The sequence below is a fragment of the Bacillus sp. SRB3LM genome (genome assembly GCF_015712745.1).
Lineage (GTDB): Bacteria > Bacillota > Bacilli > Bacillales > Bacillaceae_G > Bacillus_A > Bacillus_A thuringiensis_K.
This window is the reverse complement of the sequence record NZ_VWVQ01000067.1, coordinates 1-115343: the sequence shown is the minus strand read 5'-3', so window position 1 is coordinate 115343 and position 115343 is coordinate 1. Positions and strand designations below refer to the sequence as shown.

Here is a 115343-nt window from a genome sequence, read left to right as displayed (position 1 = left end):
TAGGGCTTTCTTGCTCAAAAAGTTAAGGAGGGGAAAACATTGAAACAAGCAGTTTGGTTTCCAACAGAAGAGTACAAGGAAAAAACACGTTTATATGGTTGGATGAAATCATTGGGATATGAAGACTATGAAACTTTTTATAATAAATCTATTGAGGAAACAGCTTGGTTTTGGGGAGAGGCAGAAAAAGCAGTAGGCTATCAATGGATGAAACCTTATACAGAAGTGTTAGACTTAGAAAATGGTACACCGTTTGCACAGTGGTATAATGGCGGAACATGTAACGTTGTAGAATCAGCTTTATCTCGCTGGCTTGCGGATGAAGAGACGAGAATACAGCCAGCACTTCAGTACGAAGGGGAAAATGGAACTTCAAAATCATTTACATATGAAGAGCTTGACAACTGGGTAAGCCGTGTTGCAAATGGTTTGAAACACGCGGGTATTGAGAAAGGTGATCGTGTAACAATTTATATGCCGATGATTCCAGAAACAGTTGTTGCGATGCTAGCTGTAATGAAAATCGGAGCAATTATTTCACCAATATTCTCAGGCTTTGCGTCTGATGCAGTCATGACACGTGTGCAAGCGGCAGGTTCAAAAATGATTATTACCGCAGATGGATTTTCACGCCGCGGTAAAATTGTTTCTTTAAAAGATGAAGTAGATAAAGCTTGTGAACATTGCCCAACTGTTGAAAAAGTTGTTATCGTTCGTCATGCAGGAAATGATTTTACACCACATAACTATGATTTTTCGTGGAGTACGCTAGAAAAAGAAAAACCATTCATACATGCCGAGGAAATGCAAAGTGATGATCCATTAATGCTCATTTATACATCAGGAACGACTGGTAAGCCGAAAGGAACAGTACACACGCATGCAGGATTTCCTTTGAAAGCAGCTTTTGATGCAGGATTTGGAATGAATATTAAACAAGGTGATCGTGTATTATGGGTAACTGATATGGGCTGGATGATGGGGCCGTTTCTATTATTCGGTTCACTCATTAATGGAGCAACGATGGTTATGTACGAAGGTGTTCCAGACTTCCCAGAAGCAGACCGGTTATGGGAGACAGTTGATAAATATGAGATTACTCATTTAGGTATTTCGCCAACGTTAATCCGAGCATTAATGGCAAAAGGTGATGAGTATGTCAATAAACATTCTTTAAAGAGTTTGGAAGTATTCGCATCAACAGGAGAACCTTGGAATCCTGATCCATGGATGTGGTTATTTGAAACAGTTGGAAAAGGAAATGTCCCAATCTGTAACTACTCAGGTGGAACTGAAATCTCTGGTGGGATTTTCGGTAATGTTCTTATTAAGCCAATAGCACCGATTAGTTTTAACGCATCTTTACCAGGAATGGCAGCTGTCGTACTGGATGATCAAGGTAAACCAATTCGAGATGAAGTCGGAGAATTATGCTTAGAGAAACCTTGGGTAGGTATGACGAAAAGCTTCTGGGAAGATGATGAACGTTACGTAAACACATATTGGTCGCGTTTTGAAAATAAATGGGTCCACGGTGACTGGGTCATTTACGATGGTGAACAATATATCATCACAGGGCGTTCAGACGATACGTTAAATATTGCAGGTAAACGTATTGGACCCGCTGAATATGAATCTATTCTTGTGAAACATAACGATGTAATCGAAGCTGCTGCAATTGGTGTACCTGACGAAGTAAAAGGTGAAGTTTGTCATTGTTTTGTAGTGTTAAGAGACCATGTAACATTCACAGGGGGATTAAAAAAAGAATTAATGAGTTTAGTAAACTCTCATATTGGAAAAGCGTTGTGTCCTAAAGACATCCACGTTGTAGAAGATTTACCGAAAACACGTAATTCTAAAGTAATGCGCCGTGTTATTAAAGCAGCTTACTTAGGAAAAGAATTAGGTGATTTATCATCGCTTGTAAATCCTGAAGTAGTTCCGTTTATTCAGGGGTTACAGTCTAGTAAATTATAAAATTAGAAAGGATCTCTATATAAATAGAGCTCCTTTTTTATGTTTATAAAAAGAGAAGAAGTGAAGTTGATGAAGAAGAAAAATTCTACTATTAGTGTTAAGTATGTTTTTTAGTTTTAATCAAAATACGATATTATGGAATGTCTATTCAATGGAGAAATACTAATTTACAACAACAAGGTGATGACAAAGCGTGACTGCTTATATGTCTGTTTAAACCTTTACGTGTTAATATATAAAAAGCTGACTATAAGCAGTCAGCTTTTTATATATTACATTCTAGTATTTATCTCGCTATTTGCCGGGCAGTAATGCCCCCACCTAAAAATTCAGCGAAAGCAAGGAAGTAGGTGAGGGATCAACTTTCCGGAAATGCCCGATTGGTTCCAAAAGACATATTCTTTCCTTTACGTTGACATTGAAAATATTACCAATTTTTTCTTTTACAATGGCAACAAATAAAGAAACATTTACAACGACACTTATTTCGTTTAGAACTCCAATCATCATCACGATGACACTTTTCTTTAGATTTCCACCAATCATCATTACAATGTTTTTCCTGAGAACTCCAATCGTCATCACAATGACACTTTTCTTTAGATTTCCACCAATCATCATTACAATGCTTTTTCTGAGAACTCCAATTATCATCACAATGATGCTTTTCTTTAGATTTCCACCAATCATCACAACAATGCTTTTTCTGAGAACTCCAGCAATCATTTTTCCAGGACATTTATTTCTACCTCCTTTCAATAGTGTTCATATTATTCTATGTTTTAATAAAAAAATGGCTTGTTTATTAACCTACTATTTTATCTTTATATGATAGAGTGTCTTCTACTCGATATAGAATTCATACAAACTATGCTAATTTTTAAGAGAAAGTGGAGAGAACTACTACTAGTTATGGTATTTTTCAATAAACACTTGTTGAAGAAAATGTTCTGATTACAAATAATATCTTATTTTCGAGTACGTTTTTTAAATGTATATTTCACAATGAAAAATGGGAAATCCACAAATAAAGTCTATGTATATGTGAGTTAATGGGAAAATCTAGTGTGTTTTTAAGGGGCGTCTTATTTAAAAGAAAAAAGGTTTGTTTTAGAAAGTGGTGTCTAAACATTAAATGGAGTAGGACTAAATTCACGGCCGCTCATTAAACAAGCTTTTAATTAGGAGAAGTCTGTTTTTATAATGAATAATGAAAAGAAAGTTTGGTACAAATGTTTGTTTTTTTCTTTTTATGTGTTTGCCTCGTACCCTTTTAAGCTAGTGGACATACTTTACTAATAGAAAGGATTAGGGGGTGAGGTATTGGGTTCTCGATTTAATAATTGTAAAAAGAAGTGTACATGTAAACAAGATGATTGTTGGGAAGTATTCGAAGAGTGTAAAAAAGAACAGCATGAGAAATGTGATAATTCTTGTGTACAAGGAATTAGAGATGAACTTAAGAAATTAATTAATCGAACAGTTCAAATTAATACAGAGGGACGTACTTATGTAGGTACTGTTTCGTCTGTAAGTTGTGATGTAGTTAGGCTTGCGGCTATTCCTGGATCGGTTGGAGTAATTATTTCCATTTGCAAAATTGAAGCAATTTTCCCACCGGTTACAACGGTTACTGCTGACTTTGATTTTAATGGTATTGATGTAGCAAACAAAGCATAATTATGCTGCTTTTTTGTAAAGCCATTCACATGAATGGCTTTATTTTAATTTTATATAAAAGGAGAATATATTCTTTATATAGAAATAAGTTTGAGGTTATAAAGCATGATGTACGAAAGGAGCAAGGAAGTGATTAAACTAGAAAGCTTTAAGAAATCTGATTTTAAACAATTAATAAATTGGATTAATTCCGAAGAATTTCTAATACAATGGTCAGGAAATGCATTCACATTTCCTTTAGACGAACAGCAATTAGAGAAGTATATAGAAAGTGCAAATACACTCGCTTTCAAAGTGGTAGATGAAGAGACTTTAGACGTTATTGGACATATTTCGCTTGGGCAAATAGATAATATTAATAAGTCCGCTAGAATTGGAAAAGTATTAGTTGGTAATACGAAGATGAGAGGACGTTCTATAGGAAAACATATGATGAAAGCAGTACTTCATATTGCTTTTGACGAATTAAAACTACATAGAGTAACTCTTGGTGTGTATGATTTTAATACATCGGCCATTTCATGTTACGAAAAAATAGGGTTTGTAAAAGAAGGCTTATTAAGAGAGTCAAAAAGAGTAGGAGAAACGTATTGGAATTTATGGGAAATGAGTATGTTAGAATATGAATGGAAGAAGTAGTAACGATACTAATTTATAATTATATTATGTTAACAAAGGGGTTTGGTGGGTATAGTGGATAATAAAACAAAAATAATTTCAATTGCAGCTGTTTCGGGAGGAGGTAAAACTACAATTACAGAAAGATTAAAGCATAAGTTTAAAAACTCAAAAGCTCTATATTTTGATAGTTATACATTTGATAACTGTCCTGCTGATATTTGTAAATGGATTGATGATGGGGCGAATTACGACGAGTGGGTATTAACACCATTAATTCATGATATTGAGCAACTTATACAAAATAATACCTTAGACTATATTATTGTAGATTATCCTTTTGCATACTTAAATAGTGAGATGCGAAAATTCATTGATGTAACTATATTTATTGATACGCCTTTAGATATTGCGATGGCTAGAAGGATTTTGCGAGATTTTAAGGAAGGTACAATAGATGAAATACATAATGATTTGGAACATTACATGACATATGCGAGAAAAGCTTATTTAGAGGCAATTCATACTGTTAAGCCGAATTCAGATATCATATTGGATGGTTCTTTATCTGTAAGTGAAATAATTAATCACGCTGTAGAGGAACTTGGCCGAAGAGAAGTGATTGTCAATGGTTAAATGTATCACAGATGCTGTTAGGTGGATAATTGAAATAAGGGAGAGATAAATGTGTACACTTTATTTCAATATAATTGGCAAGTAAGAGATGATTGGTTTAAGAGGTGTGAACAACTTTCAGAGGAAGATTTACTTTGCAAACTGGTGGTATTTTAGAAACATTATTTCATATTGTAGATGTAGAGTATAGTTGGATTAGTGCTCTTCAAGGAGAAGAAGATAGAGAACCGCGATTTAAAGATATTCAAAAAGTGAAAGCGTTATCTGATTTATATAAACGAGAACTTGAAGTTTTTTTGCAGTCATGGTCATCTAGCCTAGAATGCTAGCACACTTAAAATAAGACGTATAAAAAGTTAATCATTGTGTGCTTTGATTATATAATGTCGGCGAAATAAATAGTGTGAAGGACAGCTATCTTAAAAAGTGTTTCATGTAACGTTCATATACTTTAATTTTTTATAATTAATTAAATTTGAATTTTGTTTGTTGTTAAGAAAAGGTGAGAAGAAAATAAAAAAAGAGGGCTAATGCCCTCTTTTTCTTTTAATTTGGTAATTAATCACAGATTGGTATCCCAAGCACTCTTAGAGCTAATGCTACTTGAAGGGAAATCTCTAATCTAGCAATTTCAATACCAGCTACTGAAAGAACTAAAAAAGGTTGTCCGTTTACAAATACAACGCAACTATCCATAGTTAAGCCTCCTTTCTAGTAATCTACTATAGTATATGAATAGAACTTTAATATGTAATAGTTCAATTGTTGGATTTAATAGAATTAATAGATTAACCCATTTATACTAAACAAAAGAACACAACGAACGGAAACAGAGATGGATGTATGCCTCGAAAAACATAGGTTTTAAGACATGTAATGGGATATGAAATTCATCATATTGGTCAGCTATCTATATGGACGAGGGAGTTAAACTTGCAATCTGTTTCAGCAAGTTTGATTGGACGAAGATGATAGAATTAAAAACCGACTTGCATCTCAAACGCAAGTCGGTTTTTATATATAAGAAGATTTCTTAATTGAAATCCTCGGATTTTTTCTGACGTATATGTAAAAACATTAAGGTGGTAATGATTAAAAAAATCATTATAGTTTGTATAATTAAATTTTTAAACTGAAGTAATATTGTCCAGGATGTAATTGTGTCTTTAAAAGCTTGGAGTGCAGAGTACGAGGAAGGATCAAAACCATACTGTAGCAACTTTTTTGTTTCAATAAATGAAATGTTTTCTTCATCTGCATCTAATATTACTGAAATTAGTCTAGTATCTCCAAGTTTTGCTGTACTGACAAAACTATAATTACCGTTAGTTGAAAAACTAGTTTGTAAGCCATCAACACCTTGAAGTTTAATGTTTTCATTAAGGGAATATATCATTTTATTCGTATTGAAAACTTGGGAATCTTTGAAGGTAAATTGGTAAGAGGTTAGTTTCGTAATATTCAATACATCTGGAAAATCTTTTACTAATCGTGCTGCTAGTTTAGCTGCATCTATTGCTGTTGTAGTTGCTTGTTTATTTGTATCATTATTAATTCCAGTAGAGTTTAGAAATGGAGATGGTTGTAATAACTTTAGTTCTTTTGCTTTTTTATTCATTAATATTGTAAAGTTATCTTCATTTCCAGCAATGTGTTCTGCTAGAGCGAGTGCAGAACGATTATTCCCTGCCAGTAGCAATGCATGAAGTAAATCACGAACCGTTGTTTTATCATTCGATGTTACTTGTATAGGGCTTGTTTCTACTCGGAAAACTTCGTTACTTATTTGTACGAAGTCATCTAACTGTATTTTTCTATCATTTAGTTGCTCCAATACGATATATTCTGTCATTAATTTAGATAAAGCAGCTGATTGTATCGGAGTTTCTTCATTTTTTTTATAAACAATTTCACCTGAATTAGCATTTATTAAAATAGCTGATTTAGTTTGAATAATGGGACCATTTACATAAAGATAAAAATATAAAACGATAAGTGCAGTAATAAAAAAAGATAATAATAAAATAGCGAATTTCTTTAAGAATTGCATAAGCGATCCTCCTATTATGACATCAATACTAGTATTGTAAAAAGGAATGCTTAATTAGGAAGAAAGAAAAGGTAAAGAATTTCTAAAGAATTATAAAGGATTATTAAATTTTGGGTGTTAATGGAAAAAGTTCAATTTCTTATATGATAAGAAATTGAACTTTTTATTTATAATATTAACATTTGTATGGGAGTAGTTTTACAGTGAATGTTGTTTTTTCATCATCACTATATACTTCAATTGTTCCTTTATGCAATTCGACTATACTTTTTGCAATAGCTAATCCAAGTCCAGATCCACCAGTGTTTGTAGAGCGAGATTTCTCAACGCGATAAAAACGTTCAAAAATATGAGGTAAATCCGTACTAGGAATAGGTTGTCCGTAATTTGTTATATCAATTGTAATCATATTATTGCTTTCATAAGCAGTAAGGTCAATATAGCGACCTTCGCTTCCATAAGCGATAGCGTTTATAATAAGATTTTCAAACACACGCACTAATTTTTCACCATCAGCTAATACCATGAGCTTTTGAGATGGGAAAGAAGGTCGACATTCTATATTTGCTTCTTGAAATTGTATACGGAATTGAACAGTTAATTGCCCAAGTAACTCTACTATGTCAATAGGGACAGAATACAAGCTTAACTCTTTATTTTGAACACGTGTATATTCGAACAAGTCATTCATTAATGCATTAAGACGAGTTACTTTATCGTAAATGACTTGAATATAGTATCGCAATTCTACTTCATCTCTATAATTATCATGATGGATTAAATTTACGTATCCAACTATAGAAGTAAGGGGAGTGCGTAAGTCATGTGATACATTTGTAATAAGTTCACTTTTTGCTTGTTCCGCTTGTCTTTCTTCATCAATGGAGACTTTTAATTGTTCAACAATTTCATTGACCCCGATTGCTAATTCTTCTAGATAATTATGATTTACAATAGAAACTTTATGATTGAAGTTTCCATTTGCAATATAACGAATTTCTTCTATCATTTTTTTAATACAAGTTTCATAATAAAGTTTTTTCTCGTGACGATAAAAAATGTAAAGATAGGATGAAAAAATAGAAAATAAAAACAAATAAGATACAATCATCATCCATAACGATTCTTTAATCCCTTTATACTTTTCATAACCAAAAATTCGAATGAATTCTTTACCAAGTTCAGTTAGAGTAAGTGAACTCTCAATTACACTCGTAACGAGGCGATAAATAATTAACTCAGTAATAGGCGTGAGTGTGATAGCTAATAAGAGCCAAAAAATAAGTTTCCATTTAGGGATATCTTTTAATATATCAAATGCTTCATTTCTCAATTTTATAGCCAACTCCCCAAACAGTGTGAATAAATTTTTCTCCATTTATTACTGTTTCAAGTTTATCCCGTAAGTTGCTAATATGGACCATTACAGTCTTATTTGAACCGTAACCATCTTCATTCCAAACGCGTTCGAAAATTTCTTCTGAACTAAATACTCTTCCTGTATTACTTGCAAGTAAATATAAAATATCGAATTCAATAGAGGTTAGTTTAATATACTCTCCATTTACTTTAACAGTATGATTATGTTTGTGTATTTCAACAGAGCGAATACGAATAATACCATCTTCATTCTTTTGCGAAGTAGCGTTTTGGAAAGATGATCTTCGTAATAAAGCTTTCACTCTTGCTACTAATTCTAATGGATTGAATGGCTTGATCATATAATCATCGGCACCTGTCATAAGACCTAATATTTTATCCATATCTTCTGCTTTTGCACTAAGCATTAGAATTGGTACAGTATTATTTTCACGCACTTCCTGACAAACTTCTAATCCGTTTCGCTTTGGCATCATAATATCCAAAATCATAAGGTCAACTTCATATGTAGAAACCTTTTGCAATGCTTCATCGCCATCATAAGCTTTATAAATGTTATAGCCTTCATTTCGCAAATAAACAGCAAGTAATTCAACAATTTCTTTATCATCATCAATAATTAATATGTTTTTATTCATTGTGTAGTTCCTTTCCTTACAAATCATCAACATTACTATAATATCAAACATTTATGTACTTGTAGCGATGATTCTGTATAAAATTTCATGTAACGTATTAAAAAGGAGTAAAAAGATTAATAACGAATATAAAATAACGAGGATATTTAGATCCTACATTATAATGAAAGGTAGTTATAAGGGGGATTTTCTATGTTATGTAATGATATATATTCATTTACTCCAACTGGAAAAATAGAAAATGATATTAAAGCTTTTCTACTAAAATATAATAAAGAGTTTACATATAAACATTCAATTCGTGTAGCAAATGAGGCAAAAAAGATTGCAGAAAAGTTTCACGTAGATAAAGAAAAAGCAGCAATTGTAGGATATTTACATGATATTAGTGGCATTTTTCCGAACGAGGAGCGGATTGCAGTTGCTGAAGAATTTGGTATAGAAATAGAGGAAGCAGAAAGAAAGTTTCCTATGATTATTCATCAAAAACTATCGAGAGTAATCGCAAAAGAAATATTTAAAGTAGAAGATGAAGAGATTTTAAATGCAATTTGTTACCACACAACGTTGCGTAAACATGCAACGAAGATGGATTTAGTATTATTTGTTGCAGATAAAATAGAATGGGATCAAAAAGGGACACCACCATATTTAATAGAAATAAAAAAAGGATTGGAAAAATCTTTGGAAAAAGCAGCTTTTGTATATATTTCATATTTGTGGGAAAGGAAAGATACATTGAAAGTTATACATCCATGGCTAGAAGAAGCATACTGGGATTTAAAAGGAATTGTACAGTAGAAAGGACAAAGAAATGCAATTAAAAGAATATATGAATCAAACATTTCCAGGAGTTACATTAGTACCCTACTTATATTCTTAGTGGGAAAATCATTTACAATTTGATTTTGGAAAAGATAAATATCAAATTGTAGAAGGAACCGACAATTTAAATACGGAATACTTTTCTCAACTATATACATATAATAAATTCTTATTTGAAGACATATTTTCAAAAGAAGATGTAGTGTTTGTAGTGACAAATGTTTATAGATTTAAAAAGGAAAATATAAAAACTCCACAGAAAATAAATGTATACAATAAATATATTAAGAAAAGAGATTTAAGATTTCATATAAGATAAGAAACGTTACCGTTTTTATTTGAAGATGAAGAAGCAGATTTATATTGTACATATCATTTTTCTTTAAAATGCCTTGCGGAACATATTAAATATGAATCGCTTATACAAGTTGCTAATCATGAGGATTTCTTTGATTTATATCCTCGATTTGGACGAAAAAAAGAAATTTCTTATCCAGATGTATTTCTCATAAATGCAACGAAAGATATTGTCATGTTTATGTATGATGATAGAGGATGTGAAGTAATTGCGAAGAATAAAGAAAGAATACGAGATTTATATAAGAAATATAAAGAATGGATTCCAGATTATGAACGAAAAAGTATAGATAACTTATTTAAATGACAATAGGGGAAGTGAAGCGTGTAATGAAACGTATTGCAATTGTATCTGCATGGGAACCAGAACTGACGTATTTGCATCAACATTATCCAAGTGAACGTGTTGAAAAAAGAGCAGCTTGGGAATTTCATTTTCATACTATTAATGAGCTGGAAATTATATCAGTTGTTACTGGTGTCGGTAAAGTAAGCTGCGCTAGTTGTGTACAATTGTTAATTAGTGAGTTTCAGCCAGATGAGTTGTTTATGACAGGAGTATGCGGAAGTTTATCAAACAAGGTGAAAAACGGTCATATTGTAGTCGCACTAAACGCAATACAACATGATGTTACTGCTGCTGGTTCAGGGGAAGATGTTTTTAATTTATATAACGGTAGAACAGCACCTATTGAAACAACAAAATCACTTGTAAGAAGAATAAAAAAAATACGATCGTATGATCCGATACATTTCGGTACATTTTTATCAGGAGATCAACGTATTCGTAGTTCGGAAATGAGATATTTACTCCATACCGTATATGGAGCATTGGCAGTTGATCAAGAAGTAGCAGCTTTCGCCTATGTATGCCAAATAAATAAAAAACCATTTCTCTGTTTAAAAGCTGCTTCAGATCAAGCAAATGATAAAACGAAAGAAGAACAAAAAATCTTTAAAATGCTAGCATGTGAAAGAGCATGTGAGCATTTAATTGCTTTTTTACGTGTTTATGAGGTTAATGTAGTAAATAATAGATAGTTTGTTATAAAACAAATCAATAGTGAGTTATATGTAGGGAAATGTCCGCTCATTTCAAATTAAGAGCTGAAATTTATAATAGATGGAATATATTATATGGGTACACGTTGAGTTTAATATAAGCAGTTGGAGGGCAATTTTATATGATTCAATATAAAAGGTGTAGTGAAGTAAATATTGATTTAGTATATGAAGCTTTTAAAGATGGATTTTCAGATTACATTATTAAGATGGAGGTTTCAAAAGAGGATTTTATACAACGTTTTTTGGGACCAGAAGGTAATTTGCTAGAACATTCTTTTCTTGCTTTAGAAGAAGGCAAATCTGTTGGCGTAATACTAGGTGGTATAAAGGATTATGAAAGTATAAAGACTATGCGCTGCGGAACATTAGCGGTTCATCCTAATTACCGCGGTATTGGTGTGAGTCAAAAATTATTTGAACTGCATAAAGAAGAGGCGATTCAACATGGATGTAAGCAACTTTTTCTCGAAGTCATTGTAGGAAACGACCGAGCGATTCATTTTTATAATAAGTTGGGCTATGAAAAAGTGTACGATCTTTCTTATTATAATTTAAATGATTTGACTAAAATAATGAATAAAGATTGTAAAGATATTGAAGTAAAACAATTAGAATTTCCAACTTTTAAAGATGAAATTCAGAAATGGTTAAACTTCCATATAAATTGGCAAAATGATATTGATTATATTAAAAAAACAAATAATGTATTTTATGGTGTATATGTCGATAATGACTTAAAAGGCTCTCTATGCGTAAATGAACAAGGTAAAATTAGTTTTATTTTCGTAGACAAAGGTTATAGAAATATTGGTGTTGGGATGAAATTATTACAAGTAGCAAGAGAAGAATTAAATTTATCAAGTTTATCAATTGGGTTTCCTAACAATAATTTATTGGAGGGTTTTTTAAAGAAATGTGGATTTGAAAAGAATTCTTTAGCGCAATATGAAATGTATTTATTACTCTAAGAGCGGAAAGATTTATTCTTTTCGTTTTTTATTTAGCCGTTATGTTGGTAAATGCTCCGCAATTATAATTTGTAATGAGAGGGATTTTGTTTATCCTTAAGTTATTTTTTTAATTGTCAATTTTATGCTAATAATTTTCTTTGTATAATATTCTAATTTTATGTAGAATAGATACGATGGGAGGGGATGAAATGAATAATGGATTAAAGTTTAAGATTTTTGAATTGCATTGTCTCGTTCAAAAGACTTATTCTGATATTAAAATAGCATGTGATATTGCTATTTATCAAGAAAACACTTCTAAATATTTAATTTCATTAGGATTTTTAAATAAATCATATATGACTTATATAGAAGCAAAAAGATTCTATCGTGAAAATGAAGAACTTGTAAGTGTAGAATTTGATAATTTCTTTGATATGTATGATAAATTAGAAAATGAATTAAAACAAGTTATTTCAACTGAAGATAAAAATCCTTCATTGCTACATAGCAGACTTGATCAGTTTCAGCAGAAAGTTGAAAATATAAATGACCTAATAAAAGTATTGCAAAATGCTCGTTAATGAATGCTTTTTTCTTTTTTGTATAGAAATTATGTATTAAAAACATTTTAGGGATATTACATATTGAAGAGGTGGCTTTTGTAGATTACAAAAGTCATCTTTTTATGTTAGGAATAGATTGTATACATTTTAGCAGTTTCATATAAATAATAGAAATTTATACGAGGTAAATATCATGGGAAATAAAAAAGAAATAGCTATAGTTGCATTAACAACAGGATTCGTTTTAACAAGTGTAACACCATATGGAGTAGGTCATGCAGAGGAACCTGGTCAAATGCAAGTTGAAATTCAAGAGGATTCGTTCCGTACAGGTGATCTTACACAACCATCAAAAAAGGCGCCAGAGAATGTAGTGAAAGATGCACTTAAGGAAAATACAGAGCATGCTTTGTCTCCAAAACAAGTTAGTGCAGAAACAGGAGTAGATTACAAGGTTCTTCAAAAACGTGGTTCTTATGATGGAACTACACTTGTGCGCATGCAACAAATATATGAAGGAAAAGAAGTGTATGGCCACCAGTTGACTGCTCACGTAGATAAAAAAGGTATTATTAAAAGCATTTCAGGAGCTAGCGCACAAAATTTAACACAAGAAGATTTAAAGAAACCTATTAATTTATCAAAAGAAGAAGCGAAACAATATATTTATAAAAAGTACGGAAACGACATTAAATTTATTTCTGAACCAGAAGTTAAGGCGGTTATTTTTGTTGATGAAAATCATGGGCAGGCTAGCAATGCATATCAAGTTACATTTGCTGCTACAACACCAAATTATGTATCTGGAACTTATTTAGTGAATGCTCATAATGGCGATATGTTAAAAGATATGGTACAAGAATCAAGTTTGAAAATAAGTGAAGAGTATGTTGAATCCGTTAAGGAAAATAAAACTAGCAATTTCACATCATTAACTGGAACAGGAAAAGATGATTTAGGCGTAACTCGTACATTTGGTATTTCTAAACAGACCAGTGGGAATTATGCGCTTGCTGATTACACAAGAGGGCAAGGAATTGAGACATATGATGTAAATTATAGAGATATTACAAATGAAGAAAGTTATTATCCTGGCATACTAGCAACTAGCGCTTCAACAACATTTAATAATCCAAAGGCGGTAAGCGCTCATTTCTTAGCAACAAAGGTATATGATTTTTATAAAGAAAAATATAAGCGTAATAGTTTTGATAATAAAGGAAAAAAAGTAGTTTCAGTGGTACATGCATGGGATTCTGGAGGAACAAATGATCCTGAAAATTGGGAGAATGCATTTAGTACTAATATTAATAACATTAGTATGCTTTTATATGGAGATCCTATGGTAAAAGCGTTCGATATAGCCGGTCATGAATTTACACATGCAGTTACATCAAGTGAATCTAACCTTGAATTTTCAGGAGAATCTGGGGCAATTAACGAGGCATTATCGGATATTATGGGAACGGCTATAGAGAAATACATAAATAATGGGGAATTTAACTGGACAATAGGAGAACAAACTGGATCGATTTTTCGTAATATGAAAAATCCAACTGCAATTAATTTTTCAGAAGGACTACCGTATCCCGATGATTATAGTAAATATAATGATTTAAATGGAGAGGATTATGGAGGCGTTCATTTTAACTCAAGTATTATTAATAAAGTTGCGTATTTAATTGCACAAGGCGGTACTCATAACGGTGTAAATATAAATGGTATTGGTGAAGATAAAATGTTTGATATTTTCTATTATGCAAATACTGATGAATTGAACATGACTTCTAATTTCTCTGAATTGAAATTGGCATGCCTTAAAGTTGCAACTAATAAATATGGAACGAACTCAATTGAAGTTCAAGCAGTCCAAAATGCTTTTGATGCGGCAAAAATTCCAGGAACAGTGAAAGAAAACGAAAAAACAGCAGAAAATCAAGCTCCAGAGTTAACTGTGCCGTTTACCATTACACTACGTGTAGGTGATACGTTTGATCCAATGAGAAATGTAAAAGCTGTTGATAAAGAAGATGGTGATTTAACAAATAAAGTAAAGCATAAAGGCGATGTAGATACTTCAAAACCAGGTACATACATTGTGGAATACTTGGTTGTTGATTCCCAAGGGAGAACTACAACGGCTAGACAGACTGTAATTGTAGAGGGAAATGGAGAAATATTAGATTTAGAACCTAAATTAACAGTGCCTGTTGGAGCGACAATGCATGTAGGAGATTCATTCGATCCAATGATAAAAGTAAAAGCTATTGATAAAGAAGACGGCGATCTTACTTCTAAAGTAAAAGTTGATGGTGGAGTAGATACATCTAAAGTCGGTACTTACGTATTAACGTACACGGTTACAGATTCTAAAGGTCATGAGGCGAAACAAACTGTAACGGTTAAAGTTAGAGAAGAAGTTACAAATGAAAAACCAATACTAAAAGTACCTGCTACAACTTCAATTACTGAGGGTGATCAATTTGATCCGTTGGTAGGGGTATCAGCTACTGATAAAGAGGACGGTGACCTTACTTCTAAAGTAGCGTATGAAGGAACTATAGATACAACTAAAGCTGGTACTTATGAAATAATATATAGTGTCAAAGATTCCATGGGTAATGACGTAAATACAAAACAAAAAGTATTAGTGAAAGATAAAGAAACTAGCAAAGCTAATGGCCTTGCTAATAAGGCGAATAAGAGTAATATCTCAAACAACAGTAATAGCGATAAAAAAGAGTATACATATAAGGAGCTTCCAAAGACGGGTGTAAGTACAAATAACAGTGCAGCAATCGGCATATTGATGATTATTACAGGCACAGTACTCACTTTTGTTCGCAAATTTAGAAAGATACAAAAATAATAGTAGGGATTATTCGTTTGAAGAAAAGAGTTCATTATTCAGAAGAAATAAAGTAGAAAGTAAGTAAAACAAAATATGGATTTTTTACTTAATAAGATTTTAGTAGTTAAGCGGTGCATTTGGCTTCTATAAAAATTTGTAGTTGGATCATGTTCTGTCTACAAAACTACATTACATAAAAAACACGTTACTATTCTCATTAAAATAAAAGAATAGTAACGTGTTTTTTGGTTTGGAAAAAGCATAAATCCTATAGTTTATGAATCTGGGAGTGCTTCTAATCTGCCATTGATGAGTTACTGAAAACATTTTGTTTTAATGGAAGTTTCACTCTAAATGACAACATGAGATTTTCGATATTTACCAGGTGTTTCATTGGTGAATTTTTTGAAAATTTTAGTGAAATAACTTTGATCGCTAAAATTAAGCGAAGCGCATATGTCTGATAAGGGATAGGTGGTGAAAGTTAATAATTTCTTTGCTTCTTCGACTCGTTCACGTTGAATGTACTCAATTAATGAAATACCGACCTCTTTTTTAAATAATATAGATAAATAATCTGAATTCACATTTGCAAATTTAGCAAGTTGTTTAACAGATATTGGATTGTAAATATTTTTAAAAATATAGTTTTTGCAAATAGCAATAGTCTGTGAATGTTGCTGTGTTTTTTGCACCTTTACACGGTCTGCAAAGGTGCAAAAAGCATTTTTTAATAAATCCCAAACAGATTCTTTGTCTTTTAAATCTTCTGTTCTTTGAATATGTAAATCATAAATTTTGTAAGCAATCCCAGATGGAAGTCCCCCTTTTATCGCATATCTAGTAGCGAGCGTGATGGATGAAATACAAATGTTTTTATGACGTCTTAATTGATGGAATGAAGATAAAGATGAAAGAGTCTCTTGTTGGAATTCGTAATAATATTTGAGTACGGTTTCTTTATCCCCGTTTTCTATAGATCTAAGTAGTTGCTGCTCTATATATAAATTATGATAAATGGATTCGTCTTTTTGCATTGAAATATATACATCTTCGTTTAAGATTCTGCTATGACTTATATGAACTGAGTCACTGTTATTTGAAAAGGTGCTTACATCTGAATTTTTTTTATAGAGAATGTTATAAAACAATATTGCTATATTTACAAAGAAATTTTGATCTTTCACTGACAATGAAAAATAACGGTCTCTTGTTCTTTTATAATTCGGAATAAAATTAAGGTTACTATCCACTTTACTTGTAGAAAAATTTACATGTGCCATGGGCCCAATAATAATAGTACCGTTCACCATATAATCACTCTTTATGTGAATTAAAATGAAGTGCCCTAGATGTTCGTGAGTTCTGAAGATGGGAGAATTATATGTATCATTTCTTTGAAAAAGCATATGTAACTGTTCTATTTTTGATGTATACAACGAATGTGAATCATTTTTTGATTTAAATTTTAAAAGAATATTGTTGTTACAATCTAAAAAACAAACTGGAATTTCGAAAGATTGGAAAAACATATTGCAAATGTACTCTATCTCAACTAGACTGAGCTTTTTAGTCATATTCTTCCTCCTTACAGTTATGCGTGATAGTTGAATAATTATATATTCCTTTTTTCATAAGTAGAAACGGAAAATCTTTATCAATAAAAAATATAAATAAAAGTTATAAACTTCTAAGAATAATACCATAATTTAACATGAATAGCACATATTATTTGAATATACAGGTAATAGTTTTGGACAGTAGCGTAAAATATGAATCGTCACACTTATTTGTTGGTTATTACTTATATGTATCAAAAAAGGATTAAGATTGGATTTTAAATAGGGATAGGAAGGGAGAAATGAATGGATTGACAGTAAGTGATTAGTCGAAATTAGCAGTGAAAGCTATTATGTAACAATGTAATAAGTCTTGAAGTAGAGATATGAGGGTAATTCAGGGGAGAAAATTACATATATCATGCAGAGAGACAACGTAATAATAGAAGATAAGAAAAGTGAATAAGTGATTGTAAACAATGGATTGTTGGACGACTATGTTTTATGTTATTCGTTTAAATCTGATACTTGGCACACTATTGCTTGTAAGAAGGTAATAGTAATAAAGAGATTTTTAAAATGATACAAGTAGTAAAGGGGAAAAGAGAAATGAAAAAAATATTTAGTGTGCTTTTAGTGTTTTTCTTAACATTTTCTACATGGTCTAGTGTATTAGTAAAGGCAGATTCACCATCTAAAGGTACTTTAACGATTCATAAGTATGCACAAGAAAAAGATGGAGTGCAGGGACTAGAAGGTGACGGTTCTGCAAATCAAGAGGTGCCAAAAGATGCGAAACCATTAAAAGGTGTAACGTTTGAAGTGAAAAGGGTTGCTTCTTTTGAAAAAATTTCAAATGATGGGAAAATCGTAAAAGAAGATGTGAAACCTGTAATGGGAGCCACTCCAAATCAAGTAGTAACAGATGATAATGGACAAGCTGTATTAAAAGATCTTCCGCTAGGACGTTATGAAGTGAAAGAAGTAGCAGGACCTCCACATGTTAACCTAAATCCCAATACGTATACAGTGGATATTCCATTAACGAATAAAGAGGGTAAGGTGCTAAACTATGATGTTCATATGTATCCAAAAAATGAGATTAAACGTGGTGCAGTGGATTTAATAAAAACTGGTGTAAATGAAAAAGCATTAGCAGGTGCAGTATTCTCTTTATTTAAAAAAGATGGTACAGAAGTGAAAAAAGAGTTAGTAACAGATGCTAATGGTCATATTCGCGTGCAAGGATTGGAGTATGGAGAATACTATTTCCAAGAAACAAAAGCTCCGAAAGGCTATATAATAGATCCAACTAAACGTGAGTTTTTTGTTAAGAATTCCGGAACAATTAATGAAGATGGAACTATTACTTCTGGTACAGTAGTTAAATTAGAAGTGAAAAACTATGAAGAACCAACAATTGATAAAAAGATTAACGCAAAATTGGAAGCGCTACCAATTAATCCTCTAACTAATTATAATTATGATTATGATATTAAAACATTAATTCCTGAAGACATTAAGGAATACAAAAAATATGTGGTAACAGATACTTTGGCCAATCGTTTAGTGATTCAAGGAAAGCCAATCGTGAAAATTGATGGAGCAGAAGTAAATGCAAACGTTGTTGAGGTAGCTATAGAAGGTCAAAAAGTAACAGCTACAGTAATAGATTTCACAAAATTAGATGGTAAAAAAGAATTTCATTTGCAAATTAAATCCCAAGTAAAAGAAGGGGTACCATCTGGTTCGGAAATTTTAAATACAGCAAAAATTGATTTTACAAATAAAAATGATGTAATGGGAGAAAAGGAGTCTAAACCTGTAGTTGTTGTTCCAACAACTGGAATAATTGAGTTAACAAAAATTGATGGTGCTAATAAGAATAAATTAAAAGGTGCAGAGTTTGTACTTAAAGATCATAATGGAAAAATAGTTGTCGTAGCAGGAAAAGAAGTAACAGGTGTATCTGATGAGCATGGTGTTATTAAATGGTCTAACATTCCATATGGAGATTATCAAATTTTTGAAACGAAAGCACCGACATATACAAAAGAAGATGGTACAAAAGCTTCTTATCAATTATTAAAAGACCCTATTGATGTAAAGATTAGCGAAAATAATCAAACGGTTAAATTAACGATAGAAAATAATAAAAGTGGATGGATTCTTCCGGTAACGGGTGGTATAGGAACGACTCTTTTTACTGTAATAGGCCTTACTTTAATGCTTACAGCGGCACTTGTTTTCTTTAGAAAAAAATTTGCTAGAAATTAAGATTTTAGGAACATGTAACTATATGAAAAGGGGAGAAGCAAAATGCTTTCCTCTTTTCGATATTTAAGCATATACAGAGGTGGAAATATGAAACGAAATCTTGTTTTGGGGGGGATTTTTTTATTTGGATTAGGTATTTTTTTATATCCTACTATTAGTAATTGGTTGGCGACCCGTGCACATTATTCTGAGATTAGCTCTTACGATAAGAAGATTAAAGCGCTACAAAAGAAAGAAGTCGAACGTAGGGAAAAAGAAGCAGCCGAATATAATAAACAAGTTCAAACTTCCATGAAAACATTTACAGATCCATTTTCTGAAAAAAAAAGTAATCATCAAGCGTATGCTGATGCGTTAAATTTAGGAGATGTAATGGGGTATATTGAAATATCGAAAATTAATATAAAACTGCCAATCTATCAAGGGACCTCTGAGGAAGTATTGAGCCGCGGGATAGGTCATTTAGATTTTTCTTCGCTCCCGGTAGGTGGAGAAAATACCCACACTATTTTAACAGGGCATCGTGGTTTACCATCAGCAAAATTATTTACAGATTTAGATAAGTTGAGTGAAGGAGATCTTTTTTTTATTCATTCTTTAGACAAAGTTCTTGCTTATAAAGTAAATCAAATTAAAGTAGTGTCACCACATGAAACGGACGATCTACAAATTGTAGAAAATAAAGATTATACAACTTTAATTACGTGTACGCCTTATGGAGTAAACACCAATAGATTGCTAGTTCGAGGTGAGCGTGTGGAGTTAAACGAGAAAGAAAAACAAAAAGTGAGTACAGAGATATTTATATTTAATAAGTGGACTGTAATAGTTACAATCCTATTGTTATGTGTGCTTCTAGTCGTAATTTATAAGAAAAAGTTAACTCGATAGAATGTATTTATCCTGCATTAATGGGAAGTGGGACCGGAAATTCAAAGATAAGTAAAGACGGTATATAGGGGATGAAGTAAATCATCATTAATAAAAATTCATTTTATTCGACTATAGACAAAAACGGTAAAGGTGGGAACAAAGGAATTGAGGCTACGATTAAAGCTGGTAAGTATTCATTTTATTGTTTTGTTAATGTTAAGTGTAAGTTTTGTCGTATATGTACCAAAAGAAGCATATGGATCCACGACTACCTTAGAAGGTCTAGGAGATATATCGCGTTATAATGCTGTTATCTTTGGTAACCATAAAGCAATAGGTGGCGACATTGAAGGAGCAATTGCAGTTCAAGGTGATATGGATGCATCGGGGTATACGATTGTAGGTGCAGCAGCAGGAACATCTAATATAGTAGGTGAAAAATGGGTTGATGAGAGATATCCGTCCTTGTTATTGTCTGGAAAACTAAAAAAATCAAGAAAAGATTCTTTTATCATTCAAAACGGAATAGTCGTAATGACAAAAGAGAGTGATCCAGATCGCATCATACAACCTTCTTATGATCGTATCGTTTATAAAGAAAAACTAGAAATTGACGCGAAATTTAATGAATTTCGCAATATAGTGAACCAAGTTAGTAAAAATGCAGGTCAATATAAAACGAATGCCCCAATTCCAAATATGAGTCATGGAATCGGAAAAGATATAAACAATCCTAATATTTATGTTTCATCAGAATTGACAGAGAAAATCAATGTAGATATAAGAGATGTATTTTTGCCCAATGCTAAGGACAAAGATTTAATTGTAATGTATTCAGATGCAATAGAAGTTACATTTAAAAATGGGTCTATTCTATATGACACGAATAATATTGGAAAGGCTACAGATATAGTTCCTACATCACAACCATATTCGCCTAATTCTCCGTTTACTGAGCTATATGGGAAAATGATTTGGGTTTTTCCAAATGCGAAAAAAATTACAACAGAGGGATATGGTGTCGTTGGGAGTGTGTTTGCTCCCAATGCTGTATTAGAAACAAAAGGCGGTTCGATTAATGGACAAGCATTTGTCGGTGCGGTACAACAAACTGGTGGATTTGAATTTCACAATTTCAAATTTAACTGGCAACATTGGAACAAGCCTAGTATAGGAAAAGTGAAAATAAAAAAGGTTGATAGTAATAATGATAATAAAAAATTGGTGGGAGCAAAGTTTCATATAGAAGATTTAAAAGGAAAAATAGTTGGAGAACTAATAACAAATGAAGAAGGAGAAGTAATATCAAAAGACTTACCAATAGGAAACTATACCTTAGTGGAAATAGAGGCACCTAAAGGCTATGAATTAGTAAAAGATAAAATAACTGTAAAAATAGAAAAAGATACAGTAGCAGAAATTAAAATAGGAAATAAGAAATTGCCCGATCCAATGGGGAAAATGAAGTTAGTGAAAGTAGATACGGGAGATAAAAATAAAAAGCTAGCAGGGGCAAAGTTTCATATAGAAGATTCAAATAAAAAAGTAGTTGGGGAGTTAGTAACAGATGAAAAAGGAGAAGTAATATCAAAAGACTTACCAATAGGAAACTATACCCTAGTGGAAATAGAGGCACCTAAAGGCTATGAATTAGTAAAAGATAAAATAGCTGTAAAAATAGGAAAAGATACAGTAGTAGAAATTAAAATAGAAAATAAGAAATTGCCAGATCCGACTGGGCAATTTGAAATTGAAAAAGTTGATGATAAGGATAGTGAATTAAAGCTAAAAGGCGCTGTATTTCAAGTGTTAGATAAAGAAGGGAAAGAAGTTAGTAGATTAATAACGGATGAAAAAGGAAAGGTAATTTCCAACCAATTAGCAATTGGAAAGTATACGATTAAAGAAATAAAAGCACCGAACGGATACATGTTACTTAGGGATCCAATAGAAATAGAAATTACAGAAGCAGTAAAGACACAAAAAATAACAGTGAAAAATGTGAAGAATAATTGGGTAATTCCTAATACTGGTGGGAGCGGAACAACAATTTTTTACGTAATTGGTATTATGCTAATGTTTGGTGTGCTATATTTCTGTAAGAAAAATCGTATATTATGAACTAATTTTATAGAGTTAGACAGATCGTTGCGTTAGAGAGTTTTAGGGCATGAGTTCGGTATTGTACTGGACTCATGGTACTACATTTGTTGAAGGAGGAAGGATAATAGTAAACATAGAATATATTAATGAATTAAAATGTTTAAGAGGTGAACATGGTGGCAATAAAACAAGACGAAATTAAAGTAGTTGTCGGAGCTGGAGTGTTTAATAATAATCCAGGCTGGATTCAAACGCAAGAAGATGAACTTAACTTACTAGATAAAGCTACGTGGGAAGAAAGATTTGAATACAACTCTATTTCAGCTATTTTAGCTGAGCATGTATGGGAACACCTTACTTTTGAAGAAGGTGTAAGAGCAGCTGAAATCTGTTATGAATTTTTAAAACCATCTGGTCATATTCGGTGCGGAGTCCCTGATGCATTCTTTCAGGATGAGGTATATCAAAATATAGTTCAAATAGGGAGACCCGGTCCAAAAGATCATCCAGCAGCAAGTCATAAAATCGTTCATAATTATAAAACATTAACGAAAATGTTTGAAACTGCTGGATTCGAGGTAGTTTTACTTGAATATTGTGATGAAAGTGGTCGGTTTTATTACAATGAATGGGATGCAAACGACGGTGTTATTTTCCGTTCGAAAAGGTATGATTCTAGAAATAAAGGCGATAAACTTGGTTTTCCATCGCTAATTGTCGATGCGATTAAGCGCTAATCATTCAACAAAAAAAGGAGTTAATCCTATGATTTCATAAGTCGCAAATGCGGCTTTTTTATTTGTACGTAAATCTATATTTAATTTTCAATACTATATAACTCGATTTAGAAAATATTTAAGTTTTTCTCAGCGTCATTCACTTTAAATTAACACTTCGTTGACATAAATATTTATTTTATATTTATATTCGTGTAAAATGAAATGGGAACATATATTCTGTATAAGGGGGCAATCAAAATGATAGCTGAAATTGGGAAACTAACTGATGGATATATTGTAAAATTTGAACGCGAATTTCCATATACGGTAGAGGAAGTTTGGTCTGTATTAACAGAAAACAGTAAGCTGAAAAAATGGATGTCCAATTTACAGATTGAAAGCCTTAAAACTGGTGGAATAATAAAGTTCGACATGATGGACGGTTCATTCATAAACATTGATATTTTAGAATGTCAACTAAACTCAGTACTTGAATTTACTTGGGATAAAGACCGTGTCCGATTTGAAATACATAAAGAGGAAAATGGTACTCTTTTACTTCTTAAAGAGTACATTCATGAATTAACAGATCATACACCGAGAGATATAGCTGGTTGGCATATTTGTTTAAATCTTTTTTCTTACGTTTTAAAAGGAGAAGAGAAAGAATTTTCTAAAGATGAATGGCAACAATGGTTTGAAATATACAAGGATAAGATTCATGAAGCGAGAGGATAATTGCATAATAGGTAATATTCATTATGTAATTATTATATTGTAAAAATGCTTTTGTGAATAAATAAGAATAGAGGTTAATATGAAAGTAAATCAATTAATTGCTAATAACATAAATAAATTAGATGCAACTATACCGTTTAATAAATCGTTTGGAATTGCTGGTTTATCTGGATCGGGTAAAACAACTTTTTGCCAAACAATTGGTGAAGAATCAAAAAAACGATTAGTTTCTTTATTGCCAAAGGCTGAATATCAATATTTATTTCCTAACATTATGGAAACAAATTTTAGTGCCATTAAGATGGAAGAAATACCTTTAGTACTTTTTCTAGGAAAATCATCGATTTCGTCTAATCCGCGTTCAACGATTGGTACTCATACTGGTGTTTTTACAGAGGTTCGGGAAAAACTTGCTGAGGTATTTAATCTTTCTCCAGAGGTCTTTTCATTTAATAATCAATTAGGCTGGTGTACTGGTTGTAAAGGCCGTGGTACTACAAAAAATGTTGAGTGTAAAAAATGTAAGGGAAAACGTTATAGTGAAGAAATTGAACAACATGAAATTGATTTGTTGGACAAGCCACATTCAATCTCAAATATTAATGATTTAAGTATTGAATCTATTCTTTCACTAGCAAAAGAGTTAAATATTAGTGAAGAAAAACAGCATATACTGCAAAATATTATTAATATGAACATTGGTTATTTAACATTAAATCGAATTATGGGTACGTTATCAGGTGGAGAGTTAACACGACTTTATTTGGCCGAATTCATGGCAGTAAGTGAAAATGCTGTAATTATTATTGATGAGATTTCAGTTGGACTTGATCATGAAACTTTATTACAAATTTTAGAAGAGATTAAACGATTAGGGTGTAAAAATCAAATTTGGCTTATTGATCATTCAGATACAGTACTAGATACAACTGATGAGCAATTGTTCTTTGGACCTGGTAGCGGAAAATATGGCGGGAAAATTGTGGAAGAATCACCAAGACCAAAGTCAATACTGTGGGATCGAAATAAAGAAATACCAACAGAATATTATACATTCTATGATTTATATTGCCGTAATATCCAAATGGCTGAGTTTCAAATTCCTAAAAACAGGCTTGTAACAGTTACAGGAGAATCAGGATGTGGGAAATCTACACTTGTCAACGAATGTCTAGCTACAGATTTTTTGAAACGATATCCAAAAGATAAATTAGTTATGGTAGGACAAGACCGAAATCAATCAATTACAAGTCGATCAACTGTAGCAACTTTCCTAGATATTAAAAAGAAACTGACAAAGTATAGTGAAGACATTGATGATATTTTTGAGCGCTCGATTGAGGATATTATTGATGAACTTCCAAATGAAGATATCGCTTATAAACGTTTGAGCCTACTAATTAAATTAGGGCTTGGCTATTTAACATTAGAGAGAAAAACACAAACATTATCGACAGGTGAGTTTCAATGTGTTCATTTAGTTTCGGAATTATTTGCAAACACTAGAAATCCACATACATTATTTATTTTTGATGAGCCTTCAAAAGGTTTATCACAAAATATTTTAAATCAATTTATCGATAGTATTAGAGGTATTCTGCAAGATGAATCAGTTTCGATCATTATGATTGAGCATAATCGTTACATGTTAGAAAGCTCTGATTATATAGTTGATTTTGGAAAAAGGCAGAATGAATCTATAGAGCATTTGGATGTTGTCAATCATGAGGATTACTATCGTCAAAAAAGTAATGTGAATAGCACAGAGAAAATACACATCTCTTCAATGCTTAAGCAGAAAAAAGGGGTTCACTATTTAGAAGAAAATCATATTAACTATTTTAAAAATGCCGAAAATATTTATAAGGGCGGTATTTTAAAAAGTTTATCATCAATGGCTAGGTTAATTTATGGTGAATATGAATCTGATACAATCGCACCTGTTATTGCTATTGATCTTGAAAGACATTTATATAGTCAATATAGTTTCTTATATGAGATTGGTGGATTAATTAATCATATTGTAGCTGCTCATCCAATTAATAAAGATACGAGAAGTTTTGATTTCTATTCACAGGACAATCATTGTCCATCTTGTTCTGGACGTCTTCAAATTGAAGTTTTTGATAAAGATATTGCCATTCAAGATAAAAGTGTTCCATTTTGGGATGGGCTATTCGATCCAGAAATCATGAAGGTATTAAAATTTTATCAGCATGAAAAAATAGAATTTCTATTCGAAGAAATAAAAAATGAGCTTGATCACGATTTGTCAAAGAGCTATAATGATATGTCAGAAGAAGAAAAGCATACGTTTTGGTACGGGTATTTTGAAAAATTATTTTATGATAAAAAAGGAAAGACACGCAGAACATGGGTAGGATTTAATACAATTATTGGTGGATATATTGTTATTTCAAAAGCACCTATTAAAGAAGAAATTAAAAGTTCAAAAAAAATGATGAAATGTCCAATTTGCGAGGGGACGGTTTTAAATCATCATAAACCACTTAAATTTGATAACGTAGATATTCGTGAAATAATTAATCAGCCTATTAATGAAGTAGTGAAAACAGTTGGTGATTTACCGACACTTGTTAAATTGAAGTCTATTGTTGGTGGCGATATGGCATTGACAGAAGATGTTTCTTTATTGCCAAGAAAAGCACAAGTTGCACTGAAGATGTTTGAATTAGAACAAGCAAGCTTTTCAAACTATGAAATGGTGTTACAAAATGTCTTACCATTCTGGGGTGAAATAAAAGGAAATATCGAATCCATTAGTGTTAATAATCAAGTAACTGTTTGTGATTTCCCTAATGTTTATGAAACGAGAGAAAACATTATAGATAAGTATTTCACAAATGGTAAATATAAAAAACTTACGTATGTATACGAAGCGTTTGGATACAAAAAAATAGTTACCCAAATTAATAAAATTAAAAAAAGTAATCCATGTCCATTTTGTAAAGGTAAGAAAGTGATAACCGAAGATAATCTACATGATGGTGTCTTTAAACTAACAATTCCATGTGTAACTTGTAATGCAAGTGGTATTAATGACGAAGGGTTAAAAGAAGTTGTCGAGGGCGTGGATGTACAAACGTGGTTAACTGGAAAAGTTAGTGATGTTGTGGATGAGAGCTTATTAACAGAAGCTGTTGGGCAAATACCAATTTTTAATCGTATTCGTGAGTTGGATAAACGAGATATGATGGCGGTTTATGAATGTCTTGAGAAAAATAACTAATGGTTATCAATTGCAGTAGTCATAAAAACAGGAATATAGGTTTTTAATTATATAAATATAACATGTTAAATTGTTATTTAAATCGTTAAAAATAGTTGACCCTCACATAATGTCATTGTTTATGATGAAGTTGAGCTTCAAAGTAGATGTAACTTATAGGAGGAAATCATGTTTAAAATAGGGGATTTTTCGAAACTATCTTCCATTAGTATACGTATGTTGAGACACTACGATAAAGTGGAATTATTACAACCAGTAAAAGTCGATGAGCAGAGTGGATATCGATTTTATTCAGCTGACCAATTAAAAAAGGTAAATCAAATTCAAACATTAAAAGCTATGGGGTTTAATATTGCTACCATCAAAGAAATAATAGAATGCGATAATATAGATAGCATAAAAGAGCAATTTTTAAATCGTAGTGCTCAAATTAAAGAAGACATGAATAACCTCCAAAAACAATTACGTCTCCTCGAAGACTCAATGAAAACGATGAGAGAGGATGTTGTTGAGATGAATTATCATGTTTCAATAAAAGAAATTCCAGAAAGAACTGTAGCTAGTGTTAGAAAGATTATTCCATCGTATAATTGCGAAGGTGATTTATGGAGTGTATTAATGCAAGAAATTCAAATGAAAAATATTAGTATTGCCCATCCGAGTTATAGTATTGCGGTTTTCCATGATCGTGAATACAAAGAAAATGATGTAGATATAGAAATACAGCTAAGTATTCTAGGTAAGCACGAAAATACAAAAGACGTTACATTTAAAAATATGGAATCGACTCATGTAGCTTCTATAACAGTTAATGGAAGTTATGAACAGATGACAGCTGTAAATGAGGCTGCGGCAAAATGGATTGAGACAGAGGGTTACAAATTAGCAGGCCCGATGTTTAATATTTATCATGTGAGCCCAGCGATGGAATCCGATCCTAATAAGTGGGTTACAGAAGTTTGTTATCCAATAAACAAATAAGTAATAAAAAAAGGCATGTTTTATGCCTTTTTTTATTTTATTAATATCTCAAAATATATAATTTTTCCTCTTTACAGTTTTCGTATCGGACTACATAAGGCAATAAAGACTTCAATTATTTTAGTAAAAGCAGCTAAAGCAAATATAAATACAGGATTGTAGGCTGAAATAATTCCACCTACTAATGCCCCCAATGGCATAGATAATCGTGTAAGTACACGAGAAAAACCTAAAACACGTCCTTGCAAATTGGATGGAACAGTTTCCTGCCGAATTGATGTAACAATCGTATTCCATGTGATATTACATGTCATCGCGATACCGAAAGCAATTCCGGGAGCAAGCCAATATGTACTCCATAAAGCAAATGTTAATCCAAGCGCTCCACAAAATAGGAGTAAAGGAATAAGTATACCACGTCGAAATTTCTTTTCTAAAGGAACGGCAATTAAGCTTCCTAAAAGCCCACCTATTCCTATTAAAGTATAATTATAACCACTTTGTGCGGAGGTAAGATTTAATGTTGATAATAAATAATACATAAGTACACCTAAAACAGCACTTGCTCCAAAGTTACCTACCATAGCTTGAAGTGACAAAGCTATATTTAACCGATCATTTTTGAGCCATTTAAATCCATCAAACAAATCATTTAGTACATTTTGCAATATTTTTTTATCAGTATTCTTTTTATTTAAGTTTTTCATAGAAGGTAATATAATCACAGCAATTAATGTAGCAATAAATGAAAGAGCATTAATCCAAAGTACTTGAAAGCCGCCAATAAAAGATATGAAAAGCCCAGCTATGATTGGACCAAACAAACTAGCCAATTGATTAACCATTTGATATAAAGAATTAGCCTTCGTTAATGATGCACCTGCGATGTGTGGAATGACTGTAACTGTTGTTACATCAAAAAGCATGGACATAACTGCTAAGATAAAAGTAATTACGTATAAATGCCAGACTTCTAATATATGTAATGCATGTAAAATTGGTACGAGACTTACTAAAATAATATTGGTAATATCCGCCATCCAAAGTAACTTTTTTCGATCATATCGATCAACTAGTACACCAACTAAAGGGCCAAATAAAACGATTGGCAATACGTTTACAGCAAATAAAGAACTCATAATTACAGCTGAACCAGTTAATTGATAGGCAATCCAAGGCAGTGCAAAAGTATATAGTAAATCCCCGATTCGTGAAATGAGTAAACCCAAAATAAAAATCTTGTATTCTTTTGAAAAAGTTGTCTTGACAGTTAATCTTTGTTCTTGTACAAATTTCACAATTGTATGACCTCCCTTTTTTATAGAGGAACTTGAAAATAATCCGTCCAATACGTATTAAATATAGAATTCTGTAAGAAGTTGTTGAATCCTACTTTATAATATTGATTTTATATAAAAGTGTAGGGAATAGAAATTAGGGCGGCTTTTATTGGATGAGGCGGAATGATTCGAGAACAAAAGGGGTTGCTGGATAAAGAGTTAATCTTATGACCTTTTCCGCAATTAGTGTTGTTAGCAGAACTAATAAAAGAGAATCCTATATTACTTCAGCGATGTTTAAATTATTAGCAACAAAAGCCACTGTAATAAGGGGCTTTTGTTGCTAATAATTTAATGATATGTGTACCCTCCATCTGGAAATAATACATTACCCGTAGTAAAACTATTTTGCATTAAATATAGAACAGTATGTGCAATTTCATTATTATGGCCAGGCCTTTTTACAAGAGAAAGAGATTTATAAGATTCATAAGCATTATCAAGAAATACCACCTAAAGTAGAATATAGCTTAACTGAACATGGAAAAACAGTCAGTACTGTTTTGGATAGTATGTGTAGTTGGGGAAGAGGGCATTTAGAATATATAGATAAAGATAAACCATAAAAATGTTATGTAAACTTATTGTAGTGTGAAGGGAAATATTGTTTTAATAATTTGTATTTTATAATATATAATTAAGGAGTGTCGTAGGTTATTATACATATTTAATTTATTTTTACAAAGGGGAAGTAATAAGATGAACGAATTAGAGTATAAAAGCTTCTATGATAAAGTAGGAAGATTAAATGGATGGGATTTTAGCAAAATAAAATGTGAAACTGTAGGAGATACATGGGACTTTTATAGTGAGGTAAAAGAAAGGTGTAAACCATCACATATTTTACTTGATGTTGGTACAGGCGGAGGAGAAAATGTACTTAACATAGCATCATCAGCTAAATTGTTGATTGGAATTGATAATTCTAACGGTATGATTGCAACGGCACATTCTAACTTGAAAAAATCAGGTGTACAAAATGTTGAGTTTCTTCAAATGGGTTCTGAAGCTTTAACATTTCCACATGCACATTTTGATATTGCTTCAAGTTGTCATGCCCCGTTTCTGGCATCTGAGTTAGCGAAAGTAATGAAAAAGGGTGCCTTTTTCTTAACACAACAAGTAAGTGAGAATGATAAATTAAACTTGAAAGAAGCATTTGGCAGAGGACAATGCTTAGGTGAACGAGATGGCACTTTAAAAGAAAAGTATATGGATAAACTTATTAGTGCAGGATTTGATCTCGTGCAAGTACGCGAATATGATGTTACTGATTATTACAGTACGCCTGAAGATCTTATTTTCTTATTAAAACATACACCTATTATTCCTAGATTTGGAGAAGAGGAAGAGGATTTTACTATTTTACAAAAGTTCATTGAAACAAATAGTTCTGAAAAAGGGATTCGTACGAATTCAAAAAGATTTATGATTATTGCTGTTAAATTATAATGTATTTTAGTGTAAAAGCTGCTTTTCATTTAAAGAAAAGCAACTTTTTGTGTGGAAAAGAATACAGGAAATACTTGAAAATAATAGAAATAAATAAAGTGTAAATTAAAAAATCAAAATATGGAGGATAAATGTTTTGAAACGTTACTATATTAGCAATGAAAAAATAAATGTACATATTACTGAATGGGGGAATAATGAGAAGCCCGTTATCTTTTGTTTACATGGATTAGGTAGTACGAGTTTAAGTTTTATAGAAATTGCTGAGGAATTAAAAGAAGAGTATAGATTTATCTCCGTTGATGCACCTGGACACGGTAAAACACCCCCATTTGAAAGAACAGAAGATTATGAGATGCACAATTTAGCAAATTGGTTAAATGAAATAATAAATGAATTGAGAATCGAATACTTCTATTTTCTATCACATTCATGGGGAAGTTTTGTAGCGTTATTTTATTTGTTAAATCATCCAGAAAAAGTACAAGGAAGTATTCTTATTGATGGTGGATATCAAACAAAAAGGCTTAAAGAAGAAACGTTGGAAGAAGAAATTGCTTATTATGAAAAGGACTTTGATGAATACGTTTTTAATAATTGGGACGAATTTTTCAAAAGTGAAAAAGCAGCTTATACTAGGTGGTCTTCATTGTTAGAAGTTGCTGTAAAGGATCTAGGGATCGAAATGGATAATAAAGTATGGTGGCATGCCAGGGGGAATACAGCTAGTAATATAATAAGAGGTATGCATAAAGATGAAACGATAGATATATATGAGAAGCTACCGGCTAATATTGTATTACTTCGAGCTACAGTCCCACAAGTTTGGGCGGATTATAGAGATAAGACAGTAAATGTTTTCAAAGAGAAAACGGACAGTATAGTAAAAGTAATTCCTGATACTACACACATGTTGCACTGGGATAAACCAGAAATTGTTATAGTGGAAATAAAAAATAATTGGAGCTAACATATTCATACTAAAGTTGTAGTTTCTATATGAAAAATCCATCCTTCCGTTTGATTTTATCTATTTATAAGTGTAATACAATACGAATAGATAATAAGAAATGAGGGGAATGTAAAGTGATTACACATATATCAGATATAAAACTACAAACGGTTTCCATAGAAGGGGTAAAACAAGTTTATAAGGACATATTATCTTTTCCAATAAAAAAAGAAACAGCATCTTTCATTCAATTTGAAGTAACACCTTATACAACAATTAGTTTTCAAGAAGTGTATGAACCAATTGCACCTGCACATTTTGCTTTTGAAATCCCATATTCAAAATTTCATGAAACAGCAAGATGGCTTGAGGAGTCTGGATTACTCATTGCGAAATGGAAAGATGGTCATATAATTGATGAAGAGGATGGTCGATTCAATTTATACTTTAAAGACGGAGATGGAAATCTACTCGAAATTATCGCGCATAGTTATGTTAAAGAAGATGTATTAGTACCGCAGTCACCTTTAAACATTTTATATGTAAGGGAAATTGGTCTTCCTGTTAAAAGTGTACCTATTTTTAGGGAATGGCTGAAATCAAATCTAAATATGAAAACGATGGAAGACGGGGATATTTTTAATTTTGTAGTTGGTGGCACTGCTTATGTCGTCGCAACTTGGTGGCAGCGACCTTGGATTCCAATCGCGATGAAAGCTCTATCACCGAAAGTACACGTTTCTTTCGGAACACCAGACGTCGCATTTTTACAGCGAATCCAAAATAACTTTAAGAAAAATGGTGTATCATTTGAATGTAAATGTAATGAAGTATCATTTATTGAGCAAGGATATACATTTTCAATTGTGCATACATCAGAGTTTCATTCCGATATTCCTAGTAAAATAAACTTACCGCTTTCTATATAGTTATAGAAAGCGGTAAGTTTATTTTGTTTTAAGGAAAATTAAAATCTAGTTATTATGTTGATTTAACATTTGAGCTATTCCTTGACCAAATGACCAATTCTCCATAGGTGTCTCGTGTAGTGTAATGAAAACATCAGCAGTAGAGATTTGTAAAATATTAGCCGTACTAGTGGCTATAGCTTTATATAAATCTTTTTTTTGATTAATTGTTCTTCCAGGTCCACATGTAATAGAAATATAAATCATATTATTGGATCGTTTTAACGAACCTTTTAAAAGATAAGATGAATTATAAAAAAATTGATGAGAAGGATAAGGTAAAAACATTTGAAAATAATCATTTTCAGGAATATTGAAATGTTCAATTAACGAATGGTGAATTTGATTGCTTACATTTTTTAATAACTTATTATCGGATAATTTTTCAGGATGATAAACAGTGACAAATGGCATAGTAGATGACTCCTTTCCTTTTTATTTCATTTTACTTCTAATATTTCCATTTGTATAATTGAAAATATATTAACTGATTATCAATAAAATCGATGAAGTTGGTGTATGAAATGGAAATAAAAGAGTTACTTACATTTAAAAAAATTATTGAAGAAGGTACGTTTTCACAAGCTGCTAAAAAATTAAACTATGCACAATCAACAGTAACAACACATATGAAAAAGCTGGAAAATGAAATTGGTTTTCTGTTATTTGAAAGAGGATGGGATGCAAGATTAACAGAAGAAGGAAAACTTTTTGCAGAGGAAGTAGAAAACTTATTAACACATTGGGAATATTCTATAACTCAAGCACAACGTATTAGTAATGAAGAGAAAGGAAGTTTGAGAATAGGCCTATTAGAATCCGTTGCTAAAAGGTTAATACCGATAATATTAAAGTTTTTAAATGCTGAAAAACCATATATACATTGTGATTTTGTAGTGGGAAATACAGCACTTTTATCAGAAATGATAGAACATAATAAGATTGATTTTGCGGTGTGCGGAAATAATGAAAATAAATCAAAGGTAAAATTTATCCCAATATGTGATGAACAGATTGAATTTGTAGTGAATAATCCCAAGCATCCTTTGTTACAAAAAGAATCCGTTGAAGCATTTGATATTATAGATTATCCAGTTATTGTAGGAGAAAGTAATTGTTATTCCTATCAATCTGTAAGTTCTTTCTTGGCGGAAAACAATTTATCTTTTAAAAGAATTTACAATTGTAGTGCTTTAAACCTCATTCCAGAAATGCTTTTTGAAAATGCGATAGGAATTATCCCGAAAGGTACAATTTTGAATGAAGAAATACTATCTTTTAAGATTAAGGACTTTAATTCTAAAATCCTGATTGGTATATTAATTTCTACTAAAAATAACAATTATTTAAGTCAAACGAAACAAAACATTATAAACATCATTAAAGAAGCGTTATAAACGCAGGGGAAATAATGAAAAAGCTATATTCAAAAATCTCCTTTAATTTAATAAATAATGGAAACTTGTCTATCATCTCTTTTGGTAGTTCATTTTCCTCTTGGTAGCCTTCAAATAGTGCTTTTGTAATAGAATACTCATAGTCAACGATATTCCCATTTCCAGCAAATGAATATTCTATCGCACTATAAATAGGAACGGCTAAATCGAATATGTAAAAATGTTTTTGGAATTAATCCAAGAGAATATCAACTTAACAAAATGCCTATTCAATCATTTGTTAAACTAAATTTAAATAAAGAAGGGGCGTTTAATATGAATATTTCTAGAAAAATAGAGGTTGAGCAGTTACGAAATAGGAAATGTGAGCTATTTGATAAAGAGGTACTTAACATATTAAATGGTCAAGTTATTTATGAAGAATTTAAAAACGAAAAGCTAATGGGTGATTCTGATTATGCCCCATTTAATGAGGCAATGTGTGTGAACTCGGCTACTACTCAAGTTTTTAATGAAGAGTTTATTAAAACAAGAGCGAAAGGACATAACAGTTCAGTAGAAAGTTATATAAAAAAGGTTATAGATCCGTTAGAAAACCTTTTTACGAAAAAGTATAAATGTATTGTTCTATGGTTTGGTGAAGATATGTTTTGCCAAATGAACCTACTTACCATACTTTCTCACCTTGAACAGTCTGCTTATGAAGGGAAGGTATACTTAAATAGCTTTAGAGAGGATGAATTTAAAGTAAATCAAATTGAACTTGAATTGGGGAATTATTCTTCTATATACAATGAAGTATTAGTAAACCATAAAAAGACCTCTCATAAGGTATCACCTGTAATGTATCAGGCTATAGGCTTATTTTTAGAAATGTTAACAGAAGATAATGCAGTAATGAAATTCATCTCTAAAAATAAAGATTTATCAACTCGTGAATTATTAATAAAGCTGTTTTATCTTTTTCCTACAATCGGATATGGAGATTCTCAGTACATAGAACTGATTAATAAAATAAAGAAGAAAACTACACCAAAAATATAGGTGCAGCTTTCTTCTTATAATTGCTCAAGTAATTCTAATTCTTTTTCTACAAATAGCATTAATTCTTTAATTGTTTCACCAGAAAAATCAAAACGAATACCGGCTGCATCATACACTTCTTTTATAGATTGCGAGCTTCCTAGTGATAATGCCTTTTTATAATTTTCTAGTGCTTGCTTAGGTTCCTCTTTATATTGTTTATACATTTGTAAAGCGCCAAGTTGGGCGATCGCATATTCAATATAATAAAATGGTACTTCAAAAATATGGAGTACAGGTAACCAACTCGTTGCTATCCAGTTTTCGTAGCCATCAATATGTATGACGCTAGACTGATAATGTTTTTGAAGTTGTAAGTATTTTTCATTTCTTTCTTCAGAAGTATGACTTGGATTTTCATACAGCCAGTGTTGAAATTGATCGACAATAAGCATAACAGGTAAATATGAAATAACATCTTTAAAGAAGTTAATTTTTGCTTGTTTTAAATCTTTTTTGTCTGTATAGAAGGTATCCCAATAATTAAGCGAGAATAATTCCATTGTCATACTGGCTAGTTCAGCTGTTTCAGCTGGAATTTCTATATACTGTCGTAATTTTAATGGTTTTATGAGTTCGTTATGAATGCTATGCCCCATTTCGTGTATAAAAGTTATAATATCATCTTGTGTATAATTTAAGTTCATAAAAATATAAGATAATTGTGAAGCGGGTAAGTACTCACAAAAGCCACCAGCTGCTTTTCCTTTGCGGCTTGTTAAATCAAGACAATTGTGTTTATACATTCGGTTTAAAATTGCTGAAAATTCAACATCTATTTTATTAAAGATATGAGTGCTCTTTTCAATTAAATCATTTTCATTTGCAATAGGTTTAAGTACTTTTTGATCTGGAGTTACAGCTGATACATCCCACGGGCGAAGCGTATCAATTTGCAGTTTATCTTTTTTCTCTAGCAATATTTTATCTTTAAGAGGCACAACATACTTACGTATGGATTCAGCTAGTTCATAGCAATCTTTCGCTGAATAATCAAAACGCTCGTATTTTTTGAACATATAATCGCGATAATTCTCTAGTTGAATATTTTTTGCTTTTTGATGGCGAATTTCAATTAATTGATTTAAAATGTTTTGGAGTTCTTTTTCAACAGATAAAAATTGTTCAGAAATAATGGTTTTTGCCTTTTTACGGGTGTCACGATTCGAATCTTGTAAATAGGATTGTAATTCTGTTATCGTTTTTTCTTCTCCGTCCCAAATAGCACTTAATCCTCCAGTGATTTCAAAGTACTCTGTGACTAATTTGTCTTCCTTTATTTCTAATTCGATATTGTCCTCACAAAATAACTTTTGAGCATTTTTTATTTTTGCATCTAATAAACCATATAGATTAGAATCTAATTCCATTCGAAAAGGTGACTCTAAAAATTTATTATCCAATAAATTTTGGTACCGCTTTAAAAGTGGCTTTACAAATTGTTGATCATGTTCAAAAGTATCTTTTATTTCTTCATCATCCGTATTACATTGAAAGGCGATATAATGTGATCTTAATTGTTCTTCGATTTCCCAAATCATTTTTGACTGCTCTTTTAACCAATTTTCAAGGTCTAGTTTTGAAGAAATCATTTTGTTTAATAAAGACGAAAGAGTTTTTTCTAATTGTAGTACATTACTAATATCAATCGTATTTACACGTTGCATTATATATCCCTCACTTTTTATGTATTCATGGAGATATTCTATTTATTAATTGTAATTCCCTTTTTAAGAGGAGAAAATGTGAAATAATGTTAAATTATAGAAGGTATTTATATGTGAAAGTAAAAGTTTATCGTAAATGAAAATTTACGGAGGGAAGTGCAATGAAAAGAGGAAAGAAGTTGATTGTATTTTATTTTCAATTGCTTTATTGTGTGCTTGTGAGCCTGAAATGGAAGAATCTAAAAGTGAAGATTCTATAGTTATGGGTATTGCTACAGCAGCTGTAAAGGAGGAATCTTTTTTTAGTGCTGCTATAAGAGATGAAAAAGAAAGGATAGTAGATTTAGAGATTGCTGATAGCGAAGATAGTAACGAAATAAAAAATGATATTAATAAAAGGTTGGCGATACAAGGTGTAATGGCTTATAAAATCAATATAACTCAAAGAAATAGAGAAGTTGTAAAGGCAGAGAGTAGATGGAATCAAGTTTTTGGACATATATTTGATGACGCATTCAGAAAAAACGGATATGAAGGGTTTAGTATTCAGCAAATAAATTATATAAAGAATCAACCTGTTACCATTGATATAAAAACTAAGATTAGCGATGATGAAGTAGGGGCGAGAGAACTTGGACAGAAAATAGAAAAAGAAGTTGAAGGTGTACTTAAAACAGAAGCAGTAAAGAAATGGATTGAAAATGATTCATATGCTATTGGGATTTACGATATAGATGATCGGAAAATTAACTAATTGAGGAATGAATGCTATATGAATAGAAAACCGATGGAATCAAATATAGAATTGCTGGAGGAGGTGTAATATGTATAAGTATTTACATATTTTAAATGACATTGAAAATAAGATTCAAAATGGAGATATAAAAGAAGGAAAGAAATTACCGTCTATACGGTCACTCGTTACGCAATATGAATGTAATAAGGCAACAGTTATACGTGCGCTTCATGAATTAGAAAAGCGTCACATTATATATTCTGTCCCTCAAAGTGGATACTACGTTGTTAAGAAATCTGGGAGTACCATAGAAAATAACGAGATAATTGATTTCGCTTCTTCAGCACCAGATCCAGATGTTTTCCCATATTTAGATTTTCAGCATTGCATTAATAAGGCTATTGATACTTATAAAAATGATTTGTTCGTATACGGAACACCGAAAGGGTTACCATCTTTAATTCCAGTCATTCAAAAACAGTTGGCAAATTATCAAGTGTTCACGAAAGAAGACAATATTTTTATAACATCAGGTGTGCAGCAGGCGCTTGCTATATTAACTTCTATACCATTTCCGAATGGAAATGAAACTGTATTAATTGAACAGCCAACATATCATCTATATATTGATTATCTAGAAATAAATAAAGTTCCTGTAATCGGTATTAAACGTACGAATGAAGGTATCGATTTGAATGAATTGGAGCAAATATTTCAAACTGGAAAAATAAAATTCTTTTATACGATACCGAGATATCATCATCCGCTTGGAACTTCTTATTCTAAAGATGAGAAAGAAAAAATCGCACTATTGGCTAAGAAATACAATGTATTTATAGTGGAAGATGATTATTTAGCAGATTTAGAAACTGATTCAAAAGCAGATCCGTTATATAGCTTGGATAATTATAGTCATGTCATATATTTGAAAAGTTATTCGAAGATTATTTTTCCTGGTTTACGGGTTGGAGTTGCAGTCATCCCACCATCCATTGCAAATGCGTTCTATACATACAAAAAGATACTAGATATTGATAGTCCAATGATTTCTCAAGCGGCTTTAGAAATTTATATAAAGAGCGGTATGTTTGAACGTCATAAAAGTAAAATTAATTCTTCCTACTACAATAGATCAATAAAACTAGCAGAAACATTAGAAAAAGTGCAAAATGAAGATCAATCATTATTTACATATAATAGACAAAACACATTTGGAATACACACTTGTTTAGAAATGCAGAAAAACACAGTTACAGAAACACTTATACAAAAATTAGGTGACATGCAAATAAGTGTCGATACTATTGATAAGAATTATATGAGGAATTTTCCTAAAGAAAAATTATTAAAATTAAATGTTTCGAATGTAAAAGAAGATAAGATTGAAGAAGGTATTCGTAAAGTAATTGAGGAAATCAAGCAATTAAGACAGTTTAATTTTCAGTTTAGAAAAGAATAATTTGAATTAGGAGGTTCGTTGTGAGGCGCAAAATCATTCTCTTGTTTGTATGTAGCGCTATAGTGGCAGGTGCAATTGTTGTGATTACATATTATAAAAAAGAGGATCAATGCATAGCAGTTGCTAAGTATTCAAGAGGTATTATCGTAGATCAAAATAACGAACCTATATTTAATGTGAAAATATATGAAGATTCAATTGAAAGTAAGGAACGCAGTATTTCAAATGCACAAGGTGAATTTGAAATACTAGATGGGGTTTGTGGTGAGATTGTTTTACAATTAGTTACTCCTGATAGAGAAATCTATACGAGAAAATATGATAGGAAGTATATACCAGAAGTAATAAAGCTGAATTATAAAAATAAAAGTGAATAAGATGAAACCATTACAGAGAAAAGTAGCAGTTGTGGCCGGAGCAATTATATATGTAATTGGATAATTATATATTTTTTAAGAGCACTCTTAGCAAAGAGTGCTCTTTTTCATCAATGTAAATATTTACTTATCATCTTTTTAAAGTGATTTTTATCATAATTTACATATTGCATAGCTGTATTTCGTATTGGATCTCCAGCATAAAATCTTTCATACAATTCGTGTCTAGATCCTAAGGGGCTTCCGATGGTATCCCAGGCTAACTTAAATAATTTTGTGCGTTGTTCGGCATCTATATTAGTTCCTTTAAAGTACTTTTTCAATAAATCAGCTATAGGACTCTGGAAGTCATTTGAGCTCGAAGGAAGTTGAATGAACCCACCTGCTCCAATTAATTGTAAAATTTCTATTGCATGGGGATAATATTTGGAACCAAGATTCCTTGCAGTTTCGATATATTTAAAATTCGGCAAATAAGTTTTCGTTTCATTTGTAGTACCTTCAACTTCAGCAGCAATTAAAAGTGCGCGAATTGTTTCGATTTGCATAATTAATTCCCCAAGCTTCTCTTGAACATGCAAATAAGTAGTAGCACCGATCGCTTCAGCAATTTCACAAGCAATTGCAGTTATAAATTCTAGTTTTACTACTAATCGTACAATTGCTTGATGATAAGCTAAACTACTAGAAGCTATATCTGACTTTAATTTCCATAATGCTTCAGGGTTGTTATACAGTAAGACACGTTCCCATGGTACAAATACATTATCAAAGATTAATAGTGCATCCATTTCATCGTACTGTGAGCTAAGAGGGGAATCAACTGTACTTGAGTTTGCATTCGCAAATGGTTCTCTACAAACCATATGTAATCCAGGGGAATTGGCTGCCACAATGAGAAAGTGAGCTAAATCTTTTTGAGTATCAGTCAGTTTTGCTAATGGATAGATTAATAAATCATTTGAATAAGGAGAAGCAGTACCTACCATTTTTGCACCATTTAAATAAATTCCATCAGAAGTTTCCTTCGTAACTCTTAGTAACCCTAAATTTTTTGCATTCAATATTGATTCTGTAGAACGATTTATTTGTGGGTCACGTTGAACTACACTTAAAAACAAGTGATTATCTCTCGCTTTTTCATAATAAGATGTAATTTTATCTGGAAACTGTGCATCGAATTTTTTATAAAAATATCTTGATACGTACCAGCCAGTAAGTCTCGATCTTGCATAATCAGATAATCTACTCATTACACCGTCTGTAGCATAACTCCACGTTTCAAATGCAGTTCTTCTCATTAATAATTCATTATAGGAATTCGGAACTAAAAATGCAGTATGAACAAATTCTTTCGTTTTTGGGCTCACATATCCAATAGAATCTCTTCGTATGGGGTCATCAAACAATGTAAATAAATTAGAAATGGTACTTAATGTACCTGCAAAATGTTTGTCTGTAGTTACATCTACTTTTTGTCCATAGAGCCAAACGTTACGACCATCTTGTAAGCTCTTTATATAGTAATCCTTCAAATTTTGCATATTTCCTCCTTTTAAAGGCTACTCATATATTTGTACATCTTTTAATGGTGGGGAATATACGTGAAATGTTATTGCTGTTGAATCTGTAGCGTTATACATTTTATGCACAGTATCTTTTTTTACTGTGAAAATATTTCCCTCTGTAAACTCTTCAATCCGCTCGCTATTATTTTCGTACGTTATATTTTGTAGCGTACCATTGACTATTAGTATACATCCTACAGATATTCCGTGATCGTGCACAAAAGTCTTTGCTTTGCTGGGGAATTTTAATACTAAAATCTCTACAAATTCAGACTGATAGATAACGTTCCTTCCGTATTCAAGATTAACTGGTGAAGTAATAAAAGGAGATATTTTATGAAGTGAAATATTTAATGATTGAATAGCGTGTATTAAATTGACCGTATCGTAGTTACATAGGTTATTAAACGTTTTTTGTATGTTATGAATCAATTGCATGTAAAACTTCCTCCTAAGCATGTACAGTAAAAGAAAATCTAATCAAATATTATATAGTGAGTATTGAATTACATAATATTGTATTGAAACATTTCCAAAAAGTGACTTCTTTTACTTAGGAAGTTTATTCAATTTGAAAATTGTGGTAATTCGTTCCGTTAAAATGATATGCTTGAACTATATATTTTTTATCCCGTTAAATCCCGACTGGTGAGGGCTGATAATCAGTGAAGGATGAACAAAACCCCCACTGATTAAAGTTTCACTTTATTGGAAAGGTGATGAAATAAATGGCAGTTCTTTTAGTGGAAAATCTATATCAAATGTCTATTGTTTTACTGATTTTATGTTCATTTTGTTTTTATAGATATTTAAAGAAAATAAAAAGGGAAAGAAAGCTTACAGGTTTTGAAATTACGATGTATATCGTGACACAACTTGCGTATTTCATTTGGGCGGCAACAACTTTTCTTAAAATGTTATCAGAATAGTAATTTTAAAGTATTAGACGCTAAACAGAAATGTACAGGAGCATTAAAGGTATAAACTTGGGCAAGGGTAATTTATCATCTATTAGGTAAATAAATTTAGTCGAAATCTAGATGGATAACAATATTACTTATAACATCTTTATAAAAAGAGAGGATATAAATGGAACAATATAAGTTAATTGTAAAAGGGCCTAAACAACTTGAGTGGGAAACAAATGAAATTAAGGACATACAGGACGATGAAATTATCGTTAAAACAATCGCAGGAGCGATAAGCATTGAGGCCGAGTTACCACAGTATAATGGATCCGATGTTACAGATACGAATCCTTTTTATCCAAGAAAAACTGGATATGAAAGTTATGGTGAAGTGATTCAAGTTGGTAATAAAGTAACACATGTAAACGTAGGCGATAAAGTAGTTTCTTTTTATGGACATGAAACGATAGGGATAGTTAAGGGTTATAAAGTAATTCGAGTGCCTAGTTCTATACAACCTAAAGTTGCTTTATTATCTATTCTTTCGTGTGATGCCGCTAAAGGAGTATTGAAACTAAACCCGCGACAGGATGAAAAAGTACTTATAACTGGAATGGAAGTTATTGGTTTACTCGCTTGTTATTTCTTAAAATACTATGTAGGCGTTGAGCACGTGGATGTTGTTGAGCCTAATAAAAATAGAAAAGATTTTGCAAAGAAGTTTGGTGCGAAAAACATATATGATTCAGAAGAGAAAATAATAGAAACATATAATTATGGTTTTGAATGTTCTGCTACAAATAGTGGGTTCCATACTTTGCAAAAAGCTCTTAAAACTAATGGTGAAATATGTATACTGTCTGATGGTAATATAGAAGAACTAACATTAATTGCTAACTTTTATCAGAAAGAATTGCAAATCATTGGATCAAGTGACGGATACGATTATCAAAAGCATGCAGATTGGTTTTTTAAAGAAATAGGAAAAACACCATTTATAGAAGAGATCTTTCAACATGAAATACATTATACTTCACTCACAGAATGCTTTGATGAATTGAGTTTAGGGATAATTAAACCATTAAAAGTATATGTTTCATATGAATAACGAAAAAAATAAGCAAATATTTGTCACATACCTTACAAATGTTTCGTCACATTTATGATTACTAAATGAGGAGGAACATATATAAAAATATTTGTAGCAGGTGCAACTGGTGTAATAGGACGTTCTTTATTGCCAATGTTAATAAAAAATGGGCATACAGTTTTTGCGATGATCCGTAATACTTCGCAAGTAGAAGCAATGAAAAAGATTGGTGCCATACCAGTAATAGCTGATGTATTTAATAGAAAGGCTGTATTTTCTGTATTAGAAGAAACAAATCCCGATGTAGTTATTCATCAATTAACGTCATTGTCTTCATGGAATTTTGAGGATAATGCAAAAATTAGAACAAAAGGCACTCGTAACCTTGTCGATGCCGCTAAAAATGTAGGGGTACAGAAAATAATCGCTCAAAGTATTTCATGGGCGTATGAATCAGGGGATACATTTGCGACTGAAAAAGACTCACTACATATTACTGCTTCTATGCCTCGGCAAGTCACTGTTAATGGCATATTGAAATTAGAAAAAGCTGTTACTGAGTTACCTGAATCGGTTATACTTCGTTACGGCACATTATACGGACCAGGAACATGGTATGCGGAAAACGGATTAATAGCAAATCAAGTTCGTAATAATGAAATTATCGCATCAGACGGGATAAGCTCGTTTATACATGTTGAAGATGCTGCAAGAGCTACTATGCTAGCCCTTAATTGGCCTTCAGGAATCGTAAATATTGTAGATAATTATCCAGCAACTAGTAAAGAATGGTTACCAATATATGCAGCAGCGATAGGGGCACCTCAGCCTAAAGTTCAAGATGGGAAAAATAGTTGGGAAAGAGGAGCTTCCAATAATAAGGCACGTAAAGAGTATGGATGGACACCTTTATTTCCATCATGGTCTGAAGGATTTAACAACTTAATAGGTAAGTAAAACACACCTTTGATGGGAATGATAGTAAAATACACCATTAAAGGATTGGGTAGTTATGAATATAATTTTGGAAAGTATTATATTAACTTTTACTGGAATAATTGTTTTGAAAATGACAGGTAGTACATCTGTGAGCCAAATGACAAGAGCTGAAATCATTATAGTTGTATCAATTGGCCGTATTATTGTAGAACCTGTATTAAGTAGAAAAGTAGTCCCATCTATATTTGCGGCTATCATATTTGCAAGCATATTACTTATCATTCATTTCTTTGAATTGAAATCAAGGAAGGTGGAACAATTTTTAAATGGAAGTAGCATTATAATTGTTGAAAACGGAGAGATTGTAAAAGAGAATTTGATGCAGGCAAAAATGTCGGAACAACAACTTTATATGGAATTAAGAGAAAAAGGGATTCATGACGTAAAGAGTTTACAGCAAGTTACAGCGGAACCGAATGGTCGTATTGGTTATCAATTAATAAAAGAAGCACAACCAATAACTTTAGAAATGTTAGAAAAAGTATTAGATCGGTACAATATAAAAAGATAATTTCTCGTGAGAAAAAGCCAATACTATAACGTGAAGTGCACCCCAATTGTTAGACACAGTCTAACAATTGGAGGTGCATTTTTTATGGCTAAATTTTCTTCAAAAGAAAAAATCCAAGCGGTGAAACGATATTTAGATGGTACAGAAAGTGGAAAAACAATTGCTAAATCTATAGGAGTTAACCCTAGCGTACTTCGTGAGTGGATTAGACGATATGAGTCTTCAGGTGAAAAGGCCTTTGAAAAGTGCTATACATTCTACCCAGCCCAGTATAAACTAGATGTACTTTATTATATGAATGAACACGGGACATCTATCAGAGAAACAGCGGCACTTTTCAATATACCGTCTTATGAAACACTTCGGAAATGGAAAATAGCTTATGAAACAGGAGGATTGGATGCCCTACAATCAAAGAAAAAGGGGCGTCCAACCATGAAAGATAAAAAAATAAAACCAGTAGATGAAGGATCAATCGAAGCCTTACAAGCGGAAAATGAGCGTTTACGTATGGAAAATTCATATTTAAAAAAGTTGAATGCCTTAGTTCAAAACAAAGAAAAATCACCAAACAAGACAAAGCGCAAGTAATCTACGAGTTAAGGCATGAATTTCCTATCAAGGAGTTACTTCAACTCGCAAACATTCCACGTAGTACGTACTATTACTGGATGAAACATTTTAATCGTCCTGATCCAAATGCGGAGGTAAAAGAACTGATTCAAGCTATTTATAATGAACACGATGGGTGTTATGGTTATCGTCGTATTCGTGATGAACTTATGAATCGTGGACACAAAGTAAATCATAAAAAAGTGTATCGTCTTATGAAAGAATTAGGGTTAAAATGTCTGGTTCGTATGAAAAAATATCGCTCTTACAAAGGGACAGTTGGGAAAATTGCACCAAATATTTTAAATCGCAACTTCCAAGCTGAAAAACCAAATGAAAAGTGGGTTACAGATATTACGGAGTTTAAGTTATTTGGGGAGAAGTTATACCTATCACCAATGTTGGATTTATTTAATGGTGAAATTATCACGTATACAATTGGTTCAAGACCGACCTATTCCCTTGTTTCAACGATGTTGGACCAAGCCCTTTATTGTGTAACCGATCCGGATAAACTCCTCATTCACTCTGATCAAGGTTGGCACTATCAAATGAAACAATACCGTCATTCTCTTAAGAATTGTGGCATAACTCAAAGTATGTCTCGCAAAGGAAACTGTTATGACAATGCCGTTATTGAAAATTTCTTCGGTATCATGAAATCGGAATTTCTGTATCGAAAAGAATTTGAAAGTATAACACATTTCAAACAAGAGTTAGCAAAGTATATAGAATACTATAATCATAAAAGAATTAAGGCAAAATTAAAGGGTATGAGCCCAGTACAATACCGGGCTCATACCCTAGAGGCTGCCTAATGAAACGACCTGTCTAACTTTCGGGGGTCACTTCAACGGAAGTATTGGCTTTTTTATTTTTCTACAAACGTAAGGATTAATAAAATAGGGTGGATTTTAAACCAATCATTATAATAGATATAGGCTTTTAATTGTGCTATATTCAATGGACTTATAGTGAATGTGGTAAAAAACTAATTTGGCATAGGTAGACGCAGCGTTAAAATTTATAAGTTTTTAATGTGATACTAAAAATGGATTGAAAATAAGGAGATAGATACATAATGGAATTTTGGGAATCAAGTTTTATCGAAAAACAAACGATGTGGGGATTTGAACCTACAGAATCTGCAATTTTGACAAAAGATTTTTTTCTTGAAAAGAACGTTAAGAATATATTAGTTCCGGGTATTGGATATGGAAGAAATGCAAAGGTTTTTATCGATAATGGTATAAATGTAACAGGTATTGAAATTTCGAAAACAGCGATCGATTTAGCAAGAGAAAACGGACTAGAAGATGTTAGTATGTATCACGGTTCAGTAAACGAAATGCCTTTTGATAATAAACTGTATGATGGGATATTTAGTCATGCACTTCTTCATTTGTTGAATGAACAGGAAAGAGAGAAATTTATTGAAGATTGTTATAATCAGTTAAAACCAGGCGGATATATGGTTTTTACAGCTGTTTCTAAAAAAGCTCCCATGTACGGAAAAGGAAAACAGTTGGATAAAGATTATTATGAGATAATGGAAGGTGTAAAAATGTTCTTTTATGATTCTGAATCTATAAAAAAAGATTTTAATCAATATAGATTAGTAAAAGTTTCGGAAATTGATGAACCAAATAAGAACATGGCAAATAAACCTTCAATCAATTTCTTAATGATAAAATGTAAGAAAGAACGATAACTAAAAGTTATTAAGAATGATTAAAGATGTTTATATATTGATTATGCACAAATAAAAAGGACAAGCATATAATATAAATACCTTTTAACTTTAAGTAACCTTAACTTTCGTTAATAGGGTATCTCAAAATCCCCAAAAGAGCACTTGCGGAAACAAGTGCTCTTTTATTTTTTTGTTTCATAAATATTTATACTTGCAAATTTCGTGCAATAAAAATAAATCTGAGAGAAATAACCATATCTTTATTATACGATTATTTCTGAACTACAAACGTTATAGCATTTGTTTTTAATTGAATGTGTCTTTCATTACGAACTATATTATAAGCTAATTCTTTTATTTCAACTTTTACTTCTTTCCATCTTTTATAAATGCTTTTTAATAGACGTATCATTTCTTCGGTTGGGAGATTAATTTCAATTAAAGCTTTTACTTCTTCATTCGTTTTTAAAACAATTTCTTGTATGTTAGAGTTAATAATTAAACAATTAATACCGCCGTTTTTTGTCCCTTGTTTCATAGAATGGAGCACTTTTTTAAAAGCTTCTTTTGATTTAACATGCTCTAAACTTGATACTGCAACGATATAATCATAAGCGTTAGAGTCAATATGATAGTTTTCAATTTCTGCTTGTTCTGTTTTTATAACCTCGAATACATCATGTTCTTTACTATAAATTTTTAGCTTTGTTAAAGCGGAATCAAGTAAATCAACACATGTAACAGTGCCATTATAATTTTTTATTATTTGTGCAATTGGAATGCTATTTCTACCGACGCCAGATCCAAGGTCAAGTACTTGTAATTTGTTTTGCCCTTCAAAGTAGTTCATTAAGTCCATAACTGTTTTAACCGGTTTATAAAGCCAAGAGCCAGCTTCAAACAATTTATATTGTTCATAGCAAAGATCGTGATATTTCTTTTCTTCTTGTCTTATGTAATCGATACGGTTCATATTGTTTCAGTTCCAATATTTTTATTACAAAATGAATAGGTGGGGCAGCCTTTAACATTTGTTTGAATTCGAAAAATACCACCAGCATGTGGATACTCTTTTAATTCGTCATCAGTCATTCTTGTTCTTGCTGTGGTGATATATAAATCTGTTAAATTAGGTCCTCCAAATGTACATGATGTTACATATAACGCAGGAATTGGAATGCTTAATATTTGTTCTCCAGTAGATGGATTCCATCTAGTTATTTTTGAACCTCCCCAATGTGCAATCCATAAACAACCTTCTTCGTCAATTGTCATACCATCAGGTAGACCATCATTTTCAGAGAAAATGATTACATCACTTGGATTATGAATTTCTCCAGTAAGTATATTATATTGATAGCGAACCACTTTTTTAGTAGGTGTATCTATAAAGTAAAAGTATGTATGATCAGGTGACCAAGCAATTCCATTTGATGTATTTACATGTGAAACTTTTTTCTCTACACTTAAATTATGATGTAAACAATACAAGGAACCTACAGCATTCATACCGTATGTATCTGTAGAACCTGCCCAGAAACGACCAGCTGGATCACATTTTCCATCATTGAAACGATTTTCTATTAAATGTGGTTCAGGGTCAAAAATATGTGTCAGTTTTTCGGTATTTACATTAATAGAATAAAAGCCTTTTTCCATAGCTAAGAGTAGTACATCCTCTAAATATGGAACAACACAGCCAATTTTTTGATTGAGTGCAATTACTCGGTTCGTATTAGCGGTAGGATTGTATATGCATAATTTTCTCTCCATAATATCAACCCAATATAAAAGTTGCTTTTTTTCATTCCAACATGGTCCTTCAGCTAAACTTGCTTTAGCATCTAAAACTAATTCTATATCACTGAACAAGATGTTCACCTCGCGTTATAAGATATTAATATAATTCGATAAGAATAGAGGTAAACCTTTTAGTCAGAGGATATTAAGATTTATACTGTAGAAAAATGACCTTCTCACAAGTGATTAAAAAAGTGTATAAACAAGGAGAGGAAAATGCATATGATGTTTTACGAAATTGTTTGCTTTTCTTGTAAAAATATATTTCGTGTTTACGAAGGTAGTGAAAAATATAAGCGATTTAAAGAGAAACCAAAAGGGGTATATTGTTGTGATGAGTGTAGTCACAAAATTCAATTAGAAGCGATAAAGAATTTTTTTAGGTAATTAAACTAAAATTCCGGAAATCATAACTTAATTATTATTTTAGAAGATTTTTTAAGAATAATGTCTAAATATAGAATGTAAATAAAGATGAAGTATACACAAAACAATTCGTTTAATCGATAAGTATATATTATGAAAATTGAGTTATAAAAAAAACGGCAAGCTAGAATTCGCTTGCCGTTTTTTTATAGTTTTGTATGTATTTGTATACCTTTTGCTTTTTCTTTTTCGTTCTTTACGCGTACAATTAAATTATAAGATCCAGATTTTGGTGCTTCAAAAGAAAGTAAACCTTCTTTTTGAGAGGTGACTTCTTCTTCGTAAATGACCTTATCGTCTTTAGTGATTTGTAATAAAATTGTACCCTCTTCAACGGTTGCATCAAAAGGGAATTGTACATTTCCTTGTTCAGTTTTGATCGTTTGTACATCGTAATACCCTTTCAGGGAGCCAATGTTTAAAGTTGTTTCGCCGTTTTTTTGAACCTTGGTGACTTTTACTGCTGTATTACCACATGCGCTTAATAATACAACAAGAGTTAGAATGAGAAATAAACGTAGTAATTTCATAGTGATCCCCTTTTTATCATTATAAAATTTTTCCAATGCGTAAATTAGTTTATCATTTTTTTATAAACAAATATATATATTAAAACTAAAAGTTGTTATTTAGTGATAATCTCTTATATACCATTTGGTTTCTATTAGTCTAAGAAACTTCAGTACATGTTGAATATTCAATTAATAATATGTTATAGGAGTTAAATATTTTATCTTACTATTAGATTACTTGAATAAAAAGAAAACACCGAAAGTATATATAAAAGCAGGTACTTTCAGTGTTTTCTTTTTTACTATCGTGAATACATTTTCGGACATTCATCACCACTTGGTTCATAAAAACAATGGCTTTTAAACTGTCCTACAAATGGCTGGTTATACCATTCAGGTGAACAAGCTCCAACTGGACGGAAATACCAAAGTGCCCATCGTGCGGGCTAGCGCCATTCACCTTGCAAAACTTTTCGTGCGATTTCTTTTTCTGATTCACGAGCGCGTTGGTAAAAATACCCGTATTGTACTGCTTCGAATCCGCCGGGGCTTTGATATACAGCGTCGCGTACGGTACGGAGTTGTTTGAAATCTAAGCAATCACAAAATACACGGTTTACTACAACGCATCCAACTAACTCCTCACCTTGGCGACCTTCGCCTTCAGCTTCAGCACGAATTAAACGAGCTAGTAAATCAACATCACTTTCGTTGTATGGAATAAGGGGCATAGCAATACCACCTTTCTGTTATAGTAAAGATTGTATGTTATAAAACAATCTGCGTGCTTTTTTACATAAAAATAATATTAACTTTAAGAGGAGCTTGTATAAAAAAAGCTAATTAGTAATAGTAGATAAATATAAAAGGGAGAGGTATTATGTATCGAATTCATAAAGACCATATCATTTACTCAATGTCACCAGATAATCAGCCTTGTATCGAAGTAGAAATAGGGAGTCGTCTTGTATTTGAAACATATGATTGCTTTGAAAATCAAATTGATTCTGAAGATGTTGCGTTTCAAGAATTAGATTGGAACCGAATTAATCCAGCGACTGGTCCAGTATTTATTAATGGTGCAGAACCTGGTGATATATTAGTCGTAACGATTGAAAAAATTAAAATTGCAGAGCAGGGCGTTTTAACTACAGGTGCAAACCTTGGTGTAATGGGGGATGAGTTAAATGAAAATACAGTGAAAATTGTCCCAATACATAACGAACATGTTTTGTTTTCAAGTGAACTACAAATCCCGATTAATCCAATGATTGGTGTTATTGGTACTGCGCCGAAAGAAGAGAGCATTTCATGTGGCACCCCGCATGATCATGGTGGAAATATGGATTGTAAAGAGATAAAAGAAGGGACGACATTGCTATTACCTGTAAATGTTCCTGGTGCTCTATTAGCATTAGGCGATTTACACGCAGCGATGGGGGATGGTGAAATTGGTGTTAGTGGTGTAGAGGTTGCTGGTGAGGTAACTGTAACAGTTCAAATTATAAAAGAAAAGAAATGGCCGTTACCAATGGCTATTCAAAAAGAAAAAATGATGACGATTGCTTCAGAGAAATTGTTAGATGATGCAGCAAATCGTGCTGTACGTAATATGGTGACATTTTTACATGAAGAATTAGCAATGTCTAAAGCTGATGCAACTCTTTTATTATCGGCAGCAGGTAATTTAAAAGTTTGCCAAGTTGTGGATCCGCTGAAAACAGCGCGTATGGAACTAGGAATGGATTATGTGGAGAAACTAGGATTTACTTTTAGTAAATTTCATATTAAATAGATAAGGGACGAAAAAGGATACTTTTGTATAAAAGCATCCTTTTTTAATTTACTGATTTTGTGAAAAGAGGTAGTATTTATTTTATATAAGTATATTTGAGATTGTGCATTAAAAAGGAGTTCAATAATGGTCAAAATTATGATTGTAGAAGACGATATGAAAATTGCAGAACTATTATCGACACATGTTGCGAAATATGGTTATCAAGGAGTTATTGTATCGGACTTTCAAAATGTATTAAACATTTTTTTAGAAGAACAACCAGAGTTAGTTTTATTAGATATTAATTTACCGAGTTTTGATGGGTACTTTTGGTGTCGTCAAATTCGGGGAGTTTCAACATGTCCGATACTATTCATTTCGGCCCGTGAAGGCACGATGGATCAAGTTATGGCGTTAGAAAACGGTGGCGATGATTTTATTCCGAAGCCTTTTCATTATGAAGTTGTAGTGGCGAAAATTCGTAGTCATTTAAGACGTGCATATGGAGATTATGCACCGAAATTAGAAGAACGAATGATTGAACAACAAGGTCTTTGTTTATATCCCGAAAGACTTGTATTGAAACTTAGAAATGACGAGATTGATATAACGAGAAACGAAGCCATTTTATTAGAGACATTAATGAAAAATTATCCGCGTGTTGTGAGTAGAGAAGTGTTACTTAATAAATTATGGGATAGTGAATCTTATGTTGATGATAATACATTAAGTGTAAATACAACACGTGTGCGTAAAAAGTTACAAATGTTGCATATAGAAGGTGCGATTGAAACAATTCGTAGTGTTGGATATAGATTTCATATTACTTGGGATAATGGTATAGAAAAATGATAAGGTTGTTTATACGTGATCATATACCACTTATTTGCTTTACCATAATTCAACTACTAGCTATATTTCTCGTATATTGGTTTGATGGGCATAATCATATTACAACGGCGTTATATGCAATGTTTCTAGGTGTTTTCTTTATGGGAAGTTATTTAATGTTTCGTTATTTTACACATCGTTCTTTTTATGAGCGCTTAGCAAACCCCATGCAATCTTTGGATGAATCTGTTCAAAAATCTGATTTTGCAGCTGTATCGGCTGCTCTTCAAGAATTACTTGAGGTGCAATATAGACATTATCAAAATCAGCTGCAAATGCAAGAGAGAAAAAATAATGACCATTTAACCTTTATGAATCAGTGGATCCATCAAATGAAAACACCTTTATCTGTAATAGAATTAATTACACAGGATGAAGTAGATTCACGTTTTGAAAGTATAAATGAGGAAACTGATCGATTAAAAAAGGGATTAGAAATGGCTCTGTATGTCGCACGTTTAGAAGCGTTTACACAAGACTTTTATGTAGAAAGGGTACAACTACATAAAATAGTGAATGATTCGGTACATGAACATAAACGATTCTTTATCCGGAATTTTGTATATCCAGAGCTTGAAATTGATAAGGATATTACTGTAGAAAGTGATGTGAAATGGTTACAATTTTTAATTGGGCAAATACTATCGAATGCGATTAAATATTCATCAGGAAGTAGAGAAAAGATTAAAGTGAAAGCTTGTAAGGAAGGTAATACCGTTATACTTGAAATTGCTGATAATGGCGTAGGTATACCGAAGCAAGATTTACCAAGAGTCTTCAAACCTTTCTTTACAGGAGAAAACGGTAGAGGTTTTAAAGAATCAACAGGAATGGGGCTATATCTTGTATATGAAATTACAAAACAATTAGGTCATAGTGTAGAGATTCATTCAGAAGTTGATAAAGGTACGGCAGTACGAGTAATATTTTTTAATGTGTAAAAATTGATCAAGGCTAAAGAACTTTGGAGATAAGTTTTTTAGCCTTGTTTTGTATTTTTTTTAAAGTTTTCATATGAATAAACGATACAAATTAGTAAAAATTAAAGATACGAGCACATGAAATTGTAGAAATGAAAAATAATGGTTTTTGTAGTACAAATAATAATATTTACGCATACAGTATTATCATGGTACAATATGGTTACTAATGACGGAAAGGAATGATGGGTGGACGATGATTAACTAATCTTATTTTTAAATGTTGAAATTCAATAAATTTCAATTTCTAAAAAATAGGATTAGTCTGCCCAATTTCCATAGAACGGTATTGCTATTTATGTTACGTAATAGCTTATTTGGGTGTAAATATTTTAACGACTAATCCTGCCAAATTTATTTGGGAGGATTTTTTTATTCTCCCTTAATGAAAGGGATCGGTATTATGAAAGAACTATTAAAATTAAATGATGTTTATGTTGAAATAAAAGAAAATATGTTGTTAGAGAAAATGAATGTGACAGTAAAACAAGGGGATGTTATCGGATTAATTGGTAAAAACGGTGCTGGTAAATCAACGTTACTTCAATTAATAAATGGAAAGATTGAGCCTTCAAAAGGGATTGTTGAATGGCAGCAAATGAATATGACAACCGCATATGTTGAGCAAGAAATAGAATCTTTTATTAGTAATGATGTAATTGCAAAAGAAGCAGAACTTCTTGCGAAATGGGGCGTGCCAACGAACGATTTTCATACTTTAAGTGGTGGTGAAAAGCTGAAAATTCGATTAGCAAAAGGATTTGCTGAAAATCCTAATGTCTTAATATTAGACGAACCGACAAATCATTTAGATGAGATCAGTACGGGATTTCTCATTAAACAAATAAAAAACATGAAAGGTACAGTTATTGTTGTATCGCATGATCGATATTTTTTAGATGTTGTCGCAACAAAAATATGGTCAATTGAGGACAAAAAATTAATTGAGCATAGTGGTAATTATACGAGCTACATGAAAGCACGTGAGCAAAGAAGGAAGTCGCAGCAGCGTGAATATGAAAAGCAGCAAAAAAAGATAGAACAAGTAGAAACACATATAAAAGAATTGAGTTCATGGTCACAAAAGGCACACGCGCAGTCTACAAAACAAGAAGGTGTGAAAGAATTCTATCGTGTAAAAGCGAAGCGAATGGATGCACAAGTGAAGTCAAAACGAAAACGACTTGAAAAAGAGCTGGAGAAAGCGAAAGTAGAACGTGTGAAAGAAGAGTATTCAGTTGAGTTTTCTATTCAAGCGAACAAAAAAGTAGGAAAACGTTTTTTAGAAGTGAAGCAATTAAAAAAAGACTTTCATGGGAAAGTATTATTTGAAAACGTTAATTTTACAATTCAGCACGGTGAGAAAGTTGCGATTGTTGGACCAAATGGTAGTGGGAAAACAACATTACTGAAGATGATTATGGGAACGGAAACTGCTGAAGGAGAAATATGGATTTCACCTTCAGCAAACATCGGCTATTTAACACAAGAAGTTTTTGATTTACCGCTTGATAAAACACCAGAAAATTTATTTTTTAAAGAGACGTTTGAAGAAAGAGGAAAAGTCCAAAATTTAATGAAACATTTAGGGTTCCAGGCGTCTCAATGGAAAGAGCCGATTGAGCATATGAGTATGGGAGAAAGAGTAAAGTGTAAGCTAATGGCTTATATTTTAGATGAAAAAGATGTACTCATTTTAGACGAACCGACGAATCACTTGGATCTACCTTCACGTGAACAACTTGAAAATACATTAGCTGAGTATAACGGAACATTAGTAATTGTATCTCACGATCGATATTTTCTTGAGAAAACAACTAACACAAAACTCGTGTTTTCAAACAATACGATACAAAAGCAGCTAGAAGAACCTACTAAAACAAGAGATGATATTGAAGAGCTACGTTTAACGTTAGAAACAGAGAGACAAGAAGTATTAGGAAAATTAAGCTTTTTAACTTCTAAAGACAAAGAATATAAAGCACTGGATGAACGGTTTATGGAACTTACGAAGCAGATTAAGGAGCTATAACGTAAGTAAGGGGGATTAACATGGGAGAAGAGAGATTCACTAAGTTATTTAAAATAGATTGTAGAGATATATACTTGCAAGAGTTTACTGTCAAAGATGCAGAGAGTATTTATAAAATAGCAAATCAACCGGAAATAGCAAAATTTTTACCAGACTGGAAATCAACGAAAGAACAAAGGGTGGATTGGATTGCAGATTATGAAATACCAGCAAACAAAGCATTTCTTGATGCAGTGAAAACTACGAATAACATAGATAATCATATGTTAAAGCTAGGAATATTTAAGAAAGCTACAAATCAACTCATTGGATGGTGCTGCACAGGTATGAAAGAAGAACTCGCTTCACCAAACAGAGAGATAATGTATGCTATCTCAAATGAATATCAAAATCATGGCCATGCTACAAAAGCGACTAAAGGTTTAATTGACTATTTGTTTAAAGAAACAAATTTAAATGTCCTTAACGCAATTGCTTTAATTAACAATGTAGCATCAAATAAAGTTATTGAAAAATGCGGGTTTATTTATAAGAGCCAACAGAGGATAGAAAATCAAATATATAATCATTATATATTGAGAAAATCTGAGTGGATAAAAATATAACGTTTGGTAGTAAAAGACCGATAGCAATCGGTCTTTTCTCATTTATATAATAAAGATTTATTATACATTATATTTCCTACTACTATACAATTATTATAAGATAGTTATGCGTTAATTTTAGTTTGAAATAATTATGTTGTCAGTTTTTTTAGAAATCTTACAAGCGTGTAAGGTAAATGAAAGATGAATCAATATGAGCTGTAAGGTAATTCATTTACACTTTATAGTGAGTAGTGGAAATGAAGGGAGAATATACATGGAAATTTTACAGGCTAAAAGTATTAGTAAAGTATATAAAGGGAAAGTACCTTATAAAGCATTAGTAGATATTGATTTATCAATTCAAGAAGGTGAATTTGTAGGAATTATGGGTCCATCAGGTAGTGGGAAAACAACGTTATTAAATATGGTATCTACTATTGATTCTCCATCATCGGGAGAAATATTTATTAATGGCACAAATCCTTTTCAATTATCATCAGAAGAATTAGCGTTATTCCGCAGAAAACAATTAGGATTTGTTTTTCAATCATTTAATCTTCTTAGCACACTTACTGTAAAAGAAAACATCGTATTGCCGATGACTTTAGATGGTGTTTCCGTGCAAGAAATGAACAAGCGATTGGAAGAGATTGCAGAGAAGTTAAATATTACAGATATATTGAATAAAAGAACGTTTGAAATATCAGGGGGACAAGCTCAAAGAACAGCAATCGCTCGTGCGATCGTTCATAAGCCGCAATTGTTACTTGCAGATGAACCAACAGGGAATTTAGACTCTAAATCTTCAAATGATGTAATGGAGATGCTTGATACTCTAAATAAAGAAGAAAAAGCAACGATGATGTTAGTTACACATGATCCGTATGCAGCGAGCTTTTGCAGCCGAGTAATCTTTATTAAAGATGGTCAACTATATAACGAAATTTATTGTGGTGAAAGTAGGCAAACTTTTTATCAAAAGATTATGGATGTCCTTTCTTTGTTAGGAGGGAAAAGGCATGACTTTTCGTCAGTTCGCATTTAATAATATTTTTCGTAATAAGCGTACATATGCTGCCCATTTTTTAAGTAGTGCATTTTCTATTATGATTTTCTTTACGTATGCTCTTTTATTATTTCATCCTGATTTACAAGGTGAGTTGAAATCGACAAGTGCAACAATAAGTGCATTTGGTACATTGGGATTTTCAGTTTCGCAAGGATTGATTTTTGTATTTTCATTTTTCTTCATTTTATATTCAGTTAGTTCGTTTTTAAAAACGCGTAAGAAAGAATTTGGCGTTTTATTGATGCAAGGTATGTCAATGAGACAGCTTAAGAAATTATTATTAATTGAAAATATGTTGATTGGACTTGGTTCAATTTGTATAGGGATTTTCATTGGACTCATATTTTCTAAACTAGTCTTATTGATAAGTGCAAGTGTATTAATGATTAATAATGGTTTACCTTTTTATATACCAGTGCGGGCTGTATTATTAACAGTTATCACATTTCTTTTCTTGTTTTTAATTGTTTCATTATTTACATTTAAAATGATAAAAGTAACGGAACTTGTGGAACTTATTCGAGCAGAGGAAAAGCCAAAACCTGAACCGAAATCTTCAGTTTTATTATCGCTACTTTCTTTAATTAGTATAGGGTATGGATATTTTTCAGTATTTCGCTTCATACCAAGTACCAATTTTATTACGCTTGGAATAGGTGTGCTCCTAGTAATTATAGGAACGTACTTTTTATATACACAGTGTAGCGTGTATATATTGCGCCTTGCTAAAAGGAGGGACTCTTTCTTTTTAAAGAGAACAAATATATTAACATTTTCTGAATTAATTTACCGTATGAAAGATAATGCAACGATGTTTTTTATAGTATCTATTGTTTCAGCAGTTGCATTTACAGCAATTGGTACAACAGCCGCAATTGGAAATAGGGATTTGGTAAGGATGACAAATCCCTATACATTTTTGTATGGAAGTCTTGAAAATGACAAAGTATTGAATAAAAATCTTTCTATTATAAAAAAGCACCTTTCTGATGCTAATATTCCGTATCGAATGGCTTCATCTTCATATATATACACAGAAAATGGCGTAAATGTAATGAAGTTAAGTGAATACAACGATCTTGCTAAAGCACTAGGTTATCAACAAGAAACAATTGAAAAAGAAGATGAAATTTTATTAATTCCTGGAGTCGTATCACAAAAACAAGAATTTAAAAATGGCGAGTATAAAAAGAATATAGAAGTCATTCAAGGTGACTGGACAAAGACATTTCATGTGAAAAAAGCTGTAGAAAATTTAGTTTTACCACACGATTCTAGAACTATTTATATCGCTGTTCAAGATCAGGTATATGATGGAATGCCTCTTACTAGTGACCCAGTTAATAAAGAAATTCCATATCGTACTTACGGATTTGTTGTAGATGATTGGATAAAAACGAAAGAGATTTCCAATCAATTAAAGAGTATATTCGATAAAGATCTTAGGGACAGAGATTTCTACTTTGAAGCTTTAACATTAAACTTGTTGGAAGCAAAGCAAAAGAATGGTTTATTACTTATGGTAAGTATTTTAGTCGGAATCGTCTTCTTTACATTCGCTGCTAGTTTTATTTATTTCCGATTATATACAGATTTGGATCGCGATCAGCAGCAATATAAAATGATTTCGAAAATGGGATTAAGTAAAGGTGAGTTAAAAAAAGTTGTAACGAGACAGTTATTATTAATGTTCTTTTTACCAATTGTCGTTGCAGTGATTCATACTGTAGTCGCTTATATAGCATTACAGCAATTAGTCGATTTTTCTATCATAAATAGCTCTATCGTTATTTTAATTTCATTTATATGTATACAAGTTTTATATTTCTTTATAACCCGTTGGCGTTATCTGCAAAAGCTTTATAAGGTTATGGAGCAATAGAATTTATTAGTTTGTAAGACTACAATAAAGTATGTAGAAAAATGAACTGTATGATGAAAGGAAACGAGATGAAAAGAACTTTAACTATTTTTATGTTAACGATACTACTATTAATAAGTTTTAGTGCATGTTCTAAAAAGGAGAATCCATTTCCTGCAAACGGTGTATTAATTATTGGAGATGAAAATAATATTTCACCAATTATTAATCGTTATCAGGAAATTACGAAAGAAAATGAAGTATTTTCTGTGAAAAAAGGGGAAGTTGGAAATGGAAATGTCTTAATTTTAAATGAATCTACAGCACAAGCATTGATTAAAGAAAAACTTTTTCGAAAACAAGATAATGGCTCCAATTATATTATAGATACGTTACCGAAATTCCCAAAAGAAGGAGCACTATTATTTACAAGTGAAGCCGATAAGACTATGAAAAGTATTAAAATAGGAGGGGAAGAGATTCCTGTTACATACAATAGTGATGCTTGGATAGGCAACAATCGTAAATATTCAACGGAATGGTATATGATTATAGCAAAAAATAGTGTGTATAAAGAAATAAAGGCAAATGAAATGAAAATGCATCTTCTTCATTTGAAAAAATCTCTAGGTGACGAAAAACCTAAAATGTCAACAGATAATACATTGATTAATGAAAATGTCAAAGTAAAAAAGTTAATTAAAGGTTTGGAAGGAGAAGTATCTTTTCAATTCGTAACGATTGGCGAAAAACCTTAAAAAAGAGTTCGAAGTTGATAAAAATTTCATCAGTTTCGAACTCTTTTTAGTTTATAGACAAATCAATTATTATGCTTTACATTACTTCATTTAATCGAGTTTCGTTTGTTTCCTCAATCCCATTTGAATTTTGAACTGAATTATTTTGGGCTTCTTTTTCTTTACGAGCCTTTTGTAGCATTTCAAGGATGATCCATAAAGGAACACCTTTATCCTTTAACATCTTCCATAAATCTAATTCATTAAATTTATGCTCAGGCTGTTTCATTTCTTTTTCAGATGAACGAATATCAAACTTGATAGGATCATTTACTTTCTTACTTTCAAGTTTACTAGAAGGGATAATATTATGCTCAAGAGTAGATGGAGTTATTTTAGTAGGTTGAGATAATGTATGAATATTTGATCCGATTTGCATGCTTTTTCCTCCTTTTCAAGCAATGAGATTAGTTTTCTTATGATTTTTAAATCTTTTTAACATGAGGAAACTATATCTAATTATAAATCCTAATAAATAGATTTACAAGTTATATTGTAAAAAGTAAATATTTACTTGAATTAATATTTATCAACATTTGTATATGTTTTCTATATATACAACGTATATAAAATACTTTACATTATGTTTAAGTTGTTAAATTATTCTGTTAATTTTTTTAAAAGAAAAATGTAAACGTTTTATTAGGGGGAGAAAGTATGGGGAAGTTATTTTTAAAAATATGTTTTTTTGCATTAGTGACCGTATGTTCATTCGCAGCGAAAATATCATACGCTGAAGAGAGGCAGCAAAATAATTATCCTATCATATTGGTGAATGGATTTGCTGGATGGGGTAGAGAAGAAATGCTTGGCGTAAAATATTGGGGTGGTGTTTATGATATACAGGAAGATTTGAAACGAAATGGTTATACGGTACATACCGCAGCTGTTGGACCTGTTTCTAGTAACTGGGATCGTGCATGTGAATTGTATGCACAAATTAGCGGTGGGACAGTAGACTATGGTGCAGTACATGCTGAGAAACATGGACATAATCGTTTTGGCAGAACTTATAGTGGTTTTGCGCCGAATTGGAGTGAAACAAATAAAGTTCATTTAGTTGGACATAGCATGGGTGGACAAACGATTAGAACATTAGTACAGCTATTAAAAGAAGGGAGTTTTGAAGAAAAGAATTATGTGAAAAACGACCCAGACACCAAAATATCACCACTATTTGAAGGCGGAAAATCATATGTTCATAGTGTTACAACATTAGCAACCCCTCACAACGGTACAACACTTGCGGATGGTAGTCTTCTACTGCCGTTTGTTAAAGATTTACTCATTACAGCTGCAAGCTTTGGGGGAAACAATAATTTATCATTATATGATTTTAAATTGGATCAATGGGGTATAAAGAAGAATGCTGGAGAGTCCTTTTTCCAATATAGTAATCGTATTCTAAATAGTTCACTTTGGAAAAATACAAAAGATATAAGTCAATGGGATTTAAGTACAGATGGTGCAAAGGAGTTAAATAATTGGGTAAAGACGCAACCAGATGTGTATTATTTATCCTATAGTGGACATGCATCACAAGCAGCACCTATAACAGGTTTACATTTGCCTCATATAACGATGAATAAAGTGTTAATGGGAAATGCATTTTTCTTAGGTTCTTATGCGAGATATGAAGAAAACCGTCCGCTAGTTGATACTTCTTGGTGGCAAAATGATGGTGTAGTAAATACAAATTCTATGATTGCACCATCTTCTAATGTTACTGTAAATAATAATGAGTCATTACAGATTGGAAAATGGAATCATATCGAAACGAAAGCGAATTGGGACCATCTCGACATGGTAGGGTTAAGTGTTTCAGACTCGATAGGTTTTTCTAGCATTCAAGAGTTTTATAGAACAATTGCTGAAAAGCTATCACGTTTACCGAAATAGGTAATAATAAAGCGCTCTCGATGGAATTCGAGAGCGCTTTATATTATATTGAAAGAGGGATTTGGTAGAAAAATATGGGGGGATATTATGAAAATTCAAGTTGTATTATCAGGATACGGAACAGTAGGCAGAGAGTTTATAAAATTATTAAATGAAAAATATTCATATATATATGAAACATATGGGATTCAATTAGTTATAAGTGGCGTATTAGGGAGAAATATTGCAATACATAATGAAGACGGCTTATCACTTCATCATTTATTAATGTATGGTGGCGGTACCGCTGCAATTGAAAAATATTTAGAGTATCATCCGAAGGAACGTGCAACAACTAGCATAAGTGGTACTGTATTGGTAGAATCAACAGTTACAAATCTTAAAGATGGAAATCCAGGGAAACAATATATGAAACAAGCGATTGAGAAACAGATGGATATAGTAGCAATTTCTAAAGGTGCGCTCGTTACAAACTGGAGAGAAATAAATGAAGCAGCAAGAGGCGCAAATGTACGAATTCGATATAGCGGTGCAACAGCCGCTGCACTACCGACACTAGATATCGGACAATTTAGTTTAGCTGGTTGTAGTATTGAAAAAATAGAAGGAATATTAAATGGAACAACTAATTATATTCTTACGAAAATGTATGAGGAAGATATGACATTTGAAGAAGCACTGAAAGAAGCACAAAATAAAGGAATTGCTGAGACAAACCCTATATTAGATATAAGTGGTTCAGATAGTGCGTGTAAATTGTTACTTTTGACAAACCGCTTAATGGAAACAGATAAAACACTTACTGATATACATATAAAAGGAATCGAGCACGTTACAAAACAGCAAATTCGAAATGCTAAGGAACAACATAAAATTATTAAATTAATAGCATCAACATATAAGGATGAGGGTGGCAATATCAATTTAAATGTTGAACCGTGCGAAATAGAAAAAAAACATCCGTTAGCAAAAGTAAATGGAACTGAAAAAGGAATTACGTTCTTTACAGATACGATGGGACAAGTTACTACAATTGGTGGGGCTTCTAATCCAAGAGGCGCTGCAGCTGCAGCTTTAAAAGATGTAATTAACTTATATCGAAAAGATTTGTAAGACCGTACCGCCCTTTATAAAAAATACATATGTCGTGGACCTTTTGAGAATGAAATAAATATGCAAAAATGATTGCAGGGGGGAAGAAATTGTTTAAGGATTTTAAAGTTGTTAAAGATCGTCCCGTTTATATTCAATTGAAAGATTATTTGAAGAAGATGATTATGAAAGGGCATTTGCTCGGGGATCAAAAAATTCCATCAACAAGAGAACTAAGTGAATTACTAAGCGTGAGTAGAAACACTGTACTCGCTGCTTATGCAGATTTAGAGCAAGAAGGACTCATTTATGCAGTTAAAGGAAAAGGGAACTTTGTTGCGAAGGTGGATATATCTAACACTTCGTCTGTTGAAATAGATTGGAAAAATAAACTTAATACAGTGACCGCATTAGCGGATGAATTAGATTTAATGAAACATGGTGTTCGTTGGGAAAAAGGAATGATTGTTTTTAATAGTATAGCCCCGGATGAGAAGCTATTTGATGTTGAAAATTTCAAAAGAGCTTTTCTTACTCGTATGTCCATTGAAGGGGACATCGTATTGAACTACGGATATGCAAAGGGATATAGACCGTTAATGAATTATTTACTTCATTACATGGAAATGAAAGGTGTAGACATTTCCAATAAAGATATTCTAATTACAAATGGATTTACAGAAGGATTGGATATTGTACTTTCTTCTTTATCAAAAAAATCCGGGCGTGTCATTTGTGAGAATCCAACTCACCACGCTGCACTTAAGCTTTTCCGCTTACATGGACTTGAAGTTCATGGGATTGATATGGATGAGGATGGTATTGATACGAATGAAGTTGAAAAAAGCTTGCGTGAAAAAGATTTTGATTTTGCTTATTTAATTCCTTCTTATCATAATCCAACCGGTATTGTTACGAGTTCAGAGAAAAGAACGGAATTGATGAGGTTATTCTCAAAATACAACGTTCCTATTATAGAGGACGGATTTAATGAAGAACTACGTTATTCAGGTTCACATTTAGCTCCATTATTAACTTTTGCTGGAGCTGGCAATAATGTGATTTATATTAGTAGCTTTTCAAAGGTACTTTTCCCTGGTTTACGTGTAGGCTGGATTATTGCAGATAAAGAGCTGATTCATTATTTAGAAAGCGTAAAAAGAGCAAGAACGATTCACACATCTACGCTAGATCAAGCTGTTCTGTTTCAATATTTACATGAGGGATATTTTGAAAAATATTTAAAAAAGGCAAGATCTGTTTATAAGAAAAAATATGAGTTAGCTGTCGGGACATGTAACCAGTACATTCCTTTTAAAAGAATGACTGGAGATGGTGGACTTCATTTATTTATAGAGCTAGAAGAGCATATGAACGCCCGCACACTTTTACAAAAGTGTTATGAGAAAGGCGTTACGTTTTCACCTGGAGATGTTTTTTACTCTGATGGAGAAGGAGCGAACACTTTCCGATTAGGATTTTCGCGCTTGAAAGAAGAAGAAATAGTTCGGGGAATTAAAATAATTGGTGATACATTAAAAAATGAAATTTGGAGTTGAGAAAATGAAAATCGGTGTTATTATGGGCGGGGTATCGTCTGAAAAACAAGTTTCAATTATGACGGGGAATGAAATGATTGCTCATTTAGATAAAAATAAGTATGAAATAGTTCCAATTACATTAAATGAAAAAGTGGATTTAATTGAAAAAGCGAAAGACATTGACTTTGCGTTGCTCGCGTTACACGGAAAATACGGAGAAGATGGGACAGTTCAAGGAACACTGGAGAGTTTAGGGATTCCTTATAGCGGAAGTAATATGTTATCTAGCAGTATATGTATGGATAAAAATATTTCGAAAAAGATTTTACGTTATGAAGGTGTAGAAACACCAGATTGGATTGAACTTACAAAAATGGAGGATCTAAATCTTGATGAGTTAGATAAGTTAGGATTTCCATTAGTAGTAAAACCAAACTCTGGCGGATCGAGTGTCGGAGTGAAAATCGTTTATAATAAAAATGAATTGATCTCAATGCTAGAAACTGTATTCGAATGGGATTCTGAAGTAGTAATTGAGAAGTATATAAAAGGTGATGAAATTACATGTTCAATTCTGGATGGAAAACAGTTACCTATAGTTTCAATTCGACATGCAGCCGAGTTCTTTGACTACAATGCAAAATATGATGATACTAGTACAGTTGAGGAAGTTATTGAACTTCCAGCAGAAATTAATGAACGTGTAAATAAAGCGTCACTTGCTTGTTATAAAGCATTAAAATGTAGTGTTTATGCAAGAGTTGATATGATGGTGAAGGACGGAATTCCATATGTAATGGAAATTAATACATTACCAGGGATGACACAATCAAGTTTATTGCCAAAAAGTGCAGAAGCAGCGGGAATTAGTTATAGCAAACTATTAGATATGATTATTGAAACATCATTAAAAGTTAGAAAAGAAGAAGGGTTTTAAGGGAATCATATAACGAATTCTTTTGATAGTTTCACGAAGTATGCTATGATGAATACATTATAAAAACAAAATATTTATCCACTAGGGGGGCCTTTTATAGGCTGAGATCAAATGTGATTTTGAGACTCTTAGTACCTGATCTGGTTAATGCTAGCGTAGGGAAGTGGGAAAGACGTTGCTATTTAATGAGTAAATAAATACTGTCAATTTCACTTTCTTTACGCCTGTAAAGAAAGTTTTTTTATTTTACAGCTTTAATAATTGTGGATAAATACTTATATTTTATACATTATTGGAGGGATTTAAATGACTTTTTCACAATCATTACGTAAAGAAGTAGATTCAATTTGGGAAGCGAGTTTTAACCATCCCTTTGTAAAAAAACTTGGTGAAGGAACGTTAGATTTAGCTAGTTTTCGCTATTATGTGCTTCAAGATTCATATTATTTGAGTCATTTTGCTAGAGTGCAAACTTTAGGAGCTGCAAAAGCTCTTGAATTAGAGACGACAGCTCGTATGGCACACCATGCTCAAAATACATATGAGGCCGAGTTATCTTTACATGAGAATTTTGCTAAAAAGCTAGGGATAACAAAAGAAGAAAAAGATAATTTTATTCCTGCGCCAACTGCATATGCGTATACTTCACATATGTATCGTGCTGCCTATGAAGGACATTTAGGAGATATCATTGCAGCAATTTTACCTTGTTATTGGTTGTATTATGAAATTGGCGAACGCTTAAAAGAGTGTCAGCCGGAAGAGCCAATTTATAACGAATGGATTTCTGCTTATGGATCTGATTGGTTCCGTACGCTAGTTGAAGAACAAATTACACGTTTAGATACTATCGCTGAAAAAGTAACAGAGGCAGACCGCAAGCGTATGAAACAGCATTTTATTATTAGCAGTCAATATGAATATTCATTTTGGGAAATGGCTTATACATTAGAAAAGTGGCCAGTGGATACAGACGTAAAAGACGTAATTGGATAAAGAATAGAAGTAATGTTATAGATAGGTAGGGATCATACCTATCTATATATTTTTTCTTGTTAAATTTGCATAAAGTCATTAGTGCTACGGATATGGCGAAATAGAATATCGATAAGTTAGCTCATTTAATTGTCTACGAATTAACTGGATAAAATTCTGTCACACTTATTTTACAATCAAAGAACGTAAAGATTGGTGGTATGAAGTTAAATAAGAAAAGAAACCGGCTCTGTTAATTGTAACGGATTTACTTTTTCTTTACGGGAATTTCTAAATCATCATGGAATGCTGTTCATACAATATGCAAATATGCATATTGTATCTTTTTGAGTTCTTTATGTGTTAAAATTAAATATAGGGATATGTAAATATAAAGAAGCAAAAGCAGGAATATCCAATGAATTTTGAGAGGTGTTATATGTTTACAAATAAGAAATTAATTCGATTTGGTTTATCTTTGTTTGTGTTTTTAGGGATAATTAATTTTACAATAAGCTATTTCCAAACATATCTTGAAACAGCAGCAGATATCAAATGGGTAATTCCAGAAATTTGGAAAACTATTTTGCTAGATGTTCCTCAAGGTATACTTGTCCTTTTAGGCGCAATTGCTTTATATGATTTCACAAAAGAGGCATCACAAAAAGACGCATCAATCTAAGTGTGTCTTTTTTGATTAGCAATTTCATAGAGAGCTTTGCTGGAGAAATAGAAAAAAAAGCCCTAATTAGGGCTTTTTTTTGTAGAAATTTCTTAACCATCATAGAAACCGGTTACTAGGAGGTGTTGGCATTTATAGTACAGAAAAATCTAAGCGGCAGACGGAAATATATAGGAAATGGCACCATAATTATTGAGAAATTAATTGAACTTAGTAAGTATAAAGATATGAAACTAGAATTTATATTTTTTAATTTTTATTTATCCCACCAATCGGGCTGTCCGTAAAAGCCCGATTGGTGAGGACTAATTAAAGTTTCACTTTATCAATTAAAAAACATTAGTTTTATATATGTACGTGCCAACAAAGAATATAGCCATTATTAATGGATATATTCAATCATTCAAGTGAAAGAGTAACAATAAGATATATAGGTGTAATCAAGATGTGATGGATAAAGCAATGACTAGATTTAAAATCTAATCATTGCTTTTTTTATGGTTTTACTATCAAATATCTGTCTAGATTAGCGATTGATTTCTTCTAGCTAATGAATTTATTACAACTTTGTAAGGTTAATGTAATGTTAATCGATAGTAAATGAAGATGCTTGAGTGTAATTGTTAGTAACGGTGGTAAAATCCTTTATAACAACGGTTCCAAATTCCCCAAAAATAACGGACAATGGTTTCAAAACGACAATGATGGAGTGGAGAAGCTATGGTCAAGATTGGGGAATTTTTTATGATCAGAGAATTGGGTTCTGGTGCAAAGAAAGGATATGTTCCCAAGAAAGAATGAGGATTCCTACTGGGATCATTCTTTACGCTGTTAATCCAAATAATTGATGAATAAATTCTTTTTGATTTTGAACAGACTGATTCCGTAAATCAACCTGTTCTTTTTTTATCATATGCATGGCTTCTACTCCTGCAAGAATACATGTCGCTGTGGCAAAAGATTTAAATCCTAACATAGAGCGTACACGTTTTTTAATGAACCGGTGGTCTTGCTCCACTACGTTATTTAGATATTTTATCTGTCGAATTTGAGTGCCTAACGGCACTTTTTTCTCTTTTTTTAATTTGGTGATGGCAACTGGATAAGCAGGATTTTTATCAATTGTGATGGTACGAGGTTTTGAGACATGAAAAGACTGCAAAGCTTTCTTAAAGAATCGCTTTGCAGCCTTATGATTTCTAGTTTTGCTGAGATAGAAGTCAATCGTATTTCCCTTAGAATCAACCGCACGGTATAAATACATCCATTGCCCTTTTATTTTTATATATGTTTCATCCACTCGCCATGAATCATTTGTTTGTTTCAGATGACGTCGAATACGTTTATCCAGTTCCGGTCCGTATTGATAAACCCAACGCATAATCGTTGTATGAGACAAAGATAACCCTCGTTCCTTCATCATTTCTACCAAATCACGAAAACTTAAGTTGTACCGCAGGTACCAACGTACTGTTAATAAAATAATATCTGGTTGATAATGTTTCCACTTAAATAAATTTTCTGGGCCCATACTGATCACACACCTTTTTGAAGTAGTAGTAGTACCAGTATAGCCAAATTTAAAAAACACATTTCAAACATTTTGTTTTTTTTGCACCAGAACCATTTCTCTTATCATATGGTGTATAGAACCAAAATATATTTTGGTGTAAGTAAGAATGAAAACGTTAAAGAAAAGGAGGAGAATTTATGTCACAACCCAATATGCCGAATATTACCCCCAATATATCATTAACAAGAGATGATGTAGTCAATTTATTATTGGCTTCTATTGCCATGGAAGAAATGGGTTTATCCCATATTATTAACGCAGAAGGAGAAAAAATTCAATTTGCTTTAGGAACGTTACCAGGCCAAACAGGTCCGGCAGGTACCTTACAAGATATTTTAGCCGTAAATGAAAGTACGCAAAGCATGATGGAGACCCTTTTCAAAAAAGAAATGATGCTAGAATCTAAAATGAAAGCAGCTGCGAATATTCCAACATTACAAGGACCCACGGGTCCGACTGGTCCTACTGGTGCAGCCGGTGACGTTTTAAGTATAAATGGTGTTACAGCAGGACCTACCGGAAATGTTGTGTTAACAGCCAGTCAAGTAGGTGCTTTCCCTTATACAGCAGTTCCTTCCAATACAGATTTGAATACGTTGACAACACCAGGTGTCTATAGTTCCAATGGGGCAGCTGGTCCACCAGTTAATGCCCCTAATACCAATTCAATCTGGACTGTATATGTATCTGCGATTACACCAGGAGTGGGAAGTCCTTCTATTCTACAATTATTTATTTCAAATCCATCTATTTATGTACGAAGCCAGACAAATGGCACATGGAATCCATGGCAACAAATTGGGGCAACAGGACCTACTGGAGATACAGGGCCTACTGGAGATACAGGGCCTACCGGTGATACAGGACCTACTGGAGATACAGGGCCTACTGGAGATACAGGGCCTACTGGAGATACAGGGCCTACTGGAGATACAGGACCTACTGGAGATGCGGGACCTACTGGAGATACGGGACCTACTGGAGATACAGGACCTACTGGAGATGCGGGACCTACTGGAGATACGGGACCTACTGGAGATACAGGACCTACTGGAGATGCGGGACCTACTGGAGATGCGGGACCTACTGGAGATACGGGACCTACTGGAGATACGGGACCTACTGGAGATACGGGCCCTACTGGAGATACAGGACCTACTGGAGATACGGGTCCTACTGGAGATACGGGTCCTACTGGAGATACGGGTCCTACTGGAGATACGGGTCCTACTGGAGATACGGGTCCTACTGGAGATACGGGTCCTACTGGAAATACGGGTCCTACTGGAAATACGGGTCCTACTGGAAATACGGGTCCTACTGGAATATTAGGACCTATTAATATGATGTTAACACGAAATACAAATTTAAATAATGTAACTTCAAATACCAATTTACCATTAGATACTATATTGGTAAATAATGGAGGTAGTTTCATTACATTTAATGCAGGATCTGGTAATGTTACTCTATTAAATGGTTTTGTATATGAAATTTCGTATAGTTTTAGTGTTAGACCAACTAATCCGCCTGCAAATCTTTCAATATGTTTACGATTAGATACAGGTAGTGGTCCAATTAATATTCCTGGTTCTGGAGCCACTTGGGATGCAGTCAATAATATTATAAATAGCAGTGGAACAATACTTGTTGATTTAACAGGGGCAAACAATCCTGGAACTATAACGATGTTTAATCTATCAGGAACTAACAACTTTGTATTTTTCTCAAGTACAGTTGCTTATAAAATGAGTATCATAAAAATTTCTTAATTTAGATTATCATAAAAAATATATAATTTTATTTCTTGTATAATTTTTCTAAACCATTTAGACTATAAACAGTTCAATTAATATATAAACCTTCTTATTAATTAGAACGCATTAAAAAAAGTTCTGGTGCAAAGAAAGGATATATTCCAAAGAATGATGGGGATTCCTACCGGAATCGTTATTTAGCCTGTTAATCCAAATAATTGATGAATGAATTGTTTTTGATTTTGAACAGATTGATCCCGTAAATCAACCTGTTCTTTTTTATCATATGCATGGCTTCTACTCCTGCAAGAATGCATGTAGCTGTGCCAAAAGATTTAAATCCTAACATAGAGCGTACACGTTTTTTAATGAACCGATGGTCTTGCTCCACTACATTATTTAGGGTTCTGGTGCAAAGAAAGGATATGTTCCCAAGAAAGAATAAGGATTCCTACTGGGATCATTCTTTACGCTGTTAATCCAAATAATTGATGAATAAATTCTTTTTGATTTTGAACAGACTGATTCCGTAAATCAACCTGTTCTTTTTTTATCATATGCATGGCTTCTACTCCTGCAAGAATACATGTCGCTGTGGCAAAAGATTTAAATCCTAACATAGAGCGTACACGTTTTTTAATGAACCGGTGGTCTTGCTCCACTACGTTATTTAGATATTTTATCTGTCGAATTTGAGTGCCTAACGGCACTTTTTTCTCTTTTTTTAATTTGGTGATGGCAACTGGATAAGCAGGATTTTTATCAATTGTGATGGTACGAGGTTTTGAGACATGAAAAGACTGCAAAGCTTTCTTAAAGAATCGCTTTGCAGCCTTATGATTTCTAGTTTTGCTGAGATAGAAGTCAATCGTATTTCCCTTAGAATCAACCGCACGGTATAAATACATCCATTGCCCTTTTATTTTTATATATGTTTCATCCACTCGCCATGAATCATTTGTTTGTTTCAGATGACGTCGAATACGTTTATCCAGTTCCGGTCCGTATTGATAAACCCAACGCATAATCGTTGTATGAGACAAAGATAACCCTCGTTCCTTCATCATTTCTACCAAATCACGAAAACTTAAGTTGTACCGCAGGTACCAACGTACTGTTAATAAAATAATATCTGGTTGATAATGTTTCCACTTAAATAAATTTTCTGGGCCCATACTGATCACACACCTTTTTTGAAGTAGTAGTAGTACCAGTATAGCCAAATTTAAAAAACACATTTCAAACATTTTGTTTTTTTTGCACCAGAACCCAAATGACGTACCAAACATACAGTTAACTAAAAAATAATTAATCCAGCAAACATACTAAAATAAATTCTAATAAATATCTGTTTAATATCTATTAAATTTTTATTGAATATTTATTTGCAATAAAAATCCGAACTACCAACCTAAACAAAAAGGATGAATCTAATTAATATTCAAATTATATCTATAATATATCTATTTTACATTTAATTAATGCACAATTCTCTAAAACCCTTGTTTCCACTGCGCTTTTAAGTTATAATATAGTTAACAAATATAAATAAGAAATAAAAATTATAGAGGTGATGTATAATGACAGATTTAAAAGGGGAGAATCTTCATATAGACATTGAAGGTGATATTGGGAACGATTCTTTTAAAGGTTATATCAATGGTGAATACATAAAAATGAAAAACGTATATCAAAGCGTTTACTCGATGCCCAATGTAACAGAAACAAATACTCAAAAAAATGTAATTAATTTAGTAGACAATATGTTTGTAAATATTGCTAGTAAATCAATCAGAAGATCTGGGATGTACTTTATTGGGAATCGAGCGATGCTAACAGGGAAGAACCCAAAAAACATGAACATTAAAGTGGGCCAAAAATATAATGATGATTTGCCATTAATTAATATGCTAGGACTAATTGCAAATAAATCAGTCCAACTTGAGTGGGAAAAAACAGAACAACTACCACAATCAATTAATGTGACTGTTGATCTTATTTCCGCTATTCCAGCAAGCCAATGGACACCAGTAAATGCTAAGCACCTAGAGCAACGTTTTACTAATTCAAATCATGTTGTAATTGTTTATGTGGGGGAAGAACAAGTAACAGTCAGCTTAACATTCAACAGTGCAAACATTACCCAAGAAGGTATTCCTCCTTTATACGCAATCCTTGAAGGTGAAAAAGATATGTTTAATGACTTTATTAAACTATATAAAGACAAACTTGAGATAGCAACAGTAGAAAAGACATTCTTTAAGAACAAAAAAATCTTACATAGTGACATTGGAGATGGAACGACTGAGTATATATACACAGTTGGCGTAAATCCAATTATTGATGCTTGTAGTGGAGAAAGACGTGGAGTTGGGCATGCTACAGAAGAAGCTGTTAAGCTATTAAACCAAGATCGTGGAACAAACATTAAACGTCAACAATTCTCACAAATCCTTCAAGATCAAGATCATAAATACCATGAAGAAGCAACTGGGTTCTTTAATATTACAAAAGTGGAACAGGCTGAACTTATCTTAGAAGATACCAGTGAAAAATATGTAAACAATACAGCTAGTGAAGCTGAAATTTTATGTGTATACGGTGGGGGAAGTATTACTTTTAAAGATGAGTTATATGATCAACTATTAGAGTATTGTGAGCAAGTTGGTATGTACTTGTTATGGATTCCAGAAAAATATGCTGTAGATATGAATGCTAGAGGAATGCAAATAATCAAGAAAATTCTTACTCGAAAAAAGGTGAGATAGTATGACTGACAAAAAAAGGGAATCTTTCTTTTGGAATCTCAAAAAAATTGAGAATGAGGAATTCTTTAAATGGTTTGAATCTCAAGGGAATATAGCAGATTCATTATATAAACTTGTCTGTTACTTCATTGATAAACATGGCTTAAAAGATGTTGGTGATTATAAAATTCAGCAACAAATGCAAAGAGAAGTCTTACTTCAAGATAAAGATTTTTTAAATGAGGTTAAACGGGTCCTATTAAACAATTCAAATTTCATTATCAAAAATGATAACCAAAAAATTAAATCTCCTAGGGAAATAATTGAGGCTTCTGAGGAGAAGTCCGATAGTGAAGACGTGAAAAAAGCAGATGTTTCTAAATCTGAAACAAATGTTTTGAATGATGAGTATGAAGACCTTGATACAGCAAGTTTATTTGGTAATTAATGCTGTCAGCCTAAAAAAGAGTCCTAAAAATGGTCATCTCCCTGTCAAGTAGACAGTAATAAAAAGAGTATTATGCCACGGCCTTTTCCCGATATTCTATCGGGGAAAGGCCGTGAAGTTTTTCTTGGAATCTTTCTGTATTATAAAACTGAATATATTCTTGAATTGCTCGGTAGGCCATTTCATATGTTTTTGGGCGCACTAAATACAACTTCTCTGTTTTTAAATGTGAGAAGAATGATTCGATACACGCATTATCAAAACAGTTTCCACGTCTAGAATGACTACCGACAAATCCTAATTTCTCTAACTGTTTTGCGTAGGATTTAGATGTATATTGAAACCCTTGATCTGAATGGAAAAGGGGCTTAGTAGTTAATGACTTCCCTTCTAATTGACGTAATGTAGTTAAAACCAAATCTAAATCATTTCTTGAAGATAGCTTCCAGGCAACAATTTCATTGTTGTATAGATCTAACACAGCTGACAAATAGGCAAATTGTTCTCCGATTCGTACATAAGTAATATCTGTTACGAATTTTTGGTTTTGCTTTTCAGCTTGAAACTCTCGATTCAAATGATTTTTAAATACCACAGATGTTTTTCTTCCATAAAACGGACGTTTTTTTCGAATGATAGATTGAATACCCAGCTCTCTCATAAGACGACGAACACGTTTATGATTCATTACCATTCCTTCTCGAGCCAAAGCACGAGTCATACGTTTATACCCATAGTAAGGGTGCTGACGATGAATAGATAAAATATGTTCTTTATGCCACCTATCCCTTTTCTGACGTAAACGCTGCACGTTATGATATTTCCGCCATTTATAGTAGCCAGCCTTAGAAACTTCCGCGATTTGAAGCAACCATCGGAGTGGATAGGCTTGGCGTAATGAATCGATAAGAGAAAATCGTTCTTTCTTTAGGACCATTCCTTCCCATGTAGATTTGGATTGCGCTTTTTTAAATACTCAACCTGTGCCTTCAAATAAGCATTTTCTTCTTCTAGACTATTAAAATTCTTTCGATTCCAGACACCACGTTGATCATCAAAGGACTCCCCCTGTTGCGCACGTTTTACCCACTCAATAATCTGGGCATCGCTCTTCACACCGAGTTGTTCACGAATTTCTCGCAATGATTTTCTCTCTTCTAATCGAAGACGAACTGCTTCTCGCTTTAGTTCTTCTGTATATTTTTGAAATGATTGTCCTTTTCTTGCCATAAAAAAATCCCCTCCAGATAAAACAGTATTGAGTCCATCATATCAGATGGACTCTTTTTTTACTGTCTACCTATAGGGGGTAATACCATATACCTCCAACTCCGTTTTTATGGGCTAATTTGCTCCTATGGCACATAGGAGTGCTCTTTTATCAGGCCCTTTCTCTCTGGAGTAAAACAGCCAAAATACAACAGATTATTTACATTGGCAAGGCGACTTCATATTATTTGAAGGTTGCCCGCACTGACAATTCGCGTTATTCGCAGATACGTTTGTCTGTGCTCCTAGAGAAGAGTCCGTTGCCATTATAGATGCTCCTGGTTGTGCGAGTGGAGTAGCAACCCCAATGGTATTTATTACTGTATCTCCACCTGAAACACTATGTGGTGTGATTTCTTCATATATCATTTCTTGTACTTCTACCCAATCTACCGTAAACTCTGCACCCTCTGATTGAATAATCAAATCCACTTGGCTCGTATTCGCATCTGGATAGAAATAGAATTCTTGGGTCATAAAAGTAGGTTGGGTGAAGAATAACATATGTCTTTGATTTCCTGGTGGCACAATGGAAATCGTTCCTTGTCCTTTGGCACGAACGCGAACACGATACTCTGTGTTGCCGCCCTCACTTGGTAAGGTAATGATTTGAGTAACTGTGCTATCCCAATTCGATAATGTCAAGACAGGTTTCCGATTACTGTCTTGTGGGAAACTCACTGTACCGGCTATATTCCAGTTTTGTGCTTGTTGAAGAAACAAACCATTTTGAACAATATTCCGTGCTTGTAGTTGATTCCAAGCGCGAAGAGCGGCTTGATAGATTGCTGCTTTTTGTTGTGCATATCGATCTTGCATTGGTATACCTGGCATAGATCCTTCTTGAGGAGCACTGTTTTGAAGTGCTGTTAAGTTCTCTATATCGGTATAACTTACGTTTGGTCCGATCGTTCCGCTCCAATTGGATGAATCGTACATGGCATTTAATTGATTTGTAGCCTGCTGTAAACCCGCAGTGATTTGTGCCTGTTGCGCCAAATAGGGTTGTAGCCATTGTTCCTCTTGGTTTTGTGCTTTTCTTATTTCTGCCGCAGTTAGTGGGCGTCCCTCTGTCAAGGAAACTTGACTTATTTTTGCGAATCCATTCGACGGTACGGTAAAACCAACTGTAATGCCTATATTCGCTTCTGGATGTAATGCACCTACATCAATTGGATATTGAAAGAAGTTTGGACTACTGTTAACACCTTCTACAGAAGTTGGCAGAGACGTAGAATAGGCTACATTCACGACTTGATTGACTTCATTTCCATAGCGGGAAGCCATAATTTGTAGAGAATCCGCTTGTAAGACAAAAACGGATAGATAATAACGTGTATACGGTTTTAATACTGATTCCGGTACAGTCTGATAGGCATAAGATGGATATACAAGGGAAGAAGGAGGTAACACCAGTTGCTGCCCCGCGTATTGTGAGTCTCCTGATGAGATGAACACCTTGCGTCCAAGTTGCCACCCTTCACCTGTAAAACTCCCACTGCGCAATACATTTTGTGATTTACTCAGACGTTTTGCCTGATTCACTTGTGTATTTAATTCCCGTTTTTCTATTGCATAACTATTTGGTAGAGATTGAACTTGTTGATGCACATAATCAATCCAGTAATCGGTCACACCGGGAGCTAGTTGATTCGGATTATCGGTCGAAAAAAGACTTTGTGTCATTGTACGAACTTGGGCCACATCGTTAGATGTAGTTACGATCGACGAAGCAACTTGATTCATATTTACCACCATATCATCACTCCTCTATACTTATTTTGAATCTATTAAATAGATATAATATTAGCACGCTGCTTTCGAGAGTGTGTAAAAAATTGAAAATCACCCAAATATCATTTGCTAGGAATGTCGAAATTCAAAGTCTGAAACATTAGTTAGTAGGTGGCTGGTCCGTACCTAAATAGGCTTTTGCACTACCTGTTATTGTTAAACTATAATCATGAGGATTATTATATAATATGATTGCATCAAATCCTGATGGGTCTGCGTATCCCTGGTTCAATACTCGATTTGCTATCCATTGCCCTTGTCTTACATACCACACTTGTAGTGGCTGTATTTCAGGAGGTATCTGATCCGTAGAAGAACTACCGGCTACATATGATTTATACTGTAACTCTCCGCTCCAAATAGTTTTAGTTTGTAAAGGACTAAGAGTAAATGCATCCGGATCCAAAAATGGAATCAACTCAATGCGATCGATAAATACTTGTGTGTTTGTTTCCTGTGGCTGTAAGGTAAGTGCTACTACCACATTTCCTGAAGGTAAAGTAAGAGGATCACCAGATCCGCCACCTGCAGGCCATGAGATGTCTTGGACTACATAATTTCCTTGTTGTCCCGATACATATACTTGATTTGGGAAGTTTGCTTGTATATTGGCATTTGTAGTACTTTTAAATCCCCATCCACCACCTTGAATCTGGCCACCATTTGCTACTACACTTTGCGTTAAAGATGCAGTAGTTGTACCAGCGTTTGCATAACGTACACGAACTTTATATTTTCCCGCTGTTAAGTTTGTTGCTGTTATCAACAAAGTATTTCCCGGAGTAAGGTTTACAGCATTCGCACCATTCACCCATTCTCTTACCACTACAGGACGGTTCCCATTCGTAAGAAATCCCTTTTCTGCCGGAAACCCTTTTCCAACGATATTTAGTGTATCAGGATCGATTGTACCAAAAACATTGTTTGGACTTAGACCATAGGGAACGAAACTCGCCATTACTCCTAATTTCCCAGATGCTCCCGACACATTTGTTTGTGTAAAAGGGTATAGTGCATTTATTTTTTGATTCGGTAACGGAGTATTACAACTCGCTGCATATCCAGAACTTCCATTTACACAATAGCTTCCCGGTGTACACGTCGCAGCATTACAATAACCAGGTGTAGCACAACCTGCTAAGTCAGCATTTTCTGTCGATAAGCTTTCCGCATCTACATAACGAGTATTTTGAGTAATCGCATTAATTGTCTGGACAGGGGCAATCGCACGATGATCCCAGCTGGTGTTATTTCCCGGATCATTATCCCCGTAGCGGTACGTCTTATTATTTGTATAATCTAAATAAAGTCCATAGGGGTAACAAGCATTATTAGGGTTGTATGTTTTCGTTCGAATGTACTGTAATTCTCCTGGAAAATACGAGATATCATTCAGGTTGATGGGTTGATGTTGATAACCATTGCTATCAAAAATATTATGAATAGTCGTAGTCCCATTATTGATTTGATCCTGTCCAACCATATCTGAAAAAATAACACGTGTTTGTTCTAATTCTGTTTGAGAAGTATAATCATCAGGATACATGGAAGGCCATGTTGCAACCATATCTAAGCCGTTTAACAACATTCCTCGAATATATACATTGTAGGCATTGATCGAAGCTTTATCAGATCCTAATGAAGGCATCCCCGATTTAAAAGCATCAAACACTTTTTGTGTGTTGTCATGAATAGCTGTCCGCATGATTCCTTTTATTCTAACTAGATTTTGTTTTTGTGTAAGCCCATCACCTTGTGTTTGATCTGGGTACACTACATTAATCCATTTATTTGCAAACTGGATAAAAGATTGATACGTTGATAATTGTACAGTTGCTCCTATAACAAAGAAAGGTATCGCAAGCGTGTCAAAATTTCCAGTGACCATTTGACTTAGGGCGATAATAAAAGCGGAATTAGCCGCAACAAGTTCATTATAAACATTTACATAATCTGAAGGGCTTGGTTGTCTTGGTTGTCTGTTTTGATCTCCTTGTACGCCAGTAAACTGCGCATCGACTACGGTGTCCGCTGCCTCGCTCGCTAATGTAAAAATAGCATTCAAATACCCCTGCCAATTATTTTTATCCTGATTAGATAAGGCTTGATTCAACTGTTTTTGAATTTCTGCATCAATCAAATTAATCAATTGTTGAGTATCATCTTTACTACTGTGTGGCCACAACCAACCAATCACCATGCTGAGAATTGGTGCTGCAACAGCAACGCCAGGAATTTCAGCGCCTAAAACTGTTCCTAATATTCCTATACCAGCTTGTAAAACTGCTAGATAATTGAAGCTTCCCCCACTCGCTGCTGAGAATCCGTTCTGTAGAACCGTTGTTAATAATTTGTCACTACCTGTTTTTTGAAATTCCACCCATGCTTCTTTTAGGGAAGTAATAAGGTCCTCAAAATCACCAAATTGACTCCCTGCAGTGCCCCTTGGCGGGCTTACCAGTACATTATAAGGAATAATGGATTGTTCTTGTAATGAATTCATAAAATACCCCCCTATAAAAATGGATTTGATATAGCATACTCTCTTTTCGAGACGGTGAAGAAACTCAGAACTTTATATGTTTTATTGGTATTATAAACATATTTTTTTGTGTAAATGGAATTTTTTGGGTTGTTATCACCATTTTAAGATATACGTGAAATACTCTGTTTATTCCTGTTATTTTCTTTATATAAAAAACTACAATGTTTTCCGTAGTCTGACAAAATTGTTCAAAAAGTAAAAGTATGTGTATATGTGAGCCAAAAAAGGGGAAATTTACATTCCAGACTTCTCTTTTTCGACGTAAAAGGAATTACATTATTTAAACATCAACCATATTATTTCGTACATAATCATAACCGAGGTTTATCTTATCTTTAAATTAGGATGTGTGCTCTGAACACCTGAATCAACAACTGCTACAAACCTCATTTTTTCCAATTGATTCGTTTGAGCCTTTAATGTAATTCCAATGGATTTGAATCCCCGTAAACACAGTACTCATAGGATTATAATCACTATGTGTAAACTGTGAATCGTGTCCATTGGCTTGAATGATTTCAATATTAGGTAAAACCTCAAAAACATTAATAATGGCTATCAAGCTTTTGCTTTTTACTTATGCCGTACGCTATCCACCTTTTTTCTGATGTTACATTAGACCATGATTCCATTCGGAAAGGAAGTGCAGTCAACATCTTCCTTTCCTTCTATGAGTGAGCCCTATACAGAGTTAGGAACGACAGAAAACCAAACGATTTTAGGTGTAGAACTGATTCCCCATTAAGAAAATGGCACAATGTTTTCTGTAGATACGTTAAAAACAGGAACCGTATTAATTTTAATAACGAGTAAACAGGTAGAGATACAACTTATTTCCTCATCAGGGAAGGTTTATAATAAACAAGATACATTAGTAACAAAGGGTCATAATATCTTTTTAAAGGGGTTTTCATTCATATGTTTCAACTAAAAAGTATGAAAGTGGGAGACTGGCAGATACGTATGAACACGGAAGGTAAAGATGCCTATTTAATGATGGTACGGTATCAACAATAAGCACCTTTCCATTTGAAAATACCCGCTAATAAAGCAAAATTAAAAATCCCATCTTTTGATAAAAAACTGTTGAAGCGGAGGTGGTCTCTATTATGATTCGCGTTGTTCATTGGACAGCTACACTGAGTTCATAATCTGATGGATTTCGACAAGTAGATACAAATATTTTATCTGCTACGTTACAGCATATAGAGCAATCGGATATATACAATCTTATAATTGATGTGAAAGGAATAAATAAAACAGGACACCCATATACATGTACAATTATACTTTCTATGTATATTGAAAAATAAAATATGTTTAGAATTCTACAAACAGAAAAAACGCTCTTATGAGCGCCCTTTTTCTGTTCGTTACTTTTATTCATTTTGAGGTGGTACAGTAAAACTGGAACACAGTATAGAGATAAATTATTCTATATAAGAGGTGTTTCAGATGAAAAAACAGTATGATGAAACATTTAAAAAACAATGTGTTGAATTGGTAATCAAAGAAGGGCGTACAATTTCCAGTATTCAAAGAGAATTTGATCTAGGACATGGGACTCTTAATTCATGGATAAAAAAATATTCTTCTCCACTTTTAGATAGTAAGGGAACTGATATGGCAGAACTACGTTCTTTACGAAGAGAAATCCAGGCATTAAAAAAGGAAAATGAATTTTTAAAAAAGGCGGCAACCTTCTTTGCCAAAAACCAAAACTAACACGTTTTCAGTTTATCAAACAATATCACCACATATTTGGAGTGCGCTGGCTTTGCTATCGATTACAAGTGTCTGCGAGTGGTTTTTACGACTATTTTCATCGTAAAGCCACTGAAGGTCAGAAACAACGTAAAAAGACAGCGGCTTATATTGTCATGCAATTTAAACGTTTAAAAGGTAGAATGGGGTATCGAAAACTGTACCGTTATCTTATAAATAGAGATGTTATGGTGAGCTTATCTCAAGTAAGACAAGCTTTATGTCGAGCTGGATTAAAGTCAAAAGTTGTCACGTATTATAAAAAAAGAAAGCAAGACCATTATACATTCCCAAATGTACTAGAGCGCTCCTTTAAACCTGGTAAGAAAGACGTTCCAACAGTTGTATGTGATATTACAGAATTTCGTTTAGTAAATGGATTGAAAGTGTATTTTTGTGCTGCATTAGACATTAGCACCCGGCGGGTGCTTGGTTACTCTTTGGATACTCACCAAGATGCGCAATTAGTAAAGGACACAATTCAGCAAGTTAAAAATGTTTATGGAAGTCACAAAAAGATTTTATTTCATAGTGATCAAGGATCCCAGTTTGCCAGTTATACAGTTACTGATTTTTGTAAGCAACAAAAGATTCAACAAAGTATGTCCCGCAAGGGGAACTGTTGGGATAACGCTGTGATCGAATCATTTTTTAGCATCTTTAAACGTGAATGTTTGCATGGAGAAAAACTGATTTCTCTCGCTCAAGTAACTCAGTTAGTAGCTGAATTTATTTATATGTATTACCATTCCATTCGTCCGCACTCATCATTAAATGGAATGACTCCGTATCAGTATTCAAAATCAATTGCATAATCTATTTCATGTTCCAGTTTTTCTTGACCAGGTCAGAAGGTGCAAAAGTAGAAGAACGTATTGAAGCAATTGAATATGAATTAGCATATAAGATGAATGATATGTACAAACTGAAAAAATTAATTAGTAAGTTTAGGGGATTGGATAATAAAATACTTAAAATGAAATATGTGGACGGTATGACGTTGGAGCAAATAGCTGAAGAAATCAGTTATAGCTCTAGCCATATTAAAAAGAAACATGCTGAAATAGTTCGTTTGATTAAGTTCGTAGAGCGAGAAGGTATCATTTAGGTTCACTCCTAAAGTGAATCGAAACTCTTGAAAATATCGATTATAGTAATAACATAAGGTTTTGACGAAAGGGTAACTGGTGCACGATTGCTCTTTTGGTACCTCTGAATTTGTTTCTTGATATAGGTAATAGATGCAGTTCTTTTTTTCTCTTTTTTTAGTTAGAGTCATTATAGGGAATACATTTATAGGAAAGGTTACATCCTATGCGAGCGAAAAATGATAGATTAAAGCAATGGAACGCAGATTTTCAGGCTATTCAAGAGAAAAAAGAAGGAAGAAAAGAAAAAGAATAAAAAATATAATATTCTGGGTCATACAGCTGACTTTATGAATAGAGAAGTATGAGGGGGAAGGTTTAATGGTTATAGATGGATGAAGGAATGAAGAATGCAAGAATATATAAGTGTGGTGGGTTATTTTAGATGAAAGGTATTCTGTGCATTCTTCAACCTTCTGAATAAAAATGGTAGGAAGAAGAACGAATATCATTTGGTGTGATACACGAGTGGGTATAAGCACATGCAATGCACCAATTTGATGGTAGGTTCTTCCTCTATTTGTATTATGGACTTTGAATTGGTGTTTAATACCAATAAAAATGAATCAATAAAAAAAGGCGAATGAAATCGCCTCTTTTTTACATTTACATGGGTACTAAGAAATGCAATAGAGCGTGTTCGTATACTATATTCTGTTCCTTTTTTAATTTAGCTTTTCTTTTATTATGTAAAAAACGAGTACGTGTGCCAGCGTGCCCGTTTTTTGAATTTACAGTCACTATTACTGTTATGTGTGTGAGTCATGAACAAATAATAGTTCGAAAAGTAAGGGTTCAAGATAATATATGTAAATGAGTTGGGAATGGAACCAAAGGACAAAGTTGAAATGGTGTTTAAAACCAAAAACATCAAGTATCCTCTCATGTGACATTGATACAAGCTCATTTTATGGTTTTATTTACCAAAAATGTAGAACTTTTTAAAGAGAGAAGCATATATTGAAGTGTAGGACAACACCTATTGGTGGTGCTTTTTCTAGAAACCTTCCTTTCGATATAGATTATGTAAGAGCGGCCATTCTTTGGTAGCTCTCTTTTTCTTTAAATTAAATAGATCCATGCTCATTTTGGATGGAGTATGGAAAATAAAAGAACAGCCAAATTATGTTGTGATACATAATCTGGCTGTTCAGTGTGTGAATAGATAGTGAAAAACATAAATACCTTCGTAGGGGGAAGGATTATGTTTGATTGTAATTTTATACTAGCATGGATTTGTTAATAAGGTCATCTAAGAAATGGCATGTAATAAAGGTAAAATAAAGTTGGATGAAGAGCGACTGTATGATGATAAAGAGGAACTTTATGAATTGAGATACAAGCACGCTCGTCATCCACCTAAATGGAAAAGCTGAAGGGGAACATATGTATTTGATGCCATAGGGTGTTGTAAGAATGAGATATGAAAAAGAGAGTATCTTTACATATGTTCTTTATTCGTATTCTTAGTATAGGAAGTGATTTGGGTTTTTATACCAATTGAGTATACGAGTTAAAGCATCCATTCGAGTGCTTTATTTTGGATAAGGAGTGAGAACAAATGAAACTAACTAAACAGGAACAGGCGGTTGCGATTGGTACATTCATTTCACTGTTAGGGCAAGAGCTTGTAAATGAGCGTATTGATAAACGACAACTAGAGAGTGTAATTCCCATTTTTAATGAATTGGAAGATAACACCACACCAAAGCAAAGAAGAGAAGCGATGGTTAGCTTGTTAGATAAAACTATGGATGAACTTCTGAAGGAATAATAAAAAAAGCACAGTTACCGTATCAATTGTGGATGATAAGTAACTGTGCAAATAGAGAAACAGAAAGGTTTGATATAACTTGTATGTGATATCAAATATGATTAAGAGATTATTATTATAACATGAGGAATATACAATGGGATTGATAAAAATGTCCTTGACAAGGACAAAATGAGAGAAGATACCCCAGTATGGATGGAAGTCTATTTCCTGTTAGGAAACCTAAATATGTAAAGAATGGAAAAGGAATAAAGAACGACTGTATAATTGTAACAAAAGAAAATATGGTTTAGTTTTAATGTGAATTACATAGTACGTTCCTTATCCTTCATGGAGTGACTGAAAGGATGAAGCACATACATATTCATACATTTCAAAGATGTAGAATAGCTAATTGGGGTCATTCAATGTACAAAGCCGTAGTGAAAGTTTTTCATCCACTCTTATTATTTGTTAGTTTTGGTTTTGTATACCAATAAAAATGAATATAAATTAACAAATGCCCAAATGGTATTGAAATGAGAACAGATACAAGGAGTGGAGAAGATGGAACATATTGAAACAGAGGTACAAAAGAAAATTGATGCGCTCGGTCTAAGTCCTTTGGACGATATAATTTATCATAGATATTTTAAAAATCGAACGGTAGTAGAAATGGATGAACTTCAGTTTAAATATTATAAAATGTATGGGCAACAACCTATGTTCTATTCAATGACTCATCTTATGGATTCGACAATAGAAGAATTAGTAAAGAATGATGAAAAGAATCAAAAACAATTCAATCCTTCCTTTTTTATGAGGTTAAAAAGAAGGGTTGATAGATGGTTGTTTAGAGGAGTAGTTCGAAAGTAGAGTGGTAAAGAGAGAATGAGAGAATATAAAACAAAACAACAAAAACGTAAGTTCTATGACAGTAGGGCATGGAAACAATTGCGAGAAGAAGTAAAAAAGCGAGACAATTATGAGTGTCAGGAATGTAAACGAAATGGTCGTGTACAAACTGATACCAATGAGTACAGTGAGCGTGCCAAGCGTAAGAAGATTCAACTCGTTGTCCATCATATAAAAGAACTAGGACATCATCCAGAACTTGCATTAGAAATAGATAACTTAGAAACAGTCTGTGTGGATTGCCATAATAAAGAACACGGTAGAACATTCAAAAAGAAACCGAACAAATGGGAAAACGATGAAAAGTGGTGAAAATGATTCAGGGATAAGGCCCCCCAGTTCGAAGGTTGGGCTTTTTTTCGTCTAAGGGGCACCGGAGGAGGGGGTTAACTGTCAGTTTTTTTTCGAAATTACGCACGTTAGGGGGGTGGGTAGATGGCTGTTAGTATTGTGAGGTTAAAAGAACAGCTCATGAATAGTATTGATATTACAGATTTAGTCGAAGTTGAAAAAGTAGAAAGATATATTGATCTGGTCAAAGCATTTAGAAAAATAAATAAAACCATTAATAAAGAAGGCGAGTCTGTAACAGTAAAAAATGCTTCCCAAGTGTTTGTTAAAGCCCACCCTCTTATAAGTGAGAGAAACAAAATTAACAGTTCTTTAATTGCTTTAGGAAGAGATATAAAGTTTGTCCCTAAAGTTGGTGCTTCTAATACGGGATACAGTCCAAGTGATTTAATATGATTGGGCAAAAGTATGTAGATGAATACATTGAACTTTATAGAAGTGGAAAAATAAAATTCAATAAAGAAAGAGAACTGTTAATTGACTATCTAGAAAAATATGTTTTGAACAGAGATGATTTGTATTTTGATGATGAAATGATTGAGAAGTGTATCCGCTTTGGAGAGAAATGGTACTTTCCGTTACAAGCATTTCAGAAATTCTTAATAGCATTCGTTTTTTGGTTTTATAAGAAAAACGGACGTGTATTTTATCGGAAATTCTTGTGGATGCTTGGGCGTGGTGGTGGTAAAAACGGATTAATATCAGTCATCATTCATTTTTTAATTAGTGAAATGCATGGTATTACCGAATATAACATTTCTGTTGTTGCAAACAGCGAAGAGCAGGCGAAAACTAGTCCAGATGAAGTTCATAAATGCGTCAGACGAAATGACATATTGCAACGAGCATTTAAAACCACATTAACTCAAACTGTTTCTAAAGCTACAGGAAGTATATTGAAGTTTAGAACGTCTAATGGAGATACAAAGGATGGTTTGCGTGATGGCGCGGTTGTATTTGATGAAATACATCAATATGAAAGCAATAAAGATGTTCGAGTCCACATTAGTGGATTAGGGAAAAAGAAGGTTCTGGTGCAAAATTTTTAAAATATTTGAAAACGATCTTCCCAACTTGGTCATACTGGTACTACGACTTTAAAAAAGGTGCGTGATTAGTATGGAAAAAGAAAATATGTTTAAGTGGAAACATTATCAACCGGATATTATTTTGTTAACGATACGTTGGTACCTGCGGTACAATCTTAGCTTTCGCGATTTGGTGGAAATGATGGAGGAAAGGGGTTTATCCCTTTCTCATACAACGATTATGCGTTGGGTTCATCAGTATGGGCCAGAGTTAAATGAGCGTATTCGAAAACATTTGAAGCCAACAAATGATTCCTGGAGAGTGGATGAAACATATCTAAAAATCAAAGGAAAGAAAATGTATTTATATCGTGCGGTGGATTCCGAAGGAAACACAATTGATTTTTACTTAAGTCAGAGACGAAATGCAAAAGCTGCCAAACGTTTTCTAAAGAAAGCTTTGGCAGCTTGTCATGCGAAAAAACCTCGTACAATTACGGCCGATGGCGATAAAGCTTACCCAGTTGCGATATGGAAATTAAAAGAAGACAAGTACCTACCACACGATATTCCACTTCGTGTGAAAAAATATTTAAATAACATCATTGAACAGGACCATCGGTTTATCAAAAAACGCATCCGAAATATGCTTGGATTAAAATCATACCAAACAGCTAGAAAAATGATAGACGGAATAGAAGCTATGTATATGATCAAAAAAGGACAAACTTATCAAGGGGCGAGGTCTGTCCAAAAACAGAATATCTTTATTAATCAACTGTTTGGATTAACAGCATAAAAAAGATTCCGGTAGGAATCCTAGCTTTTTGTTTCATTTATCATTTATTTGCACCAGAACCAGAAATACCAGGTACAATTAGACAAGCGCGTCGGTATCGTATACGGAAAAATGGAGAAGAATTGTTTGGACATTATAGAAAGAAACATCCGAAATTATTTGATAAACAAAAGTTATACACGTATGAAGAGTTGAAATATCGAGCGGTGAACTATTGTTCGTCTCATTTGGTGATTCATCTCTAATCCAGATAGGTCACTATGTATGCATTATGTTCTGAAAAACAGATAAAACGTCTATTTTTTGTGAAGAATAAAAAACGACTGCTCAGATTTATTTTTAACGAAAGAAGACAATCAAGAGAATACATTTCTATGTAAAAAACGTTAAACGCAATTAAGAAAAAACAAGCTGATTATGCAGGGCTATATGTATGTTTAAGTAGTAATGCAAATAATTTCACGTATCATTCGGTATAATAACCAATTATCACCACCAAATATTCATCAAGGGTTGCGTCCTCTCTTCCGTATCCGCTACAATAGAGATAGAATACACACAAAGAAAGGTGACTCACGCTATGAATCAACCTTTAGTCAATTTACGAGTCGATTTTGCTTTCAAGCAATTATTTGGTGTACAAGGTCAAGAGGAATTACTGATTTCTTTTTTAAATGCAATTTTGCATGAATCCTTATCTACACCGATTGTATCCTTAAAAATTGAAGACCCACATTTACATAAAGAATACGAAGAAGATAAATTATCCATACTAGATATATTAGCTACACTTCAAGATGAGACCAAGGTAAATGTGGAAATCCAGTTACGAAATACACAAGAGATTGTAAAACGTTCCCTGTATTATTGGAGTAAACTGTATACATCTCAATTAGAGCAAGGAATGCCTTATCGTTCTTTACGAAAAACGATTGCGATTAATCTATTAGATTTTGATCTCTTTCCTCAATATGATGATATGCATACAGTCGGACAATTTTGGAGTCAACAACACAAGGAAGTGTTACTCGAAGATTTGGAAATCCATTTCATTGAAATTCCGAAATTGCTACAGCAATGGAGAGAAGAAAAAATTAATCCGTGGGAAAATGAATTCGCTCGTTGGTTACTTTTACTACCAGCGCATGAAGATGAACATTTAACCCACACGTTGGAGGATATAGCCATGAAACAAGATCCAATGTTACAGAAGGCAATCCACAAATGGGAAAATATGAGTCAGAGTAGCTCTTTCCGTCTCGCATATGAAGCACGGGAAAAAGTGTTATTTGATGAACAAGCGAAATTAGCACATGCTCGTGAGGTTGGTATAGAAGAAGGTATGGAAAAAGGGAAAGTAGCCGAAAGACAACAACTTATTCGTGGTATGCATAAGAATAGCATGAATATTGAAGATATTGCGAAGTTTACAAATATGGATATGTCAGAAATACGCCATATTTTAGACAAGTAAAGTGTATGATACATTTTTTTAAAAAAAGATGGTTCTTCTGGGATATCTGTACCTGAAGAGCCAATGCTTATAAAAAGAATGAATATTCAGATAAAAAACATAAATACCTCTGCAAATGCTATACTTAACTGATACTGCTCCCTGATTTGTATAACAAGTCAGGGAGATTTTCGTATGCTTCATGTTATACGATTCTTTTATCAGCAGATCCCTATATAAAAAGTATTAATTTGAAAATAAATATATTTTCGATATTATTGCATAAGAAAGCTCTCCTTTTCGAATTATTTTCCAGGCGAATGTTGATTTTTCATATTCTACATAACTCTTGACTAATAAATGAGAAAGGAATCCTGTTCTTTTTATGACTTCCTATGTAGACATATTTTGAGGTGGTACAGTAAAACTGGAACACAGTATAGAGATAAATTATTCTATATAAGAGGTGTTTCAGATGAAAAAACAGTATGATGAAACGTTTAAAAAACAATGTGTTGAATTGGTAATCAAAGAAGGGCGTACAATTTCCAGTATTCAAAGAGAATTTGATCTAGGACATGGGACTCTTAATTCATGGATAAAAAAATATTCTTCTCCACTTTTAGATAGTAAGGGAACTGATATGGCAGAACTACGTTCTTTACGAAGAGAAATCCAGGCATTAAAAAAGGAAAATGAATTTTTAAAAAAGGCGGCAACCTTCTTTGCCAAAAACCAAAACTAACACGTTTTCAGTTTATCAAACAATATCACCACATATTTGGAGTGCGCTGGCTTTGCTATCGATTACAAGTGTCTGCGAGTGGTTTTTACGACTATTTTCATCGTAAAGCCACTGAAGGTCAGAAAAAACGTAAAAAGACAGCGGCTTATATTGTCATGCAATTTAAACGTTTAAAAGGTAGAATGGGATATCGAAAACTGTACCGTTATCTTATAAATAGAGATGTTATGGTGAGCTTATCTCAAGTAAGACAAGCTTTATGTCGAGCTGGATTAAAGTCAAAAGTTGTCACGTATTATAAAAAAAGAAAGCAAGACCATTATACATTCCCAAATGTACTAGAGCGCTCCTTTAAACCTGGTAAGAAAGACGTTCCAACAGTTGTATGTGATATTACAGAATTTCGTTTAGTAAATGGATTGAAAGTGTATTTTTGTGCTGCATTAGACATTAGCACCCGGCGGGTGCTTGGTTACTCTTTGGATACTCACCAAGATGCGCAATTAGTAAAGGACACAATTCAGCAAGTTAAAAATGTTTATGGAAGTCACAAAAAGATTTTATTTCATAGTGATCAAGGATCCCAGTTTGCCAGTTATACAGTTACTGATTTTTGTAAGCAACAAAAGATTCAACAAAGTATGTCCCGCAAGGGGAACTGTTGGGATAACGCTGTGATCGAATCATTTTTTAGCATCTTTAAACGTGAATGTTTGCATGGAGAAAAACTGATTTCTCTCGCTCAAGTAACTCAGTTAGTAGCTGAATTTATTTATATGTATTACCATTCCATTCGTCCGCACTCATCATTAAATGGAATGACTCCGTATCAGTATTCAAAATCAATTGCATAATCTATTTCATGTTCCAGTTTTTCTTGACCAGGTCAAAATATCTTTGCATCAGCAATGGATCGCATGCTCTTTCTCTCTGATATGCAGCTAACCTTTCAACCCCTCTACGAGTTCCCGGTCTTCTCGCCTTTTTCATCCATTCTAAGGAGTAAGAAATGTCACTAATCATATCAGTGAGAATCTTTACATCTTCCTCTTTAGCATCCTTCTGCGCTTCTCTCAATTGCTTTAAAACCGTATTATATTGTTTAATCAAATCCTGCATAACCTATCCCTCCTTATAAACAAAAAAGAACACCGTATATAGACTGTGCTTCTCTACATAACAGTGTTCTTTTATTACTTTCATATTTAATTTCTACGCTTCTCTCACTACACAAGTGAATTCCACTTATACAGTCAGAGAAACGGAAAACCGTTCCTCATAGACACAAATCGGTAAGTGTAGCTGATGCTTCTAATTAGTTTGGTAAAGTTCAAGAGAGAAATAAAGTGTTGAGGTGCCCCACGCCTCTTTGAACCGAGGAAAGTATGATTAGCAATTGGACATTCGGAAGGAACATCCTCGGCTCAAAGAGAGGTGTAACCCTCTCCCCCGTTGGTCGGACCCTTACTTACGTTTATTCGTGAGTAAACTATAATTAATTGCCCTAGCCCGAGAAATTTAGATAAATCAAGAAACAACATACAGTACCATTTCCGTGGCAGTTCTTATTACATTTCCAATGATACAGGTACACTACTAACATTTTTTATCAATTTTTTATCAAAAAAATCATTTAATTAATGAATCTTATGTAACAAATTACATATTACTTCTCTTCATCTTGGTTAAAATATTTTAGATATATGTACCTAATATCCTCATAAAATCCTATTAATTCTTTTAAATACTTCTCTAATTCAGGTAATGTCATAAGGTCTTCTTTTCTCAATAATTCAAACTGCATATTTAATTCGGAGTACGTGTGCTCTTCTGCAGAACTTTTACGTATTAACTCCAAATAGCCATGAATCTCATGTTCATAATAAAAACAATCTTCCTTCAATTTATCTATTTCTTGTTTTCGAATACTAGAAAAAGCTCTACCCCAGAGAGCTGCTGTTTTACCAGAACCAGCAGGCATTGTTACGAAACTTTTGTATTCCCTCAACTCATCCGTTACATCTGTTGAAACTTTTCCTTCTGTATATAAATCTATAAAATTACTTGGATGTAATATCTTTAAAGTTTTTCCGTTAGTCTCTTTATAAAATTCTTGAACTAATTCCCTCTTAGCCCCTAAGACATTTTTCTTATTATCTGTATAAACCCAATCATCTTTATTATCAAATGTAATAAAAATCACATCATCCTTAATTTGACAGATTTGTAACCAAATGATTAAATCCCCGTATTTATTTAGCCCTTTTGCTTTATCTCTAAACCCTGGTGGTATGTTTTCTTTAAATCTTTGCTTACCCAACTCTTCTAACCGAGATTCATTAATTTCTTCTCCTTCATAATATGCCTTTTCCAATATTTCCTTATATTTAAAAAGGATTGGATCATCATCTAGGTAGTTACTCATTTTTGAAACAAGATTTTGTAATTCAGCTTTAAAATCCGTTCCTACTTTTCTAATTTCTTTGAGTTTCTCCCTTAAAATTTCTTGAGATTGGACAACTTCTCCTATATGACTAGTTTCCAATACATCTATAGCAGGCAAGATTTCATTTAATTTTTTTGGAGTTGTAATATTAGAAATCTTTTCTAAGCTACCTATGAAATCTTGTAGGTTACAAGCTATATCTTTTATACGTTCAGGTCTATTTTCATTAAATTCCCATATAACATGTGAGGGGATTTTTAAACGTTTTGCCTCAGCTAATTCTTCTAACATTTTTAAGATAGCTTTAAATGTAACTGGTTTAGTTTGATAAGCTGATAGCAAAACATTTGTATCAACCACAACTTTTGCAGTTTTGATCATTTTATCTATATGTTTAGTTTCTAAAAATAATTTTTCTAATTCATTTTGCATGAGTAGTTCTCCTTTTTATAAAAATAACTGCTGTAAGTGTACTAAAATACAATCCTTATATATTCTTAATTTTATAAATGGTTTCATTACCAATCTTTTCGATTTCAATCTTCCCTGTATCTTTTAACACCCTCAAAGCTTGTTCCAACAAAACTTTATGGATAATTTTTTTGGTGTTATTCCTAATTTTTTGATGTATTTCTGTAAAACTCAATCCTTTAGGTTCATCAGCTAACAATTCATATACCAATTCACTTGTGACTTTGTTCCTGAAGCCTCTCTGTAATGGCAGATCTTCTAAAAAAATCTTAGATTCATTATTTATTTTAGAGCTGATATCTTGTGTTAAATATGGTACTGCTTCTTCTAACAATTGTTGCAATTGCTCATTTGTGGGATCTAATTGTTTTTCAGGTGTACCCGCCCCAATGTCTTTTACAAAATCCCCCACACTCTCTCTAATTACTGATTCTAGCTTCTCAACATCTAACTTTTTAACATTTTGATCAACATTATCTATCTTATACTCCATTGTCTTCAATGTGTTTTGCATTTGTTGATTCAGTCTCTGTGAGTCACTATCTTGTTTTAGCGCAATAAAAATTGCTACTGAACCCAAAGCAATCGATACTGCACTTGACATGATAGAAAAATTCGTTTCCATCCCTTTTGTTTTAGCAAACCACAACGAAAGTATAACAATAATAATTCCAATCAAAATCCCAACTAGCCATTTCCAATCTTTATCTGTCCAATTTTTTTCTCCCATGTCACTTTACCTTCCTTAACTAGAAATATAAAACATATATATACATTTTTTTCTACAAAAAATACTATCACAAAATAAAAAACATCGCATCCCATACAAATTCTTCAGTGTTAGCATTCAATAATTTTAACTAAAATTCTATTTGACTTTATTTGCATAAGTGACTCTATTACATGCGGCATCCATGTGATTTAATTGTAGAAGCCTACTCACCCGAATACGCCCTCAATTGCTCAATAGCTATCCCGTGTGCATGTTTCTCATTATCTATTAAAGTTACTCCCCTAGACATAGCACTCCAAAACTCATATCCACAATCCTCCATCCACCTATAAACTTCTGTTGTATATAAACCATCTTTTCGTTTTATTATTTCAACTTTATATTGCTTACTTGGTGAAAAGTATTCTTTCAAAACTTGTCCCATATAAATTCTCTCCCAATAAAAGAGACTGCTATCCCTAAAACAGCAGTCTCTTTAAATCTTTTATTTATATTTTAAAACCTTATCAAATACACGCTCCAAAAACCTTCTTTTATTAAAGATTCTTTCAACCCTTTTAGATGTTCTTTTAAAATGATCATAATGTTTTTTCGTAGTTTCTAATCCTCTCACCATTACATATAAACTAGCATAAAAACCAAATAAGGATTTTTCATTTATACCAAAAAAATCAATAGGACCAATTATAAAGCTTAATCCCCCTATTGATAATGCTAAGAATCCTAAGCCAATCTCAAAAATCCCATAAAGAAAAGTCGTATTTGGATTTTGTTTTAGCCTATACAAATTGATAGCAACCACAAATCCCCAATAACTAAATAATACCCAAAAGAACATCGCCAATAGAGCTTTATTACCTATTGTCATATTAATATTTAACATTATAAAATAAAATATTTCTTTAGTACCCAATAAATAAGCAAAAACTATAACTACATATAAAAATATAGCTAATAAAACTGGAAATAAATTATTCACAAAAAAACCTCTTATACTCATTTTCCTTGTTGGCTCGTTCGGCTCTTTTTCGACTTCATTCACTTTAATATCCTTATTAAGACTTTTAACCTCAGCTATTACTAACTCTTTTGCTATATTTTTAACAGCTGTTCTAACTTCAAACTTAACTTCATCACGTACTTCATCTAAAACTTCCTCCAAGATTTCCTGAATAACCTTCTTACTCATAATAAAACTCCATTCCTCTCGCCTTTCTATTTAATTAAATGGGCACATAAAATTTTAACAATATATACACATATAAAAATATACAACAAAAAATAAAAAACCGCTATATTAAGCGGTTCTCATGTTTCTACCTCAATTCCCAACCTATAAGCCAATTCACACAAAGCCTTATTTCTCTTCCTATAATAATCTGGCTGTGACATATTCAATATCCTACACATCTTTACCCAACTAGGCTTCTCTTTCCCTAGATAAGCTAACTCAATAAGTTGCTTATCCCACGCATCCAGCTTCCCTACACCTTTTCTTATTTCTAGAATATAGTTAATCCGTTCTAGAACTGTTTTACTCATGCCGATCACCTTACCATCTTGTACACGCTCTATATTCCTTTCATCTATACTTGATAAAAATAGATGATACTTTTTCAAAGCCTGAAGCACATTCTTTTTCGTCTGCTCTTTATTAAGAACAGGTAGGGCAATATCCAACATACTCTCACTCCTTCACCATTTTCAAAAATGTATCCAGCGGCATAACTACTAACCACGGTTTTCTATCAGCCTTAATCGCTAATGCATCTGGCTGTTCACGTTCATCCTCTAACCAGTTATATAACGTCTTGAATCCTTCTTTCCTCGCTTTTACTTCCCATTCAAGACCTAAACCCTTCACATCATTTGAATACCCGTCCATCGCACCAGAAAGCGGTACACGAGCACCTCCTATTAAACTAGCAAATTCTCTTTCACGTCTCATTCCTTTATCTCTTTGACTTTTCCCCATTTATAAATCTCCATTTCTTTAAAAAAATTATTTTGTTACAATTTTTATCTATTCTAAACAAGTAAGTTTTGTATAATGTTATTAATGACTATATTGATGTAACCATAAGGAGATGTACTAATTTGTTTGTATTTTTTATTGGGATACTAATCCACATTTTAACTTCCCCCATAATGCTTATTCCTGCATTATTTATTATCTTTCTGATATTTCAGCATAAAAAACAACTTAAAGCTCAAAAGATTTATATGGAACAACTTCGCCAATCTAGTATTAATCAAATTGATCAAATGAATGGCCGACAATTCGAAGAATACTTAAGTTCTTTATACCAATCACTCGGATACCAAACAGAAGTTACCAAAGGTTCTGGTGATTTTGGAGCTGACTTGGTTTTAAAAAATAATGGTACAAAAATCGTTGTACAAGCAAAACGCTATAAAAATAAAGTCGGTATTCAATCAGTACAAGAAGTCGTTGGAGCTAAAAGATATTACGACGCTGCTCATGCTTGGGTTGTAACTAATAACTATTTCACAGAACCTGCACGTAAATTAGCACACGCAAATGATGTATTACTTATAGATCGTGACCTATTGATTAAATTAAGTGCGCAAGTAAATCGAGAAAAAGCACCAACCCGTGCTGAAAGATATATATCTAATTAATTTGGACACTCCTGTTAGTGTCTTTTTTTATAACCTTTTCGCTATCTCATACACAACATCCACAGTTACTCTATAACCAGTTTGTTTATACAATCGACTTTTCAATGTAACTATAGCCGCCTTATCAAAATATGTAATTTTGTATATTCTGTACTTTCAATTTTCGTACATGCAATAATTTATTTATAAAAATACAAAGCATTAATAAGGATGATTTATATGAACAAATTCCGGAAAAAGGTAATTAAATCTTTACAAACATTTTGGGGATGCTTAGCATTCGGTATGTTAATGTTTGCTATCTTCTTAATTATGGATTTAACAGATACACATTTAAATACATTAGGCTGGAGAGACTGGCTAGGTTCTGCAGTAGGTGCAGCCATTTTATCTGTTGGAATGTTTACTTTAAGTAAATTGGATTTAAAATAAATATTCCGTCAATACTATAGATACACCAGTCTCCAATTCCCCTGGAGATGAGCAGTTAACTTTTGCTAGCTGCTCTTTTATTTGTAATCTTGCTAGGCTTCTGTTACTTTCCACTTCCGAAAAACTCGCCTGCCCACTTTTCAACTTTTACAACTTCTTGCCTTAATTGCTCTGCCAACTCTGCGATTTCAGCTTGAGCACCTTTCCCTTTTCGACGCTTATTATAAAAATCTAAAAGTCCCCTCAAGTTAACTGTTAAGACTAAATTAGTTGTTGCTGCGTTTGGCAGTACACTGCGAGCATCCTCAGCAGGAATTCCTAATGTTCTAAGCAAATCATAATCACTTTGTATTTTGTACATCATTTCGTTGTAAGCTTTAACTACTTGTTCTCCTTTTACTTTAACCGTTTCAGGCACTACAAAATCAAATCCACCTATCTTATCATCGCTTCCCATGCGTACATACCTTTGAGATTGGACTGAGTAACTGAATCCTACACGATGACGTGTTAACTGTGTAAGTAATGCTCTGCTAACTCCTTCTACTGCGAAGGTATATGTTAGATGCTCCAGTGTTGAAGTATGCCCCGAACCTACAATATGTCTAATGAGCCGATCTACTTCTTTTCCACCTTTTCCATCAGTTGCTTTTCCTTTAAAGTACTTCTCACCCTCTAAATCTACGATCCTACTAGGTTTATTTGGCGAGTAGCACGTACGAATTGCTGATAAGGCTACCACTTGTCCATGAGTAGGATCAAACCCTTCCTCCCCAACACCGGATACAAGAGATAAATAATTAACAAATTCCTCAGATAATTGCGTATGTGCTAGTAGCTTTACATCCATATTTAAATTCTCCATTTCTTAATAAATTTGTAACCTCGTTAGACAAGTTTTTCATAATAAACCTTCAATTTTTACTATCGCTTCAAATATTGGATAAATCTGCTGAGGTACAACAGCATTACCCAGAAACCTCAATCTATCTTCGTCCAATCTTGTGGCAGTCCCATCATCCATTCCACAAATCGCGGGTTGATTTTCTTCCCAATATGTTCTGGAAAGTGTTCTCCGATTGATCCCGGTAGTGTTTTCCCATGTTTCCCATTTGCTTCTGAAGGGCACAACTCTCGGATCGGTTTGTAATTTTGACTTGTCGTTGGAGTGGCCAACAATAAATGTCCGGTATCTTTGATGCGGCGCGCCGACACTGACAGCCGGAAATACAAACGTCCTTGTCGAGTAGTTTTCTTCTTCCAAGTCGGAGAGCACGGTGTCCAAGCCCATCGTGACGTGTCCAGCAACATTTTCTCCAACAAACCAAGTGGGCCGGAGTTCTTTAATAAGTCGGAAGACTTCTGGCCATAACCATCTTTCGTCTTCTGCACCTCTTCGCTTCCCAACAAGACTTTCCCCCTGACAGGGATATCCTGCTGAAATAACTCCAATTGAATCAACGTCAACACCTCCATCTATTAATGATTGTTTCGTAAGTTTATATAAATCCGGGAAAATAGGAATGTTAGGATAGTTCTTTCTAAGTACGCTTTGATTAAATTCTTCTATTTCACAAAAGGCTACTGTTTCAATCCCAACCCAATCCGCTGCCATACTTATTTCTGCAATTCCAGAACATAGATCTAGCATTTTCATACTCTACCCACTTTTTTAGAATTTTTTGTTTTTTAGTAGTTAAAGCTTCTTCCAGATGATATACTCATATTATCCTCTAGACTTATTTCTATTCTTGGGTTTACTCAAGGATAGGCTAAAAGTGTAAAGAGGGGGTGTTTTTATGGAAATTCACATCAAAATTTCCTATAAGACAATGAAGGCTCTTGCCGGAATTGTTTTAGCAATAATCGTTACTTTCCTATAGGAGAGTAACGATTTTTGTTTTTTACAGCTCTTGCACTTTTTAATTCTTATTTCCTACTAAAATAAAATTTTTGTTATAAATCTTGATAAACAATCTTAATTACTAATAATCAACGCTTTTTCCCGTATACACCTTTTCTATAAAATTCAAAGTTAATTAATATCCGTTATCCTGTCTCTCAAAGTTTTCCGCATTCTTCTCCTTATACGAATCAATAACGTCCTCGTAGGTAAATCCATACAAATAGCAAATACGAAAGAAGATTCCAAATGCTCGTCTTAAATGTCCCATTGTTGTAGTTAAATCTCTGTACTGACACCATGCCCTTTTTGCAGTCAACACATCTTGCATATACCATTCGAACAACATATTTACATTACTTGTATCTTTTCTCATAATTGATTGCATACTGAACGATGGAATAAGTTCATGCCTCCATGTACATTTATCTAACTCAATTACAATGTTCATAAGAAAATGAAGACCATCAATTAACTCTTCTAATAGTCCATTCTTAGGAACTCCAAATCCTGTACTCCACATCTTAAACGCTCGAGTTTCATTCCATGCTTCACTGATCTCCACTAGTAATGCACGAAACAACATATCCATTTTGTCATTTCCTTTATATCCAATTCGTTTATCCAGTTCTTTTTGCATTTCAAATAGTTCTGTAATATCAAAGTTTTGTTTCTTCTCTTCAGATGTAATTGTGTGTAACTGAATCATTATAAGTTCACTCCAAGTTTGTATTTTAGTAAGAATATAGTCACACCGATTAAAAGCCAGCTGACTAAAATGATTGCCATTTCCTTTTTAAAACTCACTCTTCTCCCTCCAACATTTCCACTAACTCCTCAAACGAGCATTCGAACAAATCTCGAAGCCCGTCCTTGGATTTATAAATACCTCTATTAATCAGTTGATCTATGATGTGTTGATGCAAAACTACCCCACCATGTCCTCGACACAAAATTGTAATTCCATACTTTTCACTGGAAAGTATTTTACTGGAGTATCTTTTTCATTAATTGCTACACAACCTAAAACACCCTCAAATTTATTATCCTCAGTCTGAACAACTACTTTATAAAGGACATCTTCTCGTTCACAAATGTCACCTAATTTAAACTCGTCCATTTTACGATCCTTCTTATAAAACATCATGAAACGCTCAAATTCTTCTAACTCTTCATCTGTTGCCTTTCGGAATGTACGTCCCTGATATTTTTTAAAGGAGCATCCATCTTCATAGAAACGATACTCACCAACTTTTAATCCCATAATTAAGTAATATTTGTCCTTAGTCTCCTCTCTTAAGATCCCATACCATTTCCCATTTAAGCTTTCCATTACAAACATTTCGCCGTACTCTAAATTCAATGGCTTTTCATAATCTACAAACTCGTTTTCAAAAAAGAAATTCATACCGATTGCAGATGGTACAATACGCTGACTACTAATTCCTAAAACCTCATGTTTCCCTTTTTTTAATGTATGTGCAAAAAAATCATTTTTTTCTTTAATCCAATTTGTTTTCATTCTTTCAATCGCTTCAAATCCTGTATATGTTTTCATTCTTTCCCCTTCGCTTTCTTTAACATTTCTTCAATCCGTTTTCCCGTTGTATTTTTATAGTCCTCACATGACCATTCAGCGTTATTTGTCGGAGATGGTGTAAATACCATCCCCCAACTACTAACGCTTGAAATATGGACATTAGGACGAATTACAGTAATGGTCATATTAGTTCGTCTCCCTTTTAAAAAGGTAATTTTCTTTTCCGCTTATCTCTTGTAAACTTAAACTCAATATGCCTGTATGTATTGAACATACGTGACGTAATACGTTCGTCGTAAGCTTTCATCACAGCTTCACCTGTTAGATTTGTTGTGACGATTGTTTTCTTTCCTTGTCTTCCATCAAAGACTTTAAACAGGACACGATTCACGAATGCAGTTGCCTTTGGATCCGCTGCATCCATATCACCTAGTTCCGCACCTAAGTCATCAATCACTAATAAATCTGCACTAACTAGTAAATTAACAATGCTATGCTCAGACTCCTCGGATTGCCCATTGAACGTAGAACGTATATAGTCAAATAGTTCTGATACAGAAACATAAAGAACCGTCCCTGCGCTATTCTCATTCATTTCATGAGCAATTGAATAGGCAAGATGACTTTTACCAGCACCCACTTTTCCAACTAGAATTAAATTAAACCTCACATCATCCAAGTAATCTTCAAGTGCTCGTTTTGCTAAGGTGTAATTCTTTTCATCCTCTTCACAATCAGATTTAAAAGTTGAGAATCTAGCAAGTTTAATTGTTTCATCTTTAATCAAGCTCTTATCGTAAAACATACTCTTACGTTTTCTCTGTTCCTTCTCATCTCGAAATACATTCATTTCAGCTTCTAGTTTTTGATTGTCTTCTGCCAACTTACATACCGGGCAAACTACTTCACCATTTATCTTCATGTATCTAACAGTACGTTTTCGTTCTTTTTTGCAAACCTCACATGTATCAGAAAGGAAGATCATCTTCTTCGAAAGGGTCTTTGCTATATCTGTTACCTTTACTAGAGCCATGTTTTCCTTCCACCTTTCCTTGTTGTAAATAGCCTTCAAACTTTGTACCAAATAACGTTTCTGGTCTTAGGTACTTTGCTTGTTCCGTCCTTAGCCATTCTCTAGCTTTTGTATCAATCACAGTTTTAAAGTCATCCACGGTGAATCCTTCTACTAATCTAGTTTTAATCAATGTTTGTGTTTTCTTAGATGTTAAACGGTAACTACTACCACACACGTCGTTGAGATAGTTTACTATCTCGACTATATATTCTTTAATCTCTGATGTAGTCTCTGTGTTAGTCTCTGGTATTGGTTTACCCAAATTGGGTACATCCATTTGCCCATTTTGGGTAAACCGTCTACCCAAGTTGGGTACATCGTTTGTGGATTCTAACAAACGGAGTTTTTCATAATTAATGGAATACCATTTCGTCTTATCAAACTTAGCTCGATTATAATTACCTATAACAAGAAGCTGTTCATCCTCTAAATTCTTTACAATACGTCTAATGGTGTTCTCACTCCAAAACGGAAATTGTTTAACCCATTCTGCCACACTGTTATATACCCAGTTTCTTTCATCATAAAAATGCTTAGATCTGTTTAACCAATAGTGTATCTGTTGTAGAAATATAGCCTCATTTAAACCAATTCTGCTTGCTAAACCTGGAAGAACAAGTAATGGTTCTTCATGAATTAATAAATTACTCATCTCTTCACCTTCCTCATAACAACTTCATAATAGAATCCACGGTCACGATCCATCACAAGGCAACCTTTAAACAGATGAGGATTTTCATCATTTCTATGTTTAACTGTTTCTAACACCTTTCGAATAGGAAATAAGTAATCAAACCCTTCATTCTCTAAACGACGACAGCGCTTAAGCAATTCAGATAACCTTTTATCACGTAAATACCGAGTACCTAAGCCTCTATTCAAAGCTATTGGCATTGAACCATCTCTTACTATCGTTTTCATTTCAGTCACCCACCTATTGTGCTTGCTGTTGCTTTTCTTTTGATTCGTTTAACCACGATGTTATTGTTTTTTGTAACTGAGATGCTTGTTGCACTGTCATTCCTTTGAAAGATTGAATTCCTAATGACTGTTTTACAGTGTTTTTCGTTTCTTCAAATGACATGTTATATACTTCCGACAACTCTCTAATTTGCACATGAATTGCTTTTATTCTTTGTTCATTTGCAACCTCTGCCTGTCTAGCTTGCTCCTGTTTTGGAACGTTATCTAGTTGCTTAGCTGCTTGTTTTGGTTCATCATCTTGTGGAATATCTTCACCCGAATAGATGTATAAGCCTAATCCATGTAGTGCAATAGCTTTTGCTAGGCACCTTTGAATCGACGTGTTTATTTGAAATGATGTAGGTTTTGCGATTGGCTTATTATAGTTATCCAATACAGGATGAATTTGCGAACGTGTGATGTTATTTACCGTTACTTCAACTTCTACAAAGTACCCAACTTCTGTTTTCATATAAGGTAATCCATCAAACCTAACAACTTGCCATGTGGCATCAGGATATTTTTTTAGTAGTTGATCTACAGCCCATGACCAACTTAGATAACTAAAACGTCCCTTCTTCTCAACATGTTTACTGACGTCAATAACTGCTAATTCTGCAAAGTAATTTTTAGTTTCACTCATCGGATTCTCACACTCTCACCTTGTTTTAATGAAATACCATCCCACTTCATACCATTCTTAATCGCTAATAATAATGCTTTTTTATCTACCTTCGGATTCTGTGGAATCATGTATTCTGTTGGAATAACCGCATCCTCTGCAATATCTAAACTTGCTGGATTCTTTTGAATACCTACTGTTATCAATGCACCTTTAATACGTCTTTTATCCACAGCAACCATCTGATGATATAAATAGTCCTTAATATTTTTACAGTTGTTCTCAAAAGACTTACGACGTTCAGCCAAGCGATTTTCTTCTCCTTTAATCACTTCAACTTGCGCTTCAATATTGCGAATCAATAACGCTGCACCTTGTACTTTATCTTCAATTGCTTCACTGATTGATTGAAGTGTATCGTTAATTACCTCTGGATCAGCCCCGTCCTCAATCATTTGCTGTAATTGATTGAAGTTACTTGTTAATTCGTACAGTTTCATAGTTTTATAGCCTCCTAAAATGGCATACCGCCATACGGTTTATTAGTTAATACGGTAATCACATAATCTATATCTAACTTTCTACAGGTATCTGCTTCCTTTGCGGATATAAGTTTCAAGCTACTTACAGCCGTTTCAACCTGCTTTTTTAATAATTGATTTTCTGTTGACTCTTCCATGTAATCGCCCCACGTGATATACTAATTTCGATTTTGTTTTTTATTGGAACCCACTGCCATGGGTTTCTTTTTATTTATACAAAACCTTTTGAATAACATCCTCTTTAATGCCAACCTCTCGCATACGCTCTACAACGTGCTGAACTCTATCATTTTCTTTCTTTTTAAATATCAATTCCTTTAATTGCTTATCACACTCTTTTGCCTTTTCTCCACATGCCTCATACTCTTTACAAGCCTCATAGAATTCTTTCGTTTTACCCTCTACATTTTTCTTACTTGCAATACGAGTTAACAAAAATTGATTCTTTATGTAGTTCTCCTTCTTATTACGTAAGGATTTCGCTAACTCCGCATCCTCGGGTAACACTAAATTTTCAATTCCCACTAGATTCACCAGCCTTTTTAAAAAGAGCATTTAGACATACAAACCTATTCTCTATTAATCGACGCTGCTTTTTATTTGGTAATTTATAATGTGCTAGTAGTCTAAGATAATCAGATACTTTTACATTGTTGTAATCAATTGTAAACATCATTAATCCATCCTTTCCTCTGCCCATTCAACTAAAAATGCTTGTACTTGTTTTGCTGGGAAATACCATTTCTTACCCACTTTGAATTTTGGGAAGCGTGGGTCAAAGAAAAACTGATCCTGAATTGTATTCCACGACATACATACACGTTTTTTAAGCTCCTTAGTATCCCAAAAGGCTAACTCCGCATCGTACTCTTTAACCTTCTTTTGAATTTCTTCCACACATAATTCCTTCACAACATTTTCATCTATTTGAACATTGAACATAATTATTCCCTCCTTATTTTTAAACCATTGGTCTCCAACCGTTTATAAAATTCAAAGCTTCCTCGAAATCCTTCTTCAATATGTCCCTATAACTATTCACATTGAATGCATCTTTTAAATTACGTCCTAGTAATCCGAATAGCTTGCGAGTAGAGTCATATACTTCTTTATCTACATGCTCGTTTCCCCATAAGAAGTAGATTCTTTTGGCTTTACTTTTTTCCAGAATACGTTGCTGACCGTAATCAATAGTTAATTGCGTTTCAATTTTTTCTTCCAAAGATGTAACTCTGTTATTTAAATCTATTGTTCCTGTTGCTAGCAATTTAATCTGACTATAAGTGTTTCCAAGCATTTCTTGTTCCCCTTGAATTCGCTTCTCCATTTCCTCAAATTGCGTAACATATGTAGCAGTAAAAAGTACGCCCTTTTCACCGTTTAGTTTATTTGCTACCAAGTCACACCCTTTACGAGTTAAGAGATATTTTTTGTAAGCTTTGTTATTACCTTCAGTTGTATAATTGTCCTCTACAAAAAAATTCTGAGAACGCATTTTTGCGTTTTCTAAAATCTGTATATAATTCTCAATACTTCTTAATAAATCTGTGTGACGTTTACCTATCATATTTGCGACTTCTCTACTATCAACTAATAATTTGCCACTTTGATTTACAACTCTTAATGAAAACTCCTCTTCCACAACAGCTAACTGATCGTACATTTAGAATCCTCCTCACGCTTATTAACTTGTATTTCCGTCATTTTTGTCAATAAATTAAGGTCTAACTCCAAAACAGAAGCTAACCTTATAAAAGTTTTTAGACTAGGGGTATACCTGTCATTCTCAATATCGGAAAGGTAATTCCTAGATATAGAAGCTGATTTTGATACTTCAATTTGTCGCAAGTTTTTATTTTGACGACTTTTTTTGACTATCATCCCCAGTGTTTCATGATGTTCCATCAATTAATCACCGCCTTACAAAACTCATTGTACGGTATTTCCGTCATATTGTAAATAGATTTTTCATTGTTTTTCCGTCATTTTTGCATTAAACTTTTTATAAAGGTCGATAATACCGACATTTTAGGAGGGAACCAAGCCTTATGAATGTATCAATAAACATAAAAAAATACCGGAAAGAAAAGAAAATGACACAAAAAGCATTAGCAGAGAAAGCTAATATCTCACGCTCTTATCTAGGCGATCTTGAAAGCGGAAGATACAATCCTAGTTTAGACACATTAAGAACAATCGCTTCCGCTTTAGATATTGATATTAATTTATTACTTACTGAAGATGGCGCCACCCAAACAGGTAACCTTACTTCAAAAGATGAAAAAGACATAGCAAAAAGAATGGAAGAAATAAAAAAAGATCTTCAAGGCGAAGACGGATTAATGTTCTCTGGCGAGCCTATGAGTGAAGAAGCCGTAGAATCTTTATTAGATGCAATGGAGTACATCGTGAAACAAACAAAAGTAATCAACAAAAAATACGTTCCTAAGAAATATCGTAATACCGACGATAACTGATGCGAGCTTAGGAGGGAAAACATTGAAATTCGTCATAAGAGATCTAGTCAAACAACTTTGCACAAAATACAACACGACAAACCCCTATGAGCTTGCTGATTGTTTAAAGATAAATGTACTAACTTGGGATTTACATGAAGAAATAAACGGATTTTATAAATATGAAAAAAGAAATCGTTTCATTGTTATTAATAATCATTTGTCTCCATCCATGCAAAGAACTGTTTGTGCACATGAATTAGGACATGCAATCCTACATACTCATGCAAACACGCCTTTTCTGCGTAAGAATACATTCTTTTCAGTTGATAAATTAGAGATAGAAGCAAATACGTTTGCTGCGCTTTTGTTAATTGATAAAAAGACCATTCAACCAGGTGATACAAAAGCATGTATAGCATACAAAAATGACATTCCAGTTGAACTGTTAGAATTTTATAAGCCTTACTAAAGGAGGTAAGATATTTTGATTATTGATTTAAACGCCGAACGAGAGAAAAGAAAGAAACGCACCATCAAACAAGTAGAATTTAAAAAGGTCCCTATCGTTGAGAAAATCCATATTGTTGATGGTGAAATAAAATATGAAGTTTCAGGTTATAAAGAGACTCCTGTGAAGTGGTTGGATGAGTAATCTAGCCACTTTACAATTATAAGGAAAGAGGGAATGTTATAATGGCTAGCTTCAGAAAATTCGGAGATGTTTGGGAATTCCGAGTAAGATTTAAAGACCCTTATACTCAAAAATACAAAGAGAAATCAAAACGTGGATTTAAGACAAAAAAAGAAGCACAACTTGCGGCCGCTGAAGAAGAGAAAAAATTATTAAACGGTTTAGAAGTTGAAATTACTCCTACTTCGTTAAAACATTACCTTAAAGACTGGCTAAAATTATTTAAGCAAGACAATGTAAGGAAAAACACTTTTATCTTGCATGAACGTAATATCGAAAAACATATCATCCCCTACTTTCAGAATATGAACCTAAAAGAACTCAAACCAATGATGTATCAAAAATTTATTAATTCCTTAACTGATCAGGGTTACAGTAAGCGAACGGTTCAAATTATCCATGGCACAATGAACAATGCTATGAAAAAAGCTGTTAGTTTAAAAAAAATCGAAAACAATCCTTGTGAAGAAGTAGTTATTTCAAATAAGAACAACAAAGAAAGAGAAGGGCTAAAATACATGCGAAGTGAAGACATTCCCCTTTTCCTAAAGACTTCTTATCAATACAACTATATTTATTACATCTTTTTCAAAGCACTTCTGAATACTGGTATGCGTAAAGGTGAAGCTGCTGCTCTACAATGGAAAGACATAAATTTAAAAGAACATACTATTACTATTTCTAAAACATTGGATTTTACAGCTAAAACAAAAGAAGAATTATTTGGAGATACAAAAACATTTACTTCTAAACGTACTATCATGATTCCTAAATCATTAGTCGATGAATTGCTAGCACATAAAAAGTGGCAAAATGCTAATAAGCTTGTTTTACAAGATGCGTATGAACATGAATTAGATTTAGTCTTTTCAAGAGTAGATGGAAAGTTCTTACCGAAGTCAACATTGTTCAATGCATTCTCACGCATACTTAAGAAAGCAAATTTACCTAGATTAGAAATACATTCATTACGGCACACCCACGCGGTTCTTTTATTAGAGTCTGGTGCAAGTATGAAATACATTCAAGATCGACTGGGACATAAGAGTATAGAAATAACTTCTAACGTTTACTCTCATATTAGCGACAAAATTAATAAAGATTCTATTTCGGAGTTTGAAGCTTATATGAATAATGTATTGGGGTAACTTTGATTTTTTTGTGGGTGTTTTGTGGGTGGATTACTCTTCTTTCAAATAAAAGTGTTTTACCCACAAAATAAAAAAACCCTCAACACGTTGTGTGTCAAGGGTTTGAGCCTCTTAGTAAAGAGACATATATTGGTCGCGTTCCCATTGGTGAACTTGCGTTCTAAAGATATCCCACTCAATCTCTTTCGCTTCGATGAAGTGCTCAAGTAAGTGTTCTCCTAGTGCACCGCATACTACTTCATTAGATTGTAATGTAACTAATGCTTGCGCTAATGTTGCTGGTAAGTCAACAATACCTGCTTCTTCGCGCTCTTCTTTTGTCATTACATAGATGTTACGATCTACTGCTGCTGGTGGAGTTAATTTGTTTTTAATTCCATCAAGACCTGCAGCTAATAATGTAGCCATTACTAAATATGGGTTTGCAGCTGGGTCAACACTACGTACTTCTACGCGTGTACTAATACCACGAGATGCAGGGATACGTACTAACGGGCTACGGTTTTGTGCAGACCATGCTACGTAACAAGGCGCTTCATATCCAGGTACTAGACGTTTGTATGAGTTTACAGTTGGGTTTGCTATCGCTGTAAATGCTGGTGCATGTTTTAAAATACCTGCGATGAAGTGACGAGCATCATCACTTAATTGTAAGTCACCGTTTGCATCAAAGAATACGTTCTCACCATTTTTAAATAATGATAAGTTACAGTGCATACCTGAACCGTTCACACCGTATAGTGGTTTTGGCATAAACGTTGCATGTAGACCATGTTTACGAGCAATTGTTTTTACAACAAGTTTGAATGTTTGAATGTCATCACATGAGCGAATTGCATTTGCATATTTAAAGTCAATTTCATGCTGCCCTGGAGCAACCTCATGGTGAGATGCTTCAATTTCAAATCCCATTTCTTCAAGTTCAAGAACGATATCACGACGACAGTTTTCCCCTAGATCCATCGGCGCAAGGTCGAAGTATCCACCGTTATCGTTTAGTTCTAATGTTGGATTTCCTTTTTCATCAACCTTAAATAGGAAGAATTCTGGCTCTGGTCCAAGATTGAAGTCTGAAAATCCTAAAGCTTCCATTTCTTTTAACACACGTTTTAAGTTGTTACGTGGGTCTCCATCAAATGGAGTGCCATCTGCATTGTAAATATCACAGATTAGTCGAGCTACTTTACCTTTTTCAGCTGTCCAAGGGAAAATTACCCAAGTGTCTAAATCAGGATATAAATACATATCAGATTCTTCAATACGTACGAAACCTTCAATCGAAGATCCATCAAACATCATTTTGTTATCAAGAGCTTTCGTTAATTGTCTCACTGGAATCTCTACGTTTTTAATTACCCCTAAAAGGTCCGTAAATTGTAAACGGATATACTTTACATTCTCTTCTTTCGCCAAACGGAAAATATCTTCTTTTGTGTATCTAGACATTATAAATTCCTCCTTAGTCCCTCTAATCGCCTTCAGAATCAGTTATCTTTAGTGAAAAAATCTTGAAATGTCACCTTGTCGCAATGAAGTTCGATTGAATCTACCTGTATGTTGTAGTTCGTCTCGAAGTATTTTGCGAAGCTCAGTTTTTGAAATTTCTTTCGTTTCTTCTTTTACTTTCACTGCTTCTGTTTGATTTTCTTTCATTAGTAACACTTGTTTAATACCAGCCATATTCAAGCCTTGATCTAACAAATCTTTAATTTCTAACAACTTATCTACATCGTTAAATGAAAATAATCTACGATTCCCCTTTGTACGGGTTGGAGAAACAAGATTATGCTCTTCATAGTAGCGAATTTGACGTGCAGACAATTGTGTTAAATCCATAACAATACCAATAGGAAACAGCGGGGCAGAACGTCTATCTTCTTTCATTTTTCAGTTCCTCCTTCGCCTTAACTGCTTCTCATTTTATACTATGTTATGTTTAGTGTCAATAGATGTTAGCTTTTCTTACATTATTTTTTATAAATTTTTTCATGAATTTTTTCACTCTTTTTTCTAATCGCATAAATCATTACTTTTATACGAAAAAAGCTGCCGAAATCGACAGCTTCCCTTTAAGAAATTGTTAATAAATTCTTTTCAATCAATTCGTCAATCGCAGAACAAATCGCAATTTTAACATGCGAATACGTTAAGCCACCTTGCACATACGCAACATATGGCGGTCTAATTGGACCATCAGCAGACAATTCAATACTTGCACCTTGAATAAATGTTCCCGCAGCCATAATTACATCATCTTCATAACCTGGCATATAGTTTGCATACGGAGTAAAATGCGAATTAATTGGAGATGCATATTGAATCGCTTGGCAGAAGGCAATCATACGGTCTTTATCATCAAATTGAACAGATTGAATTAAGTCTGTTCTTGGTGCATTCCACGCTGGTGACGTGTTCATTCCTAACTTTTCTAAAAACGCAGCTGTAAAAATTGCACCTTTCAGCGCTTGTCCTGCAACATGTGGCGCTAAGAAGAACCCTTGATACATTTCTTGCAGACTGTATAAAGACGCTCCAGCTTCAGCGCCAATTCCCGGAGATGTTAAACGATATGCACACGCTTCAACATACTGTTCTTTCCCGACAATATAACCACCAGTTTTAACAATTCCACCGCCCGGGTTTTTAATAAGCGAACCCGCCATTAAATCTGCACCAACATGACATGGCTCTTGCTCTTCAATAAACTCGCCATAACAGTTATCTACAAACACAACAACATCAGGTTTAATCTCTTTAACAAACGCGATCATCTCTTTAATTTGAGAAATAGTAAACGACGGACGAGTAGCATAACCTTTCGAGCGCTGAATACCGATCATTTTCGTATTATTATGAATCGCTGCTGCAACAGTCTCAAAATCAACAAGCCCAGCTTCAGTTAGCGGAACTGCATTGTAACCGATATTATATTCTTTAAATGAACCTACACCTTTCCCACGTACACCAACAATTTCTTCTAACGTATCATACGGTTTCCCAGTGATATACAATAACTCATCTCCGGGGCGTAAAATACCAAATAACGCTGTAGAGATAGCGTGAGTACCTGAAATAATTTGCGGACGAACAAGTCCAGCTTCCGCCCCAAATACATCAGCATATACTTTTTCTAACGTATCACGGCCAATATCATCATAACCATAACCTGTTGTCGGGATAAAATGCGAGTCACTAATTTTATGTTTACGAAAACTTTCTAATACACGAAACTGATTGCTTTCAATTACTTCATCCGCACGTTTATGTACTTCTGTAATCTGACTCTCTACTTCTTTTACGATTGGAGCAATTTTTTCTCCATTTTTCAAACGATCAAACATTTTTATTGTCTCCTTCTTCCACTAAAAATCTCTTTAATTGCACATTAAGTGATGAATGAGCAAAAATATACCCTGCACAATCATATACAAATTTATCTTCTAGAAACTCCATCTTTGCTAATAGAGTTTCCGTCTTTAAAAGCGTTAACAACTTACCTTCACTCGGAGGGATTTCCACTCGATAACGATCCATTTCTTTCTTCATCTTCGTTTCTATCGCTTCTTTTATACGCAATAAATCACTTTCTTCAAAAGCACTAGTCATTAAGAAATCACTTTTCGGAAACGGAATAAAGTTTTGATGTAATTCATCTTTTTTATTATATAACGTAATAAAAGGAATATGGTTAATTTCAAGTTCTGATAATAATCTTTTTACTGTTTTTTCATGCCCTATGTAGTTAGGATCCGCGGAATCAACTACATGTAAAATGACATCTGCTTCCCCCGCTTCTTCCAGTGTTGAACGAAATGCAGCGATTAATGAAGTGGGTAAATCTTGTATAAAACCAACAGTATCAGTTAGTAATACTGTATAACCAGAAGGTAACGGCATCTTCCTTGTCGTTGGGTCTAATGTTGCAAACAGAAGGTTTTCTTCAAACGTATCAGCTTCCGTTAATCTATTAAACAGTGTCGATTTCCCTGCATTTGTATACCCTATTAATGACACTTGAAATACTTTATTATCTTTTCTTCTCTCACGATATCTTTTTCGATGTTCCACAACAACTGCAAGTTGTTTCTTTATTTCATCAATACGCGATCGAATATGACGACGATCCGTCTCTAATTTCGTCTCACCCGGTCCTCTTGTTCCAATACCACCACCAAGACGTGATAAGGACAATCCTTGCCCCATAAGACGCGGCATTGTATATTGCAACTGAGCTAATTCTACTTGAAGCTTACCTTCCCTCGACTTCGCACGTTGCGCAAAAATATCCAGTATTAGTTGCGTTCGATCAATTACTCTCGCATCTAATACTGAGGATAAATTCCGAATTTGACTCGGCGTTAATTCATTATTAAATACAATAACATCCGGCTCTAACTCTTCAGTTAACATTGTAAGCTCTTCTAATTTCCCTTTACCTATGTAAGTTGCCGGATGAAACTTTGGTCGTTTTTGCGTTGTTGACACTAACAATTCTGCTCGTGCAGTCTTCGCTAGTGATGCAAGCTCTTTCATGGAATGCATAAATTTTTCATCATCATCTTGTGGCAATTGACAGCCTACTAATATGACTTTTTCTTTTTCTTCCATCAAATATGTTCACTCATCCTTTTCCAAATTTAAACCTTCTAATATAATAGCAGAGGAAGCACATTTCATCTAGTTAGCGGGGGAGAAAATTCATGGCATGGGAGATTTTTAGCATCATAGGCACAATCGCTTTCGCACTAAGCGGAGCCATTGTTGCAATGGAAGAGGATTATGATATTTTCGGGGTGTATATTTTAGGAATGGCAACCGCATTTGGGGGAGGTGCCCTTCGTAATTTATTAATCGGTTATCCGATTGTCGCGTTTTGGCAACAAGACATGTTATTCCAAATCGCACTTTTATCAATGACTATTATTTTTCTTTTTCCAAATAAGTTAATTAGACATTGGAAAAAGTGGGAAAATATCACTGACGCTATTGGCTTATCGGCATTTGCTGTACAAGGAGCATTATATGCCCAAAAATTAAATTTACCAATTAGCGCCACAATTGTAGCAGCTGTTTTAACTGGTATCGGCGGCGGTATCATTCGCGATCTTTTAGCCCGCAGAAAACCTCTCGTTCTTCGAGCTGAAGTATATGCCTTTTGGACAATTTTAGCAGGTTTCTTAATTGGAGCTCAAATTATTGTTAGCGATTGGGCTCTTTACATTCTATTCATTTTAATTGTTTGCTTCCGCATGGTTTCTATTCATTACAAATGGCATTTACCGCACAGACGTATCGAAACGAAAGAACGTTCAATGCATAAATAGCACTCTAACCTCTTTACATATCGTAAAGAGGTTTTTCTTTTCTAACGATTTTTTCTTTATATAATGTTTATACTAATTTTTAAAGTGAGGTGAATACAAATGACAAACCACGTTAATAAAGGAGCTCAAAAAAGCTCAGTAAATCAATTTGGACACGATCCTAATTCAGCACACGACAAGAGCGCTAAAATGGAACACTTCCATAAAACACACCAAGAAAAAGCCAAAAAAGAGTAAACGAACTTATACACAGAAATCGACGCACAGTTTATGTACTGTGCGTCTCCTCTTCGAGCATCAAATCCATACTCGATATTCCAATTAAATCATTTTTATCATATGCATCTTCTTGCAACAACCGCATCGCCTGTGTACGAATTGATTTTTCAACAATATTCCGTACATACCGCCCATTACTAAACGATGTAATTTGCGACGAATACTTCACCGCATGTAAATGATCCCTAAATTTCCATTCAGCTTCTTTTGATAACTGATATTCACGATCTTCATACATTCTCTTCCCAATTTCCAATAGCTGATTTACCGAGTAATCCGCAAATTCAATAATAAATGGAAAACGAGATTGCAGCCCTGGATTTAATGAAAGAAAGTGATTCATTTCTCTTGAATATCCAGCTAAAATCAATACAAAACCATGTTGTTTATCTTCCATATGTTTTACAAGCGTATCAATTGCTTCTTTTCCAAAATCCTTCTCTCCTCCTCGAGCTAAAGAATACGCCTCATCAATAAACAAAATACCTCCCATTGCTTTTTTTATTAAATCTCTTGTTTTTTGAGCTGTATGGCCGATGTACTCTCCTACAAGATCAGCACGTTCAGCTTCAACCAAGTGCCCTTTTGATAGAATATTCATCTCAAACAGCAATTTTCCTATCATTCTAGCAACAGTTGTCTTCCCTGTACCCGGATTCCCTTTAAACAGCATATGAAGTACTTGCTTCTCAGACTTCAATCCCTTCTCTTGTCTTTTTTTATTCACATAAATCCAAGCATATATTTCTTTTATTATCTTTTTTATATCATCCATCCCAACAAGCTTCCCCATCTCTTCTTCAATTCTCTGCAGCATTTCATGTTTAATTGCAGTTTCATTTGAAATTACCGTTTTATTTTCTGCGGCTGGCAAAGAAATTTTCTTTCGATGGTTTAACACAATATTAATTTGATTGTTGTTTTTCTTTCGCATCGATTGTTCCATACAATCACCTCATTTTATCCACTCACCAAATATTATTATTCCTGTCCCCCTTGTAAATGCCTATTTTCAGAAAAGTTTGCTATAATATAAGAAATAATTAAGGTGGTGGGACTATGGAGACAACGGAATTCCATGATACAATACAAGCCTTTTCTATTTTTTTATTGAATAAAGGCCGAAAACCCTCAACTATTAAACGTTATGTTTATGACGTTGAAGACTTCGGACATTGGTTAGAAAAAAACAAAAAGCTCCCTTCCAGTAATATATGGGCTACACTTTGTACAAAAGACTACGAAGATTACTTTTCCGATTTAAAAACGAATCGACATTACTCAGAAAAAACGATGCATCGTGTATTTATTGTACTAAATAGAATGCATCATTTTCTAAACATCCCTAATCCATTGAAGAATATGGAAATATCCATTCAACCAGACCGTACACTTCGTAACGAAGATTTCATTTCACCTGATGAAGAAAAAAGATTAAAGTATATAGTCACTTCATTAGAAGGACTTTCAGAAAAACAACTTCCTGTGCGCCCTTTATTAATGGCTCGCAATATCGCTATTTTAAATCTATTGATCGACTACGGTTTATCCTTACAGGAACTTACAGCATTAACAATGCATCACGTTCACTTTGAAACTAACACATTGTCAATCCCAGCAACCGCAGGTGTAGAAAGAACAATTACATTAGCAAAAGAAGACAAAAAACAACTATATAATTATTACAAAAGCATCCCAGAACCAGTTCGCCCTAAATACCATAGTGATGATCCATTATTTGTCGCATTCGATTTTAACCGCGGAACATACAGGTGGGTATATGAAAATGATGCACCAAAGGCATTAACGGAAATTGCTATACAAAAAATGATTCGCCTCGAAGTGGCTAGAGCCAATTTACGTAAAGGAATTTCAGGACAACATTTTCGTAACACCTATATTTTAAACTTAATAAAAAAAGAAACTCCTGAATCAGAAATTATAAAACTCGCTGGATTCAAATCAAAAATTTCATTAAAGCGATATTATCAATACGCAGAAAATAGAAAAAACGCCTTATTGTAAGGTGTTTTTTCTATTTTTTCTTTAAACAAACGATTTTACTATGACCATTTAACTAATTTCTGCATCTACTATGATGAGTTTCGTTCACATTTTCGTGAGAAAGGAGAGATTTAATGTCTCGTTATAACGACAATCAAAACAAATTCTCCAAACCATGCTTTCCAAGTAGCGCCGGACGAATCCCAAATACTCCATCAATCCCAATTACTAAAGCTCAACTTAGAACATTTCGTGCGATTATTATTGACTTAACAAAAATAATCCCAAAACTTTTCGCCAATCCATCTCCCCAAAATATTGAAGATCTAATCGATACATTGAACCTACTAAGTAAATTTATTTGTTCACTAGACGCTACTTCCTCCCTGAAAGCACAAGGGTTAGCTATTATTAAAAACTTAATAACTATATTAAGAAATCCAACCTTTGTAGCAAGCGCTGTATTTATTGAGCTTCAAAATCTCATTAACTATTTACTATACATTACAAAATTATTCCGAATTGACCCTTGCACACTTCAAGAGCTCCTTAAATTAATAGCAGCATTACAAACTGCTCTAGTTAATTCTGCTTCGTTCATCCAAGGACCTACCGGACCTACTGGACCAGCAGGCGCTACTGGTGCCACTGGACCTCAGGGACCTCAGGGACCCCAAGGCAACACAGGCGCTACCGGCAATACGGGCGCTCAAGGACCTGCGGGGGCTACTGGGGCTACTGGTGCCACTGGACCTCAGGGACCTCAAGGCAACACAGGCGCTACCGGCAATACGGGCGCTCAAGGACCCGCGGGGGCTACTGGCGCCACTGGATCTCAGGGACCTCAAGGTAACACAGGTGCTACCGGTGCCACTGGACCTCAAGGTATTCAAGGTAACACGGGCGCTACTGGTGCCACTGGGCCTCAAGGTATTCAAGGTAACACGGGGGCTACCGGTGCCACTGGACCTCAAGGTGCTCAAGGTAACACAGGTGCTACCGGTGCCACTGGACCTCAAGGTGTTCAAGGTAACACGGGTGCTACTGGCGCTACTGGACCTCAAGGTGTTCAAGGTAACACAGGTGCTACTGGCGCTACTGGACCTCAAGGTGCTCAAGGACCTGCCGGGGCTACCGGTGCCACTGGACCTCAAGGTGTTCAAGGTAACACGGGTGCTACCGGTGCCACTGGACCTCAAGGTGCTCAAGG

Annotated in this window: 117 protein-coding genes, 14 pseudogenes and 1 riboswitch; of the genes and pseudogenes, 78 read left to right on the top strand and 53 right to left on the bottom strand. The window is 33.4% G+C overall.

Going from position 1 to position 115343, the window contains the following annotated elements:
- The first annotated feature begins 39 nt into the window (after positions 1–39).
- Positions 40–1980, top strand: coding sequence for an AMP-binding protein (locus F3I02_RS20400; RefSeq protein ID WP_074593663.1), 1941 nt, complete (start codon positions 40–42; stop codon positions 1978–1980).
- A gap of 321 nt (positions 1981–2301) precedes the next feature.
- Here the strand turns inward: F3I02_RS20400 and F3I02_RS20395 are convergent, their stop codons facing one another.
- Positions 2302–2739: a hypothetical protein gene (locus F3I02_RS20395; protein ID WP_178379648.1), complete on the bottom strand. Its 438-nt coding sequence runs from the start codon at positions 2737–2739 to the stop codon at positions 2302–2304.
- A 564-nt stretch (positions 2740–3303) separates the two neighbouring features.
- Here F3I02_RS20395 and F3I02_RS20390 point away from each other — a divergent pair.
- From F3I02_RS20390 to F3I02_RS20375, 4 genes and pseudogenes are all read left to right on the top strand, one after another.
- Positions 3304–3660 carry a hypothetical protein gene (locus F3I02_RS20390; RefSeq protein ID WP_000535577.1) on the top strand — a complete coding sequence of 119 codons (357 nt, stop codon included), beginning with the start codon at positions 3304–3306 and terminating at the stop codon, positions 3658–3660.
- Positions 3661–3765: 105 nt separating this feature from the next.
- Positions 3766–4299, top strand: coding sequence for a GNAT family N-acetyltransferase (locus F3I02_RS20385; RefSeq protein ID WP_142237975.1), 534 nt, complete (start codon positions 3766–3768; stop codon positions 4297–4299).
- A 45-nt stretch (positions 4300–4344) separates the two neighbouring features.
- Positions 4345–4914 (top strand): nucleoside/nucleotide kinase family protein, encoded by a 570-nt coding sequence (locus tag F3I02_RS20380; protein WP_374058657.1) that lies wholly within the window; start codon positions 4345–4347, stop codon positions 4912–4914.
- 51 nt (positions 4915–4965) lie between these two features.
- A pseudogene (locus tag F3I02_RS20375) lies at positions 4966–5240 on the top strand (DinB family protein); the annotation flags it as partial.
- 232 nt (positions 5241–5472) lie between these two features.
- On the opposite strand, the gene F3I02_RS20370 reads toward F3I02_RS20375, so the two are convergent.
- Positions 5473–5610 carry a DUF3956 domain-containing protein gene (locus F3I02_RS20370; RefSeq protein WP_000376554.1) on the bottom strand — a complete coding sequence of 46 codons (138 nt, stop codon included), beginning with the start codon at positions 5608–5610 and terminating at the stop codon, positions 5473–5475.
- Between the two features lie 165 nt (positions 5611–5775).
- On the opposite strand from F3I02_RS20370, the pseudogene F3I02_RS35160 reads away from it, so the two are divergent.
- A pseudogene (locus F3I02_RS35160) lies at positions 5776–5886 on the top strand (DinB family protein); the annotation flags it as partial.
- Positions 5887–5947: 61 nt separating this feature from the next.
- Here F3I02_RS35160 and F3I02_RS20360 read toward each other — a convergent pair.
- From F3I02_RS20360 to F3I02_RS20350, 3 genes are all read right to left on the bottom strand, one after another.
- Positions 5948–6964: a D-alanyl-D-alanine carboxypeptidase family protein gene (locus F3I02_RS20360; RefSeq protein WP_196478341.1), complete on the bottom strand. Its 1017-nt coding sequence runs from the start codon at positions 6962–6964 to the stop codon at positions 5948–5950.
- Positions 6965–7139: 175 nt separating this feature from the next.
- Entirely contained in the window at positions 7140–8297 is a 1158-nt protein-coding gene (locus tag F3I02_RS20355) for a sensor histidine kinase (protein WP_001243309.1), read from the bottom strand.
- The gene (locus F3I02_RS20350; RefSeq protein WP_001038807.1) at positions 8287–8982 is read right to left on the bottom strand and encodes a response regulator transcription factor; all 696 of its coding nucleotides are present in this window, start codon (positions 8980–8982) and stop codon (positions 8287–8289) included. Before F3I02_RS20350 ends, F3I02_RS20355 begins: the two co-directional genes overlap by 11 nt.
- A gap of 192 nt (positions 8983–9174) precedes the next feature.
- Here F3I02_RS20350 and yqeK point away from each other — a divergent pair, with 192 nt between their 5' ends.
- The 6 genes and pseudogenes from yqeK (at position 9175) to F3I02_RS20320 (ending at position 15614) form a co-directional block, all read left to right on the top strand.
- Positions 9175–9783, top strand: coding sequence for a bis(5'-nucleosyl)-tetraphosphatase (symmetrical) YqeK (gene yqeK, locus F3I02_RS20345; protein WP_074593668.1), 609 nt, complete (start codon positions 9175–9177; stop codon positions 9781–9783).
- 13 nt (positions 9784–9796) lie between these two features.
- Positions 9797–10471, top strand: a pseudogene (locus F3I02_RS20340) (DUF3885 domain-containing protein).
- Positions 10468–11205, top strand: a complete 738-nt coding sequence (gene mtnN, locus F3I02_RS20335; protein WP_142237976.1) for a 5'-methylthioadenosine/S-adenosylhomocysteine nucleosidase — start codon at positions 10468–10470, stop codon at positions 11203–11205. Before F3I02_RS20340 ends, mtnN begins: the two are co-directional and overlap by 4 nt.
- Positions 11206–11348: 143 nt before the next feature.
- Entirely contained in the window at positions 11349–12197 is an 849-nt protein-coding gene (locus F3I02_RS20330; protein WP_074593671.1) for a GNAT family N-acetyltransferase, read from the top strand.
- 191 nt (positions 12198–12388) lie between these two features.
- The gene (locus F3I02_RS20325; RefSeq protein WP_001059022.1) at positions 12389–12763 is read left to right on the top strand and encodes a hypothetical protein; all 375 of its coding nucleotides are present in this window, start codon (positions 12389–12391) and stop codon (positions 12761–12763) included.
- Between the two features lie 175 nt (positions 12764–12938).
- A complete protein-coding gene (locus tag F3I02_RS20320) occupies positions 12939–15614 on the top strand; it encodes a M4 family metallopeptidase (protein WP_196478340.1) in 2676 nt (891 codons plus the stop codon).
- A gap of 332 nt (positions 15615–15946) precedes the next feature.
- Here the strand turns inward: F3I02_RS20320 and F3I02_RS20315 are convergent, their stop codons facing one another.
- On the bottom strand, positions 15947–17173 hold the full coding sequence (locus F3I02_RS20315; RefSeq protein WP_196478339.1) for an AraC family transcriptional regulator: 1227 nt from the start codon (positions 17171–17173) through the stop codon (positions 15947–15949).
- Between the two features lie 591 nt (positions 17174–17764).
- Between F3I02_RS20315 and F3I02_RS20310 the strand changes: the two genes are divergently transcribed.
- The 7 genes from F3I02_RS20310 to F3I02_RS20280 all read left to right on the top strand — a co-directional run bounded on the left by F3I02_RS20310 (position 17765) and on the right by F3I02_RS20280 (position 28096).
- A complete protein-coding gene (locus tag F3I02_RS20310) occupies positions 17765–19432 on the top strand; it encodes a SpaA isopeptide-forming pilin-related protein (protein ID WP_196478338.1) in 1668 nt (555 codons plus the stop codon).
- Between the two features lie 87 nt (positions 19433–19519).
- Positions 19520–20323, top strand: a complete 804-nt coding sequence (locus F3I02_RS20305) for a class C sortase (RefSeq protein ID WP_074593703.1) — start codon at positions 19520–19522, stop codon at positions 20321–20323.
- A 147-nt stretch (positions 20324–20470) separates the two neighbouring features.
- A complete protein-coding gene (locus F3I02_RS20300; RefSeq protein ID WP_196478337.1) occupies positions 20471–22426 on the top strand; it encodes a SpaA isopeptide-forming pilin-related protein in 1956 nt (651 codons plus the stop codon).
- 158 nt (positions 22427–22584) lie between these two features.
- Entirely contained in the window at positions 22585–23145 is a 561-nt protein-coding gene (locus F3I02_RS20295; RefSeq protein WP_033690256.1) for a class I SAM-dependent methyltransferase, read from the top strand.
- A 240-nt stretch (positions 23146–23385) separates the two neighbouring features.
- A complete protein-coding gene (locus tag F3I02_RS20290) occupies positions 23386–23865 on the top strand; it encodes an SRPBCC family protein (RefSeq protein WP_000559842.1) in 480 nt (159 codons plus the stop codon).
- A 79-nt stretch (positions 23866–23944) separates the two neighbouring features.
- Positions 23945–27115 (top strand): ATP-binding cassette domain-containing protein, encoded by a 3171-nt coding sequence (locus F3I02_RS20285; RefSeq protein ID WP_196478336.1) that lies wholly within the window; start codon positions 23945–23947, stop codon positions 27113–27115.
- A 168-nt stretch (positions 27116–27283) separates the two neighbouring features.
- Positions 27284–28096, top strand: coding sequence for a MerR family transcriptional regulator (locus tag F3I02_RS20280; RefSeq protein WP_196478335.1), 813 nt, complete (start codon positions 27284–27286; stop codon positions 28094–28096).
- Between the two features lie 71 nt (positions 28097–28167).
- On the opposite strand, the gene F3I02_RS20275 is transcribed toward F3I02_RS20280, so the two are convergent.
- Complete coding sequence (locus F3I02_RS20275; RefSeq protein ID WP_098376315.1) at positions 28168–29394, bottom strand: MFS transporter; 1227 nt, start codon at positions 29392–29394, stop codon at positions 28168–28170.
- Positions 29395–29574: 180 nt separating this feature from the next.
- On the opposite strand from F3I02_RS20275, the pseudogene F3I02_RS34990 reads away from it, so the two are divergent.
- Positions 29575–29685: pseudogene (locus tag F3I02_RS34990) on the top strand (NUDIX hydrolase); the annotation flags it as partial.
- Between the two features lie 42 nt (positions 29686–29727).
- Here F3I02_RS34990 and F3I02_RS20270 read toward each other — a convergent pair.
- Positions 29728–29871 (bottom strand): annotated as a pseudogene (locus F3I02_RS20270) (SDR family oxidoreductase); the annotation flags it as partial.
- Here F3I02_RS20270 and F3I02_RS20265 point away from each other — a divergent pair.
- From F3I02_RS20265 to F3I02_RS20250, 4 genes and pseudogenes are all read left to right on the top strand, one after another.
- A pseudogene (locus tag F3I02_RS20265) lies at positions 29868–30002 on the top strand (winged helix-turn-helix transcriptional regulator); the annotation flags it as partial. The pseudogenes F3I02_RS20270 and F3I02_RS20265 overlap by 4 nt on opposite strands.
- A 133-nt stretch (positions 30003–30135) precedes the next feature.
- On the top strand, positions 30136–30888 hold the full coding sequence (locus F3I02_RS20260) for a class I SAM-dependent methyltransferase (RefSeq protein ID WP_196478334.1): 753 nt from the start codon (positions 30136–30138) through the stop codon (positions 30886–30888).
- 136 nt (positions 30889–31024) lie between these two features.
- Positions 31025–31858 carry an alpha/beta fold hydrolase gene (locus F3I02_RS20255; protein ID WP_196478333.1) on the top strand — a complete coding sequence of 278 codons (834 nt, stop codon included), beginning with the start codon at positions 31025–31027 and terminating at the stop codon, positions 31856–31858.
- A gap of 116 nt (positions 31859–31974) precedes the next feature.
- Positions 31975–32769 (top strand): VOC family protein, encoded by a 795-nt coding sequence (locus tag F3I02_RS20250; protein WP_196478332.1) that lies wholly within the window; start codon positions 31975–31977, stop codon positions 32767–32769.
- 45 nt (positions 32770–32814) lie between these two features.
- Here F3I02_RS20250 and F3I02_RS20245 read toward each other — a convergent pair whose 3' ends face one another.
- A complete protein-coding gene (locus tag F3I02_RS20245; RefSeq protein ID WP_001117407.1) occupies positions 32815–33222 on the bottom strand; it encodes a tautomerase family protein in 408 nt (135 codons plus the stop codon).
- A 110-nt stretch (positions 33223–33332) separates the two neighbouring features.
- On the opposite strand from F3I02_RS20245, the gene F3I02_RS20240 reads away from it, so the two are divergent.
- The gene (locus tag F3I02_RS20240) at positions 33333–34205 is read left to right on the top strand and encodes a LysR family transcriptional regulator (RefSeq protein ID WP_196478331.1); all 873 of its coding nucleotides are present in this window, start codon (positions 33333–33335) and stop codon (positions 34203–34205) included.
- 22 nt (positions 34206–34227) lie between these two features.
- Here the strand turns inward: F3I02_RS20240 and F3I02_RS20235 are convergent.
- Positions 34228–34437 (bottom strand): annotated as a pseudogene (locus tag F3I02_RS20235) (aminoglycoside phosphotransferase); the annotation flags it as partial.
- Here F3I02_RS20235 and F3I02_RS20230 point away from each other — a divergent pair.
- Positions 34416–35249 carry an AraC family transcriptional regulator gene (locus tag F3I02_RS20230; protein ID WP_308018604.1) on the top strand — a complete coding sequence of 278 codons (834 nt, stop codon included), beginning with the start codon at positions 34416–34418 and terminating at the stop codon, positions 35247–35249. The pseudogene F3I02_RS20235 and the gene F3I02_RS20230 sit on opposite strands and share 22 nt — an antisense overlap.
- Positions 35250–35263: 14 nt before the next feature.
- On the opposite strand, the gene F3I02_RS20225 is transcribed toward F3I02_RS20230, so the two are convergent.
- Complete coding sequence (locus F3I02_RS20225; protein WP_196478329.1) at positions 35264–36955, bottom strand: M3 family oligoendopeptidase; 1692 nt, start codon at positions 36953–36955, stop codon at positions 35264–35266.
- A 229-nt stretch (positions 36956–37184) separates the two neighbouring features.
- Between F3I02_RS20225 and F3I02_RS20220 the strand changes: the two genes are divergently transcribed.
- From F3I02_RS20220 to F3I02_RS20210, 3 genes are all read left to right on the top strand, one after another.
- Positions 37185–37709 (top strand): DUF4030 domain-containing protein, encoded by a 525-nt coding sequence (locus F3I02_RS20220; protein ID WP_230876875.1) that lies wholly within the window; start codon positions 37185–37187, stop codon positions 37707–37709.
- Positions 37710–37779: 70 nt separating this feature from the next.
- Positions 37780–39150: an aminotransferase-like domain-containing protein gene (locus tag F3I02_RS20215; RefSeq protein ID WP_065228875.1), complete on the top strand. Its 1371-nt coding sequence runs from the start codon at positions 37780–37782 to the stop codon at positions 39148–39150.
- A gap of 20 nt (positions 39151–39170) precedes the next feature.
- Positions 39171–39527: a hypothetical protein gene (locus F3I02_RS20210; RefSeq protein WP_001253116.1), complete on the top strand. Its 357-nt coding sequence runs from the start codon at positions 39171–39173 to the stop codon at positions 39525–39527.
- Positions 39528–39637: 110 nt separating this feature from the next.
- Here the strand turns inward: F3I02_RS20210 and F3I02_RS20205 are convergent, their stop codons facing one another.
- Together F3I02_RS20205 and F3I02_RS20200 are read right to left on the bottom strand one after the other, a co-directional pair.
- Entirely contained in the window at positions 39638–41071 is a 1434-nt protein-coding gene (locus tag F3I02_RS20205) for a 4-hydroxyphenylacetate 3-hydroxylase family protein (protein WP_196478327.1), read from the bottom strand.
- Positions 41072–41089: 18 nt separating this feature from the next.
- The gene (locus F3I02_RS20200; RefSeq protein ID WP_001176002.1) at positions 41090–41533 is read right to left on the bottom strand and encodes a cysteine dioxygenase; all 444 of its coding nucleotides are present in this window, start codon (positions 41531–41533) and stop codon (positions 41090–41092) included.
- 290 nt (positions 41534–41823) lie between these two features.
- On the opposite strand from F3I02_RS20200, the gene F3I02_RS20195 reads away from it, so the two are divergent.
- From F3I02_RS20195 to F3I02_RS20170, 6 genes are all read left to right on the top strand, one after another.
- Positions 41824–42024: a hypothetical protein gene (locus F3I02_RS20195; protein ID WP_000279697.1), complete on the top strand. Its 201-nt coding sequence runs from the start codon at positions 41824–41826 to the stop codon at positions 42022–42024.
- A gap of 160 nt (positions 42025–42184) precedes the next feature.
- A complete protein-coding gene (locus F3I02_RS20190) occupies positions 42185–43111 on the top strand; it encodes a zinc-dependent alcohol dehydrogenase (RefSeq protein ID WP_196478326.1) in 927 nt (308 codons plus the stop codon).
- Between the two features lie 81 nt (positions 43112–43192).
- On the top strand, positions 43193–44050 hold the full coding sequence (locus tag F3I02_RS20185; protein WP_072938510.1) for an NAD-dependent epimerase/dehydratase family protein: 858 nt from the start codon (positions 43193–43195) through the stop codon (positions 44048–44050).
- A 55-nt stretch (positions 44051–44105) separates the two neighbouring features.
- A complete protein-coding gene (locus tag F3I02_RS20180; protein ID WP_001021414.1) occupies positions 44106–44603 on the top strand; it encodes a DUF421 domain-containing protein in 498 nt (165 codons plus the stop codon).
- Positions 44604–44687: 84 nt separating this feature from the next.
- Positions 44688–46033, top strand: a protein-coding gene (locus F3I02_RS20175) for an IS3-like element ISBth10 family transposase (protein ID WP_085960089.1) whose coding sequence is annotated in 2 segments (ribosomal slippage) — positions 44688–45129 and positions 45129–46033 — 1347 coding nt in all. Because the reading frame shifts where the segments join, the coding sequence is not laid out codon by codon here.
- Positions 46034–46296: 263 nt separating this feature from the next.
- Positions 46297–46926: a class I SAM-dependent methyltransferase gene (locus F3I02_RS20170; RefSeq protein ID WP_196478325.1), complete on the top strand. Its 630-nt coding sequence runs from the start codon at positions 46297–46299 to the stop codon at positions 46924–46926.
- 253 nt (positions 46927–47179) lie between these two features.
- Here the strand turns inward: F3I02_RS20170 and F3I02_RS20165 are convergent, their stop codons facing one another.
- Together F3I02_RS20165 and F3I02_RS20160 are read right to left on the bottom strand one after the other, a co-directional pair.
- Positions 47180–47881, bottom strand: a complete 702-nt coding sequence (locus F3I02_RS20165; protein ID WP_001079457.1) for a class I SAM-dependent methyltransferase — start codon at positions 47879–47881, stop codon at positions 47180–47182.
- Complete coding sequence (locus tag F3I02_RS20160) at positions 47878–48780, bottom strand: SMP-30/gluconolactonase/LRE family protein (RefSeq protein WP_196478324.1); 903 nt, start codon at positions 48778–48780, stop codon at positions 47878–47880. The genes F3I02_RS20165 and F3I02_RS20160 overlap by 4 nt, the downstream gene beginning before the upstream one ends.
- 144 nt (positions 48781–48924) lie before the next feature.
- On the opposite strand from F3I02_RS20160, the gene F3I02_RS20155 reads away from it, so the two are divergent.
- Entirely contained in the window at positions 48925–49095 is a 171-nt protein-coding gene (locus F3I02_RS20155; protein WP_000551046.1) for a DUF2197 domain-containing protein, read from the top strand.
- A 185-nt stretch (positions 49096–49280) separates the two neighbouring features.
- Here F3I02_RS20155 and F3I02_RS20150 read toward each other — a convergent pair whose 3' ends face one another.
- Positions 49281–49664, bottom strand: coding sequence for a BA_1872 family lipoprotein (locus F3I02_RS20150; RefSeq protein ID WP_000771814.1), 384 nt, complete (start codon positions 49662–49664; stop codon positions 49281–49283).
- Positions 49665–49948: 284 nt separating this feature from the next.
- Positions 49949–50377, bottom strand: a pseudogene (locus F3I02_RS20145) (cell wall hydrolase).
- A gap of 149 nt (positions 50378–50526) precedes the next feature.
- On the opposite strand from F3I02_RS20145, the gene F3I02_RS20140 reads away from it, so the two are divergent.
- The 8 genes from F3I02_RS20140 to F3I02_RS20105 all read left to right on the top strand — a co-directional run bounded on the left by F3I02_RS20140 (position 50527) and on the right by F3I02_RS20105 (position 59601).
- Positions 50527–51441, top strand: coding sequence for an acetamidase/formamidase family protein (locus F3I02_RS20140; protein WP_131250842.1), 915 nt, complete (start codon positions 50527–50529; stop codon positions 51439–51441).
- Positions 51442–51567: 126 nt separating this feature from the next.
- Positions 51568–52275: a response regulator transcription factor gene (locus F3I02_RS20135; protein ID WP_131250844.1), complete on the top strand. Its 708-nt coding sequence runs from the start codon at positions 51568–51570 to the stop codon at positions 52273–52275.
- Positions 52272–53255 carry a sensor histidine kinase gene (locus tag F3I02_RS20130; RefSeq protein WP_131250845.1) on the top strand — a complete coding sequence of 328 codons (984 nt, stop codon included), beginning with the start codon at positions 52272–52274 and terminating at the stop codon, positions 53253–53255. The genes F3I02_RS20135 and F3I02_RS20130 overlap by 4 nt, the downstream gene beginning before the upstream one ends.
- Positions 53256–53697: 442 nt before the next feature.
- Positions 53698–55326 (top strand): ribosomal protection-like ABC-F family protein, encoded by a 1629-nt coding sequence (gene abc-f, locus F3I02_RS20125; RefSeq protein WP_002164032.1) that lies wholly within the window; start codon positions 53698–53700, stop codon positions 55324–55326.
- Positions 55327–55346: 20 nt separating this feature from the next.
- The gene (locus tag F3I02_RS20120) at positions 55347–55931 is read left to right on the top strand and encodes a GNAT family N-acetyltransferase (protein ID WP_000503534.1); all 585 of its coding nucleotides are present in this window, start codon (positions 55347–55349) and stop codon (positions 55929–55931) included.
- 256 nt (positions 55932–56187) lie between these two features.
- Entirely contained in the window at positions 56188–56958 is a 771-nt protein-coding gene (locus F3I02_RS20115) for an ABC transporter ATP-binding protein (RefSeq protein ID WP_000404440.1), read from the top strand.
- The gene (locus tag F3I02_RS20110) at positions 56933–58864 is read left to right on the top strand and encodes an ABC transporter permease (RefSeq protein ID WP_000144157.1); all 1932 of its coding nucleotides are present in this window, start codon (positions 56933–56935) and stop codon (positions 58862–58864) included. Before F3I02_RS20115 ends, F3I02_RS20110 begins: the two co-directional genes overlap by 26 nt.
- Positions 58865–58914: 50 nt before the next feature.
- Entirely contained in the window at positions 58915–59601 is a 687-nt protein-coding gene (locus F3I02_RS20105) for a lipoprotein BA_5634 family protein (protein WP_000975421.1), read from the top strand.
- A gap of 76 nt (positions 59602–59677) precedes the next feature.
- On the opposite strand, the gene F3I02_RS20100 is transcribed toward F3I02_RS20105, so the two are convergent.
- Positions 59678–60019, bottom strand: a complete 342-nt coding sequence (locus F3I02_RS20100) for a DUF3914 domain-containing protein (protein ID WP_196478323.1) — start codon at positions 60017–60019, stop codon at positions 59678–59680.
- Positions 60020–60297: 278 nt separating this feature from the next.
- Between F3I02_RS20100 and F3I02_RS20095 the strand changes: the two genes are divergently transcribed.
- The 7 genes and pseudogenes from F3I02_RS20095 to F3I02_RS20065 form a co-directional block, all read left to right on the top strand.
- Positions 60298–61539: an esterase/lipase family protein gene (locus F3I02_RS20095; protein WP_000517076.1), complete on the top strand. Its 1242-nt coding sequence runs from the start codon at positions 60298–60300 to the stop codon at positions 61537–61539.
- An 87-nt stretch (positions 61540–61626) separates the two neighbouring features.
- Positions 61627–62652 (top strand): homoserine dehydrogenase, encoded by a 1026-nt coding sequence (locus F3I02_RS20090; RefSeq protein WP_196478322.1) that lies wholly within the window; start codon positions 61627–61629, stop codon positions 62650–62652.
- 89 nt (positions 62653–62741) lie between these two features.
- Positions 62742–64190, top strand: a complete 1449-nt coding sequence (gene pdxR, locus F3I02_RS20085; RefSeq protein ID WP_000471608.1) for a MocR-like pyridoxine biosynthesis transcription factor PdxR — start codon at positions 62742–62744, stop codon at positions 64188–64190.
- A 4-nt stretch (positions 64191–64194) separates the two neighbouring features.
- The gene (locus F3I02_RS20080) at positions 64195–65109 is read left to right on the top strand and encodes a D-alanine--D-alanine ligase (RefSeq protein ID WP_001999863.1); all 915 of its coding nucleotides are present in this window, start codon (positions 64195–64197) and stop codon (positions 65107–65109) included.
- A gap of 73 nt (positions 65110–65182) precedes the next feature.
- Positions 65183–65288: riboswitch (TPP riboswitch) on the top strand.
- A gap of 127 nt (positions 65289–65415) precedes the next feature.
- Positions 65416–66105: a thiaminase II gene (gene tenA / locus F3I02_RS20075; RefSeq protein WP_000144509.1), complete on the top strand. Its 690-nt coding sequence runs from the start codon at positions 65416–65418 to the stop codon at positions 66103–66105.
- A 397-nt stretch (positions 66106–66502) separates the two neighbouring features.
- A complete protein-coding gene (locus tag F3I02_RS20070) occupies positions 66503–66766 on the top strand; it encodes a DUF3937 domain-containing protein (RefSeq protein WP_002082716.1) in 264 nt (87 codons plus the stop codon).
- A 351-nt stretch (positions 66767–67117) separates the two neighbouring features.
- Positions 67118–67249, top strand: a pseudogene (locus tag F3I02_RS20065) (site-specific integrase); the annotation flags it as partial.
- Between the two features lie 340 nt (positions 67250–67589).
- Here the strand turns inward: F3I02_RS20065 and F3I02_RS20060 are convergent.
- The gene (locus F3I02_RS20060) at positions 67590–68297 is read right to left on the bottom strand and encodes an IS6 family transposase (protein WP_196477570.1); all 708 of its coding nucleotides are present in this window, start codon (positions 68295–68297) and stop codon (positions 67590–67592) included.
- A gap of 179 nt (positions 68298–68476) precedes the next feature.
- On the opposite strand from F3I02_RS20060, the gene F3I02_RS34065 reads away from it, so the two are divergent.
- Positions 68477–70111 (top strand): alpha-helical endospore appendage domain-containing protein, encoded by a 1635-nt coding sequence (locus F3I02_RS34065; RefSeq protein ID WP_230876871.1) that lies wholly within the window; start codon positions 68477–68479, stop codon positions 70109–70111.
- A gap of 182 nt (positions 70112–70293) precedes the next feature.
- Here the strand turns inward: F3I02_RS34065 and F3I02_RS20050 are convergent.
- Positions 70294–70499: pseudogene (locus F3I02_RS20050) on the bottom strand (DDE-type integrase/transposase/recombinase); the annotation flags it as partial.
- Between the two features lie 64 nt (positions 70500–70563).
- Positions 70564–71271, bottom strand: coding sequence for an IS6 family transposase (locus F3I02_RS20045; RefSeq protein WP_196477570.1), 708 nt, complete (start codon positions 71269–71271; stop codon positions 70564–70566).
- A 405-nt stretch (positions 71272–71676) separates the two neighbouring features.
- Here F3I02_RS20045 and F3I02_RS20040 point away from each other — a divergent pair, with 405 nt between their 5' ends.
- Both F3I02_RS20040 and F3I02_RS20035 read left to right on the top strand, forming a co-directional pair.
- A complete protein-coding gene (locus F3I02_RS20040; protein WP_196478259.1) occupies positions 71677–72864 on the top strand; it encodes a ParM/StbA family protein in 1188 nt (395 codons plus the stop codon).
- A gap of 1 nt (position 72865) precedes the next feature.
- Positions 72866–73291 carry a hypothetical protein gene (locus F3I02_RS20035; protein ID WP_196478260.1) on the top strand — a complete coding sequence of 142 codons (426 nt, stop codon included), beginning with the start codon at positions 72866–72868 and terminating at the stop codon, positions 73289–73291.
- A 70-nt stretch (positions 73292–73361) separates the two neighbouring features.
- On the opposite strand, the gene F3I02_RS20030 is transcribed toward F3I02_RS20035, so the two are convergent.
- The 3 genes from F3I02_RS20030 to F3I02_RS20020 form a co-directional block, all read right to left on the bottom strand.
- Positions 73362–74521 (bottom strand): IS3-like element ISBth8 family transposase gene (locus F3I02_RS20030; RefSeq protein WP_196477519.1). Its coding sequence is split into 2 segments (ribosomal slippage): positions 73362–74263 and positions 74263–74521, totalling 1161 coding nucleotides; the frame shifts between segments, so codons are not numbered across the junction.
- Positions 74522–74716: 195 nt separating this feature from the next.
- Positions 74717–76318: a hypothetical protein gene (locus F3I02_RS20025; RefSeq protein ID WP_196477518.1), complete on the bottom strand. Its 1602-nt coding sequence runs from the start codon at positions 76316–76318 to the stop codon at positions 74717–74719.
- A gap of 136 nt (positions 76319–76454) precedes the next feature.
- Positions 76455–78857 (bottom strand): insecticidal delta-endotoxin Cry8Ea1 family protein, encoded by a 2403-nt coding sequence (locus F3I02_RS20020; RefSeq protein WP_196478321.1) that lies wholly within the window; start codon positions 78855–78857, stop codon positions 76455–76457.
- Between the two features lie 664 nt (positions 78858–79521).
- Here F3I02_RS20020 and F3I02_RS34460 point away from each other — a divergent pair.
- The 14 genes and pseudogenes from F3I02_RS34460 to F3I02_RS19960 all read left to right on the top strand — a co-directional run bounded on the left by F3I02_RS34460 (position 79522) and on the right by F3I02_RS19960 (position 89709).
- Positions 79522–79644, top strand: coding sequence for a hypothetical protein (locus tag F3I02_RS34460; protein ID WP_269061754.1), 123 nt, complete (start codon positions 79522–79524; stop codon positions 79642–79644).
- Between the two features lie 710 nt (positions 79645–80354).
- A complete protein-coding gene (locus F3I02_RS20015; RefSeq protein WP_230876755.1) occupies positions 80355–80624 on the top strand; it encodes a transposase in 270 nt (89 codons plus the stop codon).
- Complete coding sequence (locus tag F3I02_RS20010) at positions 80579–81478, top strand: IS3 family transposase (protein WP_196477923.1); 900 nt, start codon at positions 80579–80581, stop codon at positions 81476–81478. Before F3I02_RS20015 ends, F3I02_RS20010 begins: the two co-directional genes overlap by 46 nt.
- Before the next feature lie 32 nt (positions 81479–81510).
- Positions 81511–81771 (top strand): annotated as a pseudogene (locus F3I02_RS20005) (hypothetical protein); the annotation flags it as partial.
- A gap of 1601 nt (positions 81772–83372) precedes the next feature.
- Positions 83373–83585, top strand: coding sequence for a hypothetical protein (locus tag F3I02_RS20000; protein WP_078187446.1), 213 nt, complete (start codon positions 83373–83375; stop codon positions 83583–83585).
- A gap of 546 nt (positions 83586–84131) precedes the next feature.
- Positions 84132–84440, top strand: coding sequence for a hypothetical protein (locus F3I02_RS19995; protein ID WP_061656728.1), 309 nt, complete (start codon positions 84132–84134; stop codon positions 84438–84440).
- Positions 84441–84455: 15 nt separating this feature from the next.
- Entirely contained in the window at positions 84456–84791 is a 336-nt protein-coding gene (locus F3I02_RS19990; protein ID WP_078187444.1) for an HNH endonuclease, read from the top strand.
- Between the two features lie 123 nt (positions 84792–84914).
- Positions 84915–85226, top strand: a complete 312-nt coding sequence (locus F3I02_RS19985; RefSeq protein WP_196478271.1) for a P27 family phage terminase small subunit — start codon at positions 84915–84917, stop codon at positions 85224–85226.
- A pseudogene (locus tag F3I02_RS19980) lies at positions 85223–85858 on the top strand (terminase large subunit domain-containing protein); the annotation flags it as partial. The gene F3I02_RS19985 and the pseudogene F3I02_RS19980, both read left to right, overlap by 4 nt.
- Before the next feature lie 91 nt (positions 85859–85949).
- Positions 85950–86657, top strand: a complete 708-nt coding sequence (locus F3I02_RS19975) for an IS6 family transposase (protein WP_196478272.1) — start codon at positions 85950–85952, stop codon at positions 86655–86657.
- Positions 86658–86704: 47 nt separating this feature from the next.
- Positions 86705–86902: pseudogene (locus tag F3I02_RS34060) on the top strand (hypothetical protein); the annotation flags it as partial.
- Between the two features lie 335 nt (positions 86903–87237).
- Entirely contained in the window at positions 87238–88131 is an 894-nt protein-coding gene (locus F3I02_RS19970; RefSeq protein WP_196478320.1) for an Rpn family recombination-promoting nuclease/putative transposase, read from the top strand.
- Positions 88132–88585: 454 nt separating this feature from the next.
- Positions 88586–88855, top strand: a complete 270-nt coding sequence (locus tag F3I02_RS19965; protein ID WP_230876755.1) for a transposase — start codon at positions 88586–88588, stop codon at positions 88853–88855.
- On the top strand, positions 88810–89709 hold the full coding sequence (locus tag F3I02_RS19960; RefSeq protein WP_196477931.1) for an IS3 family transposase: 900 nt from the start codon (positions 88810–88812) through the stop codon (positions 89707–89709). Before F3I02_RS19965 ends, F3I02_RS19960 begins: the two co-directional genes overlap by 46 nt.
- Positions 89710–89725: 16 nt before the next feature.
- Here the strand turns inward: F3I02_RS19960 and F3I02_RS19955 are convergent.
- From F3I02_RS19955 to F3I02_RS19925, 7 genes and pseudogenes are all read right to left on the bottom strand, one after another.
- A pseudogene (locus tag F3I02_RS19955) lies at positions 89726–89974 on the bottom strand (sigma-70 family RNA polymerase sigma factor); the annotation flags it as partial.
- Between the two features lie 547 nt (positions 89975–90521).
- Positions 90522–91733, bottom strand: coding sequence for a PIN-like domain-containing protein (locus F3I02_RS19950; protein WP_196477663.1), 1212 nt, complete (start codon positions 91731–91733; stop codon positions 90522–90524).
- A 55-nt stretch (positions 91734–91788) separates the two neighbouring features.
- Positions 91789–92502: a hypothetical protein gene (locus F3I02_RS19945; RefSeq protein WP_196477664.1), complete on the bottom strand. Its 714-nt coding sequence runs from the start codon at positions 92500–92502 to the stop codon at positions 91789–91791.
- A gap of 205 nt (positions 92503–92707) precedes the next feature.
- Positions 92708–92929: a hypothetical protein gene (locus F3I02_RS19940; RefSeq protein WP_196477665.1), complete on the bottom strand. Its 222-nt coding sequence runs from the start codon at positions 92927–92929 to the stop codon at positions 92708–92710.
- Between the two features lie 60 nt (positions 92930–92989).
- Positions 92990–93694, bottom strand: coding sequence for a hypothetical protein (locus F3I02_RS19935; protein WP_196477666.1), 705 nt, complete (start codon positions 93692–93694; stop codon positions 92990–92992).
- Positions 93695–93813: 119 nt separating this feature from the next.
- Complete coding sequence (locus F3I02_RS19930; protein WP_196477667.1) at positions 93814–94188, bottom strand: DUF1492 domain-containing protein; 375 nt, start codon at positions 94186–94188, stop codon at positions 93814–93816.
- Positions 94189–94192: 4 nt separating this feature from the next.
- Entirely contained in the window at positions 94193–94480 is a 288-nt protein-coding gene (locus F3I02_RS19925) for a hypothetical protein (protein ID WP_000520472.1), read from the bottom strand.
- Positions 94481–94728: 248 nt separating this feature from the next.
- Between F3I02_RS19925 and F3I02_RS19920 the strand changes: the two genes are divergently transcribed.
- Together F3I02_RS19920 and F3I02_RS19915 are read left to right on the top strand one after the other, a co-directional pair.
- Positions 94729–95148 carry a restriction endonuclease gene (locus F3I02_RS19920; protein WP_196477668.1) on the top strand — a complete coding sequence of 140 codons (420 nt, stop codon included), beginning with the start codon at positions 94729–94731 and terminating at the stop codon, positions 95146–95148.
- Between the two features lie 219 nt (positions 95149–95367).
- Positions 95368–95580 carry a hypothetical protein gene (locus tag F3I02_RS19915; RefSeq protein WP_196477669.1) on the top strand — a complete coding sequence of 71 codons (213 nt, stop codon included), beginning with the start codon at positions 95368–95370 and terminating at the stop codon, positions 95578–95580.
- A 103-nt stretch (positions 95581–95683) separates the two neighbouring features.
- On the opposite strand, the gene thyX is transcribed toward F3I02_RS19915, so the two are convergent.
- From thyX to F3I02_RS19830, 17 genes are all read right to left on the bottom strand, one after another.
- Entirely contained in the window at positions 95684–96430 is a 747-nt protein-coding gene (gene thyX / locus F3I02_RS19910; protein ID WP_196477670.1) for an FAD-dependent thymidylate synthase, read from the bottom strand.
- A 51-nt stretch (positions 96431–96481) separates the two neighbouring features.
- Positions 96482–97237, bottom strand: coding sequence for a DNA cytosine methyltransferase (locus F3I02_RS19905; RefSeq protein ID WP_196477671.1), 756 nt, complete (start codon positions 97235–97237; stop codon positions 96482–96484).
- 382 nt (positions 97238–97619) lie between these two features.
- Entirely contained in the window at positions 97620–98192 is a 573-nt protein-coding gene (locus F3I02_RS19900) for a dUTP diphosphatase (RefSeq protein WP_078206683.1), read from the bottom strand.
- Between the two features lie 94 nt (positions 98193–98286).
- On the bottom strand, positions 98287–98409 hold the full coding sequence (gene fbpA, locus F3I02_RS19895) for a Fur-regulated basic protein FbpA (protein ID WP_196477672.1): 123 nt from the start codon (positions 98407–98409) through the stop codon (positions 98287–98289).
- A gap of 2 nt (positions 98410–98411) precedes the next feature.
- On the bottom strand, positions 98412–99041 hold the full coding sequence (locus tag F3I02_RS19890) for a hypothetical protein (protein ID WP_196477673.1): 630 nt from the start codon (positions 99039–99041) through the stop codon (positions 98412–98414).
- The gene (locus tag F3I02_RS19885) at positions 99038–99208 is read right to left on the bottom strand and encodes a hypothetical protein (protein ID WP_088065475.1); all 171 of its coding nucleotides are present in this window, start codon (positions 99206–99208) and stop codon (positions 99038–99040) included. The genes F3I02_RS19890 and F3I02_RS19885 overlap by 4 nt, the downstream gene beginning before the upstream one ends.
- Positions 99209–99225: 17 nt before the next feature.
- Complete coding sequence (locus tag F3I02_RS19880; protein ID WP_196477674.1) at positions 99226–100056, bottom strand: ATP-binding protein; 831 nt, start codon at positions 100054–100056, stop codon at positions 99226–99228.
- A complete protein-coding gene (locus F3I02_RS19875; protein ID WP_196477675.1) occupies positions 99992–100750 on the bottom strand; it encodes a conserved phage C-terminal domain-containing protein in 759 nt (252 codons plus the stop codon). The genes F3I02_RS19880 and F3I02_RS19875 overlap by 65 nt, the downstream gene beginning before the upstream one ends.
- Positions 100747–101019 (bottom strand): hypothetical protein, encoded by a 273-nt coding sequence (locus F3I02_RS19870; protein ID WP_000849731.1) that lies wholly within the window; start codon positions 101017–101019, stop codon positions 100747–100749. Before F3I02_RS19870 ends, F3I02_RS19875 begins: the two co-directional genes overlap by 4 nt.
- A gap of 13 nt (positions 101020–101032) precedes the next feature.
- Positions 101033–101704: a DUF1071 domain-containing protein gene (locus F3I02_RS19865; RefSeq protein ID WP_196477676.1), complete on the bottom strand. Its 672-nt coding sequence runs from the start codon at positions 101702–101704 to the stop codon at positions 101033–101035.
- Positions 101701–102183 carry a siphovirus Gp157 family protein gene (locus tag F3I02_RS19860; protein ID WP_196477677.1) on the bottom strand — a complete coding sequence of 161 codons (483 nt, stop codon included), beginning with the start codon at positions 102181–102183 and terminating at the stop codon, positions 101701–101703. Before F3I02_RS19860 ends, F3I02_RS19865 begins: the two co-directional genes overlap by 4 nt.
- A 14-nt stretch (positions 102184–102197) precedes the next feature.
- Positions 102198–102362 carry a hypothetical protein gene (locus F3I02_RS19855; protein ID WP_196477678.1) on the bottom strand — a complete coding sequence of 55 codons (165 nt, stop codon included), beginning with the start codon at positions 102360–102362 and terminating at the stop codon, positions 102198–102200.
- A gap of 70 nt (positions 102363–102432) precedes the next feature.
- Entirely contained in the window at positions 102433–102750 is a 318-nt protein-coding gene (locus F3I02_RS19850) for a hypothetical protein (protein WP_000510717.1), read from the bottom strand.
- Entirely contained in the window at positions 102740–102901 is a 162-nt protein-coding gene (locus F3I02_RS19845) for a hypothetical protein (RefSeq protein ID WP_000971661.1), read from the bottom strand. The genes F3I02_RS19850 and F3I02_RS19845 overlap by 11 nt, the downstream gene beginning before the upstream one ends.
- On the bottom strand, positions 102901–103167 hold the full coding sequence (locus tag F3I02_RS19840; RefSeq protein ID WP_000483547.1) for a hypothetical protein: 267 nt from the start codon (positions 103165–103167) through the stop codon (positions 102901–102903). Before F3I02_RS19840 ends, F3I02_RS19845 begins: the two co-directional genes overlap by 1 nt.
- A 19-nt stretch (positions 103168–103186) precedes the next feature.
- Positions 103187–103888 carry a Rha family transcriptional regulator gene (locus tag F3I02_RS19835; RefSeq protein ID WP_196477679.1) on the bottom strand — a complete coding sequence of 234 codons (702 nt, stop codon included), beginning with the start codon at positions 103886–103888 and terminating at the stop codon, positions 103187–103189.
- A complete protein-coding gene (locus tag F3I02_RS19830) occupies positions 103873–104130 on the bottom strand; it encodes a helix-turn-helix domain-containing protein (protein WP_098204353.1) in 258 nt (85 codons plus the stop codon). Before F3I02_RS19830 ends, F3I02_RS19835 begins: the two co-directional genes overlap by 16 nt.
- 143 nt (positions 104131–104273) lie before the next feature.
- Between F3I02_RS19830 and F3I02_RS19825 the strand changes: the two genes are divergently transcribed.
- Genes F3I02_RS19825 through F3I02_RS19810 form a run of 4 tightly spaced genes read left to right on the top strand, consistent with a single transcriptional unit; the run spans position 104274 to position 106523 of the window.
- Positions 104274–104702 (top strand): helix-turn-helix domain-containing protein, encoded by a 429-nt coding sequence (locus tag F3I02_RS19825; RefSeq protein WP_196477680.1) that lies wholly within the window; start codon positions 104274–104276, stop codon positions 104700–104702.
- A gap of 22 nt (positions 104703–104724) precedes the next feature.
- Entirely contained in the window at positions 104725–105153 is a 429-nt protein-coding gene (locus F3I02_RS19820) for an ImmA/IrrE family metallo-endopeptidase (RefSeq protein WP_196477681.1), read from the top strand.
- 15 nt (positions 105154–105168) lie between these two features.
- The gene (locus F3I02_RS19815) at positions 105169–105336 is read left to right on the top strand and encodes a hypothetical protein (RefSeq protein WP_042510924.1); all 168 of its coding nucleotides are present in this window, start codon (positions 105169–105171) and stop codon (positions 105334–105336) included.
- 41 nt (positions 105337–105377) lie between these two features.
- Positions 105378–106523 (top strand): tyrosine-type recombinase/integrase, encoded by a 1146-nt coding sequence (locus tag F3I02_RS19810; protein WP_098839032.1) that lies wholly within the window; start codon positions 105378–105380, stop codon positions 106521–106523.
- A gap of 114 nt (positions 106524–106637) precedes the next feature.
- On the opposite strand, the gene glnA is transcribed toward F3I02_RS19810, so the two are convergent.
- The 4 genes from glnA to hflX form a co-directional block, all read right to left on the bottom strand.
- Complete coding sequence (gene glnA / locus F3I02_RS19805) at positions 106638–107972, bottom strand: type I glutamate--ammonia ligase (protein WP_000092763.1); 1335 nt, start codon at positions 107970–107972, stop codon at positions 106638–106640.
- Between the two features lie 48 nt (positions 107973–108020).
- Positions 108021–108410 carry a transcriptional repressor GlnR gene (glnR, locus tag F3I02_RS19800; protein WP_000656783.1) on the bottom strand — a complete coding sequence of 130 codons (390 nt, stop codon included), beginning with the start codon at positions 108408–108410 and terminating at the stop codon, positions 108021–108023.
- 185 nt (positions 108411–108595) lie between these two features.
- Positions 108596–109867, bottom strand: a complete 1272-nt coding sequence (locus tag F3I02_RS19795; protein ID WP_196478319.1) for a methionine gamma-lyase family protein — start codon at positions 109865–109867, stop codon at positions 108596–108598.
- Positions 109860–111134: a GTPase HflX gene (gene hflX, locus F3I02_RS19790; RefSeq protein ID WP_196478370.1), complete on the bottom strand. Its 1275-nt coding sequence runs from the start codon at positions 111132–111134 to the stop codon at positions 109860–109862. The genes F3I02_RS19795 and hflX overlap by 8 nt, the downstream gene beginning before the upstream one ends.
- Positions 111135–111226: 92 nt before the next feature.
- Here hflX and F3I02_RS19785 point away from each other — a divergent pair, with 92 nt between their 5' ends.
- Positions 111227–111850, top strand: a complete 624-nt coding sequence (locus F3I02_RS19785) for a trimeric intracellular cation channel family protein (protein ID WP_000312267.1) — start codon at positions 111227–111229, stop codon at positions 111848–111850.
- A 99-nt stretch (positions 111851–111949) separates the two neighbouring features.
- Positions 111950–112087 carry a hypothetical protein gene (locus F3I02_RS19780; protein WP_000181499.1) on the top strand — a complete coding sequence of 46 codons (138 nt, stop codon included), beginning with the start codon at positions 111950–111952 and terminating at the stop codon, positions 112085–112087.
- A 31-nt stretch (positions 112088–112118) separates the two neighbouring features.
- On the opposite strand, the gene spoVK is transcribed toward F3I02_RS19780, so the two are convergent.
- Positions 112119–113075, bottom strand: a complete 957-nt coding sequence (gene spoVK, locus F3I02_RS19775; RefSeq protein ID WP_000438174.1) for a stage V sporulation protein K — start codon at positions 113073–113075, stop codon at positions 112119–112121.
- 113 nt (positions 113076–113188) lie between these two features.
- Here spoVK and F3I02_RS19770 point away from each other — a divergent pair, with 113 nt between their 5' ends.
- Both F3I02_RS19770 and F3I02_RS19765 read left to right on the top strand, forming a co-directional pair.
- Positions 113189–114154, top strand: coding sequence for a tyrosine-type recombinase/integrase (locus tag F3I02_RS19770; protein ID WP_000450324.1), 966 nt, complete (start codon positions 113189–113191; stop codon positions 114152–114154).
- Between the two features lie 113 nt (positions 114155–114267).
- Positions 114268–115343, top strand: a 1076-nt coding sequence (locus tag F3I02_RS19765) for a collagen-like repeat preface domain-containing protein (protein WP_196478318.1), incomplete at its 3' end; no start/stop codon positions are given.

What these genes read in the sequence shown, in the direction of transcription:
- F3I02_RS20385 (WP_142237975.1), top strand. Translation starts at nt 3,766, where the DNA reads ATGATGTACGAAAGGAGCAAGGAAGTGATTAAACTAGAAAGCTTTAAG.
- F3I02_RS20370 (WP_000376554.1), bottom strand. Translation starts at nt 5,610, where the DNA reads ATGGATAGTTGCGTTGTATTTGTAAACGGACAACCTTTTTTAGTTCTT.
- F3I02_RS20360 (WP_196478341.1), bottom strand. Translation starts at nt 6,964, where the DNA reads ATGCAATTCTTAAAGAAATTCGCTATTTTATTATTATCTTTTTTTATT.
- F3I02_RS20350 (WP_001038807.1), bottom strand. Translation starts at nt 8,982, where the DNA reads ATGAATAAAAACATATTAATTATTGATGATGATAAAGAAATTGTTGAA.
- yqeK (WP_074593668.1), top strand. Translation starts at nt 9,175, where the DNA reads ATGTTATGTAATGATATATATTCATTTACTCCAACTGGAAAAATAGAA.
- mtnN (WP_142237976.1), top strand. Translation starts at nt 10,468, where the DNA reads ATGACAATAGGGGAAGTGAAGCGTGTAATGAAACGTATTGCAATTGTA.
- F3I02_RS20330 (WP_074593671.1), top strand. Translation starts at nt 11,349, where the DNA reads ATGATTCAATATAAAAGGTGTAGTGAAGTAAATATTGATTTAGTATAT.
- F3I02_RS20325 (WP_001059022.1), top strand. Translation starts at nt 12,389, where the DNA reads ATGAATAATGGATTAAAGTTTAAGATTTTTGAATTGCATTGTCTCGTT.
- F3I02_RS20320 (WP_196478340.1), top strand. Translation starts at nt 12,939, where the DNA reads ATGGGAAATAAAAAAGAAATAGCTATAGTTGCATTAACAACAGGATTC.
- F3I02_RS20315 (WP_196478339.1), bottom strand. Translation starts at nt 17,173, where the DNA reads ATGACTAAAAAGCTCAGTCTAGTTGAGATAGAGTACATTTGCAATATG.
- F3I02_RS20310 (WP_196478338.1), top strand. Translation starts at nt 17,765, where the DNA reads ATGAAAAAAATATTTAGTGTGCTTTTAGTGTTTTTCTTAACATTTTCT.
- F3I02_RS20305 (WP_074593703.1), top strand. Translation starts at nt 19,520, where the DNA reads ATGAAACGAAATCTTGTTTTGGGGGGGATTTTTTTATTTGGATTAGGT.
- F3I02_RS20290 (WP_000559842.1), top strand. Translation starts at nt 23,386, where the DNA reads ATGATAGCTGAAATTGGGAAACTAACTGATGGATATATTGTAAAATTT.
- F3I02_RS20285 (WP_196478336.1), top strand. Translation starts at nt 23,945, where the DNA reads ATGAAAGTAAATCAATTAATTGCTAATAACATAAATAAATTAGATGCA.
- F3I02_RS20280 (WP_196478335.1), top strand. Translation starts at nt 27,284, where the DNA reads ATGTTTAAAATAGGGGATTTTTCGAAACTATCTTCCATTAGTATACGT.
- F3I02_RS20260 (WP_196478334.1), top strand. Translation starts at nt 30,136, where the DNA reads ATGAACGAATTAGAGTATAAAAGCTTCTATGATAAAGTAGGAAGATTA.
- F3I02_RS20245 (WP_001117407.1), bottom strand. Translation starts at nt 33,222, where the DNA reads ATGCCATTTGTCACTGTTTATCATCCTGAAAAATTATCCGATAATAAG.
- F3I02_RS20240 (WP_196478331.1), top strand. Translation starts at nt 33,333, where the DNA reads ATGGAAATAAAAGAGTTACTTACATTTAAAAAAATTATTGAAGAAGGT.
- F3I02_RS20225 (WP_196478329.1), bottom strand. Translation starts at nt 36,955, where the DNA reads ATGCAACGTGTAAATACGATTGATATTAGTAATGTACTACAATTAGAA.
- F3I02_RS20220 (WP_230876875.1), top strand. Translation starts at nt 37,185, where the DNA reads ATGGAAGAATCTAAAAGTGAAGATTCTATAGTTATGGGTATTGCTACA.
- F3I02_RS20215 (WP_065228875.1), top strand. Translation starts at nt 37,780, where the DNA reads ATGTATAAGTATTTACATATTTTAAATGACATTGAAAATAAGATTCAA.
- F3I02_RS20205 (WP_196478327.1), bottom strand. Translation starts at nt 41,071, where the DNA reads ATGCAAAATTTGAAGGATTACTATATAAAGAGCTTACAAGATGGTCGT.
- F3I02_RS20200 (WP_001176002.1), bottom strand. Translation starts at nt 41,533, where the DNA reads ATGCAATTGATTCATAACATACAAAAAACGTTTAATAACCTATGTAAC.
- F3I02_RS20195 (WP_000279697.1), top strand. Translation starts at nt 41,824, where the DNA reads ATGGCAGTTCTTTTAGTGGAAAATCTATATCAAATGTCTATTGTTTTA.
- F3I02_RS20190 (WP_196478326.1), top strand. Translation starts at nt 42,185, where the DNA reads ATGGAACAATATAAGTTAATTGTAAAAGGGCCTAAACAACTTGAGTGG.
- F3I02_RS20180 (WP_001021414.1), top strand. Translation starts at nt 44,106, where the DNA reads ATGAATATAATTTTGGAAAGTATTATATTAACTTTTACTGGAATAATT.
- F3I02_RS20170 (WP_196478325.1), top strand. Translation starts at nt 46,297, where the DNA reads ATGGAATTTTGGGAATCAAGTTTTATCGAAAAACAAACGATGTGGGGA.
- F3I02_RS20165 (WP_001079457.1), bottom strand. Translation starts at nt 47,881, where the DNA reads ATGAACCGTATCGATTACATAAGACAAGAAGAAAAGAAATATCACGAT.
- F3I02_RS20155 (WP_000551046.1), top strand. Translation starts at nt 48,925, where the DNA reads ATGCATATGATGTTTTACGAAATTGTTTGCTTTTCTTGTAAAAATATA.
- F3I02_RS20150 (WP_000771814.1), bottom strand. Translation starts at nt 49,664, where the DNA reads ATGAAATTACTACGTTTATTTCTCATTCTAACTCTTGTTGTATTATTA.
- F3I02_RS20140 (WP_131250842.1), top strand. Translation starts at nt 50,527, where the DNA reads ATGTATCGAATTCATAAAGACCATATCATTTACTCAATGTCACCAGAT.
- F3I02_RS20135 (WP_131250844.1), top strand. Translation starts at nt 51,568, where the DNA reads ATGGTCAAAATTATGATTGTAGAAGACGATATGAAAATTGCAGAACTA.
- F3I02_RS20130 (WP_131250845.1), top strand. Translation starts at nt 52,272, where the DNA reads ATGATAAGGTTGTTTATACGTGATCATATACCACTTATTTGCTTTACC.
- abc-f (WP_002164032.1), top strand. Translation starts at nt 53,698, where the DNA reads ATGAAAGAACTATTAAAATTAAATGATGTTTATGTTGAAATAAAAGAA.
- F3I02_RS20120 (WP_000503534.1), top strand. Translation starts at nt 55,347, where the DNA reads ATGGGAGAAGAGAGATTCACTAAGTTATTTAAAATAGATTGTAGAGAT.
- F3I02_RS20115 (WP_000404440.1), top strand. Translation starts at nt 56,188, where the DNA reads ATGGAAATTTTACAGGCTAAAAGTATTAGTAAAGTATATAAAGGGAAA.
- F3I02_RS20110 (WP_000144157.1), top strand. Translation starts at nt 56,933, where the DNA reads ATGACTTTTCGTCAGTTCGCATTTAATAATATTTTTCGTAATAAGCGT.
- F3I02_RS20105 (WP_000975421.1), top strand. Translation starts at nt 58,915, where the DNA reads ATGATGAAAGGAAACGAGATGAAAAGAACTTTAACTATTTTTATGTTA.
- F3I02_RS20100 (WP_196478323.1), bottom strand. Translation starts at nt 60,019, where the DNA reads ATGCAAATCGGATCAAATATTCATACATTATCTCAACCTACTAAAATA.
- F3I02_RS20095 (WP_000517076.1), top strand. Translation starts at nt 60,298, where the DNA reads ATGGGGAAGTTATTTTTAAAAATATGTTTTTTTGCATTAGTGACCGTA.
- F3I02_RS20090 (WP_196478322.1), top strand. Translation starts at nt 61,627, where the DNA reads ATGAAAATTCAAGTTGTATTATCAGGATACGGAACAGTAGGCAGAGAG.
- F3I02_RS20080 (WP_001999863.1), top strand. Translation starts at nt 64,195, where the DNA reads ATGAAAATCGGTGTTATTATGGGCGGGGTATCGTCTGAAAAACAAGTT.
- tenA (WP_000144509.1), top strand. Translation starts at nt 65,416, where the DNA reads ATGACTTTTTCACAATCATTACGTAAAGAAGTAGATTCAATTTGGGAA.
- F3I02_RS20070 (WP_002082716.1), top strand. Translation starts at nt 66,503, where the DNA reads ATGAATTTTGAGAGGTGTTATATGTTTACAAATAAGAAATTAATTCGA.
- F3I02_RS20060 (WP_196477570.1), bottom strand. Translation starts at nt 68,297, where the DNA reads ATGGGCCCAGAAAATTTATTTAAGTGGAAACATTATCAACCAGATATT.
- F3I02_RS34065 (WP_230876871.1), top strand. Translation starts at nt 68,477, where the DNA reads ATGTCACAACCCAATATGCCGAATATTACCCCCAATATATCATTAACA.
- F3I02_RS20045 (WP_196477570.1), bottom strand. Translation starts at nt 71,271, where the DNA reads ATGGGCCCAGAAAATTTATTTAAGTGGAAACATTATCAACCAGATATT.
- F3I02_RS20040 (WP_196478259.1), top strand. Translation starts at nt 71,677, where the DNA reads ATGACAGATTTAAAAGGGGAGAATCTTCATATAGACATTGAAGGTGAT.
- F3I02_RS20035 (WP_196478260.1), top strand. Translation starts at nt 72,866, where the DNA reads ATGACTGACAAAAAAAGGGAATCTTTCTTTTGGAATCTCAAAAAAATT.
- F3I02_RS20025 (WP_196477518.1), bottom strand. Translation starts at nt 76,318, where the DNA reads ATGGTGGTAAATATGAATCAAGTTGCTTCGTCGATCGTAACTACATCT.
- F3I02_RS20020 (WP_196478321.1), bottom strand. Translation starts at nt 78,857, where the DNA reads ATGAATTCATTACAAGAACAATCCATTATTCCTTATAATGTACTGGTA.
- F3I02_RS34460 (WP_269061754.1), top strand. Translation starts at nt 79,522, where the DNA reads ATGATTCCATTCGGAAAGGAAGTGCAGTCAACATCTTCCTTTCCTTCT.
- F3I02_RS20015 (WP_230876755.1), top strand. Translation starts at nt 80,355, where the DNA reads ATGAAAAAACAGTATGATGAAACATTTAAAAAACAATGTGTTGAATTG.
- F3I02_RS20000 (WP_078187446.1), top strand. Translation starts at nt 83,373, where the DNA reads ATGAAACTAACTAAACAGGAACAGGCGGTTGCGATTGGTACATTCATT.
- F3I02_RS19995 (WP_061656728.1), top strand. Translation starts at nt 84,132, where the DNA reads ATGGAACATATTGAAACAGAGGTACAAAAGAAAATTGATGCGCTCGGT.
- F3I02_RS19990 (WP_078187444.1), top strand. Translation starts at nt 84,456, where the DNA reads ATGAGAGAATATAAAACAAAACAACAAAAACGTAAGTTCTATGACAGT.
- F3I02_RS19985 (WP_196478271.1), top strand. Translation starts at nt 84,915, where the DNA reads ATGGCTGTTAGTATTGTGAGGTTAAAAGAACAGCTCATGAATAGTATT.
- F3I02_RS19975 (WP_196478272.1), top strand. Translation starts at nt 85,950, where the DNA reads ATGGAAAAAGAAAATATGTTTAAGTGGAAACATTATCAACCGGATATT.
- F3I02_RS19970 (WP_196478320.1), top strand. Translation starts at nt 87,238, where the DNA reads ATGAATCAACCTTTAGTCAATTTACGAGTCGATTTTGCTTTCAAGCAA.
- F3I02_RS19965 (WP_230876755.1), top strand. Translation starts at nt 88,586, where the DNA reads ATGAAAAAACAGTATGATGAAACGTTTAAAAAACAATGTGTTGAATTG.
- F3I02_RS19950 (WP_196477663.1), bottom strand. Translation starts at nt 91,733, where the DNA reads ATGCAAAATGAATTAGAAAAATTATTTTTAGAAACTAAACATATAGAT.
- F3I02_RS19945 (WP_196477664.1), bottom strand. Translation starts at nt 92,502, where the DNA reads ATGGGAGAAAAAAATTGGACAGATAAAGATTGGAAATGGCTAGTTGGG.
- F3I02_RS19940 (WP_196477665.1), bottom strand. Translation starts at nt 92,929, where the DNA reads ATGGGACAAGTTTTGAAAGAATACTTTTCACCAAGTAAGCAATATAAA.
- F3I02_RS19935 (WP_196477666.1), bottom strand. Translation starts at nt 93,694, where the DNA reads ATGAGTAAGAAGGTTATTCAGGAAATCTTGGAGGAAGTTTTAGATGAA.
- F3I02_RS19930 (WP_196477667.1), bottom strand. Translation starts at nt 94,188, where the DNA reads ATGTTGGATATTGCCCTACCTGTTCTTAATAAAGAGCAGACGAAAAAG.
- F3I02_RS19925 (WP_000520472.1), bottom strand. Translation starts at nt 94,480, where the DNA reads ATGGGGAAAAGTCAAAGAGATAAAGGAATGAGACGTGAAAGAGAATTT.
- F3I02_RS19920 (WP_196477668.1), top strand. Translation starts at nt 94,729, where the DNA reads ATGGAACAACTTCGCCAATCTAGTATTAATCAAATTGATCAAATGAAT.
- F3I02_RS19915 (WP_196477669.1), top strand. Translation starts at nt 95,368, where the DNA reads ATGAACAAATTCCGGAAAAAGGTAATTAAATCTTTACAAACATTTTGG.
- thyX (WP_196477670.1), bottom strand. Translation starts at nt 96,430, where the DNA reads ATGGATGTAAAGCTACTAGCACATACGCAATTATCTGAGGAATTTGTT.
- F3I02_RS19905 (WP_196477671.1), bottom strand. Translation starts at nt 97,237, where the DNA reads ATGAAAATGCTAGATCTATGTTCTGGAATTGCAGAAATAAGTATGGCA.
- F3I02_RS19900 (WP_078206683.1), bottom strand. Translation starts at nt 98,192, where the DNA reads ATGATTCAGTTACACACAATTACATCTGAAGAGAAGAAACAAAACTTT.
- F3I02_RS19890 (WP_196477673.1), bottom strand. Translation starts at nt 99,041, where the DNA reads ATGAAAACATATACAGGATTTGAAGCGATTGAAAGAATGAAAACAAAT.
- F3I02_RS19885 (WP_088065475.1), bottom strand. Translation starts at nt 99,208, where the DNA reads ATGACCATTACTGTAATTCGTCCTAATGTCCATATTTCAAGCGTTAGT.
- F3I02_RS19880 (WP_196477674.1), bottom strand. Translation starts at nt 100,056, where the DNA reads ATGGCTCTAGTAAAGGTAACAGATATAGCAAAGACCCTTTCGAAGAAG.
- F3I02_RS19875 (WP_196477675.1), bottom strand. Translation starts at nt 100,750, where the DNA reads ATGAGTAATTTATTAATTCATGAAGAACCATTACTTGTTCTTCCAGGT.
- F3I02_RS19870 (WP_000849731.1), bottom strand. Translation starts at nt 101,019, where the DNA reads ATGAAAACGATAGTAAGAGATGGTTCAATGCCAATAGCTTTGAATAGA.
- F3I02_RS19865 (WP_196477676.1), bottom strand. Translation starts at nt 101,704, where the DNA reads ATGAGTGAAACTAAAAATTACTTTGCAGAATTAGCAGTTATTGACGTC.
- F3I02_RS19860 (WP_196477677.1), bottom strand. Translation starts at nt 102,183, where the DNA reads ATGAAACTGTACGAATTAACAAGTAACTTCAATCAATTACAGCAAATG.
- F3I02_RS19855 (WP_196477678.1), bottom strand. Translation starts at nt 102,362, where the DNA reads ATGGAAGAGTCAACAGAAAATCAATTATTAAAAAAGCAGGTTGAAACG.
- F3I02_RS19845 (WP_000971661.1), bottom strand. Translation starts at nt 102,901, where the DNA reads ATGATGTTTACAATTGATTACAACAATGTAAAAGTATCTGATTATCTT.
- F3I02_RS19840 (WP_000483547.1), bottom strand. Translation starts at nt 103,167, where the DNA reads ATGTTCAATGTTCAAATAGATGAAAATGTTGTGAAGGAATTATGTGTG.
- F3I02_RS19835 (WP_196477679.1), bottom strand. Translation starts at nt 103,888, where the DNA reads ATGTACGATCAGTTAGCTGTTGTGGAAGAGGAGTTTTCATTAAGAGTT.
- F3I02_RS19830 (WP_098204353.1), bottom strand. Translation starts at nt 104,130, where the DNA reads ATGGAACATCATGAAACACTGGGGATGATAGTCAAAAAAAGTCGTCAA.
- F3I02_RS19825 (WP_196477680.1), top strand. Translation starts at nt 104,274, where the DNA reads ATGAATGTATCAATAAACATAAAAAAATACCGGAAAGAAAAGAAAATG.
- F3I02_RS19810 (WP_098839032.1), top strand. Translation starts at nt 105,378, where the DNA reads ATGGCTAGCTTCAGAAAATTCGGAGATGTTTGGGAATTCCGAGTAAGA.
- glnA (WP_000092763.1), bottom strand. Translation starts at nt 107,972, where the DNA reads ATGTCTAGATACACAAAAGAAGATATTTTCCGTTTGGCGAAAGAAGAG.
- glnR (WP_000656783.1), bottom strand. Translation starts at nt 108,410, where the DNA reads ATGAAAGAAGATAGACGTTCTGCCCCGCTGTTTCCTATTGGTATTGTT.
- F3I02_RS19795 (WP_196478319.1), bottom strand. Translation starts at nt 109,867, where the DNA reads ATGTTTGATCGTTTGAAAAATGGAGAAAAAATTGCTCCAATCGTAAAA.
- hflX (WP_196478370.1), bottom strand. Translation starts at nt 111,134, where the DNA reads ATGGAAGAAAAAGAAAAAGTCATATTAGTAGGCTGTCAATTGCCACAA.
- F3I02_RS19785 (WP_000312267.1), top strand. Translation starts at nt 111,227, where the DNA reads ATGGCATGGGAGATTTTTAGCATCATAGGCACAATCGCTTTCGCACTA.
- F3I02_RS19780 (WP_000181499.1), top strand. Translation starts at nt 111,950, where the DNA reads ATGACAAACCACGTTAATAAAGGAGCTCAAAAAAGCTCAGTAAATCAA.
- spoVK (WP_000438174.1), bottom strand. Translation starts at nt 113,075, where the DNA reads ATGGAACAATCGATGCGAAAGAAAAACAACAATCAAATTAATATTGTG.
- F3I02_RS19770 (WP_000450324.1), top strand. Translation starts at nt 113,189, where the DNA reads ATGGAGACAACGGAATTCCATGATACAATACAAGCCTTTTCTATTTTT.